This window comes from Mycolicibacterium parafortuitum, from assembly GCF_010725485.1.
Taxonomy (GTDB): domain Bacteria; phylum Actinomycetota; class Actinomycetes; order Mycobacteriales; family Mycobacteriaceae; genus Mycobacterium.
Window position 1 is genome coordinate 3,484,921 of record NZ_AP022598.1, and the last position, 115,343, is coordinate 3,600,263.

Sequence of the window (115,343 nt, forward strand, 5' to 3'; positions counted from 1 at the left end):
GATCCCGAGCGCGTGGTATTCCGCGATGCGGTCGGCCACCTCGGTGTGGCTGCCCACCAGAGCGGTACCCGCCCCGCCACGCACCAGACCGTATCCGGCCCACAGGTTGGGCGAGATCTCCAGATCGGAGGTGCGGCCGTCGTGCAGCGCGGTCATCCGGCGCTGGCCGACTGACTCCGACCGCGCGAACACCTCCTGCGCCGCGCGGATCCGGTCGTCGGAGATTCTCGACAGCAACCGTTCGGCGTGCGCCCATGCCTCGGCGGAGGTGTCACGGCTGATCACGTGCAGCCGGATCCCGAACTGCAGCGTGCGGCCGTGCGCAGCAGCCCGGGCCCGTAACCGGTCCAACCGTTCCGCGATCTGCGCCGGTGTCTCACCCCACGCGAGGTAGGTGTCGACGTGCTCGGCGGCCACCTCCTCGGCGGCTCCCGACGCACCCCCGAAGAAGATCTGGGGCGGATCCCAGTCGCCGAAATCGATGCGGGCGCCGTCGATCTGGTAGTGGTCGCCGGAGAAGTCGAAGGTCGTGCCGTGCGGCGCGGAGCTGACGCCACGCAGTACCGACAGGAATTCCCCTGTGCGGCGGTACCGTTCGTCGTGGTCGAGGTGGTCGCCGAAGCGCGCCTGCTCTACCGGGTCGCCGCCGGTGACGATGTTGAGCAGCAGCCGCCCGCCGGACACCCGCTGAAACGTGGCCGCCTGATGTGCGGCCAGGGTGGGTGAGATGAAACCGGGCCGGAACGCGACCAGGAACTTCAGCCGTGAGGTGACCTGGCTGAGCGCCGCGGTGGTGATCCACGCGTCCTCGCACCACGTCCCGGTCGGGGTCAGCACCGCTTCGAATCCGAGAAGCTCGGCGGTGCGCGCGATCTCGCCGAGGTAGGCGATCGTCGGCGGTCGGATCCCGCCCGCCGACGGCCCGAGGTGGGAATCGTCGCCGGAGCCGACGATCTCGCGGCTGTCCCCGTTTGTCGGCAGGTACCAGTGCAGGTGAATACTCATCGCCGGTGTCCTCAGAACGCCGGGTAGACGTCGCCGCCGGGCCAGCGCTGCTCGATGAACTCCTTGGTCTGCGGGCTGTGCAGCAGCTCGTCGAGCTTGACGATGCTCGGATCGTCCTTGTTGTCCTCGCGGCTGGCCAGGAAGTTGGCGTACGGATTGTTGTCCGTGGACTCGACGATCAGTGCGTCCTTGAGCGTGTACCCGGCCTCGAGGAAGTAATTGCCGTTCAGGATCGCGAGGTCCACGTCGGGAACGGCCTTGGCCTGCAGATCCGGTGCCGCTTCGATGAACCGGAAGTTCTTCGGGTTGCCGACGGTCTTGACGTTGACCGGTCCCTCGGCAGGGAGCGTCACCAGACCCTTGGTCTGCAGCAGCGCCAGGGCCCTGGCCTGGTTGCTGCCGTCGTCGGTGATGCTGATGCGCGCTCCGTCGGGCAACTGCTCGACGGAGGTGAACGTGTCCGAGAACGCTGCATACGGCTCGATGTGCACACCCGGGAACGCATGCAGCTGGTAGCCGAAATCGGCGACCTGCTCGTCGAAGTATGGCTTGTGCTGGAAGTAGTTGGCGTCGATGTCGTTCTCGGCCAGCCACCGGTTTCCGAGTGAGTAGTCGTCGAAGACGCGGATGTCGAAGTCGAGGCCGGCGTCCTTGGCGGGGCCGTTCTTGATGAACTCGAGGATCTCGGCGTGCGGCACCTGGGTGGCCGCGACGGTGATGTGGTCTTTCTTGCCTTCACCACCGAGCCACAGGAAGGCGGCGACCGCGACCACCACCACGACGACGGCGGCCAGCGCCAGATACAGCGGTGTCCGTCGCGTGGGTGGTCCGGCCGGGGGAGTCGTGGTCATCAGGGTGTGTCCTTTCCTGTCAGGTTGCGACAGTTGGTGTTTCGTCGGTGCGTGACCGATGGTCGGTGCGGCGGGCGAAGAAATCGCCGACCACTTGGAAGGTCTGGGCGAGAAGGATCAACAACAGCACGGTCGACCACAGCACCGGCCCGTCGTAGGACCGCGCACCGTAGCGAATCGCGAGGTCTCCGAGGCCGCCGCCGCCGATCACACCCGCCAGCGCCGAGAATCCCAGCAGCGCGATGATGGTGATGGTGAGTCCGGCGATGATGCCGCTGATCGACTCGGGCAGAAGTGTTTTCGTGATGATCTGCCACCGGGTGGCGCCGACGACGCGCGCCGCGTCGATCTTGCCCGCATCGACCTCGCGCAGGGACGCCTCGACCAGCCGCGCGAAGAACGGGATCGTGCCGATGGTCAGCGGCACCATCGCCGCGACGGTGCCGAGGCTGGATCCGACCAGCAGCCGGCCCAGCGGCCACAGCGCGATCACCAGTACCAGAAACGGCAGTGAACGCGTCACGTTGACGACGACGCCGAGGGTGCTGTTGAGCCAGCGCACCGGAGACAGCCCGCCCGGGGACGTGGCGTAGAGGAGCACGCCCAGCGGTATTCCGAACAGCACGACGAACACGAACGGGACGAACACGAGCTGCAGCGTTTCGTTCAGTGCGACGGGGACGGCGTCGGTCTTGAGCAGGATCGAGTCGTCGATCCATTCGGCGAAGGCACTCACGCGGGCACCTCGGCGACGGTGAAGCCGAGCCGGTGCCGTTCGAACCACCGCGCGTACTCGGTGACGCGCTCGGGGGCGGAGCGGTCTGTTGCGGACAGCACGAGCTGGAACTGCGACACCGTCTGCTGGCCGAGGCGAAGCACCTCGCCGTCGATGATCCGCACGTCTGTGTCGAGTTCGCGTGCCAGTGTGCTGATGAACGACGCCGACGCGTCGGCGCCGGCGACCACATTGACTATCAGTTCGCCGTCGGCGGGGTGCGGGGCAGCGCCCAGCGGCGGCAGCAGCCCGGACCCGGGATCGGCGGCCACGTCGGCGAGCGGACCCTGTACGACCACCCGGCCCTCGTCGAGAACCGCGACGCGGTCGGCGATCTGACGCACGATCGCCAGGTCGTGGGTGATGAGCAGGATGGTCACGTCGAGTTCGTCGCGCAGGTCGGTGAGCAGGGTCAGGATCTCTTGTGTGGTCGCCGGATCCAGCGCGCTGGTGGGTTCGTCGGCGAGGATCACGCTCGGTCGCGCTGCGAGCGCCCGCGCGATCCCGATCCGTTGCCGCTGACCACCGGACAGCTGGGCCGGATAGCTCTCGCCGCGGGTGCCCAGTCCGACCAGCTCCAGCAGTTCCTGGGCGCGGTGCCAGCGCGCCGTCCGGTCCCAACCCGCGATCTCCAGCGGGAACTCGATGTTCGCCCGGGCGGTGCGGTTGTCGAGCAGGTTCGCCGATTGGAAGACGTTGCCGAGGCGGCGGCGCGCGGTCCGCAGTTCCCGCTCCGGTAACGCCGTCAGGTCCTGTCCGTCGAGGACCACCCGGCCTCGCGTCGGCCGTTCCAGCAGAGCGATGTTACGGACCAGCGTGCTCTTGCCCGACCCGCTGCTGCCGACGACCCCGAGGATCGCGCCCTGTTCGACGGAGATGGATACGCCGTCGAGCGCGCGGGTGCTGCCGTAGACCTTCGTCAGGTCTTCGGTGTAGATGGACATATTTTCCTCGCTGTCGAGAGCCTGTGCCGCGACGGGCCTAGACATTCAGACCGAGAAACGCTGCGGTGCACAGAGTTCTGGTCAGCGAGGTTCAAAGTTGCCGTTCGTCAGCCTGCGCCGGCGAACGACTGCGCCCTGCTGCCCCTGATCAGCGCACCCCAGGCGTTGAACGCCTCCGCGTGATCGGCGGTCGCCGCGCCGCTGGCGACCGCGACCAGCCCGGACGCGATCGCGCCGAGACCGAGGCCGGTCTGGTGGACGACACGCACCAGCTCCTCGAACGCCTGGGTGCGCGAGCATCCCCGCAGTCCGATGAGGATGCCCACGGCGTTGTCGATGACTTGACGAGATGTCTCGTCTGCTCCGGTGAGACTCATCTCACCGATGCTGCGCCGCAGCGGCGGCCTCGGCGAGCATTCTGCGCGGGCAGACGCGAATCTCCCGCGCGGCCGTCACACCGGGGCGTTGGCGGGCTGGAACACCCCGGAGCTGTCGGCCTCCTCCTCGGCGCGGATCACGTGGACCACGGCGTTGATCAGCGCCAGATGGGTGAACGCCTGCGGGAAGTTGCCCAGGTGCCTGCCGGTGCGCGGCTCGATTTCCTCGGCGTAGAGGTGCAGCGGGCTCGCGAACGACAGCAGCCGTTCGCACAGATGCCGGGCCCGGTCGATCTCGCCGATCTCGACGAGCGCCGACACCAGCCAGAACGAGCAGATCGTGAAGGTGCCCTCCTCGCCGGACAGGCCGTCGTCGGTCTCCTCGGTCCGGTAGCGCAACACCAGACCCTCCTCGGTGAGCTCCTCGGCGATCGCGAGCACCGTGGCCCGGATCCTCGGATCGTCGGGCGGCAGGAACCGGGTCAGCACCGCCAGCAGCAGCGACGCATCCAGCGCCGGATCCCCGTAGCGCTGGGTCAGCACCCCGCGCTTGTCCACGCCGTGTTCGAGGATGTCGGCCTTGATCTCCTCGGCGATCTCGCGCCACTGCTGGGCGTAGGACTTCTCGCCCTCCAGGTCGGCGAGCTTGGCGCCACGGTCGAGGGCCACCCAGCACATGATCTTGCTGGACGTGAAGTGCTGGGGCTCGCCGCGGACCTCCCAGATCCCGCGGTCGGGTTCGCGCCAGTGTTTGATCGCTTCCTCGACCTGCTCGCGCAGGACCGGCCACAGCGTCTCGGGGATCTGCTCGCGGGATTTGGTGTGCAGATAGACCGAATCGAGCATGGTGCCCCAGATGTCGTGCTGCATCTGGTTGTAGGCGCCATTGCCGATGCGCACCGGCCGGGCGTTGTCGTAGCCCGACAGGTGGTTGAGTTCCTCCTCGACCAGGCTGCGCTCACCGCCGACGCCGTACATCACCTGCAGCGGGTGCCGCTCACCGTTGTTCGCGCCGGACACGTCGGCGATGAACGCGAAGAAGTCGTCGGCCTCGCGGTCCAGCCCGAGTGTGTAGAGCCCCCACAGCGCGAACGTCGAGTCCCGGACCCACGCGTACCGGTAGTCCCAGTTGCGTTCGCCCTGAGGTGTTTCCGGCAGCGACGTGGTCGGCGCGGCCAGCAGCGCGCCGGTCGGGGAATAGGTCAGCCCCTTCAATGTCAGCGCGCTGCGCTGCAGATACGCCCGCCACGGATGGTCGGGGAAGTCGCCGACGTTGATCCACTGCCGCCAGCATTCGCTGGTCTTCCACATCTTGTCGGCGGCCTCGTCGAAGTTCTGCGGCGCCGGATGCTTGGACCAGCTCAGCGCGACGAAGACGTTGTCGCCCTCTTTCAGGCGCGTCCGGGCCCTGGCCTCCCGGCCCTCCAGGCCGATGCGCAGGTTGGTGGTCAGCCGCAGCGTCGGGTGTGAGTCGGGGTTCTTGGTGGCCCGCGCGATCGCCTCGCCGTAGGCATGCGCCGAGTACTCCCAGTGCGCGCTGGTGCGGTGGTAGTCGAACGACGGCTCGCAGCTCATCACCAGCTCGACGGTGCCGCTGACGCACCGCACGGTGCGCAGCAGGATGTGCTCGGCGTCCCAGTCCATCGGGGTCCGGCGATGGGTGCGCGACCGGGTCTCCAGGTCGTGCCAGGGCCCCATCACCAGCGCGTCCCGCACGATGAGCCAGCCGGTGTGGGTCTGCCACGTCGTCTCGAGGATGAGGCTTCCGGGCAGGTAGCGCCGCGCGGCCGGAACGGACACGCCGTAGGGGCCGAGCCGGAAGTGGCCGGCGCCGCGGTCCAGGATCGCGCCGAACACGCTCGGGGAATCCGGCCGCGGCACGCACAGCCATTCCACTGATCCGGCCGACGAGATCAGGCATTGGGTCTCGCAGTCGGACAGGAACGCGTAGTCGGCGATCGGCGGGAAAGGATTGCGCAGCGGGCCGTGGCTGTAGTTCATCGTCGGCGACGGGAGTGTCAGGGCCGACGACTCACCGTTGGACGACAGGGCCTCGGACGCATCGGACTGCGGCAAAACCATTCGCACATCATCGACTGTCCGGCGCCCCGGCGTCTACCGGAACAAACCCGGTGTCTGGACCGCGGTGCGGGCGCATAGTCTGGCCGGGTGGACGGCTTCCTCAACTGGTGGGATGGAGTGGAGCTGTGGCTGTCCGGTCTGCCGTTCGTCGCGCAGACGGTGGTGGTGATGCCCGTGGTGCTGACCCTGGCCTACGTCACCGCAGTCGTTCTCGACGCGCTGCTGGGCACCGGGATCAAAGGGCTGCGGGTTGTGCGCCGGGCCCGGCGCACCCACGAGGGCATGGTGAGAGACGGCACCGTGAGAGATGGTGTGAGTGATACCGAAAGGGGCGATCGATGACGGGGATGCCGCGCTCGCGGGTGACGCTGGCGCTGGTCGCGTTGATCGTCCTGGTCATCGTGATGTGGCTGCTGACGAGATGACAGTTCACAGCTTCTGTTATTCTTCGCGCCATGCAACCGGCGTCCGGCAACAAGAGCGGTCACATCGTGGCCCTCATTGCCGTGGGTTTTGCTGCCGTTGCTGATGTCTGTTGTTGTCGCTGACACCCTGCCCGTTCGTGGCTCGGGGTCGGCGATGGCTGGGGCGTATCTGCCCTCGGTACTGAGCCTGCCTTTCCGCAAACGGGTCCCGCTTGAATCCCGATAACCCGGAAAGGTCACCCATGCGAAACCCGCTGAAATCCACGAGGCGCTGGCGCACAGCGGCCGCGCTCGCCACCACCGCGACCGTGCTGGCCGCCTGCGGCGGCGGCGCGAGCGACGTGGCAGGTGGTGAGGGCGGAAGCAGTAACGCCGAGACCACGCTGACGCTGGTCGCGTTCGCGGTGCCGGAGCCGGGCTGGTCGAAGGTCGCGCCGGCGTTCGCCGGGACCGAGGAGGGCAAGGGGATCGAGGTCACCGCGTCCTACGGCGCCTCCGGTGACCAGTCCCGCAGCGTCGAGTCCGGTAAGCCGGCCGACATCGTGAACTTCTCCGTCGAGCCCGACATCACCCGCTTGGTCAAGGCGGGCAAGGTCGACGAGAACTGGAACGCCGGCCCCAACAAGGGCATCGCGTTCGGCTCGGTCGTGAGCTTCGCGGTCCGCCCCGGCAACCCGAAGAACATCCGCACCTGGGACGACCTGCTGCAGCCCGGCATCGAGGTGATCACCCCGAGCCCGCTGAGCTCCGGCGCCGCCAAGTGGAACCTGCTGGCGCCCTACGCCTACGCGAGCAACGGCGGCCAGGACCCCGAGGCGGGCATCGAGTTCGTCAACAAGCTCGTCACCGAGCACGTGAAGCTGCGTCCCGGCTCGGGCCGGGAGGCCACCGACGTGTTTCGCCAGGGCAGCGGCGACGTGCTGCTGGCCTACGAGAACGAGGCGCTGAACTTCAACCTGGAGCATGTGAACCCGCCCCAGACATTCAAGATCGAGAACCCGACGGCGGTGGTCAACACCAGCGCGCACCGCGACAAGGCGCAGGCGTTCGTCGACTTCCAGTTCACCCCCGAGGGCCAGAAGCTGTGGGCCGAGGCCAACTTCCGCCCGGTCGACCCGGCCGTGCTGGCCGAATACGCCGACAAGTTCCCCGCCCCGGAGAAGCTGTGGACGATCGCTGACCTCGGCGGCTGGCAGAACGTCGACACCCAGCTGTTCGACAAGGACAACGGCACCATCACCAAGATCTACAAGCAGGCCACTGGATGACCTCTTCTGTCGTCGACCCGAATCCTGACGCGCGCCGCCCGGAGCCGACACCGGCTCCGGGCGGCGGCCCGGGATTCCGCCGGCCCGGCGGCGCCTCCCTGCAGGTGGGCGTCGCGGTGGTGTGGTTGTCCATCATCGTGCTGCTGCCACTGGCCGCGATCATGTGGATCGCCGCCAAGGGCGGGTGGGACTCCTTCGTCACGACGGTGACCTCACCGTCGGCGATCGCGTCCTTCAAGGTCACGCTGACCATCTCGATCGCCGTGACCCTGGTGAACGTGGTGTTCGGGCTGCTCATCGCGTGGGTGCTGGTGCGCGACGACTTCTGGGGAAAGCGGATCGTCGACGCGCTCATCGACCTTCCGTTCGCGCTGCCCACCATCGTGGCCAGCCTGGTGCTGCTCGCGCTGTACGGCCCGCGCAGCCCGGTCGGGATCCACATCCAGCACACCGCGTGGGGTGTCGGGCTGGCGCTGGCGTTCGTGACACTGCCGTTCGTGGTCCGCGCGGTGCAACCGGTGCTGCTGGAACTCGACCGAGAGGTCGAGGAGGCCGCCGCGTCACTGGGCGCCAACAACGCCACCATCTTCTTCTCGGTGATCCTGCCCGCGCTGGCCCCGGCGCTGCTGTCGGGTGCCGGTCTGGCGTTCTCCCGGGCGATCGGTGAGTTCGGGTCGATCGTGCTGATCGGCGGCGCGATCCCCGGCAAGACCGAGGTGTCGTCGCAGTGGATCCGCACGCTCATCGAGAACGACGACCCGGCCGGTGCCGCGGCGATCTCGATCGTGCTGCTGGCGATCTCGTTCGCGGTGCTGTTCGTGTTGCGCTACCTCGGCGCCAAGGCCGCCAAGCGGGACGAGGCGGCGCGATGACCCTGTCGCTGCCGACGAAGCTGATCCTGCGCGTCATCGCGCTGTGCTACGTCACCGCGCTGCTGATCGTGCCGCTCGGCGCGATCCTGTGGCAGACGTTCGCGCCCGGCTTGGGCGCGTTCTGGGCCTCCATCACCACACCGGCCGCGCAGTCCGCGCTGTCGTTGTCGCTGCTGGTGGTGGCCATCGTGGTGCCGCTCAACGTGGTGTTCGGCGTGTCGACGGCGCTGGTGCTGGCGCGCCGCAAGTTCCGCGGCAAGAACTTGCTGCAGGCCGCGATCGACCTGCCGTTCGCGGTGTCGCCCGTCGTGGTCGGCGTCGCACTGATCGCGTTGTGGGGCACCGCGGGGCTGTTCGGGTTCGTCCAGAACGACCTCGGCGTGAAGATCATCTTCGGCTTTCCCGGCATCGTGCTGGCGAGCATCTTCGTGACGCTGCCGTTCGTGATCCGCGAGGTCGAACCGGTGCTGCACGAACTCGGCACCGACCAGGAGGAGGCCTCGGCGACGCTCGGCGCCAACGCGTGGCAGACGTTCTGGCGCGTGACGTTGCCGTCCATCCGCTGGGGGCTGACCTACGGTGTGGTGCTGACCGTGGCCCGCACCCTCGGCGAGTTCGGCGCCGTGCTGGTGGTCTCGTCGAACCTGCCCGGCCAGTCGCAGACGCTGACCCTGCTGGTGCACGATCGCTACACCCGCGGCGACGACTACGGCGCCTACACCATCTCGACGGTGCTGATGGCGGTCGCGGTGACGGTGCTCATCGCGCAGATCGTGTTCGACGCCCAACGCAAACGCACCAAAGCCGAAGACTGAGCAGGGAGAGCCTCATGTCTGCCACCGACGCCATCGCGATCGAGGTCAAAGGCGCGAACAAGCGCTACGGCGAGTTCGCCGCACTCGACAACGTCGACTTCGTGGTCCCGAAGGGCTCACTGACCTCATTGCTCGGGCCGAGCGGCTCCGGTAAGTCGACGCTGCTGCGCGCGATAGCCGGCCTCGATCAGCCGGACTCCGGCACGATCGTGATCAACGGCCGCGACGTGACCCACGAGCCGCCGCAGCGGCGGGGGATCGGGTTCGTGTTCCAGCACTACGCGGCGTTCAAACACCTGACCGTGCGCGACAACGTCGCGTTCGGGCTCAAGATCCGCAAGAAGTCCAAGACCGAGATCAAGACCAAGGTCGACGACCTCCTCGAGATCGTCGGCCTCGGCGGGTTCCGGGACCGGTACCCGTCGCAGCTGTCAGGCGGTCAGCGCCAGCGCATGGCGCTGGCGCGGGCGCTGGCGATCGACCCCGAGGTGCTGCTGCTCGACGAGCCGTTCGGGGCGCTCGACGCCAAGGTGCGCGAGGACCTGCGGCTGTGGCTGCGGCGGCTGCACCACGAGGTGCACGTCACGACCGTGCTGGTGACCCATGACCAGGCCGAGGCGCTCGACGTGTCCGACCGGATCGCGGTGCTCAACAAGGGCCGCATCGAGCAGGTCGGATCCCCGACCCAGGTGTACGACCAGCCGGAGACCGAATTCGTGCTCGGCTTCCTCGGCGCGGTGTCCGCGCTCGACGGCGCGCTGGTGCGCCCGCACGACATCCGGGTCGGCCGCAGCCCCGAGATGACCCTGGCACCGGACGGGTCCGGGGTCGGCACCGCGGTGGTCGAGGCGACGATCGACCGGGTGGTGAAGCTGGGCTTCGAGGTGCGCGTCGAGCTGACCGACGCCGGTACCGGGGCGCCGTTCACCGCCCAGATCACCCGCGGTGACAGTGAGGCGCTCGGGCTCAAGGCGGGCGACACCGTGTACGTGCGGGCGACCCGGGTCCCACCGATCGCGCAGCGCGCCGGGGTCTCGGTCTGATCACCAACTACGCTGGTCGACCATCAGGACGAGGGGACAAGCACGCAATGACTGATGCGATCGTCGTGCGCGGCGCCAACAAGCGCTTCGGTGATTTCGCGGCGCTGGACGACGTCGACTTCACGGTGCCGAAAGGCTCCCTGACGTCGTTGCTCGGGCCCAGCGGTTCGGGTAAGTCGACGCTGCTGCGCGCGATCGCGGGCCTGGATAATCCGGATTCGGGCACCGTCGTGATCAACGGGCGCGATGTCACCGACATCCCGCCGCAGCGGCGGGGGATCGGCTTCGTGTTCCAGCACTACGCGGCGTTCAAGCACCTGACGGTGCGCGACAACGTCGCGTTCGGGCTCAAGATCCGTAAGAAGTCCAAGACCGAGATCAAGGACAAGGTCGACAATCTGCTGGAAGTCGTTGGGCTGTCCGGCTTTCAGAACCGCTACCCGAACCAACTCTCGGGCGGCCAGCGGCAGCGCATGGCGCTCGCGCGGGCACTGGCCGTCGACCCCGAGGTGCTGCTGCTCGACGAGCCGTTCGGTGCGCTCGACGCGAAAGTCCGCGAGGACCTGCGGGCCTGGCTGCGCCGCCTGCACGACGAGGTGCACGTCACCACGGTGCTGGTGACCCATGATCAGTCCGAGGCGCTCGACATCTCCGACCGGATCGCCGTGCTGAACAAGGGCCGTATCGAACAGGTCGGCTCGCCCAGCGAGGTGTACGACGCCCCGGCGAACGCGTTCGTGATGTCGTTTCTCGGCGCCGTGTCGTCGCTGAACGGAGTCCTGGTGCGTCCGCACGACATTCGCGTCGGCCGCAACCCCGACATGGCGATCGCGACCACCGACGACTCGATCCAGGCCACCGGTGTGACCCGCGCGGTGATCGAACGCGTCGTGATGCTCGGGTTCGAGGTGCGGATCGAACTGATCAACGCCGCGACACATACCCCGTTCACCGCGCAGATCACGCGCGGTGACGCCGAGGCGCTCGGTCTCAAGGAAGGTGACACCGTCTACGTGCGCGCGACCCGCGTGCCCGAGCTTCCGGTCGACGGGGCGGTCGTCGTCCCCTAGTCAGGCCGCGGTCGGCAACAGCCGGTGCAGCAGGTCGGTCAGCGTGAGCAGTCCGCGTCCGGATGGACCCTCGACGACCACCAGATGGTTGCGCGTCTCCCGCATCGTCCGCAGCGCCTCGTAGACGGGCAGGCTTTCCGGCATGGTCAGGACGGGGCGCATCAGTTCTCGCGCCGTTCCGACGCCGACGAGACTGTCCCGCACGTGAACCACGCCGACGATGGCGCCGCCGTCGTGCACGAGCAATCGCAGATGTCCGGTCTGGCAGGAAGTTTCGCGGATCTGGTCGGCGGTGGCGTCAGCGGGGACGTCGCTGTGCTCGGCGTCGCGCCGGACCACCTCGCCGACGGTCAGCGCTTCGAGTTTCAGCGCGCCGGCCAGGTTCGCGTGATACTGCGCATCCAGGGTGCCGGCCGCCGCCGAATGCTCGACCAGTTGCCGCAGCGCCTCGGGATCCTGACTGTCGGCGAGTTCGTCGACCGGTGTCACACCGACCCGGCGCAGACACCAGTTGGCCCCATGATTGAGCGCGCGCAACAGCGGACGGGTCACGAACATGAAGCCCCGCATCGGCAATGCCAGCAGGGTGGCCGACCGTTCCGGGTGGGCGATCGCCCACGACTTCGGCGCCATCTCGCCGATCACCAGGTGCAGGAACGTCACGATCAGCAGAGCGAGGACGAATCCGCCGGTGTCGGCCACCCAGGACGGTGCGCCGAGGTCGCCGATCAGGGGTGTGATGGCGTGGTGCACAGCCGGTTTGGTGATGGCGCCGAGCAGCAAGGTGCACACGGTGATACCGAGCTGGGCGCCCGCGAGCAGCAGTGACAGCTCGCCGGCACTGCGCAGTGCCGCGCGGGCGGCCGCGCTCGTCGCGGCCGCATCCTCGAGCCGGTTGCGCCGTGCGGCGATCAGCGCGAACTCCACCGCGACGAAGAACGCGCTCAACCCGATCAGCGCGGCGGTGATCGCGGCGATGACCCAAGGACTACTCATCGCCGGCCTCGCTGTCTGTGCGTGCGGAGACGTCTGTGCGTACGGTGACGAATACCGTTGCGGGGACCCGGCGCTCGATCGACCGAACCTCGACAGTCAGTCGTCTCGTCGGCGGCGTGCCGTCGTAGATCAGGTCGGCAGGGTCACCGGGCAGGTCCACGACGATCTCGTCGCCCACGGCGGGCAGCCCGACGGCGTGGGCGATCACCATGCCGGCGACGGTCTCGTAGTCACCGGGCGGCAGTGTCAGATCGAGGATGCGCTCCGCCTCGTCGAGGGGAAGGTCGCCGGCGAGTAACCAGCCGTCGCCATCGGCGACGGCGTCGGCTTCGGTGTCGGCGTCATGTTCGTCGTCGATCTCGCCGACGAGTTCTTCGGCGAGATCCTCGAGAGTCACGATGCCCGCGAAGCCGCCGTATTCGTCGATCACGATCGCCATCTCATCGTCGCCGCGTTCCAGTTCCCGAACCACGTTCGGCAGCGGCAACGTCTCGGGCACGACCACCGCGGGCCGGCAGCGGTCACCGGCGCGGTCGGTGGGCCGCACCTCGCCGAGCAGGTCGTGCAAATGGATGATGCCGACCACGTCGTCCGGATTCGATCCCGTCACCGGGTAGCGGGTGTGGCCGGTCGCCATCCGAGCCAGGACGGCGTCCACCGACTCGTCGGCCGGGATCGCGTCGACCCGGGAGCGCGGGATCATCGCGTGTTCGGCGGTGCTGGTGGGGAAGTCGAGGATCCTGTCGAGCAGCGCGGACAATTCGCGCGGAATCTCGCCTGTGGCCCGGGACGCCGCGACGATGTGCTCGAGGTCGCGTGGGGTGGCCGAGTGTTCGACGTCGTGCACCGGCTCGATGCGTAGCGCGCGCAGCAGCAGATTCGACGACTGATCGAACAACCAGATGAGCCAGCCGAACAGCTTGAGGTACAGGGTGGTGGACATCGCGAGCCGGCGCGCCAACGGTTCGGGACGCGCGATGGCGAGGTTCTTCGGAAACAGCTCGCCGAACAGCATCTGCACCACGGTCGACACCCCGATGGCGACGAGGCCGCCGATGCCCACGGCGACGGCGGTCGGAATGCCCGTCCCGCCGAGCACGGTTTCGAAACCGCGACCGATCAGCGGTTCGGCGACGTATCCGACCAAAAGTCCGGTGACGGTGATGCCGAGCTGAGCGCCCGAGAGCATGAAGGAGGTTCGCCGGGTGACGGTCAGGGCGCGTCCGGCCGCCGCGTCACCGCTTTCGGCGCGTGCCTTCAGACGGGACCGGTCCACGGCCATGTAGGCGAATTCCTGCGCGACGAAATAGCCGGTCAGGGCGGTGATGAGCAGTACGACGAAAAACCCGACGAGGATCCCGAGAACGGCGGTCAGCATGCGACCGCCCTGGGTCTATGAGGTTGCATCAAGTCCTTGCTCGAAGAGGGATAGCGTCCCCCAATATACCGATTCCGTGGCGGTGCCGGCCGCGGCGGATCAGGCCGCGGCGCGCAGCGCCAGCGCTGCGTCGTAACGGTCGAGCACCGTCTCGGCCACCTGGCGGTGCGCGCCGAGCGGCGAGGACATCGGAATGCCTTGTGTAACGGCGAATTCCGCGACACGGTCGGTGATCCTGCCGTGTGCGAGGAACCACGGCGCGATGACCAGGCGGGTGGCCCCGCGAGCCCGCAGTTCGGCGGCAGCGTCGGCCAGCGAGGGCTGCGGACCGGTCGCGAACGCGGTCGTCGCCGCCCACCGGGTGGTCAGGGTGAGTTCGCGCGCGACGGTCGCGGTGCGGGCGTTCGCCTGTGGCCGCGACGATCCGACCGCTGTCACCAGCACCCCGACCCGGGGATCGAGCCGGGACACCCCGGCATGCTCCAGCCGCTGCCGTAAGACGTGGATCAGCCGCTCGTCTTCGCCGAGCACAGCCGCGGTGCGGACATCGGCGCCGGACTCGGCGATCATCGCCGGGATGTCGACCCGCGCGTGGTAGGCGTCGGCCAGCAGCAGCGGCACCACCACGCCACGTTCGTGCCCGAGCGTGGCCAGCACATCTCGCAGATTCGGAGAGTTCTGCTCGCAGAACGCGATCCGCGCATCAAGGCCGGGCCGCAGCCGGCGGATGCACTCGACGATCGAGCGTGCGGTCGCGGCCGACCGCGGGTCGGCGCTGCCGTGCGCGGTCAGGACAAGTGTCACGAGGCGTGCAGCCCGCATTCCGTCTTGGACTGGCCCGCCCAGCGGCCGCTGCGCGGATCGGCGCCCTCGACCGGCTTGTTGGTGCACGGCGCGCATCCGATCGACGGATAACCCTCGTCCACAAGGGGATTGACGAGGATGCCGTTGGCATCGATGTAGTTCTGCATGTCCTCGTCGGTCCACGCCGCCAGCGGGTTGATCTTCACCAGCCCGAAAGCCTTGTCCCAGCTGATCAGCGGCGCATTGGCGCGCGTCGGCGCCTCGACCCGGCGGATGCCCGTCACCCAGGCGGAATAGCCGCTGAGCGCCTTCGTGAGCGGCTCCACCTTGCGCAGCCGGCAGCACTCGTTGGCGTTGCGTTCGAACAGGTTCTTGCCCAGCAGCGCGTCCTGCTCGGCGACGGTCCGCTCGGGGCGCACGTTGACGACGTTGACGTCGTAGACCGCCTCGACCGCGTCGCGGGTACCGATCGTCTCGACGAAGTGGTAGCCGGTGTCGAGGAACAGCACGTCCACACCGGGGCGCACCTTCGCGGCCAGATCCACCAGCACGGCGTCCTGCATGTTCGACGCGACGATGTACGTGTTGCCGAAGTTCTCGTCGGTCCAGCGCAGCAGTTCCTGCGCCGTCGCGTTCGGCCCGAGTTCGGCCGCACCGCGCTCGGCCAGCGCCTGCAGATCGGTCTCGTTCATCGTGTCGGTCATGTGCTTACCTACCTCAAGTCCGCTTCGTCGGCTCGAAGAGCCCACGTAGCGAAACGCTCGCCCTGCTCTCGTTGTTTCACGAAGTTGCGGACAACCCGCTCGATGTAGTCACCGAGCTCGGTGGCGACCACCTTGTGCTGACGCAACTTGCGGCCGAAACCGCTGTCCAGGCCCAGGCTGCCGCCCAGGTGTACCTGGAAGCCCTCTTCGGGACCGTTACCGTCGTCGACCATCTGGCCCTTGAAGCCGATGTCGGCGACCTGGATGCGGGCGCACGAGTTCGGGCAGCCGTTGATGTTGATCGTGATCGGCACGTCGAGCTGGGCGTTGATGTCCTCCAGCCGGCGCTCGAGCTCGGGCACCAGCACCTGGGAGCGGCTGCGGGTCTCGGCGAAGCTGAGCTTGCAGAACTCGATGCCGGTGCACGCCATCAGGTTGCGCCGCCAGTGCGACGGGCTCGACGGAAGTCCCAGCGCATCCAGGCCGGCGCGAAGCTCGTCCAGCTTCTCGTCGGGGACGTCGAGGATGATCAGTTTCTGGTACGGGGTGAACCGGATCCGGTCGCTGCCCGCGGCCTCGGCCAGGTCGGCGACCTTGGTCAGGATCGTGCCCGACACGCGGCCGGCGATCGGGGAGACACCGACGGCGTTGAGACCGTTCTTGAGCTTCTGCACGCCGACGTGGTCGATCGGGCGGGTCACCGGATCCGGCGCCGGACCGTCGATCAACGGGCGCTTCAGGTACTCGGTCTCCAGAACCTCGCGGAACTTCTGGACGCCCCAATCCTTGATCAGGAACTTCAGCCGGGCCTTGGACCGCAGCCGGCGGTAGCCGTAGTCGCGGAAGACGCTGACCACGCCCTCCCACACGTCGGGGACCTCGTCGAGCGGCACCCAGGCACCGACCCGCTGGCCCAGCATCGGGTTGGTCGACAGGCCGCCGCCGACCCACAGGTCGAAGCCGGGACCGTGCTCAGGATGGTTCACCCCGATGAACGCGACGTCATTGACCTCGTGCACGACGTCCTGCAGGCCCGAGATCGCGGTCTTGAACTTGCGCGGCAGGTTGGAGTACTCCTTCTTGCCGATGTAGCGCTTGACGATCTCGTTGACCGCGGGCGTGCCGTCGATCACCTCGTCGAGCGATTCACCGGCCAGCGGAGAGCCGAGCACCACGCGGGGGCAGTCGCCGCACGCTTCGGTGGTCTGCAGGCCGACCTCGTCGAGGCGGCGCCAGATCTCGGGCATGTCCTTGACGTCGATCCAGTGGTACTGGACGTTCTGCCGGTCGGAGATGTCGGCGGTGTCGCGGGCGAACTCGGTCGAGATCTGGCCCAACGTGCGCAGCGCGGCGGCGGTCAGCGCACCGCCGTCGCTGCGGACCCGCAGCATGAAGTACTCGTCTTCGAGCATGTCGGTGTTGTCGTCACCGGTCCAGGTGCCGTCATATCCCGGCTTGCGCTGCGTGTAGAGGCCCCACCAGCGGAACCGACCGCGCAGATCGCCCTTGTCGATGCTGTCGAAGCCGTTCTTGGCGTAGATGTTCTCGATGCGCTCCCGCACATTGAGCGGGTTGTCGTCCTTCTTGGACTGCTCGTTCGGGTTGAGGGGTTCGCGGTAGCCGAGCGCCCACTGGCCTTCGCCGCGGGGACGCTTGGCGGGCTTGTTCTGTGCTGTGGTCATGAGGCGGGCTCCTAATCGGAACCGGCGTTCAGATCGCGCTTCGTACCGGAGGGCTGTCCGGCGGCGCAGATCCGGCGGCCAGCAGGGTTTATCGGGGCTGGGTCAGGTCTGGCGTCAGCGAAGACAGCAACAGGTGCAAACGCGCTTGAAGTCGACATGAAGACGCGCCACCAGCGAGACCCGGCGAGGGAAGCTGTGGGCTGCAATCACGCGGCCATTGTGCCACGGGAACCTGCGTGCACCCTAACCGGCCGTTATTTGCGCGCACCGTGAGCAAAACCGCGCTCTGGGACACTGGGCATGTGTCACCGCAACCGGATGTCGCGCAGCGACCTCAGCTGCCCCCGATGACGGCCCGGCCGGGCCGTGCGTTCGGCATCTACATCCACGTGCCGTTCTGCGCGGTGCGCTGCGGATACTGCGACTTCAACACCTACACCCCGGCCGAACTCGGCGGAGCCAACCCCGATGGCTGGCTCGCGGCGGTGCGCACCGAGCTGCGGCTGGCCGCTGCCCACCTCGGCGCCGCCCCGCCGGTGCAGACCGTGTTCGTCGGCGGCGGCACGCCGTCGCTGCTGGGTGCCGACCGCCTCGCCGAGGTGCTCACCGCGATCCGCGACAACTTCACCCTGGCGCCCGGTGCGGAGATCACCACCGAATCGAACCCGGAGTCCACCTCGGCACCCTTCTTCGCGGCGCTGCGCAGCGCCGGCTACACCCGTATCTCGCTGGGCATGCAGTCGACCGCGCCGCACGTGCTTGCCGCACTCGACCGGGTGCATTCCCCGGGGCGGGCGCTGCAGGCCGCCCGGGAGGCCCGCGCGGAAGGCTTCGAACACGTCAACCTGGATCTGATCTACGGCACGCCGGGGGAGTCCGACGACGACCTGCTGCGCTCGGCCGACGCCGCGATCGACGCCGATGTCGACCACATCTCCGGCTACGCGTTGATCGTCGAGGACGGCACGGCACTGGCCCGGCGCGTGCGGCGCGGCGACATTCCCGCGCCCGACGACGACGTGCACGCGCGCCGCTACGAACTGCTCGACCGGCGCCTGGCCGCCGCCGGGTTCGACTGGTACGAGGTGTCGAACTGGAGCCGGCCCGGCGGGGAGTGCCTGCACAACATCGGCTACTGGAACGGTGGTCAGTGGTGGGGGGCGGGGCCGGGTGCGCACGGCTTCGCGGGCTCCACCCGATGGTGGAATGTCAAGCACCCCAACGCTTATGCCGCGGCGCTGGAATCCGGTGCGCTCCCGGTCGCCGACTTCGAGGAGATCGACACCGACACCGCCCACGTCGAGGACGTGATGCTCGCGGTGCGGTTGCGCACCGGGCTGGCCGCCTCGGCGCTGACCGAACAGGAGCATCAGCGCGCGCGGGCCGCGGTCGCCGACGGCCTGCTGCACGACGCGGCGGGCCGGTTCGTGCTCACCGACCGTGGCCGGCTGCTCGCCGACGCGGTGGTGCGGGATCTGCTGAGCTGATCGGAGCAGCGCTTCTCAGAGCAGCGCTGAAGCCAGCCGGCGCCACTGCTCGCGCGGGAACTCGCGCGGATCGGCGGTCAGCACCTGCACGCAGACATGGCTGGCGCCGGCGTCGAGATGCTCCTGCACCCGGCTCTTGACGGCGTCCTCGTCGCCCCACGCGATCAGCGCGTCGAACACGCGGTCGCTGACCGAGGACAGGTCCTCCTCGGTGAACCCGAGCCGCAGCAGGTTGTTCGCGTAGTTCGGCAGCGCGAGATAGGAGCGCAGCCAATCCGTTCCGATCTCACGGGCCTTGTCGCGGTCGTCGGTGAGCAGCACCGTCTGCTCGGGCAGCAGCAGCGGTCCGTCGCCGAGCACCTCGCGGGCCTGGGCGGTGTGGGTCGGCGTGGTCAGGTACGGGTGCGCCCCGCCGGCCTTGGTCGCCGACAGGCGCAGCATCTTCGGGCCGAGCGCGGCGAGCACCCGATTGCCCACGGGTACCGGCTGAGCGGACGCGTCGATGTCGTCGAGGAACTTCTCGGTGGCCGCCAGCGGCTTGCGGTAGCGGCCGGGCTCCGTGGAGTCGATCAGCGGCGCGTGACTGCAGCCGATGCCGAGCAGGAACCGCTCACCGTGCTTGTGGGTCAGCGTCGCGTAGCGCGACGCGACCTCGGCGGGGTCGTTCATCCACAGGTTCAGGATGCCGGTGGCGATGACGGTCTTCTCGGTGGCGCCCAGCAGGTTCTCCACCGCGTCGAGCACCGGCCCGCCGACATCGGGGATCCACAGCGCGGTGAAACCGAGCCCGTCGAGTTCGGCGGCGGCTTCGGCTGCCTCCTCCGGATTTCCGTATCGCAGTTGCGAACTCCACAGACCGACACCCGACAGATTCATACGTCCAGTCATACCGTGCCGCTGTGCCGGGGCGCTACGGTCGTGCCCATGACCTTCGATCCCGGCGCCGTCGCCCTGGCGTTCTCCGAGCATCGCTTCGAGGATGCGCTTGGCCATCTCGCCGGGGATGTGACGTGGACGATCGTCGGCGGCATGGTGCTCGAGGGAGCGCAGGCCGTGCGCGACACCTGCCGGGACACCCTGCAAAGCCTCGAAGGCACCGACGTCCGGTTCGACCGGCGCGTGGTGGCCGCGGGTGCCGACGTGGTCGCGGTCGACACGGTGGTGCGCTACCTGCGCCCGGACGGCGTGACGGCGGTCGCCAGTTGCGCGATCTACGAATTCGACGGCGAGCAGATCAAGGCCATCACCTCGTATGCGGTCGAGGTCGATCCGGCCGACACCGGAGCGCAACCGCCCAGGTGAAACCCGGGTAGTGCACCGCGAGCAAAGTCGCTGTGCCAGGATGTTCGCCATGGCGAAGCTAGGGTTAGGGAAGGCTATCCACATATCGTCGCCGGCAGCGTCGACGTGGCGCTGACCGTCACCCCGGCGGCGGAGCCGATCGCTGTCGTCGGCATCGGCTGCCGGCTCGCGGGCGACATCAGCACCCCCGACGAGTTCTTCTCGTTCCTGGTCGCGGGCGGTAGCGCGGTTTCCGAGGTCCCGGCCGACCGGTGGGAGCCCTACCTGCGGCGCGACCCCCGCAATGCCGCGGTGCTGAGCGAGACGACCCGGTGGGGCACCTTCCTCGACGATCTGGCGGGCTTCGACGCCGAGTTCTTCGGGGTGTCCCCGCGTGAAGCCGAACTGATGGATCCCCAGCAACGGCTCGCGCTGGAGGTGTCGTGGGAGGCGCTGGAGCACGCCGGCATCGCACCGCGTTCGCTGGCGGGCAGCGACACCGCGGTGCTGATGGGCGTCAACTCCGACGACTACGGCAAATTGATCATGGAAGACCTGCCCGGTATCGAAGCCTGGACCGGTATCGGCACGTCGCTGTGCGGTGTCGCCAACCGGGTGTCGCACCTGCTGGATCTGCGCGGCCCGAGCGTCGCGCTCGACGCGGCATGCGCCGCCTCGCTGGTTGCCGTGCACCAGGCGTGCCAGCTGCTGCGGGCCGGTGAGACGTCGCTGGCGCTGGCGGGTGGGGTCAGCGCGCTGATCGGCCCGGGCCTGACTCGGGTGCTCGACGTCGCCGGCGCGACCGCGCCCGACGGGCGGTGCAAGACCTTCGACGACGCCGCCGACGGTTATGGCCGCGGTGAGGGCGCGGGCGTCGTGGTGCTCAAGCGGCTCACCGACGCGGTCCGCGACGGTGACCGGGTGCTCGCGCTGATCCGCGGCGGCGCCGTCGCCCAGGACGGCAGGACCGTCGGCATCATGTCGCCCAACGGCGACGCTCAGGCCGACCTGTTCCGGCTGGCCTGCCGCGCCGCGGGCGTCACCCCGGACAGCGTCGACTACCTCGAAGCGCACGGAACCGGCACTCCGACAGGCGATCCCGTCGAGCTCGGTGCGCTGTCGGCGGTGTACGGCCGCAGTGGTGATCCGTGCGCGGTGGGCTCGGTCAAGCCGAACGTCGGTCATCTGGAGGGTGGTGCCGGGGTCGTCGGGCTGATCAAGACGGTGCTCGCGCTGCATCGCGAGATGCTGCCTCCGACAGCTGGGGTACGCACGCTGACCACCGCCGTGGACTGGGCGGCCTGCGGGCTGCGGGTTCCGACCGAACCGGAACCGTGGCCGCGCGGCTCCACGCCTCGGCGGGCGGCGGTGTGCAGTTACGGTTACGGCGGCACCATCGCCCACGTGCTGGTCGAAGAGGCGCCGGTGCCGGCTGTTCCCGAGAACGCTACGGCAGCAACGTCGTTCATTCCGGTATCGGCACGCTCCGAGGCCCGGCTCGCCGCGCACGCCCAGGCACTCGCCGATCACCTGCGCGCAGACCCCGTCGCCGTCGAGGATGTCGCCGCGACGATGTGGATGCGACGGGGCCACGAGCAGATGCGGGGTGCGGTGGTCACCGACGGGCTGGCCGGTGTGCGGGCCCGCGACGCCGCGGTGGATGCGCTCACCGCGCTGGCCGAACGTCGCCGTGATCCACGCGTCGTCACCGGCACGGTGCTTCCCGCCGCCGAACACGGTGCGGTGTGGGTGTTCTCGGGTCACGGCTCGCACTGGGCCGGGATGGGCCGGGAGCTGTTGATGACCGAACCGGCGTTCGCGGCGACCATCGACGAGGTCGACGTCGTGTTCGCCCGCGAGCTCGGTTTCTCCGCGCGGCAGGCCCTGACGTCCGAACAACTCGGCGGCACCGATCAGGTGCAGGCGCTGACGTTCGCGATGCAGGTCGGTCTGGCCGCGGTGCTGACGGAGCGCGGGGTGACACCCGCCGCGGTGATCGGGCATTCGGTCGGCGAGGTCGCCGCGTGCGTCGTCGCCGGGGTTCTCGACCTCGCGCACGGCGCATCGGTCGCGTGTTACCGCGCCCGCGGATTCCGGTCGGTGATGGGCCACGGCGCGATGGCGTTGGTGCGGTTGCCGTTCGACGAGGCGCGCCGCCGTCTCGCCGGGCGCGACGACGTCGTCGCGGCGATCAGTGCGTCGACGGAGTCGACGGTGGTGTCGGGCACGGTCGCCGCGGTCGACGAGATCGTCGCCGCATGGACCGCGGACGGGATGACCGTGCGACGGGTCAACACCGACGTCGCGTTCCACAGCCCGGCGATGGACGGACTGACCGCAGACCTGGCCAGGCTGGTCGCTCAACTGCCGGCGCCGGGTGCGGCACGGGTACCGCTGTACACCACGGCGTTGGAGGATCCGCGGTCGACGGCGCCGCGGGGCCCCGACTACTGGGTGGCGAATCTGCGCGACCGCGTGCGCTTCGCCGAGGCGGTGCGGGCCGCCGCCGACGACGGGCACCGGCTGTTCCTGGAGGTCTCCGCGCATCCGGTGGTGGCGCACTCGATCGTCGAGACGCTGCTCGGAGTGGGCATCACCGAGCACGCGGTGGTGCCGGTGCTGCGGCGGGATCAGCCGGAGCGCCGCTCGGTCGGTGCCGCGGTGGCCGCGCTGTACTGCCACGGTGCGCCTGTCGCACATGGGTTTTCGCCGACCGCACGCTGGGCGACCGAGTTGCCTGGGACGCAGTGGCAGCACCGCCGGTTCTGGCGTACGCCGACACCGCCGCCGGGTACGCGCGCGCTGCACGACCCCGCGGCGAACACGCTGCTCGGCGGCGCCGTCGACGTCACCGGTGAGGTGCCCGCGCGGGTCTGGCAGACCCGGCTGGACATGGACAACCGCCCGTATCCGGGCGACCATCCGGTCCAGGGGACCGAGATCGTCCCCGCCGCAGTGCTTCTCAACACGTTCCTGACTGCCGCCGGCGCAGCTCTGGCGGATGTGCGGTTGCGTACGCCGGTGCCGCCGGGCCGAGCCCGCGATATCCAGGTCGTGCGGCAGGAGCGCTCGCTGCGGATCTCGTCGCAGCTGGCCGACACCGACTCCGCCGAGAACGGCTGGCTCACCCACAGCAGTGCCGTCATCGCCGCGGACGAGGACTTCGCCGGCGAACTGGACGCGCAGGTTTTCCCCCGTTGTCCCGAACAACTGCCCGCCGATCATGTCGTCGACACGCTGGCAGGGGTCGGGGTCGCCGCGATGGGTTTCGGGTGGCGGGTGCTGGACATCCGGCGCGGCAGCGGCGAACTGCTGCTGAGGGTTTCGGCAGAGGCGGACGGCTCGGTGCCGCAGACGTGGGCGGGTCTGCTCGATGCGGCGACCTCGGCGGCGTCGACGATCTTCGACGGTGCGCCGCGGCTGAGGATGCCCGCACGGATCGATCGTGTGCACGTCTGGGGTGATCCGCCGGCGCTGGCCCTGCTGCATGTGCGGCACCGCGGTGGGACGTCGACCGATGTGTCGATCGCCGACGAGTCCGGCGTGGTGCGGGCGGCGATCACGGGGATGGCCTTCGAGGAGTTGGAGAACCCCGAAGGCGCCGACCTCGCGCGGATGCTGCACCAGGTGTCCTGGCGGACAACCGCGTTCGCTGCGGACGCCCGCCCGGCCGAGGTTGCCGTCGTCGGTGATGCGGTGCCGGTGCTCGGTGATCTCGCGGCGGCTGGAGTACCGAGTTCGGTGTACTCGGGGGTGGACGAGATTCCGGATTCGCTGGGCTCCGACGCCGTCGTGCTGCTGGTGCCGCCCTCGGACGTCGAGCCGCAGGCATGCGCCGAGCTGGTGTTGCAGGCCGTGAAGACGTTGCACGGCAACAGATCCGAGGCGCGGTTGTGGGTGTTGACCCGGGGCGTCCACGAGGGTGCGGGCCTGGCACACGCACCGCTGTGGGGAATGGCGCGCGTCGCGGCATCTGAGCATCCACAACTGTGGGGCGGCGTGCTCGATCTCGACGACGGTCCGCTGCCCGTCGGGGTGCTGGCGTCGCTGCACGGGCACGGTGTGGTTGTGGTGCGCGGCGGGGAGGCCATGACGGCGCGCCTCGCACCGGCGCAGGCTGCGTCGGGCGCGGCGGTGTCGTGCACGCCCGGCGGTACGTATGTGGTCACCGGCGGTACCGGGGCGCTCGGGCTGCGGATCGCGCAGCGGTTGGCCGATCTGGGTGCCCGCCGGCTGGTCCTGTTGTCGCGCACGGGGATACCGCACCGCCAGGCTTGGTCCGACGCGGTCGACCACGAGGCCGTCGCCGTGGTGTCGGCGTTGGAGGACCGGGGCGTGACCGTCTCGGTCCCGGCGATCGACATCGGCGCCCCCGACGCCGGCGAGCGTCTCAGGGCCGTGCTGGCGGACATGCCCGCGGTGCGCGGGGTGGTCCACGCCGCGGGTGTGGAAGCCGGGGCGCTGCTGCTCGGTACGTCACCTGAGGACCTGCGTGCGGCGATGCGGCCGAAGGTCACGGGCACCATGACGCTGCACGAACTGTTCCCGCCGGGACAACTGGACTGGATGGTGTTGTTCTCCTCGTGCGGATATCTGGCCGGCTTCCCGGGGCAGGGTGCGTATGCCTGCGCGAACGCGTTTCTCGATGCGGCCGCCCGGCACCGACGCAGCCTGGGGGATCGGACGGTCAGCATCGCGTGGACGGCGTGGCGCGGGCTGGGGATGGGGTCGACGTCCGGTTTCGTGGCCGCCCAGCTCGAAGCTCTCGGTATGGGGACGGTCGGCGCGGACGATGCGATGCGGGCATTGGACGTCGCGTTGCGTGGTGACGAGGCCAATGTCATTGTGTTGCCGGTGCTTCCGGAGGCTGCGGCGGTGCCGATGCTGTCCGAGGTGGCGCCGACCGCCGAACCGGAGGCCCCAGGCGGCGGACCGGTGGTTCCTGGTGACGGAGACCTCGACGAGTGGGTGTCCGCGCAGGTGATCGAAGCCGTCGCCGCTGAACTGGGCCTGGCCACATCGGATGTCGACCCGCGGATGCCGCTGGTCGAAACCGGGGTCGACTCGATCATGACGGTCGCGCTGCGGCGCACCCTGGAGAAGCGGACCGGGCTGACGTTGCCGCCGACCTTGTTGTGGGAGCACCCTACTGCCGCCGCGGTGTCGGAGCGCATCATCGAGTTGCTCGTGCCGCGGAGTGCGGATACGAGCGAGACCGCGGAGGTCTGACGCGCGCGGCCGTCAGGCCGCGTGGTCTTCGGGTGGTGCGGGTCCGCCGGGTTCGCCGGGGTTGTCGGGTTCAGCCGCGGGACTGTCGTTTTCGGGTTCCTCGGGTGGGCGCAGGAGTCGTTCGGGGCGGTGGTAGGTGTTGACCCGGGCCTGTCCGGTGTCGAGGTGTTCGGGTGGGAGCCATTCGACCTCGCCGCGGGTGTTGATGCGGGTGGTCCAGGCGGTGGGGTCGTCGGGGTGGACGCTGCGGTTATCGGGCCCGCAGGCCAGGCCGAGTTCGTTGATGTTGGTGTTTCCGCCGCGCGCCCAGTCGGTGACGACGTGGTGGACTTGGCTGCCGTAGGCGCCGACGGTGCAGCACGGTTTGGTGCAGCCGCCGTCGCGGGCGATCAACATGATCCGCTGCTCAGGGGTGGCGATGCGTTTGGTGCGGAACAAATCCAACGCTGCCCCGGTGGCGTTGTCGAACACGGCGAGGTAGTGGTTGGCATGCCCGGCCATCCGGATGACGTCTTTGATGGGCATCCTGGTGCCGCCACCGGTGACCCCGATCCCGGCGCGGGATTCGAGGTCTTGCAGCGTGGTGCGGATGATGATCGACACCGGTAGCCCGTTGAGTGTGCCCAACTCACCACTCATCAGGGCGATGCGTCCGACCGCGATCAGCGCATCATGCTGGCGCTGAGCCAGGCTGCGATCGTCAGAGTCGATCTGGGTTTGTGACGGGGTGCCCGAGGTGCAGGGTTCCGGATCAGCGGGGTTGCACATGCCGGGGGCGGCGTATTTGGCGAAGATCACCTCCAGCACCGCCCAGGCTTCCGGCGTCAACGTCGCGGTCACGTCGACCATCCCATCGGCACGCTGCTTGTGCTTGGTGACCCCGCGCTGGCGGGCGCGTTCGGTGTCATCGGGTTCGGGGCCGTCCTGATCCAACAGAAACAGGATCAGCTCGGCGGCGTCCTTCAGCTCTTTCGGTCCGACCCCGACCGCGGTGCGCACCAGGTCGACCTCGAACTGCTCGCGCGTGGCCGTATCCACCCAGGACGGGAGTTTGGCCACCGATTTGCGGATGACGTCGACGTGTTCGGGGTTGATCAGCCCGCCTTCTTGGGCGATCGCCGTCGCCGGCAGCAGCGGCGGCAGCGCCGGCCCGGTCACCGACGGGCGCGGCGCCAACAGGCAAGCCTCGGTCAGGCGCCGATTCGCTTCGGTGACCGAGATGCGCCACCGGATCCGCAGCACGTCTTTCCAGGATTTGGCGCGCCCATCTCCCGGGCGGTGGTCTCGGTCTGCAACCGCGCCAACAGCCGATGCCCCAGCCCGGGCAGCCGGCAACCCAGACTCTCCAACTCGTCCATCGTCTCGAGGAGTTCGTCGCGGGTCAGCAGCTCCAGATCGCAGGCCGCCACGGTGTCGAACGCGGCCCGCAGCGCGGCGACCGCGTCCTGCAACTCCGTCCTCGACATGACTCGAACATACATTCGACCCCCGACAAATCCGGGCCCTGCCGCCGAGTCTGAAGAAGATGCCGAGATCCGGCCCGAAACTCGCGAACAAGTTCAGACTCGGCGGCTATTGGGCAGAGCTCAGCCGCGCGACCAACGCCTTCTTGTCGACCTTGCCCACCGCGGTCGTCGGCAGCGACGGAAGCGGCGCAAGCACGTCGGGCCGCGCATGCGTGGACGCGCCACGTTCATCCAGAAACGCGTTCAGCTCGGCCAGCGAGATCGGCTTACCCCGGAAAACCACTGCGGCACAGATCTTCTCACCCAGGTACTCATCCGGTAGCGCGACCGCGGCGGCCGCATAGATCGCCGGGTGGGTGTGCAGGTGATCTTCGAGGTCGGTCGCCGACACCGTCTCGCCGCCGCGGTGGATCACGTCCTTGATCCGGCCGACCACCTCCACGTATCCCGCGCGCGGACCGTCGGCGAAGATCCGCACCCGGTCCCCGCTGCGGTAGAAGCCATCGGGGGAGAACGACCGCGCGTTCGCCTCGTCGTCGCGGTAATAGCCGTTGAGCGTGTACGGGCCCCGCACCAACAGCTCACCCTCGTCGCCCAACAGCACCTCGTCACCGTTCTCGTCCACGACGCGCATCTCGTCGTGCGGCGACATCGGCCGGCCCTGGGTATGCACCACCACGTCCTCGGGGTCGCCGGGCCGGGTGAAGTTCAGCATGCCCTCGGCCATCCCGAAGATCTGCGACATCCCCGGCGTCAACCGTTCCAGGATGAACCGTGCGTCCTCGGGACTCATCCGCGATCCGCCGACCTGGACGAACCGCAACGACGTGGGCAACACCGGCTCCCATTCGCACGCCTGCGCCCACAGCTTCGCCAGCGCGTTGACCAGGCCGGTCACGGTGATCTGATGCTTGTCGATCAGCGCGAACGCGTTCTCCGGGCTCGGGTCGGCAGTGAACACGGTGGTCGCGCCGACGGTCATCGAGCCGAGCATGCCGGGGCAGCCGAGTGGGAAGTTGTGCCCGGCGGGTAGCGCGACGAGGTACGCGTCGCGGTCGGTCATCTCGCAGGCCTGCGCACACGCCACCGCGGTGTAGACGTAGTCGTCGTGGGTGCGGGCGATCAGCTTCGGAAGACCGGTGGTGCCGCCGGACACCAGTAGCAATGCGGGCAGTGACGTCTCCACCGGCTCCGGCTCGGCCAGGGTGCCGGAGAACCCGACCAGCGAGGACCAGGGGACATACGGGCCCGCCTCCCCGTCGACGATCACATGGCGCAGCGCCGGATGCCCGGCGACCAGCTGCGCGGCCATCTCCCGATAGTCGAACCCCGCCGCCTTGTCCGGCACGATCAGCGCGACGGCGTCGCTGATCTGGGCGAAGTGCCCCAGCTCGGCGGTGCGATGCCCGGGTAGGCACATCACCGGCACGGCGCCGGCGCGTAGCAGGCCGAAGAACGCGATCGCGAACTGGCACGAATTCGGCAGCTGCAACAGCACCCGGTCTCCCGCCGCAATGCCGAGGTCGGCAAATCCGGCGGCAACCCGGTCGGCGAGCGTGTCGAGCTCGGCGAATGTGTATGAGCTCTGCGCGTCGACGATCGCCGGCTTGTCGGGCCTCGCCGCGGCGGCCTCGGACAAGATCGAGTCCAGCCGCCGCCCGGTCCAGTAGCCCGCGCGGCGGTACTCCTCGGCGCGGTCCGCCGGAAACGGAACGAAACCGACCGCCAGGTCACGGACCAAGTCCTTGTCGCGGTCAGGCAGGAATGCCGTGCTCATCAGTCAAATCGCCGATCTGGGTAGGAGTTCTCGGTGAATCGAATATAGGGTAGCCTGCACGAAGTTAGGGCAGCCTGACTTAAATTTCGTGGTGGTCGAGGAGGTTGGTGGTTTGACGTCGACGACTACGCAGTCCGTTCGCGACGAAGTCGCCGAGCTGCTCGGCGTGGACCCCAGCGAGCTCGACCCGCAGGCGGATCTGATCGCCTCCGGGCTCGACTCCATCCGCATGATGTCGCTGTCCGGACGCTGGCGCAGGCAGGGTATCGACGTCGGGTTCGCCGCGCTGGCCGCAAACCCGACCGTGGCCGCGTGGGCCGACCTGGTCGCCGAACGCACCGCCCCGCCCGCCGAGCATCCGGCGCCGGCCGACGCCGCCGCCGACGGCAGCACCGTCCCGGACACCTTCCCGCTCGCGCCGATCCAGCACGCGATGTGGATCGGGCGCAACGACGACCAGCAGCTCGGCGGCGTCGCCGGGCACCTCTACATCGAGCTCGACGGCACAGGCGTGGACCCCGAACGCCTGCAGGACGCCGCGACCAAACTCGCCGCCCGCCACCCGATGCTCCGCGTCGAGATCCTGCCGGACGGAACCCAGCGCATCACCGACCGCGGACTGCCGGTCACCGTGTACGACCTGCGCGACCACGACGAGGCCGCCGCCCGCGATCGGCTCGACGAGATCCGCCAGGCCAAATCGCATCAGATGCTGCACGGCGAGGTCCTGGAGATCTCGCTGTCGCTGCTCGCCGGTGGCCGGACCCGACTGCACGTCGACATGGACATGCAGGCCTCCGACGCGGTCAGCTACCGCAACTTCATGTCCGACCTCGCCGAGTTCTACGGCGGCGCAACCCTTCCCGAGCTCGGATACACCTACCGCGAGTACCGTGCCGCTCTGGAGCGGACGGTGCCGGAGTCCGGGACCGATGACGACCGGCAGTGGTGGGCCGAACGGATCCCCGAATTGCCCGAAGGTCCGGCGCTGCCGCTGGTGCCCCGTTCGGAGCAGGCCGACCCGCGCCGCGGCACCCGGCGGGTGCACATCTTCGACGTCGCGACCCGCGACGCGCTCTTCGAAGCGGCCCACCGGCGGGGCGTCACCCCGGCGATGGCGGTCGGCGCCTCCTACGCCGGCACCCTCGCGCGGTGGTCGACGAGTCGCCGATTCCTGTTGAACCTGCCCATGTTCGGGCGCGAACAGTTCCACCCCGACGTCGACAAACTGGTCGGCGACTTCACCTCGTCGCTGATGCTCGACGTCGACCTGACCGCGGCCGACACCCCGATCGCGCGCGCCCGGGTGCTGCAGGAGACGTTGCACACCACCGCGAACCATTCGAGCTACTCGGGCCTGTCCGTGCTGCGCGACCTGACGCGCCACCACGGCACGCCGGTGTTGGCGCCGATCGTCTACACCAGCGCGCTCGGACTCGGAGATCTGTTCGCCGGCAGGGTGACCGAGTTCTTCGGCAAGCCGGTGTGGACGATCTCCCAGGGGCCCCAGGTGCTGCTCGACGCCCAGGCCACCCCGATCGCCGACGGGCTGATGATCAACTGGGACACCCGCGAGGATGCGTTCCGTCCCGGCGTCGCAGACGCGATGTTCGCTCACCACATCGCCGAGCTGCAACGGCTCGCCACCGACGACTCCGCCTGGGATGCGCTCGATCTGCCCGCCGTGACAACGGAGCAGCAGGCCGCCCGAGATGCCGTCAACAGCGTGGTGGGCGCGGCGAGCGGCGACGCGCTGCACGACGGATTCTTCCGGCGCGCCGCAGAGCAGCCCGACGCACCCGCGGTGTTCAGTAGCGCGGGCACCCTGACCTATGCCGAACTGCGGGAGCAGGTGCTGGCCGTCGCCGCGGCGCTCGACGTCGCCGGCGTCCGGCGCTCCGACACCGTTGCGGTACTAGGGCCCAAGAACTTCGAGCAGGTCATCGCACTGCTCGCGATCTCGGCGATCGGCGCGGTCTATGTCCCGGTCGGGGTGGACCATCCCGCCGAGCGCGCCTCGCGGATGCTGGCCAACGCCGGGGCGAAGATGGCGCTGGTGTGCGGGGATGAGCCGCCGACGACGATGGCCGCGCTGACCGTTGCGGAGGCGATCCGCGTCGGCCGCCGCGCCCGAGATTTCGAACCCCCGAAGGTCGACTCGTCCGAGCTTGCCTACATCCTGTTCACGTCCGGTTCCACCGGCGAGCCCAAGGGTGTCGAGATCACCCACGACGCCGCGATGAACACCGTCGAATTCATCAACGGACACTTCGGGATCGGGCCTGCGGATCGCTGTCTGGCGCTGTCGACGCTGGAATGCGATCTGTCGGTGCTCGACGTCTTCGGCATGCTGCGCGCCGGCGCCTCGATCGTCGTCGTCGACGAGGCGCACCGCCGCGATCCGGACACCTGGGTGCGGCTGATCGCGGAGCACGCCGTCACCGTCCTGCATTTCATGCCGGGCTGGCTGGAGATGCTCTCGGCCGTCGACGGCGACCTGTCCTCGGTGCGCGTGGTGCCGACCGGAGGGGACTGGGTGCGGCCCGCGATGGTGCGTGCGCTGCGTGACCGCGCACCGCAGATGCGGTTCGCCGGACTCGGCGGTGCGACCGAGACGGCCACCCACAACACGATCTGTGAGGTCGTCGGCGACATCCCCGACGACTGGACCTCGATACCGCTGGGCGTGCCGCTGCCGAACAACATGTGCCGGGTGGTCGGCCCCGACGGACGGGACTGCCCCGACTGGGTCCCCGGTGAACTGTGGGTCGGGGGACGCGGTGTGGCGCGCGGATATTGCGCGCGCCCGGATCTGACCGCCGAACGGTTCGTCGAGTACGACGGCATCAGGTGGTACCGGACCGGCGATCTGGTGCGGTACCGGCCCGGCGCGGTCATCGAGTTCGTCGGCCGTGCCGACCACCGTATCAAGATCAGTGGATACCGGGTCGAACTCGGTGAGGTCGAGGCCGCCCTGCGTGGCCTGCCCGGGGTGGATTCCGCTGTCGCCGCGGTGGTCGCGGCCGACGGCGGCCGAGACGTGCTGGCGGCGTTGGTCACCGCGGAGACCGCCGATCTGGACCCCCGCACACTTGCCGAAGGTCTCGCAAAAGTCGTTCCGCCGCACATGGTTCCGCAGACCATCGTGGTGGCCGACCAGGTGCCCTACACCGTCGGCGGCAAGATCGACCGGACCGCGGTCGCCGCTGCGCTCAAAGACGCGGGCGCGACGACCCCGGTGGCGTACCGCGCCCCGGCGACGGCGCTGGAGACCGCGCTGTGCTCGATCGTCGGTTCGGTGCTGGACAGCGAGCGGATCGGCGTCGACGACGACTTCTTCGCCAGCGGCGGCGATTCCGTGCTGGCGACCCAGGTCGTCGCCAGGATCCGCACCTGGCTGGACGCACCGTTCGTCGCTGTCGCCGACATCTTCGCGGCGCGCACCGTTTCCGCGTTGGCGGCCAGGTTGGCCGACCGGGACAGCCGCCTCGAAGAGGTCGCCGAGGTGTACCTCGACGTTGCGCAGATGGACGCCACCGAGGTGGCGGCCGCGCGGATGGAAGCCGCGGCATCGTGAGCGCTCCACTGACCGCGAAGCCGTGGATCAAACGGTTTCCCGCCGTCGGGCAGGCGAGTTCGGGTCCCATCCTGGTCTTCCCGCACGCCGGCGGTGCCGCCGCCACCTACCGCGGCCTGGCCACGGCGTTGTCCGCCCGTGGTCTCGACGCGTACGTGATGCAGTACCCGCAGCGCGCCGAACGTCTCACCCACCCGGCGTCGGCCACGGTCGAGGAACTGGCGCAGGACCTGTTCGACGCCGCGGACTGGTCGGCGCTCGGCGAGCTGCAACTGTTCGGCCACTGCCTGGGCGCGGTGGTGGCGTTCGAGTTCGCCAGGATCGCCGAAGCCCGCGGCGTCGAGGTGCGTCGGCTGTGGGTGTCGGCCAGTGAGGCGCCGTCCGCGGTGGCCGCGTCGCCCCGGCTGCCGACCGAGGACCGCGAAATCCTCGCGCACATGCTCGATCTCGGCGGCACCGATGCCCGGCTGCTGGCCGACGAGGATTTCGTCGAGCTGCTGTTGCTGGCCGTGCGCGCCGACTACGAGGCCTTCAACCGCTACTCGGCCGCCCCGGACGTGAAGATCCGCGCCGACATCCACACCCTCGGCGCCCACAGCGATCACCGCATCGCGCCGGACATGCTGAACCGGTGGCAAGCGCATACCGGCGGCGCGTTCGCGCGGGACCTGTTCGACGGCGGCCACTTCTATATCACCGAACTCGCCGGGCCCGTGGCAGAGCTGATTCATGGCCGTTAGCGCTGACGACCCGGTCGTCATCGTGGGCATGGCCCTGGAGGCGCCCGGGGGAATCGACACCGCAGACGACTACTGGGCGATGCTCGCCGAGGAACGCGAGGTGCTCGGCCCGTTCCCGACCGACCGGGGCTGGCGGGTGCGGGAGTTGCTCGACGGCTCACGCCGCGAAGGCTTCAAACGCATCCACGACCTGGGTGGATTTCTCACCGGCGCAGCCGCATTCGACCCCGAGTTCTTCGGGATCTCACCGCGGGAAGCCGTCGCGATCGACCCGCAGCAGCGGGTCGCGCTGCGGGTGGGCTGGCGGGCACTGGAGAACGCGGGCATCAACCCCGACACCTTGGCCGGAGAAGACGTCGGATGCTACGTCGGGGCCTCGTACCTCGGGTACGGCGGTGATCTCGCCGAATACTCGGCCTACAGCGGGCATCTGCTCACCGGCACCACGCTCGGCGCGATCTCCGGACGCATCGCCTACGTGCTGGGGCTCGGCGGACCCGCGCTGACGATCGACGCGTCCTGCACCGGTGGGCTGGCCGCGCTGCACGTCGCGGTCACCGCGGTGCGCAGCGGCGACTGCGACATCGCGCTGACCGGCGGGGTCTGCGTGCTCGGCTCGCCCGGCTACTTCGTCGAATTCTCCAAGCAGCACGCACTGTCCGACGACGGACACTGCCGCCCGTACAGCGCGCAGGCCAGCGGCACGGTGTGGGCCGAGGGGGCGGCGATGTTCGTGCTGGCCCGCCGCTCGGTGGCCGACCGCAACGGATACCCGGTACTGGCCGAGGTGCTGGCCAGCGGCGTGAACTCCGACGGCCGCACCAAGGGCATGACCGCGCCGAGCGGCGACGCCCAGGCCCGGTTGTTCCGGCGCGTGCTTGACGCATCCGGCGCGCAACCCGAAGAGATCGGCATGATCGAGGGCCACGGCACCGGCACCCGGCTCGGCGATCGCACCGAACTGCATTCGCTGGCAGCGACCTACGGCGCGACCCGGCCCGGACACGGCGGTGTGCTCGGCTCCGTCAAATCGAACATCGGACACGCGCAGTCCGCCGCCGGGCCGCTCGGGCTGGCCAAGATCCTGGTCGCCGCCGAACACCGCGCGATCCCGAAAAGCCTGCATACCGACGAACCGAGCCGCGAGATCGACTGGGACGCCCAAGGACTGCGGCTGGCCACCAAGCTGACCGATTGGCCCGAGATCGAGGGACGGCGGCTGGCCGCGGTGTCGGCCTTCGGGATGAGCGGCGCCAATGCGCACGCGATCGTCGCCATCCCAGCCGGAGGGGCGTCGTGATGCTGCCCGATGCCCGGATCCCGGTGCTGCTCAACGCTCATGCCGACGCCCTGATCGCCGAGGACGCGCGCCGAATCCTCGGCTACCTCGACCGGAAGCCGACGCTGGAGGCCGTCGCGGCCACCCTGCTGCGGCTGCGCAGGCGCCAGCGCCACCGCGCGGTCGTGCGCGCGGCCGATCTGCGCGAACTCGGTGAGGGACTGGCCGCACTTGCCCGCGGCGCCGATCATCCATTGATCACACACGCCACGCTCGCCGAGAAGGGCCGCCGCGCATTCGTGTTCCCGGGCCAGGGCAATCAATGGCCGTCGATGGGCGCCGAGGCCTACCGCACGCTGAATGCGTACCGGACCGCGGCCGACGAGTGCGCCGCGGTCTTCGAAGCCGCGGGGCAGCGGTCCCCGCTGGACTACCTGACCGCCGCACCGGGAGCCGAGGGCTGGTCGCAGATCGACGCCCAGGCAGCGCAGTTCACCCACGCCGTTGCGCTGTCGGCGGTCTGGCGGTCCTGCGGGATCGAACCGGATCTGACCGTCGGGCACAGCCTCGGCGAAGTCGCCGCCGCCTGTGTGGCGGGGATGCTCACGTTGGCCGATGCCGCGGCGGTGGTGATCGCGCGCGCCGCCGTGCTGGAGAACCTGTCTCAGGGTTACGGCATGGTCGTCCTCGGCGTCGCGCCCGCCGACGCGCAACTGTTGATCGACGAAACCGGTGGCTGGTTGGAACTCTCGGTGGTCAACGCCGCATCCTCGGTGGCGGTGTCGGGGGAGAGCGCGGCGGTCGAGAAGCTGAAGGACACCGCCACCGAGCGCGGCATCTTCGCCCGCACGGTCACCATGGCCTTCCCCGCGCACACCAGCCTGCTCGACGGGCTGCGCACCGATCTGCTCGGCCGACTGCCGAACGCGTCCTTCCGCGACGGCGGCATCCCGTTCATCGGTTCGGCGACCGGAACCGCGGTACCGCCCGACTCCGACTTCGCCGACTACTGGTTCGCCAACCTGCGCAACACCGTTCGCTTCGACCACGCGGCGGCAGCGGCCGTCGGCGCGGGTGCCGACATCTTCATCGAGATGTCGGCGCATCCGGCGCTACTGTTCGCACTCGGGCAGAGCGCAGGTGACGCGGTCACCGTCGGGTCCGGCCGCCGCGATGCGCCGATCGCCGACGCGCTGGCGGCCGGCATCGCGACCGTCGCGGCCGCCGACCCGGCCTTTGCCTGGGATGACACCGTCGACACGAGCACCCCGCCGCTGCGCGGGTTCCCGCACACGCCGATGCGCGCCACCCACCTTTGGGCGCTGCCCCAGCCGCTTCCGCCGGCCCCGGCGCTGACCCTGGCCACCGAGGCGTGGGAGCCGCGCGACACCGCGCCGGCCACCCTGGCGCTGCGCCGCACCGCCGTGCTCGAACTGCCCGGGCCCCGCAGCGGTCTGGGAGATCTTCTGCGCGACGCCGTCGACCGGCATCTCGGCGTTCAGGCAGCCCCCGTCGAAGAAGCCGACCTCGTCCTCGCCGTCGCCCCGGCCCTGCACGACCCCGACGCCACCCGGTCCGCCCATGCCCTTGCGGACCTGATCGGTGCCGGACTGCTCGGCTACGGCGACACCGTCGGATCCGACTGCCGCGACCTCTGGCTGGTCACCGTCGCCGGTGAACAGGTCCACCACGACGAGACACCGCTGCCCGGGCAGGCCGCACTGGCCGCCGTGCACCGCAGCCTCGGGTTCGAACACCCCGACGTGAACTTCCGGCATCTGGACCTCCCGTCGTCGACCCCGGACGCCGCGACCGTGCTGGATGCGGTGTGCACCGACGGAGACGAGCTCGCGGTGCGTGAAACCGACGACGGCCCAACCGTGTTCGCACGGGGCGAGCGCGAACCCGTGACGGTCCCGGAGCTGTGGCTCACCGACCCCGGGGTGCTCGACGACGTCGTCATCACCGGCGGCAACGGCACAGTCGGGCGGCACTACGCGAAGGTTCTGGCCCGCCACGGCGCCCGCCGGATCACGGTGCTGAGCCGCAGCCAGGGCTGCGACATCACCGATCCAGGGCAGGTGGCCGCCGCCGCGGCCGAACTCGGCGGCGAGGGAGCCACACTGGTGATCCACGCCGCGGCGACCGCGCGGTTCGCCGACCGCAATGAGCTCACCGCACAGGACTTCACCGACGCCTGCGCTGCCAAGATCTCCGGGATCACCCACATCGTCGAACACTGGCCGCTGCGCCCCGGCGCCCGGATCGTGTTGTGCAGCTCGGTGTCCGGGTTGTGGGGCGGACGCGGCCACGCCGCCTACGCGGCGGCCAACCGGATGCTCGACGCGCTGGCCGCGCAACTGCGTGCCGACGGATTCCTCTGCAGTGCAGCACGGTTCGGGCTATTCGGCACCGGGATCGTCGACGAGGCGGCGGTGGACCGCATCGGCCGGGCCGGTCTCGTGCCGATGGACGCCGACGACGCGATCGAGGCCAGCCTGCGCGAGTACGGCGGCGACGCGGTGATCTACAGCGCCGACCGGGCACGGCTTCAGGTGTTCCGCGATGTGCCCGCCGCCGAGTCGGCGGGCGGCGCTGCCGGTGCCGAAGACCGCACCGCGCTGGTGGTTTCCGAACTCGCCTCGGTACTCGGTGTGCAACCCGACACCATCGACCTGACAGCGGCACTGCTCGACATGGGTGTCGACTCTCTGCTGGCCCTGGACCTGCGCAAGAGACTGCGCCGAGGTACCGGAAGATCGGTACCCCTGGCCGCCATGCTCGGCGGTATCACCGGCACCGAACTGGTCGCCGCCCTCGATGAACACCCACGGAAGAATGAGATTCCCGCGTGACTGACACTGACCTGGATGCCCGGCGGCTCGAGCTGCTTCGCCAGCGACTGGCCGGCCGTGGACTGCGCGCCCACGAAGCCGCGGACACCGAGCGCCGGGACGGTGCGCTGACTGACGGCCAGCAGCGCATGTGGTTCGTCCAGTCCGTCGACCCCAGCGGCGCGCTGCTCAACATCAGCCTGTCCTACCGGATCACCGGCGAGCTGGACCTGTCCCGGCTGCACGACGCCGTCGCGGCCGTATCCCGCCGGCATCCGGTGCTGCGCAGCACCTTCCACGCCGACGAGAACGGCGAACCGCACCTGACCGTGCACGACGACCTGCAGCCGGGCTGGGCCGTGCACGACATCTCCGAGTTGTCCGACCACGCACGACGGCTGCGCCTTGAGGTGCTCGCCCAACGCGAGTTCAGCACCCCGATCGATCTCGAGACCTGCTCGCCGCTGCGGATCACCGTCGCGCGCACCGCTCCCGCCGAGTACGTGATGCTGCTGGTGGTGCACCACATCGCGTGGGACGACGGCTGCTGGCGGGTGTTCTTCGCCGACCTGACCCGCGCCTACACCGGCGCCGAACTCGCGCCCACGCCCGCGCCGCCCCCGGAGCCGGTGACCTCGGAGGAGGATCTCGAGTACTGGCGCGCGGCGATGGCCGATCTGCCCGAGCCGCTCGAACTCCCCGGGCCGAACGGCTCGGCGGTGCCGTCGAGTTGGCGGTCACAGCGCACCACCGTCGCACTGACGGCCGACACGGTCGAACGGGTCCGCGCGGCCGCGCGTGCCGCCGGAGCCACGCCGTACACCGTGCTGCTGGCCGCGTTCGGTGCGCTGCTGCACCGCTACACCCACGCCGACGACATCCTGGTCGCCAGTCCGGTGCTGCTCCGCGGCCCGGACAGCGAGGAGGTCATCGGGTACCACGGCAACACCGCGGTGATGCGCCTGAAGCCACGCGGTATGCAGAGCTTCACCGAATTCCTCTCCGAGACCAAGGACTTCGTCCTCGGTGCGATCGCCCACCAGCAGGTCAACGTGGACCGCGTGGTGCGCGAGCTCAACCCGGACCGCAGGCACGGCGCCGAGCGGATGACCCGCGTCAGCTTCGGGTTCCGCGAACCCGACGGCGGCGGGTTCTGCCCGCCCGGGATCACCTGCACGCGCGCCGAACTGCGCGGGCAGCTGACCCAGCTGCCGTTGGGTCTGATGGTCGAACTGGACGACACCGGCGCCGTGGTCGAAGCCGAGTACCTGGTCGAGATCCTCGACGATGTGCTGGCTCGCCAACTGCTGGAGCACTACGTGGTGCTGCTCGACGCCGCGCTGGCCGATCCGGACACCCCGCTGGCGAAGCTGGACCTGATGGGCGCCGGCGACGCCGAATGGCTGCGCGAGGTCTCCCACGGGGAGACCTTCGAGATGCCCGCGGCCACCATCGCCGAACGCATCGAGGACCGGGTCACCAAGATCCCCGACACCGTCGCGGTGGTCTACGAAGGCCGCCAGTACACCTACCGGGAGATCAACGAGTCCGCGAATCAGGTGGCGCACTGGCTGATCGAGCAGGGCATCGGCACCGAGGACCGGGTCGCGATACTGCTGGACCGGTCCCCGGAGCTGCTGATCACGGCCCTCGGGATCATCAAGGCCGGCGCGGTGTACCTGCCGGTCGACCCGACCTATCCCGAGGACCGGCTGTCGTTCATCCTCGGCGACTCCGACCCGAAGATGGTGATCCGCGAGCCGGTCACCGGACTGGACGACCATCGCACCGACAACCCCACCGACGAGGTCCGGGTGCGTCCGCTGCGTCCGGAGAACGCCGCGTACCTGATCTACACGTCGGGGTCGACCGGCCTGCCCAAAGGTGTGCCGGTGCCACACCGGCCGGTCTCGGAGTACTTCACCTGGTTCGAGGGCGAGTACGACATCCGCGACACCGACCGGCTGCTGCAGGTCGCGTCACCGAGTTTCGACGTGTCGATCGGCGAGATCTTCGGAACACTGGCCTGCGGCGGGCGGCTGGTCATCCCGCGTCCCGACGGGCTCACCGACATCGGCTACCTGGCGGATCTGCTGCAGCGCGAAGGCATCACCGCGATGCACTTCGTGCCGTCGCTGCTCGGCCTGTTCCTGTCGCTGCCCGGAGTGAACCACTGGCGCACCCTGGAACGGGTGCCGATCGGGGGAGAGGCGCTGCCCGGAGAGCTCGCCGACAAGTTCCACGCCACCTTCGACGCGCTGCTGCACAACTTCTACGGCCCCACCGAGACGATCATCAACACCACCCGGTACAAGGTCGAGGGCACGCAGGGCGCGCGGATCGTGCCGATCGGCAAGCCCAAGATCAACACCACCGTCCATCTGCTCGACGACGCGCTGCAGCCGGTTCCGCCGGGGGTGATCGGCGAGATCTACATCGGCGGAACCCATGTCGCGCGCGGCTACCACCGCAGGCCCGGACTGACCGCCGAGCGTTTCGTCGCCGATCCGTTCACGCCGGGCGGGCGGCTGTACCGCTCGGGGGATCTGGCCCGTCGCAACGCCGACGGCGATCTCGAGTTCGTCGGGCGCGCCGACGAACAGGTCAAGATCCGGGGCTTCCGCATCGAACTCGGCGAGGTCGCCGCCGCGATCACCGTCGACCCGTCCGTCGGGCAGGCCGTCGTTCTCGGCCAGGACCTGCCCGGGCTCGGCAAGAGCCTGGTCGGTTATCTCACCCCGGCCGCGCCGGGCGAACAGGTCGACGTGGCCCGCATCCGCGCCAGGGTCGCCGCCGCGCTACCCGACTACATGACCCCCGCCGCGTACGTCGTGCTCGACGAGATCCCGATCACCGCGCACGGCAAGATTGACCGGGCCGCGCTGCCGCTGCCCGAGATCAGCACCGGAGCCGACTACCGCGAACCGGCCACCGACACCGAACGCGCACTCGCGCAACTGTTCTCCGAGCTTCTGGGTGCGTCCCGCGTCGGCGCCGACGACTCGTTCTTCGAACTGGGCGGGCATTCACTGCTGGCCACCAAACTCGTCGCGGCGATCCGGTCGCGCTGCGGCGTCGAGATCGAGATCCGCGAGATCTTCGAACTCGGCACGCTGGCCGGCCTCGCCGAACGTGTCGACCAGCTCGCCGCGGGCGATGCGCCGTTGCCGCGGCCCCGGCTGATGCCCGTGCCGCACGACGGACCCGCGCCGATGTCCGCCTCGCAGCTGCGGCAGTGGTTCCAGTACCGCGTCGACGGCCCCGGCCCGGTGAACAACGTGCCGTTCGCGGCCCGGTTCACCGGACCGTGCGATGTCGCCGCGCTCGTCGCCGCGGTGCGCGATGTGGTGGCCCGGCACGAGAGCCTGCGCACCACGTTCTGCGAAATCGACGGCGTGCCCTATCAGCTCGTCAACGCACCGGACCCGCAGTTCCCGGTGCGCCTGGACGCCGGCGCCGACGAGGACTGGCTGGGCGCCGAACTCGACGCCGAACGGCTGGGAGTGTTCGACCTCGAGCAGCAGTGGCCGGTGCGCGCCGCGGTGCTGTCGATCCCCGGCCAGCACGTGCTGTCGCTGGTGATCCACCACATCGCCGCCGACCACTGGTCCGCGGCGGTGCTGTTCACCGAACTGCTCACCGCGTACCGGGCGCGCTGCGCCGGGGATGCCCCGACCTGGGCGCCGCTGCCGGTGCAGTACGCCGACTACGCCGCCTGGCAGGCCGCGCTACTTGCCGAGGACACCGGAATCATCGCCGCGCAACGCGATTACTGGAAGGCGCAACTCGACGGGCTCTCCGGTGAGACCGGGCTGGCGCCCGACTTCGCGCGCCCGCCGGTTCCCGGCGGTGCGGCCGATGCGGTCGAGTTCACCCTCGACGCGGGCGTGCGCGACAACATCGTCGCCCTGACCCGCGAGCTCGGGGTCACCGAGTTCATGCTGCTGCAGGCCGCGGTCGCCGCGACGCTGTACAAGGCGGGGGAGGGCGCCGACATCCCGCTGGGCACACCGGTGGCGGGCCGCACCGAACCCGAACTCGACCAGCTGATCGGGTTCTTCATCAACATCCTGGTGCTGCGCAACGACTTGAGCGCCAACCCGACGCTGCGTGAGGTCGGCCTTCGGGCCCGCGAGATGGCGTTGCAGGCCTACGCCCACCAGGACCTGCCGTTCGACCAGGTCGTCGACGCGGTCAGCCCGGTGCGCTCGCTGTCGCGCAACCCGCTGTTCGGCGTCGTCGTCCATGTGCGCGAACAACTCTCCGAAGCCCGGCCGATCAGCACGGGTCCCGACGGCGACACGTTGTTCACCGCACTGGAGCCGACGTTCGACATGGCGCACGCGGATCTGTCGATCAACTTCTTCGCCGGCGACAGCGGCTATCGCGGGCACGTGATCTACCGGACCGATCTGTACACCCGTGCCACCGCGGAGCGCTTCGCCGGGTGGCTCGGCCGTGTCATCACCGCCTTCGCCCAGAACCCGGACCAGTCCCTGGATGAGCTCGCGATCGGCGACCCCGTGCTGCCGCCGCCGGATGCCGACGCGATCCTGCTCGACGCCGCGGGCAACCCGGTGCCCGTCGGTGTCGTCGCCGACGTGCACTACACCGGCGACGCGGCCGGGCGCCGCGGGGACCGCGCGCGCTGGACCGAGGACGGCCTGCTGGACTACGTCGAGCGGGTGGACCACGAGCTCGAAGCGGCGCTGGCAGGGATCCCCGGTGTCGCGCAAGCCGCGGTCCGCACCTGGGACAACGGCTATCGCAGCACCGTCGCCGCGTACGTGGTGCCGGACCAACCGGTCGACGATCCGGCGGCGTTCGCCGAGACGGTCCGTGCCGCACTGCCCGAGGGCACCGCACCGCCGAAGATCGTCGTGCTCGACGCGTTGCCGGCCAGTCGCCGCGACCTGCCGCCGCCCCGCGCGGCGGGCCCGAGTGAACCGCCGCGCACCGACACGGAGAAGGCGCTCGCGGAGATGCTCGCCGACGTGCTGGTCGAGGTGCTCGGCTGCGCCGAGATCGGCCGGTACGACGACTACTTCGAGCTCGGCGGCGACAGCATCCTGGCCGTCCAGCTGGCCGGGCGGGCGAAGAAGGCCGGTCTGCGCCTGACCGCGCGGATGGTTTTCGAACACCCGGTGCTGCACGATCTGGCCGCCGCCGTCGATTCGGCGGGCGCGGACACCGAATCCCGCGACGTCCACCACGCGCCGATGAGCACCTCCGGTCTGTCGGACGAGGAGTTGGCGATGGTCGCGGCGTCGTGGGCCGACCGGGACGAGACTTCGTGACGGCAGCCGAAACCCCGCCCGCCATCGCCGATGTGATGGCGCTGAGCCCGCTGCAGCAGGGCCTGTTCTCGCTGACCGCGATGACAGACGGCGACGACCCGTACGTGATCGGGATGAGCGCCGACATCACCGGGGCGCTGGACGTGGCGCTGCTGCGCGAGTGTGCCGCGGCGATGCTGGTGCGGCATCCGAATCTGCGGGCCGCCTTCTTCCAGGGCAACCTGAGCCGTCCGGTGCAGGTGATCCCGCAGAAGGCCGAGTTGCAGTGGCAGCAGGTGATGGCGGAACCGGGCGAGGTCGACGCCGTCGAGCGCGCCGAGCGGGCCCGCCGATTCAACCTGGAACGCGGCCCCGCGATCCGCTTCCTGCTGATCGAATCGGGCGCTGCGCGTTGGCGATTCGTGGTGACCGCCCATCACATCGTGATCGACGGATGGTCGCTGTCTCTGCTGGTCTCGGAACTGCTCGCGCTCTACCGCGCCGGCGGGGACACCGCGGCGCTGCCCCCGCCGCCGCGCCCGTACCGGGACTACATCGGCTGGCTGGCCGCCCGCGACGAGGGCGCCGCCCACGCCGCGTGGTCGCAACACCTGGCCGGACTGGACGGCCCGACCCTGCTGGCCCCCGCCCTCGGTGCCACGTCGCTGCCGGACGGGTTGCCGGTGATCACCGAGGTGAGGGCCGACACGCAGACCACCACGGCGCTGGTCGAGGCGGCCCGCTCGCGCGGGGTCACCGTCAGCACCCTGGTACAGATGGCCTGGGCCGTCATCCTGTCGTCGTTCACCGACCGGGCTGACGTCGTCTTCGGTGTCACGGTGTCCGGCAGGCCGGACGAGCTGGCCGGTGTCGAGTCGATGATCGGATTGTTCGTCAACACGGTGCCGCTGCGGGTGCGGCTGGATCCCCACGCCCCGGCCGGGGCGCAATGTGTAGCGCTGCAACGGGTGTTCGCCGCGCTGCGCGACCACAGCCATCTCGGCCACTCCGAGCTGAGAACCCTCGGCGGAGTCGGCGAACTGTTCGACACGCTGCTGGTCTACGAGAACTTCCCGATCGGCGCAGTCGCCGGCGCGCCGTCGCTGGAGGCCCGAGACGCCACCTTCACCCCGGTCGCGCTGCAGAGCCTCGCACACTTTCCGGTCACCCTCGCCGCACACCTGACCGACGGCCGTCTCACGGTGCTCGTCGAGGCCAAGGAGGGTGCACTGGGCGCCGTCGCGCCGCGCGCGGTCGGGGAGCGGCTGCTCGCGACCGTGCAACACCTCGTCGACGGCTGGGACCGGCCGCTGCGCGCGGTCAGCATGCTCCCCGCCGACACACCGCCCGCTGCGGCACCCGCCGCGGCCGCCACCGCCGACTCGGTGCACGGCGCGCTCGCCGAGATCGCCGCAGCCCGAATGGGTTCGGTCGCACTGAGCTGGGATGACGGTGTGCTCACCTTCCGTCAGCTCGAAGAGGCCGCCGACCGGGTGGCCGCGGCGCTGCTGTTGCAGGGCGCCGGTCCGGAGACCCCGGTGGCGATCCGGTTGCGGCGCGGACCCGAGTACGTCATCGCGATGTTCGGGGTGCTCAAAGCGGGCGCCATGATCGTGCCGCTGGACCCGTCGATGCCCGCCGAGCGCATCGACGCGATCCTGCGCCAGTGCACGGCCGCCCACGTGATCGACGAGACCTGGATGGCGGGCGCCACCGCCGACCCGCCGCCCGGGTACCGGCCGAGCCGCACCCGCCCCGGCCAGGGCGCCTACGTGGTGTTCACCTCGGGCACCACCGGAGAACCCAAGGGCGTCATCGGAACTCACGAGGCGCTGCTGGCCTACGCCCGGGACCACATCGATGCGGTGCTGCGCCCCGCGGCCGCCCGTATCGGGCGACCCCTGCGCATCGCGCACGCGTGGTCGTTCACGTTCGACGCCGCCTGGCAGCCGCTGGCCGCGCTGCTCGACGGGCACAGCGTGCACATCATCGACGACGCGACCCAGCGCGACGCGGAAGCGCTCGTCGAGGCGATAGCCCGCTTCGGTATCGACATGATCGACACCACCCCGTCGATGTTCGGGCAGCTTCGCGAAGTCGGGCTGCTGTCCACCGTCCCGCTGGCGGTGCTGGCGCTCGGCGGCGAGGCCATCGATCCCGGTGTGTGGCAGCAGATCCGCGACGAGTGCGACCGCACCGGGATGACCGCGCACAACTGCTACGGACCCACCGAGACGACGGTCGAGGCGGTGGTCGCCGCCATCGCCGAGCACGATCGCCCGACGATCGGCGCGCCCACCGCGTCGACGCGCGCCTACGTGCTCGACTCCTGGCTGCGCCCGGTGCCCAGCGGCGCGGTCGGGGAGCTGTACCTGGCGGGCGGGCAGCTGACCCGCGGATACCTCGGCAGAGCCGCCGAGACCGCGGTGAGGTTCGTGCCCGACCCGTTCGTCGCGGGCACCAGGATGTACCGCACCGGCGACGTCGTGCGCCGGTGCGATGACGGCACGCTGTCGTTTCTCGGCCGCTCCGACACCCAGGTCAAGATTCGCGGGTTCCGCGTCGAGCCCGGCGAGGTCGCCGTGGCGCTCATCGCCCACCCGTCGGTGATGCAGGCGTACGTGATGGTCCGTCCCCACGTCAGCGGCTCCCGGCTGGTCGCGTACGTGACCGGCAACCCACCCGTGGCCGAACTGCGCGCGTTGCTGGCCGAGCGGTTGCCCCGGTACCTGATCCCGAACCGGATCGTGCCGGTGGATCGGCTGCCGCTGACCTCCCACGGCAAGATCGACGAGCGCGCGCTGGCCGCGCTGGAACCCTCCGCCGACAGCGGATCCGTGGCACCACAGACGCCGACGGAGACGGAGCTGGCCGGGCTGCTGGCTGAAGTACTCGGCGTCGACGAGGTCGACGTCACCGCCGACTTCCTGGAGCTGGGGCTGGACAGCATCGTCGCACTGTCGGTGGTGCAGGCCGCCCGGCGGCGCGGCGTCGCGATGCGCGCCCGGCTGATGTTGGAATGCGCCACGATCCGCGAGCTTGCCGCCGCGATCGACGACGATCTCGTCGGCCCGCGGCCCGAACACCACGACGGCGACGGGCCGATCCCGCTGCTGCCGAACGCACATTGGCTCTACGAATACGGCGACCCGCGCCGGCTGGCCTCCACGGAGGCGCTGCGCCTGCCCGACGGGATCACCCGGGATCACCTCGAGCAGCTGCTGCGCGGCGTCGTGGAGGCGCACCCCGTGCTGCGCACCCGGCTGGACCGCGCCGCGATGACCCTGGTCGAGCATCCCCTGCCGGACCTGCTGACCGAGGTCCGTGTCGACGGTGAGCTGTCCACAGCGGTCGGGGAGTACGCCCGCAAAGCGGTGGAAAGCCTTGACCCGCAACGTGGTCCGTTGTTCGACGCCGGCTGGTTACGGACCGGGGACGCCAGTGTGCTGGTGCTGACCGCGCACGTGCTCGCGATGGATCCGGTGTCGTGGCAGATCGTGGTCGGCGAACTCGACGCCGGCTGGCACGCGCTGCGCTCCGGGCGTGCCCCGACCGCGACCGTGGAGCACACCAGCTTCCGGCGGTGGTCACACGCGTTGCGGCAGAGGGCGGAAACGCTCGGCGATGTCGACTTCTGGGCATCGCAGCTCGACGGCGACGACCCCGCCCTCGGTACGCGGCGCGTGCAGCCGCAGACCGACAGCGCCGGAGCCCTCGCGGTCACCGTCGCGGTCAGCGACGCGCAGCTCACCGCCCGTCTGCTCGCCGCGGATCGGCCGGTGGCCGATCAGCTCGTCGCCGCGGCGGCCCGGACTGTCACCCGCTGGCGGCGACGCCGTGACCAGCCGACTCCGCCGCCCCTGCTGGCGCTGGAAACCCACGGGCGCATCGACATCGACATCGACATCGACGGCACCGGCACGGACACCTCCGAGACCGTCGGGCTGCTGTCGGCGATCTACCCGCTGCGCATCGACGACGACGACCCGAAGGCGGTGTCGGCGAAGCTCGCACAGGTGCCGTCGGGCGGCATCGACTACGGGCTGCTGCGCTACCTGCGTCCCGACGCCGCCGCGCGGTTGACGCGCCACCCCGAGCCCCAGCTGCTGCTGAACTACCTCGGCCGCACCGATCTGCGGCCTGCCGGCGGCGCGGTGCAGGCCGACAAGCTGCTGCTGGCGGGGCTGTCCACCGTGCCCGAACCGCACCTGGCGGTGCGCCACGAGCTGACGATCGTCGCGGCCGTCGTCGCCCACGGCGATGCGCCGGTGCTGGTCACCCAGTGGCGCGCGCTACCCGACATTCTGACCGGACCCGATATCGAGGAGCTGCAATCGATATGGCAGGAAGCTCTGAGCGAGGTGACACGGTGAGCCCGAGGCTTGCGGTCATCGGGGCGGGTGCCAAAGGCGTGGCCGTGGCGGCCAAGGCCGCGGTGCTGCGCGACATGGGTGTCGACGCCCCCGAGGTGGTCGTGGTGGAACGCGCCGAGGTGGCGGCCAACTGGGCCGCGGTCGGCGGCTGGACCGACGGACAGCAACGGCTGGGCACCAGTCCCGAGAAGGACATCGGTTTCCCGTACCGGTCCTCACTGGTGCGTCGCCGCAACGCCGAACTCGACGAGCGGATGACCCGGCTGAGCTGGCAGTCGTACCTGATCTCGACCGGCCAGTTCGCCGACTGGGTGGACCGTGGCCGGCCCGCGCCGACCCATCTGCGCTGGAGTCAGTACCTGCGCTGGGTCGCCGACTCCGTCGGCATATCCGTGGTGACCGGTGAGGTGCAACGGATTTCGGTCGACGGTGACCGCTGGGCGGTGCATACCGACGAGACCGTGCTGACCGCCGACGGGGTGATGGTCACCGGGCCGGGCCAGGCCGAACGCTCGATCCTGCCCGGCCATCCCCGGGTGCTGTCCATCGCCCAGTTCTGGCACCGGGCCGCCGAGCACGAACGCATCTCCGCCGAGCGGGTCGCGGTGATCGGCGGCGGCGAGACCGCCGCATCGATGCTCAACGAGCTGTTCCGGCACCGGGTTTCGACGATCACGGTGATCTCGCCGTCGGTGACCCTGTTCACCCGCGGCGAGAGCTTCTTCGAGAACACGTTGTTCTCCGATCCGACCGGATGGACCGGGCTGACCCTGGAGGAACGGCGGGATGCGATGGCCCGCACCGATCGCGGGGTGTTCTCGGCGCGGGTACAAGACGCGCTGCTCGCCGACGACCGGATCCGGCACCTGCGTGGCAGGGTCGCGCACGCGGTGCCCCGCGACGGTCGCATCCGGCTGACGCTGAACACCGATCGCGGCGGCGAGCGGCTGGAGACCGTGCACGGCTTCGACCTGGTGATCGACGGTTCCGGCGCCGATGCGTTGTGGTTCCTGCCGCTGCTGGGTCAGGACGCGCTCGACCTGATCGAACTCGGCCTGGGCGGCCCGCTGACCGGAGAGGCACTTGAGGAGTCGATCGGCCATGACCTCGCCGTCACCGGGGTCGCCCCGAAGCTGTTCCTTCCCGGCCTCTCCGGGCTCAACCAGGGTCCGGGGTTCCCGAACCTGTCCTGTCTCGGCCTGTTGTCCGACCGCGTGCTGGGTGCCGACTTCGGCGCAGGTCATCCCGCAGTCGACCACCCCAAAGCGATGAGGAGAAACGTTGAGCGCCAACCCCTTCGATGACGACGCCGGCCGGTTCTACGTGCTGGCCAACGACGAAGACCAGCACAGCCTGTGGCCGGTCTTCGCCGATGTGCCCGCCGGCTGGCGGGTGGTGTTCGGGGAGGCCTCCCGCGAGGACTGCCTGAGCTACGTCGAACAGAACTGGATCGATCTGCGCCCACGCAGCCTGCGGGAGGCCATGCTCGCCGACTGACGAGCAGCCCCGTTACTCGTCGCCGGCGCTGGGCTTGCTGCTGGTCCGGCTGGTCGACTCACCGGCGTCGGAATCGGAGTCGTCGCCGCCGGCGCTGTCGTCGGTGGAGTCGTCGTCGGAGGACTCGTCAGACTCCTCCGCGGCGTCGGACTCCTCGACCTCGTCGCTTATCTCGACTTCGTCGACTTCGTCGCTTACCTCGACTTCGTCGACCTCCTCGACTTCGTCGACATCGGCGGGCTCCTCGGCCGGCAGTTCGTCGATCTCGTCGACGACCGCTGGGGCGCCGCCGTCGCCCTCGGGGGCCGTACCGGTTTCGCTCGACACCAGATCGAGAGTGACTGTGTCGGAACCCTCGCCCACCGACGCATCGGAGACCCCGGCGAATGCCGCGGTGGCCGCCGGTGCCGGCTTCTCCATGTTCAGGGCCCGCACGATCTGCTGCGGGATCTGGACGAAGAAGAAGTCGAACGTCCCGGTCGGGGACAGCAGGCCGGGGAAGCTCTGCCCGGGTCCGGGCGGGTACGGGCTGTCGGGGTCGGTCACGAAATCGGGCACATAGCCGTTCAGGAACGCGTTGACGATCTTGGCCGGGGCGTTGATGACCTCGCTGGCCAGCGTCACCAGATCACCCGAGAAGAGGGCCGCGCGGGCCTTGTCGAGGATCTCGACGGTCTGGAAGATCGCGGTGACCGCCGGCGCGAGCAGCGCCCGGCCGAAGTTGCCGATCATCCCGCGTGACAGCAGGCCGGGCCCGTAGCCGGGTCCGTTGGTGCCCTCGTCCATCCAGGAGGTGCCGAGGATGCGGGCCAGCGGATCGAGCCCGATCGACTCCAGGAAGTCGCCCGGGATGCGCAGCGCGTCGAGCAGTGCGCCGCGGCCGTCGCTCAGTCCGTCGGTGAGGAACCAGTAGTTCAGTTCGCCGAACGCCAACAGGAACTCGCCGCGCAGCAGGTGGCCGAGCGAGGTCTGCAGCACCGCGGGCAGCTTCGACAGCGCATCGCCCGATGCTCCACTCGAGGCGGCGAGCGCCGCCTTGATGCGGTCGCCGTAGGTGGAGGGGAACGCCAGCGCCTCGCGCAGGATGGCAACGGGGTTGCCGATGGTCCCGACCAGGGACTGCAGGAATTCCGCGCGGATCGCCGGGTCGCCCAGGGTGTCGCCCAGCGCGGTGTGCTGCGCGATGATGTTGGTTCCCAGGCCACCGGTGGTGGTCAGCGTGTTCGAGATCGTCGTCGCCCACAGCGTCAACGGGTTCTGGAACGCCGAGAGCTCCGTCGAGGCCGAGAACTCGGGCAGCGCAGGGACGGTCGGTGTCACGGTCACCGGGGCGACGGCCATCGCGCTCGCGGTGACCACCGCGGCGCCGGCGAGCGCGAACCTGTTGACGCCACCCGCACGAAAATCGGCTTTCACAGGGACTCCTATTCGTTAGCTGTGTCTTTCCTGTGAATGCAGACCTTAGCTGAGGGTTACCTAAAACGCAGCAGGTTTGGCTTACCTAAATATTTATGACCTGCAACAGCCCGGCGGGCCGGCGTGGCGCCGAGGCATCCCGAAGGGTTTTGAGGAGTAGCCGAAACGGCAAGCGGTGGCGTCGGCTCAGCTGGGCTGCGGTAGCGGGGCGTCCATGTCGAACACCCGCGCGTGCAGCACCGTGCGGTTGCGCAGTGCGGCCCGAACGGCGCGGTGCAACCCGTCTTCGAGGTAGACGTTCCCGCGCCACTTGACCGCGTGCGGGAACAGGTCGCCGTAGAAGGTCGAATCTTCGGACAGCAACCGGTCCAGCGCGAGAACCGTTGTCGTCATGACCAATTCGTCGAGCCGGATCTGGCGGGGCGGGATCTGGGCCCATTGCCGGTGGGACAATCCGTGGTCCGGATAGGGCCTGCCGTCGCGCACCCCTTTGAAGATCATCGAACGCGCCTTCGCTGTCCTCGGTCCCCGCACTGACTCTGACTTTTGCTCGCCAGGGTATCCCGCCCGCGCCGACAGCGCCCCGCGTCCGCGCGTGCCCGTAAAATGGGAGCGCCAGGTCCGCTTGACGTCAGGGTGAGGTGAGCAATGGGCAGTGCCGACGACCGTCGCTTCGAAGTGCTGCGCGCGATCGTCGCCGATTTCGTCGAGACCAAAGAACCGATCGGATCCAAGACCCTGGTGGATCGCCACAATCTCGGCGTCTCCAGTGCGACGGTGCGCAACGACATGGCGGTGCTGGAGGCGGAGGGCTACATCACCCAGCCGCACACCAGCTCAGGCCGCGTACCGACCGAGAAGGGCTATCGCGAGTTCGTCGACCGGCTCGACGTCGTCAAGCCGATGTCCAGTGCCGAGCGGCGGGCCATCCTGAGCTTTCTGGAATCCGGTGTCGACCTTGACGACGTACTGCGCAGGGCGGTGCGGCTGCTGGCCCAACTGACCCGCCAGGTCGCGATCGTCCAGTACCCGATGCTGTCGTCGTCGACGGTGCGTCGCCTCGAAGTCGTCGGGCTGACACCGGCGCGGCTGCTCCTGGTGGTGATCACCGACTCCGGTCGCGTGGATCAGCGCATCGTCGAACTCGGCGACGCGATCACCGAGGATGAGCTGAGTCAGCTGCGCGATCTGCTGGGTCAGGCGCTGGAGGGCAAGCCGTTGGCCACCGCGTCGGTGGCGGTGTCCGAGCTGGCCACCCATCTCAACGGCCAGGGCACGCTGGCCGACGCCGTGGGCCGATCGGCCACGGTGTTGGTCGAGACGCTGGTCGAGCACCGCGAGGAGCGGCTGCTGCTGGGCGGGACCGCGAACCTGACGCGTAACACCGCCGATTTCGGCGGTTCTCTGCGGTCGGTGCTCGAGGCACTCGAGGAACAGGTCGTGGTCCTGCGGCTGCTCGCCCAGCAACAGGAGGCAGGCAAGGTGACGGTGCGCATCGGTCACGAAACCGAGGCCGAGGAGATGGCGAACACCTCGGTGGTCAGCACGGCGTACGGCAGTTCCGGCAAGGTGTTCGGCGGCATGGGTGTGTTGGGTCCCACACGGATGGACTATCCGGGAACCATCAGCAACGTCGCCGCGGTTGCTCTCTATATTGGCGAAGTCTTAGGTAACCGCTGACCTGCGGACCCTCGTCGGGGGTCTGTCGGGTCGGTCGGGTGGGAAAGGTTGAGCGTGGCACGCGACTATTACGGGCTGCTCGGAGTGAGCAAGAACGCGAGTGATTCGGAGATCAAGCGCGCCTACCGAAGGCTCGCGCGCGAGCTGCACCCCGATGTGAATCCCGACGAGGGCGCGCAGGCGCGCTTCCAGGAGATCAGCGTCGCGTACGAGGTGCTCAGCGATCCGGAGAAGCGCCGCATCGTCGACCTCGGCGGCGACCCGCTGGAGTCCGCGGCGGCCGGCGCCGGGGGCTTCTCCGGGTTCGGTGGTCTCGGGGACGTCTTCGAGGCGTTCTTCGGCGGCGGCACCGCATCGCGTGGACCGGTCGGCCGCGTCCGGCCCGGTTCGGATTCGCTGCTGCGGATGCGCCTCGATCTCGAGGAGTGTGCCACCGGCGTGACCAAGCAGGTCACCGTCGACACCGCGGTGCTGTGCGACCTGTGCCAGGGCAAGGGCACACACGGGGATTCGCAGCCGGTTTCGTGCGACACGTGTGGCGGCCGCGGCGAGATCCAGACGGTGCAGCGATCGCTGCTCGGCCAGGTGATGACGTCGCGCCCGTGCCCGGTGTGCGGCGGCGTCGGCGAGGTCATCCCTAACCCGTGTAACCGTTGCGCCGGTGACGGCCGGGTCCGCGCGCGCCGCGAGATCAGCGTGAAGATCCCCGCGGGCGTCGGGGACGGTATGCGGGTGCGGCTGGCCGCTCAGGGCGAGGTCGGCCCCGGTGGCGGACCCGCGGGCGACCTCTACGTCGAGGTGCACGAGAAGCAGCATCCCGTCTTCGTCCGGGAGGGCGACGATCTGCACTGCACGGTGTCGGTGCCGATGGTCGACGCCGCACTCGGCACGACCGTCACGGTCGACGCGATCCTCGACGGGCCCACCGAGATCACGATCCCGGCCGGCACGCAGCCAGGTTCGGTGACCACCCTGCGCGGTCGCGGTATGCCGCACCTGCGCTCGGGGGTGCGCGGCGACCTGCACGCACACATCGACGTCGTGGTGCCGACCCGGCTCGACCACGAGGACGCCGAACTGCTGCGCACCTTCAAGGAACGCAGCCGCGCCGAGGCCGAGGTGAGGTCCACGCAAGGCGGAGCATCCGGTTCGCACGGCGGCGGGCTGTTCTCCCGGCTGCGCGAGACCTTCACCGGCCGCTAGCTTTCCGCGTGCGCAGCCTGTTCTACGTCGACGACGGGATCCCCGACGTCGGTGCGCTTGCCGTCGTCGACGGCGACGAGGGTCACCATGCGGCGACGGTGTGCCGGACCAGGGTGGGGGAGCACCTCGACCTGTCCGACGGTGCCGGAGTGGTCGCGCACTGCATCGTCGAGGACGTCGCGAAGGGACGCCTGACCGCGCGCGTCCAGGACCGCCGCGTCCTGGAACCACCGGTGCCGACGGTGACCGTCGTGCAGGCGCTGCCGAAATCCGAGCGTTCCGAGTTGGCGATCGAACTCGCCACCGAGGCCGGCGCCGATGCGTTCGTCGCGTGGCAGTCCGCGCGGTGCGTCGCGCGCTGGGATGGCGCCGCCAAGACGGAGAAAGGGTTGCGCCGGTGGTCGGCCGTCGCGCGGTCTGCGGCCCGGCAGTCCCGGCGCCCGTACATCCCGGCCGTCGACGGCGTGGCGGTGCTGCGCGACGTGGTCTCCGCGACCCGCACGGCGCCGCCGGGATCCGTGCTGGTGTTGCATGAATCGGCGACCGACCCGCTGGCCGGGGCGGTGCCGGCCGGCGCGGAAGCGCTGACCCTGGTCGTCGGGCCCGAGGGCGGTATCACCGAGGACGAGCTGGCCGCGCTGGCCGACGCCGGCGCCCGGACCGTGCGGCTGGGGCCGTCGGTGCTGCGCACCTCCACCGCGGCGGCCGTGGCGCTGGGAGCCCTGGGGGTGCTGACGCGGCGCTGGTCCTGATACACCCCCCGGGGGTAGTACCACGGCCGACGGTTAGATAGGTTAGCCTTCCCTCTAGCCCTCACCGCCCCGCGGTTCGGACCGAGCCAGAAGGACTTCCGATTCTCACCCGTGTGACCCGAGCGTGGATACCGCTCGTTTTGGTGATCGTGCTGGTCGTCGCCGGTTTCGCGGTGTGGCGGCTGCGGAACATGTTCGCCTCGCATCCGTTGCCCACCTACGCCGGAAGCGTGACCGAGGATTCGAACAAGTCCGACCCGAAGATTCTGCGCTACGAAATCTGGGGTGAGCCCGGCGCTGTCGCCGACATCAACTACACCGACGCCGAGGGCGACGCGACCCAGCTCGTGAACGTCCCGTTGCCGTGGTCTGTCGACGTCGAGACCCACGCCGTGGCGTTGACGGGCAACATCGTGGCCCAAGGCGACGGCAGCTTCATCGGGTGCCGCATCACCGGCGACGGCCGGGTCAAGGACGAACGCACGATCTCCAACGTCAGCGCCTACATCTACTGCATCGCCAAGGCCTCCTGATGCGCCACAGCCACACCGATCTGCGGGACCGAAGGAACCTGCGGGACCCGCGCCCCATCCCGCAGTGGATCCGCCGTCTCGCCGTTCCGATAATCCTGGGCTGGCTCCTGCTCGCGGTGGCGCTCAATGCGCTGGTGCCCCAACTTGAGGTCGTCGCCGCGCAGAACGCCGTGTCGATGAGCCCGAGCAACGCGCCCTCGATGCAGGCCATGGCCGACATGGGCCGGCTGTTCGAGGAGTCGGACTCCGACTCGATCGCACTGATCGTGTTGGAGAGCGAGAACGAGCAGCCCCTCGGCGAGGACGCCCACGACTACTACGACCGGCTGATCGCCGACCTGACCGCGGCCACCGACCATGTCCGCAACATCCAGGACATGTGGGGTGACCCGCTGACCGAGGCGGCTGCCCAGAGCAGCGACGGCCGCGCGGCCTACGCAACCCTCAATCTCGCAGGCAATATGGGCGAGACGGAGTCGAACGAAGCCGTCCAGGCCGTCCGCGACATCGTCGCGAACTCACCGCCGCCGGATGGGGTGCGGGTGCACGTCACCGGCCCCGCGCCGTTGATCGCCGACGTGAACATCGCCGGCGAGAGCAGCATGGCGATCGTCCTGCTGGTCACCTTCGTGGTGATCATCGTGCTGCTGCTGTTCTTCTACCGCTCCATCACCACCGTCGCGCTGATGCTCGCCGTCGTCGGTATCCAGCTGGTGGTGGCCCGCGGCGTCGTCGCGGCGCTGGCGCATTACGAGATCATCGGGCTGTCGACGTACGCGACGAACCTGCTGATCTCACTGGCCGTCGCGGCCGGCACCGACTACGTGATCTTCCTGGTCGGTCGCTATCAGGAGGCGCGGACCTCCGGCGCCACCCACGAAGAGGCCTACTACGAGATGTACCGCGGCACCGCGCATGTCGTGCTGGGGTCCGGTCTGACCATCGCCGGCGCGATGCTCTGCCTGTCGTTCACCCGGATGCCGTACTTCCAGAGCATGGGCCTGCCGTGTGCGGTCGGCATCGCCGCCGGGGTCGCCGTCGCCCTGACCCTGGGGCCGGCGGTCGTGGCCGTCGGCAGCCGATTCAATCTGCTGGAACCCAAGCGCGCGATGCGGATCCGCGCGTGGCGCCGGGTCGGCACCACCGTGGTGCGCTGGCCCGGGCCGATCCTGGTCGGCTCGCTGGCGCTGTCGTTCGTCGGGCTTGCGGCGCTGCCCGGCTACCAGACCAGCTACGACGACACCCGCTACGTCCCGAAGTCGATCCCGGCCAACGCCGGCCTGCAGGCCGCCACCGAGCACTTCTCACTGTCACGGATGAGCCCCGAGATCCTCCTCGTCGAGTCCGACCGCGACCTGCGCAACCCGGCCGACTTCCTGGTCCTCGACCGCCTCGCCAAGCGGGTGTTCGCCGTCGAAGGAGTGGCCCGCGTCCAGGCCCCGAGCCGGCCCGACGGCGCCCCGATCGAGAACACCTCGATCCCGTTCCTGATCAGCATGCAGGGCGTCAGCCAGGTGCAGAACATGAAGCTGATGAAGGACCGCATGAAGGACATGCAGACGCAGGCGCAGGACCTGGGTCGCACGATCGAAACCATGCGCACGATGTACGGCCTGATGACGCAACTGTCGACCGTCACCACGGTGATGATCGACGACTTCACCGAGATGCAGCAGACCGTGCATCAGATCCGCGACATGATCGCCAACTTCGACGACCAGTTCCGTCCGGTCCGCAACTACTTCTACTGGGAACCGCACTGCTACAACATCCCGCTGTGCTGGTCGTTCCGGTCGCTGTTCGACTCGATGGACGGCATCTCCACCATGACCGAGTCCTTCGACAAGGCGCTGGTGAACATGGAGACGATGAGAGCGCTGCTGCCGCAGATGCTCGCGACGTTCCCGCCGATGATCGAGACCATGGAGAGCATGCGTCACATGATGTTGACGACGTTCGCCACCATGGGCGGCTTCTACGACCAGATGGACGAGCTGAGCGCGAACTCCACCGAGATGGGGAAGGCGTTCGACCGTGCCATGAACGACGACTCGTTCTATCTGCCCCCCGAGGTGTTCGAGAACGAGGACTTCAAGCGGGCGATGGAGAGTTTCTTCTCGCCCGACGGCAAGACCGTCCGGTTGCTGGTGGCCCACCGCGGCGACCCGACCTCGCCCGAGGCGCTCGCCCGCGTCGAGCCCATCAAGATCGCGGCGATCGAGGCGCTCAAGGGCACCCCGCTCGAGGACGCGACGATCCAGCTCGGTGGCACCGCGGCGACGTTCAAGGACATGTCCGACGGTTCCCGGTACGACATGATGATCGCGATCCTGTCGGCGCTGTGCCTGGTCCTGGCGATCATGCTGGTGCTGACGCGCAGCCTGATCGCGGCGATCGTCATCGTCGGCACCGTGGCGCTGTCACTCGGTGCGTCCTTCGGGGTCTCGGTGCTGATCTGGCAGCACATCATCGGTATCGAACTGCACTGGATGGTGCTGGTCATGGCGGTCATCGCGCTGATCGCCGTCGGGTCGGACTACAACCTGCTGCTGGTGTCGCGGTTCAAGGAGGAGCTCCACGCCGGGATCAAGACCGGCATCATCCGCTCGATCGGCGGCACCGGAAGCGTGGTGACGGTCGCGGGTGTGGTGTTCGCGCTGACCATGGCATCGATGGTGGTCAGCGACCTGCGGGTGATCGCACAGGTGGGTACGACCATCGGGCTCGGTCTGCTGTTCGACACGTTCGTGGTGCGCGCGTTCATGATGCCGTCGATCGCGACGTTGCTGGGCCGCTGGTTCTGGTGGCCGCAGGTGGTGCGGTCGCGGCCACCGCGCGCCGCCGGTAACCAGTTGGGTACGCCGCACCTACCGGGCTAAACTGGGTTTTCACCAGCATCGGACGAAACCCAGAAAGCAGGCAGAAAACCACACGTGGTGTCCCGCGAGAGCGCCGGCTCGGACGCATCCTCATCTCCTGGAGCGCAGGTCCGCAGCAGCATTACGGTTCCGCCCGAGTACGTCATGGGCCTGTTGGGCTCGGCCGATGAGAACCTGCGCGCACTGGAACGCCTGCTGCCCGCCGACATCCACGCGCGCGGGAATTCGATCTCCATCGCCGGTGAACCCGCCGACGTCGCGCTGGCCGAACGGGCCATCTCCGAACTCATCGAGGTCGTGGCCAGCGGTCAGCCGTTGACCGCCGATGCGGTGCGCCACAGCGTGGCGATGCTCAGCGGGGAGGCCGAGGAGTCGCCGGCCGAGGTGCTGACCCTGGACATCCTGTCGCGGCGCGGCAAGACGATCCGGCCCAAGACGCTGAACCAGAAGCGCTACGTCGACGCGATCGACGCGCACACCATCGTGTTCGGAATCGGCCCGGCCGGCACCGGCAAGACCTACCTCGCGATGGCCAAGGCCGTCAGCGCGCTGCAGTCCAAGCAGGTCAGCCGGATCATCCTGACCCGGCCCGCCGTGGAAGCCGGTGAGCGCCTTGGCTTCCTGCCCGGCACGCTGAGCGAGAAGATCGATCCGTATCTGCGGCCGCTCTACGACGCGCTGCACGACATGATGGATCCGGAGCTGATCCCGAAACTGATGAGTGCCGGCGTCATCGAGGTCGCGCCGCTGGCCTACATGCGCGGCCGCTCGCTCAACGACGCGTTCATCATCCTCGACGAGGCGCAGAACACCACCGGCGAGCAGATGAAGATGTTCCTGACCCGGCTCGGGTTCGGCTCGAAAATGGTTGTCACCGGCGACGTCACGCAGGTCGACCTGCCCGGCGGTGCGCCGTCCGGACTGAACACCGCGATGCGCGTGCTCGGCGACGTCGACGACATCCACTTCGCCGAACTCACCAGCGCCGACGTGGTGCGGCACCGGCTGGTGTCCGAGATCGTGGACGCCTATGAGCGGGCAGCGGCCAAACACGACGAACCCACGTTGATGAACAGGGCTCAGCGGCGCGCGTCCAGCTCGGGACGCCCACGGCGGTAACAGGACTGAGAAACAGGGACGTGGAAAAGCGATGAGCATTGAGGTGTCCAACGAATCGGGCATCGACGTTTCCGAAGAGGAACTCGTCAGCGTCGCTCGCTTCGTGATCAGCAAGATGGACGTCAACCCCGGCGCCGAACTGTCGATGGTGCTCGTCGACACCGCGGCGATGGCCGATCTGCACATGCGGTGGATGGATCTGCCCGGGCCGACCGACGTGATGAGCTTTCCGATGGACGAGCTCGAGCCCGGTGGGCGCCCCGACGCCCCCGAGCCCGGTCCGTCGATGCTCGGCGATATCGTGCTGTGCCCCGAGTTCGCCGCCAAGCAGGCCGCCGACGCCGGGCACACGCTCGGCCAGGAGTTGGCGCTGCTGACGGTGCACGGGGTGCTGCATCTGCTGGGCTACGACCACGCCGAACCCGACGAGGAGAAGGAGATGTTCGCGCTGCAGCGCGAGCTCCTCGAGGAGTGGGTGGCCGAGCAGGTCGCGGCCTACCACCAGGACCGGCAGACCGAGAAGGACCGCAGCTTGCTGGACAAGTCCCGATACTTCGACATGCCGTGACCCCGGGCGACGCTTCGTGACGAACCTCGGACAACTGATCGGCGCGATCGTGCTGGTGGGCTTCGGCGGCCTGTTCGCCGCCATCGATGCGGCGCTGAGCACCGTCTCGATCGCGCGCGTCGAGGAGCTGGTGCGCGAGGAACGACCCGGTGCGGTGCGGCTGCTGCAACTGATGGTCGACCGGCCGCGCTACATCAACCTGATCGTGCTGTTGCGCATGACATGCGAGGTCAGCGCGACGGTGTTGATGGCCGCCTATCTGGACGACTACTTCGGGGTCAGCCGCGGGCTGATGGCCGCCGCGGCGATCATGACGGTGGTCAGCTTCGTGGTGGTGGGCGTCGGGCCGAGGACGGTGGGCAGGCAGAACGCCTACACCATCGCGTTGGTGACCGCGCTTCCGCTGCAAGCGATCTCGGTGGTGCTGACCCCGATCAGCCGGCTGCTGGTGCTGGTCGGTAATGCGCTGACGCCGGGGCGCGGGTTCCGCAACGGCCCGTTCGCGTCCGAGATCGAGCTGCGCGAGGTGGTCGACCTCGCCCAGCAGCGCGGCGTCGTCGCCGACGACGAACGCCGGATGATCCAGTCGGTGTTCGAGCTGGGGGACACCCCCGCGCGTGAGGTGATGGTGCCCCGCACCGAGATGGTGTGGATCGAAAGCGACAAGACCGCCGGTCAAGCCACGTCGTTGGCCGTGCGCAGCGGGCATTCCCGCATCCCGGTGATCGGCGAGAACGTCGACGACATCGTCGGGGTGGTCTACCTCAAGGACCTCGTCCAGAAGACCTACTACTCCAACAACGCCGGCCGGGGCACCGCGGTGTCGGCGGTGATGCGCAAGCCGGTCTTCGTACCGGACTCCAAACCGCTGGACACCCTGCTCAGCGAGATGCAGCGCGACCGAGTGCACATGGTGCTGCTGGTCGACGAATACGGTGCGATCGCCGGGCTGGTCACGATCGAGGACGTGCTGGAGGAGATCGTCGGCGAGATCGCCGACGAATACGACACCGACGAGGTGGCCCCGGTCGAAGACCTGGGCGACGGCAGGTACCGGGTGTCTGCCCGGCTGCCGATCGAGGACCTCAGCGAGCTCTACGACATCCAATTCGACGAGACCCTCGACGTGGACACCGTCGGCGGCCTGGTGGCGCTGGAACTGGGCCGTGTGCCGCTGCCCGGCGCCGAGGTGGAATGGGACGGCCTGAGGCTGCGCGCCGAGGGCGGACCCGATCCGCGCGGCCGGGTCCGGGTCAGCACCGTGCTGGTCAGCCCTGTCGAACCGAAACCCGAAGACGGAGAAGAACGAGAATGACCCAGGCCCTCGACGACGAAGACACCAAGTTGGTGGTGCTGGCGCGCGGTGCGATGGGGCGCGCGGAGGCCACCAGTGGCGCCGCGGTCCGTGACCTCGACGGCAGGACCTACGCGGGTGCGCCGGTCACGCTCGACGCGCTGAAGCTCACGGCGCTGCAGGCCGCGGTCGCCGCCGCGGTGTCCAGCGGGGCGGCGGGTCTGGAGGCCGCCGTGCTCGTCGGCGGCTCGGCCGACGACGCCGGGGTCGCGGCCGTGCGGGAACTCTCCGCGGGCGCGACGATCATCGTCACCGACCGCGCGGGCACGCCGCTATGAGCGGGGACACCGAATTCCGTTCCGGCTTCGTGTGTTTCGTCGGCCGGCCGAACACCGGCAAGTCGACGCTGACCAACGCGCTGGTCGGGTCCAAGGTGGCGATCACGTCCAACCGCCCTCAGACCACCCGTCACACGATCCGCGGCATCGTGCACCGCGACGACTTCCAGATCGTGCTGGTCGACACCCCGGGACTGCACCGTCCCCGCACGCTGCTCGGCCAGCGGCTCAACGATCTGGTCAAGGACACCTACTCCGAGGTCGACGTCATCGGGATGTGCATCCCGGCCGACGAGAAGATCGGACCGGGAGACCGGTGGATCTACGAACAGATCCGCACCATCGCCCCGCGCACCAAGCTGATCGCGATCGTCACCAAGATCGACAAGGTGTCCAAAGACCGTGTCGGCGAACAACTGCTGGCGGTCAGCGAGCTGTTCGGCGCCGACGCCGAGATCGTGCCGGTGTCGGCGACCTCGGGCGAACAACTCGACGTGCTGATCGACGTCCTGGTCGCGCAATTGCCTCCCGGTCCCGCGTTCTACCCGGACGGCGAGTTGACCGATGAGCCCGAGGAAGTACTGATGGCCGAGCTGATCCGGGAAGCCGCGCTCGAAGGTGTGCGCGACGAACTGCCGCATTCACTGGCCGTGGTGATCGACGAGGTCGAGGAACGTCCCGGTCGTCCCGAGGACGATCCGTTGATCGACGTGCACGCCATCCTCTACGTCGAGCGGGATTCGCAGAAGGGCATCGTGATCGGCAAGGGCGGTGCCCGGCTGCGTGAGGTCGGCACCGCGGCGCGCACCCAGATCGAGAAGCTGCTCGGCACGAAGGTCTACCTCGACCTGCGGGTCAAGATCGCGAAGAACTGGCAACGCGACCCGAAACAGTTGGGCCGGCTTGGTTTTTAGGCCGCCTCGTAGCGCAACAGGACCGCCCCGCCGGGGTAGCTGCGGGTCTCCAGCAGCCGCAACGAGATCCACGACGGCAGGGTCGGAAAGAACGGGATGCCACCGCCGACCGCGGTCGGTGCGACCACCAGGCGGTACTCGTCGACCAGCCCGGCCCGCACGATCGGTGCGGCCAGCGTCGCGCCGGCGACCTCCAGTTGGCCGTCGGTCTCGGCCTTGAGTTTTCTGACCACCTCGACCGGGTCGCCGCGCTCGAGCCGGGAGTTCCAGTCGACGGACTCCAGCGTGTGGGAGAACACCACCTTGGGCATGTCCCGCCAGATCTGTGCGAAGTCGGCGATCAGCGGCGGCACATCCGGATCCTGGTCGGCGGTCGGCCAGTACGCGGTCATCAGCTCGTAGAGCCGCCGACCGTAGAATGCCAACGCGGTCTCACGCTCGAAGTCGTTCCAGTACTGATGCAGTTCCTCGCTCGGATCGGACCAGTCGATGTCGCCCCGCGCGTCGGCGATGTAGCCGTCGAGAGACACGTTCATGCCGTAGATGAGTCTGCCCACACTGAACAGACTGCACCGGCGGGCAGAACTCATCGCCACGCCACGCGGGATGATCCCGGTGCGTCAGCCCGTCCGGCGGGGGAGCAGCGCGGCGAGTTCCTCACGGGTGGAGGTGCCGGTCTTCGACATCGCCCGGTAGATGTGGCTCTCGACGGTCCGCACCGACAGGGTCAGCCGCTCGGCGACGGCGCGGTTCGACAGACCTTCGCCGATCAGCATCACGATCTCGTACTCGCGGTCGGTCAGCGGCAGGCGGCCGCTGGCCTGACGCAGCGCCGGCGTGCTGATGCCGAACTGCTCGGCCAACCCGGTCGCGTGCGCCGAACATCCCAGCGACGACCCCCGAAGCCCGCGGCGGCGGTACTCGATCGCGGCATGCGAGCTCGCATCGACGGCCGCGACGTGATCGCCGATCTGGGCGAACTGCTCGGCGACCGCGGCGAGTCCTGGGGCGTCGCCGTGCGCCAATGCCTCGGCGAACCGCGCCGCCAGCGCGGCCCGCGGCCCCTCGACCAGTTCGGCCAGCACCGACAGCCGTGCCCCGCAGCCGCGTTCACCGAACTGGGCCGCGGTCTGCAGGCAGATGACCTCGGCGGCGAATTGCCCTGCCGCTGCTGCCCGTTCGGCGGCGGGCAGCAGGATGTTGACCGCCTCACTGGCTGCGCCCTGACTCGCGGCCACCCAGGCCCTGGCCACACTGTGCTCGTGGTCGAGCTTGCGGAACGGGCGCGGCATCGACGTCAGCGCCTGCAAGGTCTGCGCCGCGGCGGCGGTGTCACCGCGCATCGCCAGCGCGGTGGCCCACGGGATCTGGTACCGGTAGCCCCAGCCGAGAGAATGGTTGGCGCACAGCCCGGTTGCCGCATGCTCGAGCAGCGCGCAGGCCCGGCGAAGGTCGCCGGCCCCGAGCGCGGCACGCCCCGCCACCGCCGTCCCGATCAGTTGTGTCGCCCCGGGAAGGTCGGCGGCCTGACTGTGCACCAGTGCGGCCACCTCACGGGCGTCGTCGATGCGTCCGGCCAGCAGCAATGCCCCCACGTGGGAGTCGGCGATGTTGAACCGCATCTGCGGGTTGTCGAAATCCCTTGTGGCAGCGATGTATCCGGACTCCGCGCGGGTGACCGCGGTGGTGGTTCGGCCGGCGTCGCCGTGGATGGTGGACAGCACCCAGGCGGTTTCTGCGCCGACCACCGGAGGCATGTCGTCGTGCGCCAGCTCCTCGGATGCGGCCAGTGCTGCCGCGGGCTCGTCCATCGCGAACCAGTACACCGCCAGGAACGCGTCGATGTAGCCGCGGTCCTTCGCCGGCGTGCTTCGGGACGCCTCGTCGATCAACGCCTTCGCCCCGTCCGGATCGCCGAGCGCCCACAGCAGGTTGCTGGCGCGCAGGAAGGCCAGCCGGGCCCGTTCGCGGTCGGTCAGGGTGGCCGGGTCGATCGCGGCCAGGACCTCGTCGGCCTCCCGTCCGCGGCCCAGCCACGACAGTGCGTGCGCGCGTACCAGACTCGGCTCCGCGCCGGCACCCGCCCGCACAGCCGCCAGCGCAAGTCGTTCGGCCAGAACGAGATCGGCGAGCCACACGGCGCCGTGCGCGGCCCGGGTCAGCAGGTCGGCGTCCGGGGCCAGATCCGAGTCCAGGCTCAACGCCGCGCGTCGCACCAGCACCGGGATCTCGTCGCGGTCGGCGGATGCCGCGAGTTCGGTCGCGACCAGCCGCCGCAGCCGGCGAAGTTTGGTCGCGGGGGCGTGCTTTCGCCGGACCTCGCCGTAGATCGGATGCGACAGTCGGACGTGGTGGCCGGTCGCGGTGGGCGCCAGCAGAATCAGGCCCCGGGTCTCGGCTTCCTCGACCGCATCCGGCTCGACGATCGTGCGCAGCGCATCCAGTTCGACGGGCTCGCCGACGGCGAGCACGTCGATCACGTCGCCGACGGGTCCGGGCAGATCGCCGGTGCGGGATTCGATCAGCTCGACCAGGCCCGGCGGCAGCCGCGGATCCCCGACCCAGTGCCATGTCCCGTCCACCGACGTGATGCGACCGTCGGCGATCTCCTGCTCGACGATATGGGACAGGTACAGCGTGTTGCCCAGCGTCAGATTCCAAAGCCGCTGGGCCGCATCCGGTTCCACCGGTCCGCCGAGCGCCTGCGACAGCAGCCCGGCGGTCTCGGGCAGCGGCAGCGGCTGCATGTGCAGCCGTTCCAGCCGCCCGGCCCGCCAGACCTCCTGCATGGCGGGCGGGATCGGGTCGCCCTCCCGAACGGTGAGGATCAGTTTCGCCGCCTGCCGCGAGACGATCTGGTGCACGACGAACGTCGACAGGTCATCGAGCAGATGGACGTCGTCGATCCCGATGACCACCGGCTCACCGGCGGGCGCCGCGGTCAGCGCGTCGATCACACCACGCAGCAGCTGCACAGGTTCGGCCACACCCGGCGGCGCCCATGTGGTGAACGCGCCCAGCGGAATCGACCGCGCGGATGAGGTGCCGACCGCCCACCGGGTGATCCAGCCGTGCCCGGCCGCGGTGGCCAGCGCCTCCCGCGCGACCCTGCTCTTACCGACCCCGGCGGCGCCGTAGATGACGACCCCGGACATCTCCGCCGACGCGAGCGCAGCCTCGACCGTCCGAAGCTCTCCGGAGCGGCCGACCAACGGCCACGACACTCGCACTCTGAAAAGAGTAGGAGCGCAGACCGGATTTGGATGCAGAACCTGAAAGAGGTCAGCCGGGCTGACCGTAGACCGCGACGACGACCGAGCGGTCGAGGCTGTTCTCCGACCACACGCCGATCTGGGTGTTGGCGCAGTTCGACATGATCGCCATGTAATCGGGACGGTAGTACCACTGGTTGAGGATCTCGATCCCGCTGATCGCCAGGGCGGGGTTGATCGCGACGGTCTCGGCGACCGTGCCGACGAAACCGGCGTTGTCGGCGCGCACCTGCGGGGTGGACCCGTCGGAGCCGATGTCGCCGTCCAGTGCCCGGTTACGCAGTACGTCGTTGGCGTGCCACTGCGCCGCGAGCTGCAACTGCGGGTTGATCTGGATCTCGGTGTCGCATCCGGCATGGTGCTGGATGGTGTAGACGTTGACGGCCACACTCTCGTTGAGCCGTCGGTTGTCGGCGTGCGCCGCGGGTGTGCCGACGACCGCCGCGCCGGCCAGCGCCCCGGCCACCGCGACGGCGGGCAGCGCGCGCACCACGTTGCTGACGGTCACAGCGGGAGACTACGCGACCCGGCCGGTCACCGAGTCCGGAGCCGTCAGATCCGGCTCCGTCGGCGGCTGCGGAGCCCACCAGTTCTCGGGCTGGTATCTGGCCCAGCCGTTGAGCGCCTCCAGCGCCGCCGCCAGCGAGATCAGCAGCGGTTCGCTGTCGGCGGGGCCCATCAGCTGCACACCGATCGGCAACCCGTCGGAGGTGAACCCGGCCGGGACGTTGATCGACGGCCAGCCGAGCAGATTCCACGGCCACGTCACCGGGCAGGCCCGGATCATCATGCGGTCGGTGGCCGTCCCGCCGAGCGCGTCGAACGCATGCACCTTCGGTGGCGGCAGGGCCGTGGTCGGGGCGAGCACGACGTCGGCGAGGTTGAAGATCCAGCCGATCCGCTGCTGCGCGTCGGCTTCGGCGGCGCGCGCCTTGCGCAGGGTGTTCTGTGACAGCAGCCAGCCCATCCGGGCGTTGGCGCGGGTGCGCCGGTCCCACGCGACGCCGCCGGGCGCGTTGCGGCTCAGCCGGTCCATCCACTCGGGGATACCGGAGGTCGAGCGCGCCAAGAAGTTCCACGACATCCGCACTGTGTAGTCGGGGTCGGCGGCGACGACGGTGTGTCCGAGCTCGGCCAGCTGCTCGGCGACGCCTGACAGCGCCGAGCGGATCTCCGGATGCAGGGTGGCCCGGAACCCGGTGAACGGGAACTTCGTCGACACCGCGATGCGCAGCGGTCCCGGCGCGCGGGACACATGGTCCGACACCGACACCGGCGGCGGCGTGTGCAGGTCCTGCGGCGCGTTGCCCGACGCCGCGTCGAGCACCAGCGCCGCGTCGGACACCGTGCGGGCCAGCACGCCGTTGACGGTGATGCCGTTGAAGGCCTCCGGCAGCGGCGAGGTCGAGATGCGGCCGCGCTGGGGTTTGATGCCGACCAGATGTGTCCATGCGGCCGGGATGCGGACGCTGCCCGCGCCGTCGGAGCCGATCGCGGCCGCGACCAGGCCCGCGGCCACCGCGGCGGCACTGCCGCCCGACGATCCGCCCGGGGTGTGCTCCCGCGACCACGGATTGCGGGTGTGTCCGAACGCCGGTCCACTGGTGAACGGCCACTGGCCGAGCTCGCAGGTGTTGGTCTTGCCGACGATCACCGCGCCGGCGGCGCGCAGCCGGCGCACCACCTCGGCGTCGGCGTCGGCGGGCCTGATCTCGCCGCAGGCGCCGAAGCGGGTGGGCACCCCGGCGACGTCGACGTCGTCCTTGACCGCGATCGGGATACCCAGCAGGGGCCGGCGGGCCGGGTCGTGTCCCTCGGCGCGCACCCGGTCGGCCTCGGCCGCCTCGGCGAGGGCCTGCTCGGTCAGCACCACCCGGAACGCGTTGAGCGTCGGTTGGCTGGCCTCGATCGCGGCCAGCGAGTGACGCACCAGGTCGAGCGACGTCGCGGTGCCGCTGGCGAGCTGAAACAGCTGGTTGCCCACCGTCGGAAACCGGGTCGGGACACGGGCGGGGATGCGGGGGCGGGAGGTGGGACGGGAAGACGAATCGGCCATCACTTCAGAGAGTATCGGCGCTGCGGACCGAAATTCGTCCCCCGGCAGTGGGAGACTGGGCGGATGCGTCTGTACCGGGACCGAGCGGTCGTGCTGCGCCAGCACAAGCTCGGCGAAGCCGACCGGATCGTGAGCCTTCTCACGCGCGATCACGGCCTGGTGCGCGCCGTCGCCAAGGGGGTGCGGCGTACCCGCAGCAAGTTCGGTGCGCGGCTGGAACCGTTCGCGCACATCGACGTTCAGCTGCACCCGGGCCGCAACCTCGACATCGTCACCCAGGTGCAGGCCATCGACGCATTCGCCTCCGACATCGTCAGCGACTACGGCCGCTACACCAGTGCCTGCGCGATGCTGGAGACCGCGGAGCGGATCGCGGGAGAGGAACGTGCCCCCGTCCCCGCACTGCACCGGCTCACCGTCGCCGCGCTGCGCGCCGTCGCCGACGGCACCCGGCCCCGTGAGCTGGTCCTCGACGCGTACCTGCTGCGCGCGATGGGGGTGGCCGGCTGGGCGCCGGCGCTGGTCGAATGCGCGCGGTGCGCGGCCCCGGGGCCGCATCGCGCCTTCAACGTCGCCGCGGGCGGCAGCGTATGCGTGCACTGCAGGCCGTCGGGGTCGGTGACCCCGCCGCAGGCGGTGCTCGACCTGATGGCCGCGCTCTACGAGGGTGACTGGGAGCATGCGGTGACCTCCACCCCGGCGCACCGCAGTCATGCCAGCGGGCTGGTCGCCGCGCATCTGCAATGGCACCTGGAACGCCAGCTGCGGACGCTGCCACTGGTCGAGCGGCCGGGTCGGGCCGAGGCGGCCAGGGGCATCAGGCAGGATGTTGCGCATGGCAACGGAACGGAATCGGCGACGGAAGGGCAGCTACCCACAGCTGCCTCCGGCGCCTGACGACTATCCGACGTTCCCGGACAAGTCGACCTGGCCGGTGGTCTTCCCCGAGATCCCGGCGGGCACCAACGGTCGGTTCGCCCGCCCGCCGCAGCACACCTCGAAGGAAGCGGCTCCCCAGATTCCGGCCGACCAGGTGCCCCAGCACGTCGCGGTGGTGATGGACGGCAACGGCCGGTGGGCCACCCAGCGCGGGCTCGGCCGCACCGAGGGCCACAAGATGGGCGAGGCGGTGCTCATCGACATCACCTGCGGCGCGATCGAGATCGGCATCAAACACCTGACCGTGTACGCGTTCTCGACGGAGAACTGGAAGCGCAGCACCGAGGAGGTGCGCTTCCTGATGGGGTTCAACCGGGAGGTGGTGCGCCGCCGCCGCGAGAACCTCAACGACATGGGCGTGCGGATGCGCTGGGTGGGCTCGCGTCCGCGCATGTGGAGCAGCGTCATCAAGGAATTCGACATCGCCGAGCAGATGACGGTCGACAACGACGTCATCACCATCAACTACTGCGTGAACTACGGCGGCCGTACCGAGATCGTGGAGGCGGCGCGCGAACTCGCGCAGGAGGCCGTCGACGGCAAGATCAAACCCAACCGCATCAGCGAGGCGCAGTTCGCCAAGCATCTGCACCGGTCCGACATCCCCGATGTCGACCTGTTCATCCGGACCTCGGGGGAGCAGCGGGCGAGCAACTTCCTGTTGTGGCAGGCGGCCTACGCCGAATACGTCTTCCAGGACAAGCTCTGGCCCGACTACGACCGGCGCGACCTGTGGGCCGCGTGCGAGGAGTACGTCCAACGCAACCGCCGCTTCGGCCGCGCCTAGGAGTCAGATGGACCTGTCGGAACGTCTCGCGACCGTGCTGGAGGAGATCCTGCCGGTGACCCGGGAGGCCGACGGCGCGCTGACCGTGCAGCACGAGGCGACGTTCGCGTCACTGCGGGTGGTGACCATCGCCGAGGATCTGGAGCTGGTCTCGCTGACGCAGGTCCTCGCCTGGGATCTGCCGCTGGACAGCAAGATTCGGGCCAAGGTCGCCAAACACGCCCACGACACGCTGCTCGGCACGGTATCGCTGGTGGAGAAGATCGGTGCAGGCAAGGGCACGACGAAGAAGACGGGTGATGTCTTGTTGCGCTACAACTTCCCGGCAGCCGGGCTGACCGACGACGCGTTACGCACGCTGCTGTTGATGGTGCTGGCCACCGGCACCGACGTCCGCCACGCGATGGTCGGGTGACGGCATGCGGATCGCACTGATCGTCGTCGGCGTGATCGTCGCGCTGTTCGGCACGTTGTTCGCGTTCCAGGGATTCGGCGCCGTGCAGGGCAGCCCGATGAGCGACACCACCACCTGGGCGGTGCTCGGGCCGCTGATCGCGATCGCCGGGGTGATCGTCGCCGTGGTGGGCTGGCGCAGGCGCTAGTTCCCGGCGGTCAGTTCCCGGACCCGCACCGACCGCAGATCCCGAAGATCTCGATGACGTGGCTGACGTCGGTGAAGCCGTGCTGGTGGGCGACATCGGCGGCCCACGACTCGACCTGACCGCCCTGGATCTCCACCGTCGAGCCGCAGGCGCGGCAGACCAGATGATGGTGATGGTGCTCCGAACAGCGCCGGTACACCGATTCGCCGGTGTCGGTGCGCAGCGTGTCGACCAGACCCGTGGCGGCCATCTGCTGCAGCGTCCGGTACACCGTCGTCAGGCCGATTCCCTCACCGCGGCGCCGTAACTCGTCGTGGATCTCCTGCGCGGAGCGGAAGTCGTCGAGGTTCTCCAGCAGCGCCGAGATCGCGGCGCGCTGGCGCGTCGCGCGGACCGCGCCCGTCATCGCGGTTCTCCCGCCGATCCTTCGGCGGCGTGTGTCACGGCCGCGATGACGATGTCGGTCAGGTGGTGATCCACCAGGCGGTAGAGCACTTCTCGGCCTGACCGGGAGCCCTCGACCACGCCGGCCGATTTCAGGATGCGCAGATGCTGGCTCACCAGCGGCTGCGGGACGTCGAGCGCGTCGACGAGTTCGTGCACGCACCGTGCGTCCTCACGCAGCTGCAGCACGATCGCGATCCGTACCGGTGCGGCGAGTGCGCGCAGCAGGTCGCCCGCGGTGTCGAGCACCGCCCGGGAGGGGAGCTCGGCCGCCGGGGTGTCACCGTGGGCGTGGACGTCCTGCGGCGCAGCCGTACTGGAAACGGTTTTCATTAGAGACCAAGATACATGCACGCCCATGCATGTCAATCGGGGACATCGCGCGGGGCCCGGCGGGCGCCTCGCTACGCTGTGAACCCGTGGCACCCTCGATCATCGACACCGTTGCGAACCTCGCCAAGCGTCGCGGGCTGGTTTTCCAGTCCGGCGAGATCTACGGCGGCACCAAATCCGCCTGGGATTACGGCCCGTTGGGCGTCGAGCTCAAGGAAAACATCAAGAAGCAGTGGTGGCGATCTGTCGTCACCAGCCGCGACGACGTCGTCGGCCTGGACAGCGCGATCATCCTGCCGCGCCAGGTGTGGGTCGCCTCCGGTCACGTCGAGGTGTTCAACGACCCGCTGGTGGAATGCCTGAACTGTCACAAGCGGCACCGGCAGGACCACATGCAGGAGGCGTACGCGGAGAAAAAGGGTCTGGAGGACCCGGACTCGGTTCCGATGAGCGACATCGTCTGCCCGGACTGCGGCACCAAGGGGCAGTGGACCGAGCCGCGCGACTTCAACATGATGCTCAAGACCTACCTCGGCCCGATCGAGTCCGAGGAAGGTCTGCACTACCTGCGGCCCGAGACCGCGCAGGGCATCTTCGTCAACTTCGCCAACGTTGTCACCACCGCGCGCAAGAAGCCGCCGTTCGGTATCGGCCAGATCGGCAAGAGCTTCCGCAACGAGATCACCCCCGGCAACTTCATCTTCCGCACCCGCGAGTTCGAGCAGATGGAGATGGAGTTCTTCGTCGAGCCGTCCACCGCGGCCGAATGGCACAAGTACTGGATCGAGACCCGGCTGCAGTGGTACGTCGACCTCGGCATCGAGCGGGACAACCTGCGGCTGTACGAACATCCCAAGGAGAAGCTGTCGCACTACTCCGACGGCACCACAGACATCGAGTACAAGTTCGGCTTCGCCGGCAACCCGTGGGGTGAGCTGGAAGGTATCGCGAACCGGACCAACTTCGATTTGTCCACGCACTCAAAGCATTCCGGTGTCGACCTGTCGTTCTACGACCAGGCCAACGACACCCGCTACGTGCCGTACGTGATCGAGCCGGCAGCCGGGCTGACCCGGTCGCTGATGGCGTTCCTGGTCGACGCGTACACCGAGGACGAGGCGCCCAACGCCAAGGGCGGGGTGGACAAGCGCACCGTGCTGCGGCTGGATCCGCGGCTGGCGCCGGTCAAGGCCGCGGTGCTGCCGTTGTCGCGCCACGCCGACCTGTCGCCGAAGGCCCGCGACCTGTCCGCCGAGCTGCGCCGCAACTGGAACGTCGAGTTCGACGACGCCGGTGCGATCGGTCGCCGCTACCGCCGTCAGGACGAGATCGGCACGCCGTACTGCATCACCGTGGACTTCGACTCGCTGGAGGACCACGCGGTCACCATCCGGGAGCGGGACTCGATGAGCCAGGAGCGCGTCGCGATCTCCGAGGTGTCGGACTACCTGGCCGTCCGCCTCAAAGGCTGCTAAGTCGCGAGCGTGCGTGTCAGAGCCCGACACGCCGCGTGATGTGCAGACTTCACGCATGTTCACGCGACCCGGATACGTCGCGCCATCTCGTGCTCTATGCGACGGACCATGTCCTGGGGGTGCGTGCGCACATCGTCGGCGACGATCGAGATCATCGTCCAATCGAGCTCGGCCAGCGCCGCACGCTTCTGCCGATCTCTGGTGAATTGCTCGCGGTCGCTGTGCCAGTCGAAGCCGTCGTACTCCACGGCCACCCCGTACTGCGGCCAGGCGAAGTCGAGTCGCCAGGTCCGGCGGCTCCGATCGACGATCACGTACTGCAACACCGGCGTCGGCAGCCCGCCGTCGAGCATCGCCAGTCTCGCCTCGCTTTCCATCGGTGACTCCGCCAGGCCGTCGGCCAACGGGATGAGGTCCCGGACCGCGACGATGCCGCGGCGTCCGGCCTGTCGGGTCGCCGCCTCCGTCAGTCCGCGCCGGTCGCAGGCGCGGCTGCGCAGCGCGGCATCCAGTGTCGCCAGCGCGCGGGGCCGGCGCAGCGACCGTGCTACCTCGACCGCGGTCCAGGCGGCGGTGGTCGCGGGCCTGCCCTCCACCACGCTCAGGGGTGCTCCGTCGCGGCGATGCACGATGAGCCCGTCGGAGTTGCGCAGTTGGTGTCCCTGCGGATTGAGAGCGTGGATGTCTCTGGTGTCCTCGGTGTCGAAACCGTAAGCGGCTGCGGCGGTTCCCAGGCAGACGGCGACCGGTTCGCCCGCCCGTAGATCGAGGCCGCGAAGTCGCACGGGAACGTCGGGCTGGTCATGGCTGTACACGCCCGGCCACACCTTGATCAGACCACCCTCGCGGATCTCGATGTCCAGACGGCTGCGGGTGAGGAACGCCAGCAGTTGGCCGGTCGTGGGGATGGCCTCTGCGCGACGAGCGTGCGTGAAGTTCGCGAAATACGCGGCGTGTCCGCCGCAGACACGCACGCTCGCGAGGAAGGGGGGTTAGAAGCGGCCGCCGCCGCCGCTGAAGCCGCCGCCTCCTCCGCCGCCTCCGAAGCCGCCGCCTCCGAAGCCGCCGCCGAAGCCTCCTCCGCCGAGGCCGCCGCGTAGCACGCCGGAGAGCACGTTGCCGATCAGGATGCCGCCGATCACGGCGCCCATCTGACCGCCGCCCCCGCCGCCACCGTAGGGGCCCCGGAAGTGCTGCTGGGCGGCGGTGACGTCCGCGTTGGCCAGCGACTGCGCCTGCGCCGCCAGCATCGCCGCGCCGTTGGCGTGCGCGATCGCCTCGGTCAGGTTGACATCCTGCTTGTCGCGCGCGGCCTGAAGTTGGCGCACCGCCTCCGCGAGCCGGGTCCTGGCCTCGGGCCCGATCGCGCCGCGGCGGGTGTCGATGTAGTCCGATACCGCGCGCACCCGCGATTGCGCGTTGAACAGCGCCTGGTCGAAGGTGCGGCTGAGCCGCTCGGCCGTCTCCCGCTCCTGCGCGACCTCGGCCAGCAGCCGGTCCAGTTCGGCGTCGGCCTGGGTGAGTCGGGTGAACGCGCCGAGCGGGTCGCTGTCGCCGGTGCTCTGGGCGTGCGACACCGCTTGCACCGCAGCGTCTCTGGCCTCGCTGAGCTCGGTGGCCACCGCGACAGAGCCGTGCGCGAGGCCCTGCCCGAGCTGGGCGCCGGCCTGGTTGATGCCGTTCTGGATGTCGGCGATCACCGCGGGCAGCCCCGCGACGGCGCGGTTGATGTCGGTCGACGCGCTGTCGACGGCATCGAGCAGCGTGCGCGCCTGACCGAGCGCGGCCTCGGCGGCGTGGATCGCGTCCACCAGGCCGCCCTGCTTGTCGGCCGGGCGTGACACCAGGGTGCGTGCGGTGCTGATGCTCTGATCGGCGAACTCCAGCCGCTGTCGCGCCTCGTCGATGTTGTCCGACACCGAAACCAGTGCGGTCTCGGCGAATTGGGACTTCAGCTGCGCCAGGGTCTGCTCGGCCGGGGCGAGCCGCGCGGTCAGATCCACCATCTGCTGGGTCAGCGTGTCGAGCCGGCTCGGGGCGTTGATCACCAGATCCCGCAACGCGGCGAACGCCTCGCGCTGCGCTTCGAGTTCGTCGTCGGCCTTGGCCGCCGACACGATCACCCGGGTGAGCAGTTCCCGCCGCTGCGCCGGGGTCTCGGGCACCGCGTCGTCGAGGATGTGCCGCACGTTGAGCGCCTCGGCCAGCGTCGCTTTGGCGTTGGCCACCGCGCGGGTGAACGGTGCGGTGTCCTGCGGGCCGAACTCCTCGACCGCCAGCGTCAGTTCGCTCTCACTGGTACGCACCTCGTTGTCGACGTCGACGACGATCTTGCGGGACAGGTCGTCGAGGGCGTCGAGCGGAACCGCGGCCAGCGCGTGGGGGTCCGACGGATCAACCCGCTGCGCGGCCGCGAAATCGGCCTCCCGGCGCTTGCGCCGGCGCCGCCGCTGCCACAGCACCAGGATCGCCAGGGCCAGCGCGATCAGCGCCAGCACGATCAGCACCGCGAACCAGCTGACCGAACTGCCGGACCCGGCCAGACCCTCGGCGGCGGCCACCGCGGCGCCGGCCCAGTCCCCGTTGCGCAGCCGCGGTTCCACCTGGTCGCGCCGGATCTCGTCGACGTCGGCGCGTACCGCGCCGCCCTTCGGCGTGAGCAGCGCGTACGCGCGGTCGACCGTCGCCACCGCGAGGATCACGTCCTGGCTGCCCAGATCGCTGCGCTGGAAGGTGGTCTGTGCCCACGACTGCGCGCTCTGCCCGGAGAAGGTCTCGACGTACACCACCCACAGCCGGATGCGGTTGTCGTCGTAGAGCCGGTTGATCGCGGTCTGCACCTCGTCGGTGCCCGCGGCGTCGAGCGCACCGGCGTTGTCGGTCAGATAGCTGGGCAGCCGCATCGGCGGATCGGCCACCGCGGCGGGCGAACACAGAAGTCCGGCGGTCAGGACGGCGAGCAGCAGGGGCAGCAGGCGGGCGACACGCATGTCCGCCAATCTAGTGCGGCGCACCCGCACACCTGCGCTTCGCGGGCCATCGGCCCTGGCAGACTGTGCTTCGGTGTCCACAGAATTCACGCAACCCGACCCCTACGGGGAGTTCGACCGCCAACGTTGGGTGGCCGAACAGCCCAAGGCTGCCGCGTTGCCGGGCACCGCCGCCGAACACCGCACCGACTTCGCCCGGGACCGGGCCCGGGTGCTGCACTCGGCGGCGCTGCGGAGGCTGGCCGACAAGACCCAGGTCGTCGGGCCCCGGCAGAGCGAGACGCCGCGGACCCGGCTGACGCATTCGCTGGAGGTCGCCCAGATCGGGCGCGGTATGGCCGTCGGGCTGGGCGCCGACGCCGACCTGGTGGATTTGGCCGGCTTGGCGCACGACATCGGGCACCCGCCGTACGGCCACAACGGCGAACGCGCGCTCAACGAACTCGCCGCGGCCTGCGGCGGATTCGAGGGCAACGCCCAGAACTTCCGCATCCTGACCCGGTTGGAGCCGAAAGTCCTTGACGGTCAACAGCGCAGCGCGGGGCTGAACCTGACCCGCGCCGCGCTCGACGCGGTCACCAAATATCCGTGGTTCCGCCCGCCCGAGGGCGGCAAGTTCGGGTTCTACGACGACGACGCCGAGATGGCGGCCTGGGTGCGCGGGGACGCCCCCGAGCGCCGGCAGTGCCTGGAGGCACAGATCATGGACTGGGCCGACGACGTCGCGTACTCGGTGCACGACGTCGAGGACGGCGTGATCTCGGGCCGCATCGACCTGCGGGTGCTCGCCGACGACGACGCCGTCAACGCGCTGGGCCGGCTCGGGCAGTCGCACGGGATGGGCGGCGGACTGGCCGCGGCGGATCTCGTCGAGGCCGCCGAGCGGCTGTCGGTGCTGCCGGCGGTCGCGGCGGTCGGCAAGTACGACGGCACGCTGGCCGCGTCGGTGGCACTCAAGACCATGACCAGCGAGCTGGTCGGGCGGTTCGTGTCATCGGCGATCGCGGCGACCCGCAACATCACCGGACCGGGCCGGCTGGTGCGCTACCGGACCAACCTCGAGGTACCGACGGTGGTGCGGGCCGAGGTGGCGGTGCTGAAGATCCTCGCGCTGCAGTTCATCATGTCGGATCCGCCACATCTGGATCTGCAGGCCCAGCAGCGCGAACGCGTCGAGGCGGTGGTCGAGTTCGTCTCCGCCAACGCTCCTGCGTCGCTGGATCCGCTGTTCGTCCCGGAGTTCAACGCCGCCCCCGACGACGCCGCCCGGCTGCGGGTCGTGATCGACCAGGTGGCGTCGTACACCGAGGGCCGGCTGGAGCGACTCGAACCCGCATAGCGGCGCGGCGGCCGGGTTCTAGACTGACCGGGTGGCGGCCGAAGCGACTCGAGGTAGGGGCAGGATCCCCGATCGCGACATCGCCGCCATCCGCGAACGCGTCAACATCGAGGACCTCGTCGGCGACTACGTCCAGTTGCGCCGCGCGGGCGCGGACTCGCTCAAGGGGTTGTGCCCGTTCCACGACGAGAAATCCCCGTCGTTCCATGTGCGCCCGAACCACGGCCACTTCCACTGTTTCGGTTGCGGCGAGGGCGGCGACGTCTATGCGTTCCTGCAGAAGATCGAGCACGTCAGCTTCGTCGAGGCCGTCGAACTGCTCGCCGACCGGGTGGGTTACACCGTCACCTACACCGGTTCGTCCACCACCAACGTCCAGCGCGACCGGGGTAGCCGCAGCAGGCTGCTGGCCGCCAACGCCGCCGCGCAGGAGTTCTACGCCGAGCAGCTGACCAGCGAGGAGGCCGCGCCGGCCCGCCAGTACCTGCTCGAGCGCAACTTCGATGCTGCCGCCGCGGCCAGGTTCGGCTGCGGATTCGCCCCGTCCGGGTGGGACACCCTGACGAAACATCTGCTGCGCAAGGGGTTCGAGTTCAAGGAGCTGGAGGCCGCGGGTCTGTCGCGCGAAGGCAGGCGCGGCCCGATGGACCGGTTCCACCGGCGGCTGCTGTGGCCGATCCGCGCCGGCGGCGGTGAAGTCATCGGGTTCGGCGCCCGGCGGATCTTCGACGACGACCCGATGGAAGCGAAGTACGTCAACACCCCCGAGACCGTGCTGTACAAGAAGTCGTCGGTGCTGTTCGGGCTGGACCTGGCCAAGCGGGACATCGCCAAGGCGCATCGCGCGGTCGTGGTCGAGGGCTACACCGACGTGATGGCGATGCACCTGGCGGGGGAGACCACCGCGGTCGCGTCGTGCGGCACCGCGTTCGGCGAGTCGCACCTGGCGTTGCTGCGCCGGCTGATGATGGACGACAACTGGTACCGCGGTGAGCTGATCTTCGTGTTCGACGGCGACGCGGCAGGTCAGGCCGCCGCGCTGAAGGCGTTCGACGGCGACCAGCAGGTCGCGGGCAAGTCGTTCGTCGCGATCGCCGCGGACGGGATGGATCCGTGTGACCTGCGGCTGAAGTCCGGCGACGGTGCGCTGCGCGACCTGGTGGCCCGCCGGATCCCGATGTTCGAGTTCGCGGTGCGCAGCCTGATCCCGCCCGGTGACGTGCTCGACAACGATCCGCAGGCGCAGGTCGACGCGCTGCGCCAGTGCGTTCCGCTGGTGGCCAGGATCCGCGACTACGCGCTGCGCGACGAGTACGCGCGCCGGCTGGCCGGCTGGACGGGCTGGCGCGACGAGGGGCAGGTGCTGACCCGGGTCCGCGAGGTGGCCGGCCAGCGCGGGATGCCGGACCGGTCGCGGCGGCGCGGCGCGGCCCAGCCCGCCCAGACGCCCCGCGCGCAGTCCGGTTCGATGACCGAGAACATGCGCCCCGACCCGGCCGATCCGACGCTGTGGCCGCAGCGGGAAGCACTCAAGTCGGCGCTGCAGTTCCCGGCGCTGGCCGGTCCGGTGTTCGACTCGCTGACCGCCGACAGCTTCACCCATCCCGGCTACGCCGCGGTGCGCGCGGCGATCGAGGCCTGCGGCGGGACCGCGGCCGGGCTCAGCGGCGCGCAGTGGATCGAGGCGGTGCGCGAGCAGGCGGCCTCTCCGCAGACGGCCACCCTGGTCAACGAGTTGAGCGTCGAGGCGATCAACGCCGACGACGAGAAGCTGCCCCGTTACATCGGCGGCGTGCTCGCACGCCTGCAGGAGGTGTGGATCGGCCGGCAGATCGCCGAGGTCAAGTCCAAGCTGCAGCGCATGTCGCCGGTCGAACAGGGCGACGAGTATCACGCCCTGTTCGGGGACCTGGTGGCGATGGAGTCCTACCGCCGCAGCCTGCTGGAACAGGCCAGCGGTAACGACATGACTGCGTGATGGCGATAGGCGGGTTAAGGTGATGGCAGCTGTAATCCGTCGGGGAGAAGGTGAGCGTCTCGTGCTCGTAGGCAAGATCCAGACGAACAAGTCTCGTGTGATCGCCGGGGCCATCGCGGCCGCGGCCGTCGCGCTGCCGCTCTATGCGTCCCTGACCACCGCCGACGGTGCGGTCGAGACCACCGCGGCCCCGCGCTGCCTGGCGTGGTTCGGCAACCAGGCCGACGGCCACTGCCTGTCCTACTCCAACGGCCAGGGCGTCGCGATCGGTTCGCCGAACGTCGGCATCGGCTACGGCGGCTCCTACGGCGTCTGGGGCGTCCAGACCGGCCCGCTGCTGCCGGGCACCACGATCAGCCAGCCCATCGGCTGACGGCTCTTCGTCACTGATTTTTCTTCACGATCGGCTCCGGCTCGAGGACCTCGGTGCCGGAGTCGATTCGTGTCAGCTTCACCATCGCCGGGTCGGGGGACACCCGCTCGGCGATTTTGCGTCGCCCGGCCTCGATGACGGCCTTGGCCGCCGGGCTGCTCGTGACGGCGCGGTAGGTCCCTGAGATCTGCTCGAAACGGCGCCGTCCGGCCTTCGTTCCCATCACGTAGCCGACAGCAGCTGCGGCGACATACCCGATCACAGGTGCCCTCCAGAGTCTCGATGGGTCAGCGTGGTTGGTCTGTGGTGTCGGTGTCCATCCTGCCTCACATGCCCGGCGGTCGGCTCACCGCAGGACGCATTGGCACCGGCGTACCGACGTAGGCTAGAGTGCTCTCTGGCTCGCGGCGCAGGCCGTCGCGGGAGGGTAATCCCCTGTAGCTCAATTGGCAGAGCATTCGGCTGTTAACCGAAGGGTTCCTGGTTCGAGTCCAGGCGGGGGAGCCACGAAACCGTCCGTGCCGGAGGGTATTTGCGCCCGTATCCTGAGCCCATGCGAGTCACGCGCGCTCGGGTAGGGCATCTGACCTCGGCGATGCTGTCGGCGGTCGCGATCACCGCGGCCGGCTGCGGCGGGAGCCCACCGTCACCGGAGCCGACGAACACCGCCGACTGCGGGCCGGGACCGGCCGCCCAGGACGTGGAAGCGGAGTACGCGCTGTTGCCACCGGGGCCGTGGCGCGAGGCAAGCCGGGGCAGCGCGGCCGACTGCGGTCTGCAGTGGGTCGTGGTCACCTCGGGCGATCAGCCCGACAGCCCGCAGCAGGTGCTGTTCTTCGACGAGGGCGCCCCGGTGGGATCCCCGACCATGGAACCCCGGCCGTACATCACCGTGACGCCACAGGGCGAGCACGACGCCGTCGTGCAGTACCAGTGGCGTCAGGGGCAGGACGAGCCGTGCTGCCCGAGCGGGAGCGGCAGCGTGCGGGTCACGATCGAGGACGGCAGGCTCACCGTCCTCGATCCGATCCCGAACGAATGATCAGATGACGCCGGCGCTGGTCGCATCCTTGCGGGTGTGCTCGTCGGCGTCCGGGATCTTCTCGGGGTGCAGCATCTCGGCGTAGCGCAACGACTCGGGGATACCGAACCCGTCGACGAGCAGCTGGGCGTGCGGCCGCAGCCGGCGGCAGCGGTCGTTGATGCCGCGGGTGACCGCCTTGGCGCGTTCGGTGGACAGGAAGCGGTGTTCGACGAACCACGCCTTGTCCTCTTCGATCACCGACAGCGCGTACAGGTCGCACACCAGCCCGAGGACCTCGCGCGCCTGGCGGTCCTCGCACGCGTCGATCCCGGCGACGAAGGCCTCCAGCACGATGCGGTCGATGTGCGCCTGGGCCACATGCAGCACGTGGTCCTGCACGGAGTTGAACGCGTCGAACGCGCTCATCTCCTTGGATTTGGCCTGCAGCCGGCGCGCCACCGACGCCACCATGTATTCCTCGCGGTCCTCGAACATCTGGACCTGGGTGCCGCGGTTGAACAGGCTGCCCTCTTCCTCGTTGTCCTCGCGGGAGTCCAGGATGGTCTGCATGATGGTCTGCGCCGCAGTGCGTTTGAGCACCCGCTCGCCGGCGAAGTTCGCCGCGAACCGCACCCATTCGACCGGGCTCATACCCTTGATGTCGTCGGCGTAGGCAGTCAGCAGCTCCTTGGCCACCAGCTGGAACAGCACGTGGTTGTCGCCCTCGAACGTGGTGAACACGTCGGTGTCGGCCTTCAGCGCGATCAGCCTGTTCTCGGCGAGATAGCCTGCGCCACCGCACGCTTCCCGGGCCTCCTGGATGGCGCGGGTGGCGTGCCAGGTGTTGGCGGCTTTCAGGCCCGCCGCCCGCGATTCCAGCTCGCGCTGCTCCTCGGGGTCGGGATCCTCGGCCGTCTGCAGCTCATGGCATTTGGCGACGAGCTCGTTCTGGGCGAACTGCAACGCATACGACCGGGCGATCAGCGGAAACAGCCGGCGCTGGTGGACCAGGTAATCCATCAGCAGCACCTCACCGCCGTCGGGATCTTCGAACTGCCTGCGTTGCAGTGCATATCGGGTCGCGATGTCCAGCGCGACGCGCGCTGCGGCGCCGGCGCTGCCGCCGACGGTGACCCGGCCGCGGATCAGGGTGCCCAGCATCGTGAAGAAGCGGCGGTTCGGGTTCTCGATGGGGGAGGAGTAGGTGCCGTCCTCGGCGACGTCGGCGTACTTGTTGAGCAGGTTCTCGCGCGGGATCCGGACCTGGTCGAACTGGATCCGGCCGTTGTCCACGCCGGGCAGCCCACCCTTGTAGTGGCAGTCCGACGTCGTGACGCCGGGGAGGTCCTCACCGTTGTCGTCGCGGATCGGCACGACGAAGCAGTGCACGCCGTGCTTCTCACCGTCGGGGGTGATCAGCTGGGCGAAAACCGCTGCCACCCGGGCTGTCTCGGCCGCACCACCGATGTAGTCCTTGCGGGAGGTCGGGGTCGGGGAGTCGATCACGAACTCCTGGGTGGCCGGGTCGTAGGTGGCGGTGGTCTCCAGGGACTGCACATCGCTGCCGTGGCCGGTCTCGGTCATCGCGAAGCAGCCCAGCAACTCCAGGTTGATGAGCTTCTTGACGTAGGCCTCGTGGTGGCGTTCGGTGCCGAGGTTTTCGATGGCGCCACCGAAGAGCCCCCACTGCACCCCGGCCTTGACCATCAGGGACAGATCGCTCATCGCGAGCATCTCGATCTGGGTGACGGCGGCGCCGACGTCGCCGTTGCCGCCGTGTTCCTTCTTGAAGCCGTCCTCGGCCGCGCCGCGGGCGGCCATGATCTTCATCTGCTCAGCCACTTTGGTGCGAGCGATGACGGTGTTCGGGGTGTAGTGCGGGCGGAAGACGTCGTTACTGAGTTCCTGGCGCACGCGGTTCTTGACGTCCCGGAAACGGCCGTCCAGAGAGTTGCGCAGATGCTCCGCAGTCGTGGTCATGCTTCACGGTAGCCCCATTACCTGCTCCGCAAACTGTGATGTGGCAAACCCAGGTGAACCTCGCTTTTGAGGCGGTTCGCCCAGGGTGTTCAATCAGTTCATGACGCCCTCTGCCGACGGTCCGCTCTCGCCGACCGGCAAGCCGCACGTCGCCGACCACACCCACGCCGATGTGTCCGGGGGATGGCTGCGCGCCGCGACGTTCGGCGCGATGGACGGTCTGGTCAGCAACACCGCACTGATCGCCGGGGTGGGTGCGGCCGCCGATGCGCACACCGTGGTGATCACCGGTGTCGCCGGATTGCTGGCCGGGGCGTTCTCGATGGCGTTGGGGGAGTACACGTCGGTCACCACGGCCAACGAGCAGATCGAATCCGAGGTCAGGGTGGAGCGCAGGTCTTTTCGCGCCGATCCGCAGGCCGAACGCGCCGAGTTGGTCGCGATGCTCACCGACATGGGGATGACACCGGAGACCGCTGCGAAGGCCACCGAGGAGATCCACCGGGACGAGACGAAGGCGATGAACTTCCACCTCGTGCAGGAACTCGGCGTCGACCCGCGGGAGAAGCCGTCGCCGTGGGTGGCCGGCGGCGCGTCGTTCCTGATGTTCGCGATCGGCGCGGTGATCCCGCTGATCCCGTATCTGCTTGGCTACGAGTCACTTTGGGCCGGTCTCGGGTGCGGTGGCATCGGCCTGATGGTCGCGGGCGCGCTGGCCTCGCGGTTCACCCGTCAGCCGCTCGTGTGGGCGTCGTTGCGGCAGTTCGTGCTCGGTTTCATCGCGGTGGCGGCCACCTACGCCGTCGGCTATCTGATCGGTGTGAGCGTCACCTGAGCCGGGAGTTCGGCGCCGGTGGACTCCTCGTCGTCGATGTGACGCAGGTGCGCCCGGCTGGCCGCGAGGGCGACCGCGGCCATCAGCACGGCGCCGGCGCCGACCCAGAACGGCAGGTGCACGCTGACCTTCTCGCCGAGCACGCCGGCCAGCCACGGTGCGACGGCGGCGCCGCCGAAGCGCATGAAGCTGTAGGCCGCCGAGGCGACGCCGCGCTCGACCGGCGCGGCCTTCATCACCGTCTCGGTGATCAGGGTGTTGTTGATGCCGATCCACAGTCCGGCGATGACGACGCACGCGGCCAGCACGGCCTTGTCGTCGGTGCCCACCGCCATCACCACCAGTGTCGCCGCCATCATGACGAGGTTCACCAGCAACGTCGGCACGGTGCGGAACCGGCGTTGCAGCCGGGGCGCGACGACCACCGAGGTGAAGGCCAGGGCGACACCCCATCCGAAGAAGATCAGACCGATCTCGTGGGCGCCCATGTCGAGCGGGAACGGCGTGAACGCCAGCAGGGTGAAGAACCCGAAGTTGTACAGCAGCGCGGTCACGCCGACGCCGAGCAGCCCGCGGTGCCGTAGGGCGCGGAACGGATCGGCCAGCGTGGTGGCCCGTGCGGCCGGCGGGGTCGCGGGCAGCAGGAACGCGGTCACCACGAGTGCGACCGCCATCAGCACCGAGACCCCGAAGAACGGGCCGCGCCAGGAGATGGAGCCGAGCACCCCGCCGACCAGCGGGCCGACGGCGATGCCGAGGCCGAGTGCGGCCTCGTAGAGGATGATCGCCTGCGCCACCGAACCGCGCGCGGAGCTGACGATCGTGGCCAGGGCCGTCGCGATGAACAGCGCGTTGCCCAGCCCCCAGAGTGCGCGCCAGCCGACGATGCCCATGACGGTGTCGCTCAGGCCTGCCAGTGTGGCGCCGGCGATGATGATCACCAGCCCGATCAACAGCGTCCGCTTCGGGCCGATGCGGCTGGAAACGACCCCCGTGACCAGCATCACGAGCCCCATCACCGCCATGTAGCTGGTGAACAGCAACGACACCTGCGACGGCGACGCGTCCAGATTGTCGGCGATGGGTTTGAGGATCGGATCGACGAGGCCGATGCCCATGAACGCGACGACGGAGGCGAACGCGACCGCCCAGACGGCCTTCGGTTGAGAGCGAAGCATAGGAGAACTATATAGAAATACTATGAATTACCCCAAACTGGCGCGGTGCGCGGGGAGGGGAGATTCAGCGGGCCGCGACGCTCGGATTGGTCGCGTCCTCGATCAGGCGCCGCATGATGCGAACGGACTGTTCGAGGATTTCGCGGTCGGATTCGCTCAGTCGCTCCAGGTAGGGGTCGACGGCCGCGCCACGGTCGGCGCGTGCCTGACGTAGTGCGGCGACACCCTCGGGGGTGATCCGGATCAGCACCGCGCGCGCATCGTTCGGGTCGGCGGCACGGGTGACCATGCCGGCGTCCTCCAGGCGTCGCACCTGGGTCGTCATCGTCGGCTGCGAGCAGTGGTCCAGCGCGGCGAGGTCGGAGATTCGGGCTTCACCTCTATCCTCGATGGTGGACAGCAGGCGGGCCTGGGCGAACGGGACGGGCATCCGCACCCGCTGGTTCGCCAGGCGATTGATCCTGGCGACCACCGAGAGCAGGTCCGATCCGAGCGTCGACGACATCGCCACAGATTACATAGCTTTACTATGTGTGCCAACTGTGACACGCCGCGTGCGCGTCGTCACACACCGGGCCGCCGGTGCATTCCCAGCCGACTGGCAGAATCAGGAGATGACCTCGGGCAGCCCGGAGAGCCCCGCTCGACGGACTGGTCCACTCCAACCGGTCGAGCTCGCGCAGGCCGCAGTGATGGCCGCCCTGTGCGCGGCCATCGCGATCATCGCCGTCGTGGTCCCGTTCGCCGCGGGACTATCGCTGCTCGGCACCGTGCCGATGGGGTTGCTCGCCTACCGTCACCGACTCCGGGTGCTGCTGGCCGCGACCATCGCGGGCGGCCTGGTCGCCTTCCTGATCGCCGGGATGGGCGGGCTGATGACGGTGGTCAACTGCGCCTACATCGGTGGCCTGACCGGCATCGTCAAACGCCGCGGACGCGGAACCCCCACGGTGTTCCTGTGTTCCCTGGTCGCCGGTGCGCTGTTCGGCATAGTGATCGTCGGCGCCCTGGGGGTGCTGAGCCGGCTGCGCAATCTCATCTTCGATTCGATGACGGCGAACATCACCGGCGCCGCCGCAGTCCTGGAGCGAGTGCCCGGGTTCGCGCCCGCCGCCGAGCGGCTCACCCGGGATTTCGCCACCGCGCTGCACTACTGGCCGGTCCTGTTCTTCGGCATGGGCGTGCTGAGCATCACGTTCGTCAGCCTGGTCGGCTGGTGGGCGCTGTCGCGCGTGATGACGCGCCTGGTCGACGTTCCCGACGTGCACAAGCTGGAGGTCACCCCGGACACCGCGCCGGTCGCCCCGATCCCGTTGCGTCTCACCGACGTCTGCTTCCGCTATCCCGGTAGCGACCACGACGCGCTCGGGCCGGTGTCGCTGGAGGTGCAACCGGGTGAGCACCTCGCCGTGACCGGCGCCAACGGCTCCGGCAAGACGACGCTGATGCTGGTGCTGTCGGGGCGGGAAGCCACCTCGGGCACCGTCGAGCGGCCCGGCGCGGTCGGACTGGGCAAGCTCGGCGGCACCGCGGTCGTGATGCAACACCCCGAAAGCCAGGTGCTGGGCTCCCGGGTGGCCGACGACGTCGTGTGGGGGCTGCCGCCGGGCACCGACACCGACGTCGAGAAGCTGCTCGGCGAGGTGGGCCTGGACGGGCTCGCCGAACGGGACACCGGCGGTCTGTCCGGTGGTGAGCTGCAACGTCTCGCCGTCGCCGCCGCGCTGGCGCGGGAACCGTCCCTGCTGATCGCCGACGAGGTCACCAGCATGGTCGACCAGGACGGGCGGGAAGACCTGATGGGGGTGCTGTCCGGGTTGACCCGCCGGCACCGGACCGCGCTCGTGCACATTACGCACTACAACGACGAGGCGGACGCCGCCGACCGCACCGTGGCGCTGGTCGGCAACGGCGCGACCTCCGACAACACCGAGATGGTGCAGACCGCCGATGCGCCGCCGGCGCGCGGTGTCGTCGAAACCCCGCGCGGGAAACCGGTTCTGGAGCTCGTCGGCGTCGGCCACGAGTACGGCAGCGGCACCCCGTGGGCCAAGTCCGCGCTCAGTGGCATCGACCTCACCGTGTACGAAGGCGACGGCCTTCTGATCCACGGTCTGAACGGCTCCGGCAAGTCCACGCTGGCCTGGATCATGGCCGGGCTGGCGCTGCCGACCGCGGGCTCGTGCCTGCTCGACGGCAAGCCGGTGTCCGATCAGGTCGGAGCGGTCGCGATCTCCTTCCAGGCGGCGCGGTTGCAGCTGATGCGCAGCCACGTCGGGCACGAGATCGCCTCGGCGGCCGGGTTCTCGAAGCGGGACCGCAACCGGATCACCGCCGCGCTCGCGACCGTCGGGCTGGATCCGGGGCTGGCCGACCGTCGCATCGATCAGCTCAGCGGCGGACAGATGAGGCGGGTGGTGCTGGCCGGGCTGCTGGCCCGCTCGCCGCGCGCGTTGATCCTCGACGAGCCGCTGGCCGGCTTGGACGCGGCGTCGCAGCGCGGTCTGCTGCAGCTGCTGGTGGATCTGCGCAGGCGTGAGCGGCTGACCGTGGTCGTCATCTCCCACGACTTCGCCGGGCTGGAGGAGTTGTGCCCGCGCACACTGCATCTGCGCGACGGGGTCCTCGCGGCCGCGCCGACGACCGCCGGAGGGATGTCGTGACCGCCGCCGCGCCCCGGCGCAAGCCGCGTCGCCAGGTCGTGCTGCTGCGGCCGGTGCCCGGCCATACCGTGATGCACGATCTGTGGGCGGGATCCAAACTGCTCATCGTCGCCGCGATCGGGGTGCTGCTGACCTTCTATCCCGGGTGGGTGCCGATCGCCGCCGTCGGGCTGCTCGTCGTCGTCTCGGCACGGATCGCGCGGATCCCGCGCGGTGTGCTGCCGTCGATCCCGGGATGGCTGTGGTTCCTGCTGCTGCTCGGCGCGGTCACCGCGACGTTCGCCGGCGGCACCCCCGAGTTCACCGTCGGCTCGGTCACCGTCGGGCTCGGCGGCCTGCTGAACTTCCTGCGCATCACCGCGCTGTCGATCGTGCTGCTCGGCCTCGGCGCCATGGTCTCGTGGACCACCAACGTCGCCGAGGTGGCGCCCGCGGTCGCCAAGTTGGGCCGCCCGCTGCGGGCGGTGCGGATCCCGGTCGACGAGTGGGCGGTCACGCTGGCATTGGCGCTGCGGGCTTTTCCGATGCTGATCGACGAATTCAGCGTGCTCTACGCCGCGCGCCGGTTGCGCCCGCGCGACGTCGACGCGCGCCGGCGGGCCCGGGTGAGGCAGTGGGCGTCGGAGCTGATCGACCTGCTGGCCGCGGCGATCACGGTCGCGTTGCGCCGCGCCGACGAGATGGGCGATGCGATCACCGCCCGCGGCGGCGCAGGCCAGATCTCGGCCCTTCCGTCGGGTCCCAAACGGCGGGACTGGATCGCGTTCGCGATCGTGCTCGTCGTCTGCGGCACCGCGCTGGCGCTGGAGCTGACCATCCTGGGCACGAGCGGGCCGCGTCGCTGAATTACGGTGTGAAACCGTGACGACCCGAACCGTGGACGCGGACTTCCTCGCTCTGCCGCGTCATGCCCTGGCCGACGCGGCGTTGACCGCGGCGGCCCAGGCCGGCGCCAGCTACGCCGATCTGCGCATCCATGCCATCACCACCGAAAGCGTCCAGATGCGTGACGGCGCGCTGGAAGCGGCCGTCACCGACTACGAGATCGGGCTGGCGGTGCGGGTGATCGTCGACGGCACATGGGGGTTCGCATCGCACGCGCAACTCGACGCCGCCGCGGCCGCCGACACCGCGCGCCGGGCGGTGCGGGTCGCCACGACGCTGGCCCCGCTGAACGCCGAGCGGATCGAGCTCGCGCCCGAACCGGTGTACCGCGACGTGACCTGGGTGTCGTCCTACCGCGTCGACCCGTTCGCGGTCCCCACGCAGGACAAGATCGAGATGCTGGCCGACTACTCCGTCCGGCTGCTGCTGTCCGACGGCGTCGATCATGTGTCGGCATGGCTGAACATGGCCAAGGAGCAGACGTTCTACGCGGATACGTTCGGTTCCACGATCACCCAGCAGCGGGTCCGGGTGCTCCCGCGCCTGGACGCGGTCGCGGTCGATCCGTCGGCCGGATCGTTCGAGACGATGAGCACGCTGGCGCCGCCGATGGGCCGCGGGTGGGAGGCCGTCGCCGGGGACGACGTGTGGAACTGGTCCGGTGAACTCGCGGCGCTGCCCTCTCTGCTGGCCGAGAAGGCCAAGGCGCCCAGCGTCGTCGCGGGCCCGACCGACCTGGTGATCGATCCGACCAACCTGTGGCTGACCATCCACGAGTCCATCGGACACGCCACCGAGTACGACCGCGCCATCGGCTACGAGGCCGCCTACGCCGGAACGTCGTTCGCCACCCCGGACAAGCTGGGGCGGATGCGGTACGGCTCGCCGGTGATGAACGTGACCGCCGACCGCACCGTCGAACACGGCCTCGCCACTGTCGGTTTCGACGACGAAGGGGTGCGCGCGCAGAGCTGGGACCTGGTGCGCGACGGGGTGTTCGTCGGCTATCAGCTCGATCGGGTCTTCGCGCCTCGGCTCGGCGCGGGCCGGTCCAACGGCTGCTCGTATGCCGACTCCGCCCACCACGTGCCGATCCAGCGGATGGCGAACGTGTCGCTGCAGCCGGGACCCGAGGACCTCAGCACCGCCGACCTGATCAGCCGGGTGGACGACGGGTTGTACGTCGTCGGGGACAAGAGCTGGTCGATCGACATGCAGCGCTACAACTTCCAGTTCACCGGCCAGCGCTTCTACCGGATCAGGAACGGCCGCCTCGACGGGCAGGTCAAAGACGTGGCCTACCAGGCCACCACCACCGATTTCTGGGGTGCGATGGAAGCCGTTGGCGGGCAGTCGACATGGCGGCTGGGCGGAGCGTTCAACTGCGGGAAGGCGCAGCCCGGCCAGGTCGCGGCGGTCAGCCACGGCTGCCCGTCGGCGCTGTTCCGCGGGATCAACGTGCTCAACACTCGCGAAGAGGGCGGGCGATAGACATGATCGGTGCACAGCAGGTGATCGACGTCGCGCTGGCCGAGGCGCGCAGGCGGGGCCGCGCCGACGAGACGATCGTGGTGGTCACCGACCGGGTCGACGCGTCACTACGGTGGGCGAACAACACGATGACCACCAACGGCGAGTCGACCGGCCGCACCACGACCGTCATCTCGGTGGTGCGCGACGCCGATGAGGCCAAGGTCGGATCGGTGAGTTCCAGCGCGGTGGACCCCGCCGGGATCGGCGATCTGGTCGCGGCGTCCCAGAAGGCCGCCGCAACAGCACCTCCGGCGCGCGACAACGCCCCGGCACTGCCGGGCGGGGATGCGCCCGCGGACTGGCATGATCCGATCCCACGCACCGGCGCGGAGATCTTCGGCGGTGTCGCGGCGTCGCTGGTGCGCGGATTCCACGGCCCCGACACCCTGTTCGGGTTCGCCCGGCACGTGCTGGAGACGACGTTCGTCGCGACGTCCTCGGGGCTGCGGCGCCGGTTCACCCAGCCGACGGGCTCGGTCGAGATCAACGCCAAACGCGACGGCGCCAGCGCCTGGAGCGGGGTCAGCACAGCGGATTTCGCCGATGTGCCGACCGACGCGATGCTCGAGGATCTCGGTACCCGGCTGTCGTGGGCGCAGCGCAGGGTCGACCTGCCCGCCGGGCGGTACGAGACGATCATGCCGCCGTCGACGGTGGCGGACATGATGATCTACCTGTCCTGGACGATGGGCGGGCGCAGCGCGCAGGAGGGCCGCAGCGCGCTGTCGGCACCCGGCGGCGGTACCCGGGTGGGGGAGAAGCTGACGTCGCTGCCGTTGACGATGTACTCCGATCCGGCGGCACCCGGACTGGAGTGTTCGCCGTTCGTCGCGGCGACCCGGTCGTCGGAGCGGGCGTCGGTGTTCGACAACGGGATGGCGATCGAGCGGGTGGACTGGATCCGCGACGGGGTGATCAACGCGCTGGCCTACCCGCGGGCTGCGGCGGCGGAGTTCGGCGCACCGGTGGCCGTCGGCGCGGACAACCTGCTGATGACCGGCGGCACCGCGAGCCTGCAGGACATGATCGCCGGCACCGAGCGCGGGCTGCTGCTGTCGACGCTGTGGTACATCCGCGAGGTGGACCCGTCGGTGCTGCTGCTGACGGGGCTGACCCGCGACGGGGTGTACCTGATCGAGGACGGTCGGGTCAGCGCCGCGGTGAACAACTTCCGGTTCAATGAGAGCCCGCTGGACCTGTTGCGCAGGGCGACCGAGGCCGGGGTCAGCGAGGTCACGCTGCCACGCGAGTGGGGCGACTGGGCCACCCGCGCGAAGATGCCGTCGCTGCGGATTCCCGACTTCGCGATGTCCTCGGTCAGCCAGGCGCAATAATCGCGGCATGAGCGATGCATCGGCAGACCGGATCGCCCGGCTGGTCACGCTGTCGTCGGGCGACGATCGCGCCGACACCCTGATCCGGCTGACCTGCGGGCGGGCCCTGTCGCTGCCACCGCTGCCGTCGCCGACAGACCCGCCCGACGGGCACACCGACGCCGAACAGATCCTGATGGCGTTCGCCGAGCAGTTCAGCGTCGACGTGACCGGCATCAGCGACAACCAACGCAACCGCTTCATAGGGGCCTACGGCGACAACGCGTTTCGGGTCGTGGTCGCGATCTTCGTCGCCGATTTCCTGCCGAGGGTGTGGGCCGGGTGTGCGGCGCTGGGGCTCGGGAAGCCGGGCTGGACGGCCGAGGCGGTGATCGACCGTGACGCGGATCCGGTGGCGGTGGTGCTGGGCGGTTTCGTGCCCGCGGTCGCGCGGATGCGCGAAGTGGACGCGGTGACCACCGAGGTGGTGCGGCTGCGCGGGGCCGACGCGCACAACTGCCGGCTGTGCAAGTCGCTGCGGGAGGGGCATGCGCTGGATGCGGGCGGCTCGGAGGATCTGTACAGCCAGATCGCCGACTTCGAGCACGCCGACGGACTGACCGATGCGCACAAGGCCGCGCTGCGGTACGTCGACACGCTGGTCTGGTCGCCGTCGCGGATCGAGCCTGAGGTGGTCGACGGGATGCGAAAGCACTTCTCCGGCAAGCAGATGCTGGAGATCACGCTCGACGTGATGCGCAATGCCGCGAACAAGATCGCGGTGTCGATGGGTGCGGACGCCCCGCGGGTCGCCGAGGGCACGGAACGCTACGAGGTCGACGAGCAGGGGCAGACCATCTTCGCCTGACCGCGGGTGTGCGAACATGATGGCCGCGCAGTGCGCGCCGGGGGCGGTAGCTCAGTCGGTTAGAGCCGTGGACTCATAATCCATTGGTCGCGGGTTCGAGCCCCGCCCGCCCCACGTCAGAGTTGTATTGCGTCGGGTGATGCCTGACATTTCTGTTTCGGGTGATGCCTGACAGTGTTTCGGCTGATGCTTGACAGTTGCTTCGGCTGATCCTTGACACTCCCAGAATGAGGGAGTTGAGCGTGGCTGAGCAGCGGTATCAGGCTGTGTTGGCGGTGATCAGCGATGGGTTGTCGATCTCGCAGGTCGCCTCGAAGGTGGGTGAACAGGTCACAACAGCCCCACGTCAGAGTCAGTTGCGAACTGCTACGTGCACGGGCAGCGAGTCGATCCCGATGCCGACGTTGTGCACGGGGCCGGCGCCGGTCCACGCGGCGGGTCCGGTGAGCTTAATGTCGTAGCCCGCCGCGATGGACTCGATGACCACCCGGATCTCTTTGTGGGCGAGATTGGCGCCGAGGCAGTAGTGCACGCCGCCGCCGCCGAAGGCGATGTGCGGGTTGGGGGAGCGGTGGATGTCGAACCGGAACGGATTCTCGAAGACCGATTCGTCGCGGTTGCCGGACGGGTGCCAGAACACCACGCGGTCACCGGCTTTGATGTCCTGTCCTCCGAGGGTGACGTCGCAGGTCGCCGTCCGCCCGAAGATCAGCACCGGGCTCGACCACCGCAGGATCTCGTCGGCCGCAGTCGCGGACAGCGACGGGTCGGCGCGGAGCTCGGCAAGTTGATCCGGATGATCGAGCAGCGCGATCAGGCCCATTGTCAGGGCGTTTCGGGTGGTTTCGCTGCCGGCGATCGACAGGATGAGGAAGAACATCTCCAGCTCGAACCCGTCGAGTCGACTCGCCAGCTTGGTCCACACGTCATCGGCCGGGTTCGCCCGCTTGTCGGCGGTGATGCGTTGCGCGTACTCGAAAACCTCGGCCTGCAGCGCGAGTCGCTCGTCTTCGGAGAATTCGCCGTAGGGGTTACCGGCCCTGAGAAGGTGATCGGTGCGTTCGAAGATCCACCCTCGGTCCTCCTCGGGAATGCCGATGATGTCGGCGATCACGTGCATCGGCACCTGGTAGGCGATATCGCGGACGAAATCGCACGGACCTCGGTCAGCCGCCGCTTCCAGGATGCGGGCAGTGCGATCGGCGAGGAGTTGCTCGAGCCTGCCGACCATACGGGGAGTGAATTCCGAGGAGATGATCCGGCGCATTTCGGAATGATCGGGGGGATCCAGCGTCAACAGTGAGCGCACGGAAGTCATCAGCGGATCCGGCGCCACCATCGGGCCGTCGGAGGCGGCGAAGGTCTTCCAATCGCGGTTGGCCTGTTGAATTTCGCCATGCGCCACGAGCGACCAGAACGGTATCGGCGAAATACCCAGACGGCCCTCGACGGGGGGATGCAGATGCACCGGCCCCCGTGCGCGCAGTTCGGTGAAGACGTCGTGGGGGAAGCCTTCCGTATAGAGCCCGGGGTCGGTCAGGTCGACAGTCAGGGTTCGGGTCATGAATCCTCCTCGGTTGCTTCGTGTGTCGAGCAGCTCTGCACGGCTTGGCGAACCAACACACGCACGGCCGCCGCATTCGTCGTTTCGCCGAGCAGCAGCCGGCGGTAGACCAGCGCCCCGGCCAGCATGTCCACCAGTGCCTCGGCGTCTGTCGACTGCACGATGTCGCCGCGTCGGCGCGCGCGTTCGACCGCTTCGATGGCCTGTTGCCGTGATTGGACAGCAAAGGTGCGCAGCGTCTGTCGAATCGATGCGTCGTTGGCGGCCTCGGCGAGTAGGGAGGGCAGCAACGCGGCGAGCTCGGGTCGGGTCAACATGTCGGCGATCGGCAGGACCGCCGCGAAGAGATCCTCGACGAAGGAGCCGGTGTCCGGGGCCTCGACAGTGTGCGTGACAGCGGCCGCGGCGTACTGAAACAACTCCGTCTTGCTCGGCCACCGACGGTAGATCGTGCCGCGTCCGACGCCGGCGCGGGCGGCGATCCCCTCGATGGTGGCGCCGCCCCATCCCTTGGCGCCGACCTCGGCGATCGTCGCATCCACGATGGTGGCGTCCAGTCGGTCGTCCCGGGGCCGGCCGCGCCGCTGCGTCGTCCGGGTGGCGGCGACGGGCGCCTTGGTCACGCTGGAGGCCACCGCCTAATACTGGACGGCATAGTTCCGGAAATCAAGCGTTCCGTATCAGGTGCGCGGCTGGGGAGCAGGTGCCCGCAGCGGCGGACGGTGGTTGTCTACTTTGCGATGCGCCGCGAGGCCGGCGATGCGCTATTCGTCGCCGGCGGTCGTGCCGGTCCCGGAATCCCCGTCGGCGTCCGCGCCGGCAGTGTCACTGGCGGCGGTGTCGTCCTCGTCGGCCGCGTCATCCTGACTCTCGTCGGCGGCTTCGTCGGCCTGCTCGACCTCGTCGACGACGTCTTCCTCGGCAACGTCTTCTTCGGCGGCGTCTTCCTCGGCAACGTCGTCGGCAACGTCTTCTTCGGCGGTGCCCTCAGACACCTCTCCGGAAACCTCGTCCTCAACCTCTGTAGCAACGTCCTCGCGCACGACGGTCGGCTTCTGGGACACCGGTTCTGCGGCATCCACGTCGGCAGGTGCCGCAGCATCACCAGCGTCCTCGGCGCCGGTGTCTTCGACAGCGGCGTCCCCGCCGTCGAGTGTCGCGAGCTGCACACCGGCATCCGCCGACACCGTGGCGAGCGAGCCACCCGGAATCGGGAACGGTGGCAGCGGCGGCAACGGGAACGGCAACCAGCCGAGAGTGACGATGTACCGGATCTCCTCGGTGATTCCGTCCCGGACGCCGGTGACGGCGGTATTGATCATGTCGCCGATGCCTTGCGCCCAGACCGCGAGGTTCAGCGGGTCGTTGACCACCGGAACCAGGAAGTCGTACACGAAGCTGTCGACCACGGGCAGGACGAAGCGCGGATACCAGATCTGGATTTGATTGGAGATCAGGTAGCCGAACGGGATCCAGTTGATCAGCCACGGGCCGAGATCCAGCGAGACGTAATTGGCCCAGTACCTCGTGAACCTGTACACCGACTCGATGACGTCCGACGCCGCGTTCTGGACGGCCACCTCGTCCTCGGCGCCATCCGGAGCGGGCTCGTCGGCCAGGGCCAGATTCGGCACGAGCGCCGGGAGGAACGGGCTGGAAGCACCCTCGCCCGTCAGCAACGTCGGGTTGATGAGCGCCGCAAGCACCTCACGATCGGCGATCGGCAGGATTCGCGTGCTGCCGGCGGTATAGGTAATCGGGGCGACGACCGCCGACACCCGTTCCGAAAGCGAGTGAATCGGCGGTGAGAACGCCACCGCGCCACCCGTGACGGCGACTACTCCGGCGGCAAGTACCGCGCGTACTGAGGCGTTCATTCCGATCCCCGTCCAGCCAACGATCAGCCCCCCGGCCTGGCACACAATTTACGGGACTGTCACCCTCGGCGATGGCAATTCGGCAGTTATCGACTGGCGGCAAGGTCGTCCGCGTGAGCCGTTCGCATCGATTGCTGGGCCGTGATCGTTACACCGATCAACGGATTGCCAGCAAACTCACACCAGCGGTGAATCGACGACGTCGTTGGTGATCAGCGCAAACGAATTCTTCTGCCGGATATGGGTTTAGGCCCCAAGATCGATGGCCATAGTTCTTGCGGGACGGGGGTCCGGCCGTCGCCGGCGCATGACGCGGCAACGGCTTGAGTGCACAGAGCACGTACGAGAGCTGCATTGCCCCAACGGGCGCAGCCTCGATCTGAACACAGGAGGTCGTTATGGAAATGAAGAGGATCGCAGCTGGTGTTGTCACAGTAAGCGCGCTGGGCCTGGGTGGGCTCGGCCTCGGAGCGGGCATGGCACTGGCCGACCCGCCGGCGCCGAACCCGAATCCCGGCCCCGGCGTCAACATCGGTGGCCCGGGCAATCCGGCGCCTCCGGGGCTGGGCCACCTGCCGCCTCCCGGCCACGGTGGCCCGATGCCGCAGAACCGGATCCTGCTCCCCGCGGTCCCGGCGTGGGTCGTGACGCCGGTGGTGCCGCCGCTGGACGCACCGCCGCGGCCCGACGTGCCTGACTGGGCTGACGGACTGAGCATCGTCTGGAACCCCGACCTCAGCGCGTGGGGAGTCTGGAACGGAGATCAGGGCGTGTTCATCCGCCTTTGATGAGTGATGACGCGTGATCAGAAGGCCGCCCCGCCGTTCTGGCGGGGCGGTTCTTCGTTCTCCTCGGACCTCTGCTGCCCGGTGGGCATCAATCACTCACGCGACGAACGTCATTCGCATCCGATCCCGTTGCCGTCGTTGTCCAGCCTGTAGATGTCGGACCCGACGACGCGCACCGGACCCGCGACGTACGCCGGGCCGTTCCCGCTGCCGCCTGCGCAGTCGACGTCGCCGGCGATCGGGACGCAGGCTCCCCTGTAGTTCGGATCGCAGTCGTCGGCATGCGCAGGCGCGCACCCCAGGTACAGGCCGGCCGCCACTGCAAACCCGACCAGCGCAAACGTTAATTTATCCCCCATGGGGCGAATAATAGCTCGTGGACCGCCAAACTGCTTCTGTTGAGCCGTAATACGAAGGCAGTGGCTTTGCGTGTTTCGCTTTTGGGGCTTCGTGGCGAACCCGCGGTCCCGCGTGGGCAAAGGCTATGCGGTGACGCCCCGGCCGGCGCCGTCGTCCGGCGCACTCATATCCCCGGTCGCCGGGACGCCGTCGGCGAGTCCGTACCGCAGGTACACGGTGCCCTTCGGGCTCACCGCGGGAGGATCGAGCAGCGTCAGGTTCGTCGGGACCGCACCGCCGTCGAAGACCCTCTTCCCGACACCCAGCACGATCGGGTGCACCCACAGGTCGATCACGTCGAACAGCTTCTCCCGCAACAACGTTTGCACCATGTTCAGGCTCCCGACGACCTTGATCCGCTCGTGGCGCTCCCGGATCTCGCGCACCTCGGCGGCCAGGTCGGGACCGAGTTTCGTCGAGCCCGCCCAGGACAGGTCAGGCCTGCCGACGGAGGCGACATACTTCGGGACGCTGTTGAACAGCGTCGCGATGTCGTCGTCCGGGCCGCCCTGCTGATGTGGCCAGTACGCGGCGAAGATGTCATAGGTTCGGCGGCCGAGCAGCAGCGCATCGGTGCCCTCGTAGGCGGCGGCGATCTGTTCTCCGCAGACCTCGTCGACCAGCGGGGCCTGCCACCCGCCGAACGGGAAGCCCAGCGGATCCTCGCCGGGCCCGCCGGGTGCCTGCCCGACGAGGTCGAGGGTGGCGAACAGTTCGATGTCGATGCGGCCCATCGCGGAAACTCCTGATCGTGGTGGCTTTGGCATGCTGACCACGCGCCGGTGTGGAACTCATCGCAATCACCGAATATGGATCCACCCACCGGCGATTCCGTGTACCTGTACTTCATGCTGAAATCCGTTGTCGCGGCGGTCCTGGCCGCGTCGCTCTTGCTGGCCGGCGTGCAGAAGGCCGGGGAGGCGCAGGCCGCGCCCGGGTATCCGACCGGGCCGGTCACGATGACCGCGGGCGCCAACCCGGGCAGCGGATTCGACATCACCATCCGCGCGGTGGTCGAAGCGCTGGAGAAGGAGAACCTGGTCGATGTGCCGCTGCCGGTGGAGAACAGGCCGGGCAACATCGGCGCGGACTTCCTGGCCACCATGGTCGAGCAGTACCGCGGCCGCGACGACCAGGTGTCGGTCACCTCGCTGTCGATGATGATGAACCAGCTGCGCGGGTTGTCGCCGTACGGATTCCGCGATGTCACGATGATCGCCCGGCTGATCAGCGAGTACTACATCGTCGTGACCGATGCGCAGTCGCCGTACCGCACGCTGGCCGACGTGCTGGCCGCCGTCAGAGCCGATCCCACGAAGGTCCGGGTCGCCGCCGCGACCGACGACCAGGCGCCGTTCGACCTGCTGGTGGCCGCCTCCGGTGGCGACCCGGCCACCGTCGCCTACGTTCCGTTCGAGGGCGGCGGGGACCAGACGAACGCACTGCTCGACGGGCAGATCGGCGTCGCGATCGGCGGCGTCAGCGAGTTCGTCGACCTGGTACGTGCCGGCGAGTTGCGGGCCCTGGGGGTGTTGTCCGAGGAACGGCTGCCCGGCCTGGACGTCCCGACCGCCCGGGAGCAGAACCTCGACGTGACCCTGTCCAACTGGCGCGGCCTCTACGGTCCGCCCGGAATGCCGGAGTACGCGCTCGCATACTGGCGCGACGTGCTGGCGCGGATGGTGCAGACCCCGGCATGGCAGCAGATCGCCGCACAGCATCAGTTCACGACGACCTTCATGGTCGGGGCTGATCTGCAGACATTCCTGGCCGACACCGAAGCCGACCTGCACACGGCGCTCGCAGTCGCCGGCACCTGAGACCCGCGGGACTGGACCGGCAAAATAACGTTCTCGACATACTTCGCTCACGGCGTTGCTGGCGTGGGCGGCGCCTGAAAAAATTCCGGCCAAACCGCTCCTGTGGTAGAGCGGTCGGAGCAAGGGCTTGATGCCATTTCCACCAGCGGCAGACACGTCGACACCGACGAACAGACGCGGCTTCGCGCGCTTCAGCGGTACCGCGTCGTCGACGCCGCACCGGGCTCGGTGCTCGGCCGGATCGCCGGACTCGCAGCCCGGGCGACGGGCGCACCGATGGCCGTGGTGTCCATCGTCGACGACGACCACGTGCGCCTGATCTCGACGCACGGTATGCAGGTCACGAGCGACCGGTCGGCGCGCGCCGACCCGGTGCTCGGCGATGTCGCGACGGCCGACCACGTCGAGGTCCTCGACGCTGATCCCCGGCTGAGCCAGGGAGGTTTCCTCACCGACCACCGGGTCCGGTTCTACGCCGCGGCGCCGATCGTGACGTTCGACGGGCACCGGCTCGGCGCCGTCGCGGTCATGGACACCGAATCGCGCGGGCTCTCGGCTGAGCACGCGGCCGTGCTGACCGACCTCGCCGCGGTCGTGATGGATCAACTTGAGCTGCGCCAGACTTCGCTCGACGCCCTCGACCTCGAGCGCAGGCTGCGCGACACCGCGGACGAGGCGCGACGTGAACGCGATCAGGCGCAGGCCGATCGCGGCATCGCCGAACGCGACCGCGACGCGATCGAGGAGTTCGCGACCGCACTGCAGCGCACGCTGCTGCCGCCGTCGCTGCCGCGTATCGGCGGCCTGGCCTCCGCGTCCTATTTCCGGCCGATCTCGGCCCGCCAGATCGGCGGCGACTTCTACGACCTGTTCAGCCTCGGCGGTGACCGGTGGGCGTTCTTCATCGGCGACGTTCTCGGGCACGGGGTGGACGCCGCGGTGGTGACGTCGCTGATCCGCTACACGTTGCGCGCCGCGGCGTTGCACTACGCCGACCCGATCGACGTTCTGACGGAACTGAATTCGGTGCTACTGCGCGAGGTCGCGCCGCGGCGCTTCTGCACCGTGGTGTTCGGGACTCTCGAACCCGCGGCCGACGGCGCGGGGTTCTCGGCGGCGCTCGCCACCGGTGGGCATCCGCCCGCCCTTCTCGTGTCACCCGACGGCGGCGCACCCGAGGCCGTCCGGCCCCAGGAGGGGATGCTCGTCGGCGCGCTGACCGACGCGGTCTTCGGCGTGTTGTCGCTGACGCTGCGGCCCGGTCAGATCCTGATGTTCTACACCGATGGGCTGATCGAGGCCCGGATGGACGAGATGCGCTTCGACGAAGAGGCGCTGGCGGCGTTCGTCGGGCAGCGAGCCGGCCGCGGCTTGACCGCCCTGATGGACGACATCTCCACGCTGGCAACGAAACTCGACCAGCGCGACGACATCGCGGTGCTGGCGCTGGAAGTCGCCGATCCCGCCCGCTAGTCGAAAAGCCCGTCGAGCGCGCGGTGCTCGAGTTCCACCCAGCGACCCACCCGGCGCCGAACCTCGTCCACCTCATCGGGTTCGAGGTGTGTCGCGCCGTCGGGGGTGATGCGGCAGATGTCCATCGGCCCTCCGACGCTCGGCGAGGAGGCGTCCAACGCGTCGAGCACGCGCAGGGCGGCCACCACCCCGTAGTCCACGTCGCGCTTCGACATCCCGAAATGGGCCAGCAGCGCGTGTGCCTGCTGCGCCATCGCCGCACCACTGCCGATCGCCTGGAAGCCGGTCTCCACGTGATGCCCGATCAGGCCGTTGGGGTCGACGTCGACGATGAACGGCTCGTCACCGACATAGCCCGCGGCGAGCACATACGTCGCCGGGGTGCCGCCGGTCTCCTGTCCCGGCACCTCGGCGATGAAATTCTCGTAGTGGTGCTTCAAGATCGGCACCACCCGGGCCTGCAGCGCGTGCCCGATGTTCTCGGACTGCAGGATCGCCTCGGGTTCGGCGCTGAACACCTGTTCCACATCGTGCAACACCGACCGGGAGCCGCTGCCGCCCCACGCCCCGTGGGTGCCGAGCGGATGCAGCTTCTGTGCCGGATAGGTCAGCCCCCGGCCGGGGTCGGTGATCTGTGAATCAGACGCCAGCACAACCCCGTTTGCGCACCGTAGCGCCAGGACAACAGTCACGGCGCCATCCTCCCACCCGGTCGAGTACTGCTGAAACCGTATGGTGGGAACACATGGATGTCTCCTTGTTGGCTTTCGAATGGACAGACACCAGCCGCCACTGGCTCATCGAGGTCCCGATCCGGATCGCCGTCTACGTCGCGGTAGCCCTGGTCGTCCGCTACGTCGTGCACCGCATGATCGACCGCGCCACCACCACCCGGGAACGCCGGACTCCGCCGCTGGTGCGCAGGCTGCGCGACCGGGTGCCGTCGTCGGCGACCAGCGATCAGGTGATCGCCCGCAGGCAGCAGCGCGCCCAGACGATCGGCTCGGTGCTGAAGTCGACGGTGTCGATCGTGCTGCTGGTATGGGTGGTGCTCGCCGTGCTCAACGTGGTGGGGGTCAACATCGCCCCGTTCATCGCGTCGGCAGGCGTGGTCGGCCTCGCCATCGGCTTCGGTGCGCAGAACCTGGTACGCGATTTCGTCACCGGGGTGTTCATGCTGCTGGAGGACCAGTACGGGGTCGGTGACACCGTCGACCTCGGCGAGGCGGTGGGGGAGGTCGAGAGCGTCGGCCTGCGGATCACCACCGTCCGCGACATCGACGGCACTCTCTGGTACGTCCGCAACGGCGAGATCGCGCGCGTCGGCAACATGAGCCAGGAATACGCGGTCGCGCGCATCGAGGTGCCGGTCGCGCTGACCGCCGACGTCGACCGTGCCGAACAGGTCGCGGTGCAGGCCGCCGAAGAGGCCGTCGCGGACCCCGCCCTGGCGGCCAAGGTGCTCGGCGAACCGCAGATGCTGGGCGTGCAGGAATTCTCTCCGGACCTGATCAAGCTGCGCATGACGGTGAAGGTCCGCCCCAATGCCCAGTGGGCGGTGCAGCGCAAGCTGCGTCGCGCCATCCTGCGGGCCTACGACACCCACGGCATCGACCTGCCCTACCCGGGCGGGCGGATCCAGGCGGTCGGGGAGTAGCCCCGGCGGGGAACCTTGGGACTCGCTGAGAGGGCGGTCGGAGGGGCAGGGTGACCCCATGGCCATATCTGAGCGGGACACCACCCGGACGCTGTTCGGTCACCCGATCGGGCTGACGAACCTGTTCGGAGTCGAGCTGTGGGAGCGGTTCTCCTTCTACGGGATGCTCACCATCCTCGGCTACTACCTCTACTACTCGGTGACCGACGGGGGCCTGGCGCTGCCGCAGAGCACCGCGACGGGCATCGTCGGCGCCTACGGCGGCCTGGTGTACCTGTCGACGGTCCTGGGCGGGTGGATCGCCGACCGTGTCCTCGGTATGGAACGCACCGTGTTCTACGGCGGGGCGATCGTGATGCTCGGTCACATCGCGCTGGCCGTACTGCCCGGCCTGGCCGGCGTCGGGATCGGTCTGGTTTTCGTCGCGCTGGGTTCGGGCGCGCTGAAGGCCAACGCGTCCTCGCTGCTGGGCACGTTGTACGCGAAGGGTGACCCGCGCTGCGACGGCGGCTTCACGCTGTTCTACCTCGGCATCAACCTCGGGGCGTTCATCGGGCCGTTGATCACCGGGGTGCTTCAGACCCGGATCGGGTTCCACGTCGGCTTCGGTGCCGCCGCGATCGGTATGGCGCTCGGCCTGATCCAGTACGTGGCGTTCCGGCGCAACCTGGGGGAGCACGGCCGCGACGTGCCGAATCCGTTGCCGCGCAGCGCTGTCGGCAAGACAGTCGGCGTGCTGGTGCTCGTTGCCGTGGTGATCGGGGCGGCCGTCGCGGTGAAGGCGGTGACGCTGGCGAACCTGTCGCAGGTCACCACGGGGGTGATCGTCGTCGCGTCGGTCGCGTACTTCGCGGTGATGCTGCGTAGCCCGAAGGTCACCGGCGCCGAGCGGGTCCGGTTGCGCGCGTTCGTCCCGCTGTTCGTGGCCAACGCGGTGTTCTGGTCGTTGTTCCAGCAGATCTTCACCGTGCTCGCGGTGTACTCCGACGAGCGGATGAACTGGTCGATCTTCGGCTGGACGGCGCCGTCGAACTGGATCGGCTCGATCGAGCCGATCTGGATCATCGCGCTCTCACCGGTTTTCGCCCTGGTGTGGACCCGGCTGGGAAACCGCGCTCCCACCACACCCCGCAAGTTCGCCTACGGCGTGATCGGCATGGGCCTGGCGTTCCTGTGTTTCGTCCCGCTCGCCGGGGTCGACGCGGTGCCGGCGCTGGCGGTGCTGGTGATCCTCGGGGTGTTCGCGGTCTCCGAACTACTGCTGTCCCCGATCGGGTTGTCGGTCACCACGAAGCTGGCCCCCGACGCGTTCCGCGCGCAGATGATGGCGCTGTACTTCTTCTCCGTCGGCCTGGGCACGTCGATGTCCGGTGTGCTCGCCGGCTACTACGACACCGACAGTGAGGCACTGTATTTCGGTGTCCTCGGCGGTGTCGCGGTGGCCGCGGGTGTCGTGGTGTTCGCGATCGCGCCGTGGATCAGCAGGCAGATGGAGGGCGTGCACTAATCGGTCAGCGACACCGTGGAGACCGGATGCAGGGTGCCGTCGTCTGCGGGCTGTTCGAAGGCGACCTCCGCGATCCGGTTGTGGGCGTTGAAGCTGGCGATGGTGTTACCGAACACCGGACCGCTGAGGTTGCGCCACGACATCGGCAGCGCCGGGGAACCGCAGCGGCGCGCCCAGCGGCGCGTGATACGGCCCAGCCGGGGTGACCAGACGAGCTTGAACACCGGCTTCAGCGGTGCCGGGACGTAGTTGTGCACCGGGGAGCACACCAACTGGTGCACCCGGGTGGACGGGCTGGTGGCGAAGTCGGCGCGGGCCGCGTAGCTGTGGTGGACGTCGCCGGAGAGCACCGACACGGTGGCCGGGCCGTCCGAGGAGCGGTTGGCCGCCGACTCGATCAGTTCCGACAGCCGCAGGAACGATTTCAGGAACGCCGGCCAGTGCTCCAGATCGGCGGTCTGGCGCACCTTCTCGGCCACCGCGCCGCGCAGCCCGGGGTGGTCGGCGCCGAACTCGTTGATGGTCTGCAGGTCGCCGAGGGCCGGGGGCAGCAGCCACGGCAGCGAGGAGCCGATCAGCAGGTGGTCGACCGTGTCGAGGCTGTCGTCGACCTGTTCCTCCAGCCAGCGGAACTCTCTGTCGCCCAGCATCTTCCGGTCGCCGTTGTCGAGGATGCGGGCGTTGCGGGAGTCCACCATGATCAGTCGGCTGCAGCCGAGGTCCCAGCGGAAGCTGAACCGCAGGCCCTTGTCGCCGTCGACCTCGTAGTCGGCGCGGTCGGCCAGCTCGACCAGGTGGGGCCAGCAGTCCCCGTCGGTGGCGAGCACCCGCTGGTAGTCCTCGTCGGCGGCGAGCTGTTGCGGGCTCAGGTTCCCGATGTGCTGATAGACCCAGTAGGAGCCGAGGCCGGCGTGGATCCGGTCCCGCCACCACGACTTCTTGTTCACCTCGGCCCGCCACGCGGCGGAGGTGTTCCAGTCGTCGCGGATGTCGTGGTCGTCGAAGATCATCGCGGTGGGCAGTGTCGAGAGGATCCAGCGGATCTCGGGATCGCCCCAGGTGTGCCGGTACAGGGACTCGTATTCGCCGAACGAGACGACCTCGTCGGGTGGGCGGCGCTTGGTCGCGCGGCGCCCGGCCAGGTTGCGGCGCGCTTCGGGAGTCAGTTCGTCGGCGTACACCTGGTCACCGAGCAGCAGCAGCGCATCCGGCCACTCCTCGACCGGCAGTTTCGTCAAGCGGGCCGCGTAACAGTCCAGGGCGTCCAGGCCGAGCTTCTTGTCGAGCTTCGGGACGTCGGTTCTCGGGTAGCGGCAGGAGCCGAACACCACCTTGAGCCGGTCGGCCGTCCTGGGTCCACGGGTGCGGATCACACTCGGCGGGAATTCCGAGTCGGGTTCCGGCCATACCTTCGCGCCGTCGATGTGCACCTGATACTCGACGATCGAGTCCGGCGTCAGGCCTTCGACATGGACCAGCGCGTAGTGGCATCCCTGCACCTCGAACGTGCGCGCCGAACTGCCCAGGACTTCGACGAGTACCGGCGCGTCCGTCTGTACCCACACGTTGGCTGTCGTCTCGCCGACGTGGCGCAGAACAGGGCCGAGAACAAGAGTCACCGACCCAGCCTAGAGTCTGCGGAGCCGACGGTTTTCGCGGTTCTCCGGCACCGCCTGCCACATATTTGCTGAAACTGCTCTCTAAAACTGACGCGTTCGTAATACTGCGCAAATGTCACAGCTTGCAACGGGTCCGGTCAAGCGCGGCGCCGGCAAGATCGTCGTTTTCGTGCTCGTGGTCGTGCTCCTCTACGCGGGAGCCGTTTTCGCCTACTGGTCGCTGTCGGGTTCCGCGCGTGAGCTGGACAGTCCGGACTTCGGCGACGGTTCCGAAACGGTCGTGCTGGTCACGATCACCGGGATCAAGACGCTGGACAACAAGGTCGACGCGAAGGTCCTCGTCATCCCCGAGGACGGGCTGACCGACCAACGCCTCGACGTCCTCAACACCGACCTGTCGGTGCGGCTCTACCCGTGGAACACCCTGGGAGACTTGAAGTTTCCCGCCGGAGCATCGCCGGCGGAGGTGTCGACGACCATCGACGTCGGCGGAGATCCGACCACCTGGCCGCTGGACTCCTACACCACCGATCCGATCAGCGCCGACGTGCTGGTGGGAGAGGGGGACGAGCGGGAGTTCGAGCCGGCGCGCGTCGAGATCGAGGCGGCGATCCAAGGTTGGGACATCTCCAGCCAGAGCGTCCCGCCGTCACCGCAGTCCTATTCGCACGAAGGGGACGAAGCCGTCCAGCTCACGTTCCGGCGAGCCCTGGGGCCACTCGCATTCGACATCGGCATCTGCCTGGTGCTCATCCTGCTGCCGACGCTGGCGCTGTACACGTCGCTGAAGGTGTACCGCGGTAAGAAGGAGTTCCAGATGCCGTTCCTGACCTGGTACGCGGCGATGCTCTTCGCGATCGTCCCGTTGCGCAACATCCTGCCCGGGGCCCCGCCACCGGGTGCCTGGATCGACATCCTGCTGGTCATGTGGGTCATCCTCGGCCTCGTGGCGGCGATGGTGGTGTACGTCGGCGTCTGGAACAAGCGGATCGACTAGCGCCCGTTTTCCGGTGTCGGCGAATCGGCAGAAAGTTTGCTGAGAGGTGGTAGGTTCTCCCCAGTATCCGACGTTGGGGGTCATTGTGAGCTCGTGTTCCGATTCGCGCACACCGGACGGTCCGCGGCTCGGCCTGTACTCCGGCCTGGTACTGGCCGGGATCGGCATGGGCATGGTGGTCGGCCAGGGCGTCGCCGTCGCGAGCCCGAACGACAGCACCAGCGCCAGCACCAGTGCAAACGCCGATTCGTCGGCATCGGCGGACACCTCTGACACCGCATCGTCGACGACGGAGCGGTCGTCGGCCAAACCGGCCGACAAAGACGACGCCGAAGACGACGACCAGGACGCCGTCGACGAGGCGGTTGAGGCAGACGCGGTTGAGACAGATGAGGCAACCGAGGTTGCCGAGGCCGAATTGGCCGAGGTCGAGTCGGACGGCGACGAGGCGCGGCAGTCCAGGAAGCCGCGGTCGAAGGCGGACGACGACGAGGCGACGGCACGTACCGACAGCGCCGATACCGGCGCCGACACGAGTTCGCCGGCCGTCGATGTCGACACCGAGAAGGTGTCCTTCGCCGCGGCGGTGTCAGCCCCGGCGACGTCAACTCCAGCTGCGGCGACGCCCGATCCGCAGCCCACGGTGCGCGACCTGGTCAGCGCCCGTCCGGTGACCGCCGAGGCGATCGTCACCGACATCCTGACCTGGGCCGGTGTGCGTCCCCTCAGCGGAGATGCGCCGACACCCGCGACGCCGGTCTCCACCCTGCTCCAGGGTCTCTGGCTCGCCGTGCGCCAGCACCAGTACACCTGGAACAACCAGAGGCCGGTCGCCAGCGTCGAGATCGCCGGGGCCGATCCGAACGGTGTGATCACCGGCAACCTCAACGCGGTGGATTACGACGACACCACACTGACCTACGTCGTCAGCAGCGCACCGGCGTACGGCCGGGTGCGCGTCGATGCCGAAGGCCGGTTCACCTACACCCCGGGCGCGGCGGCGGCCGGTCGCGCCGACACGTTCACGATCCGCATCGACGACACCGTCGGCAACCCGTTCCACGTCCACGGCCTGGCCGGCCTGCTCGGCATCACCGGCCCCACCGAGGTGACCATCACCATCCCGGCGGCATCCGACGGCGCGCACGCCGCCCCGACCGTGGTGGTCAGCACAGGTAGCGGCAGCAGCGGCGGCAAGGTCATCGACGGCCACATCACCGACGAGATCGTCGTCAACGCCGAAGACGCCGCCGCGGTGCTCAACGCGCTGGCATCGGCGCTCGGGGCCTCGGAGGGTTTCGCCGACCGCGCGGTCGTCACCACGACCACCGCGGGCTCCGGCGCCACCGCCGAGCACTTCTACCGGTTCTCCGAAACCGTCGGCGGCATACCGGTTCTCGGCAGCGAAGTGATCCTGGTGACCAACGCCGACGGCGAGGTGACCAGCGTGTTCAACTACCACCGCGGCCTCGGCCAGGATTTCGACATCACCCCCGACGCGTCGATCGACGAGGACACCGAGATCCGTCTGGTGGCCGGCCAGGCCTATCTCGGTTCGGCCGACCAGCAGGCCATCGAAAACTTCATCGCCGCAAGCACATTCACCAATTCCCTGGTGATCTACACCGTCGCCGAGGACGACGCGCCCGCGCTCGCGTGGCGGGTGGTGGTCCATGTTCCCGACACCGGCGAACTGGCACCGTCGGGCAAGACGTTCCTGATCTACGCCGACGGCGAGCGGGCCGGCGAGGTCATCATCGCGGTGTCGAACGCGCAGGCCGCCGCCGTGACCGCCACCGCCCGGGACTGGCTGGGTAACAACCGGAGCATCACCGTCGAGACGCGGCGCGTCTGGTTCTTCACCACCACCGAGATGGCCGACTCCAACCGCATGATCGCCACGTACAAGACGAAGTACGGCTTCTTCGGGATCGGCGCGCCCACGCTGCCCGGCACCATCGTCAAGCGGAGCCTCTTCGGCTGGGACAAAGCCGCGGTGTCCGCGCACGCCAACACCGCGCTGGCCTACGACTACTTCCTCAACGTGCTCGGCAGGCAGTCCTACGACAACGCGGGTGCGCCGATCATCATCAGCATCAAGTACCGGCCGGACACCTCACCGCTGGGCTACGCCAACGCGTTCTGGGATCCGACCATCAACCAGATGGCGTTCGGCGACAAGGGTTATTTCCAGGCGGCACTCGACATCGTCGCTCACGAATACGCGCATGCGGTGATCAACTACATCGTCGGCAAGGGCGAGGTCGCGCTCGACTCCGGCGAACCGGGCGCGCTCAACGAGGCCTACGCCGACATCTTCGGACTGCTCATCGAGAACAAGACCGGACATGAGCGGTGGCTGATCGCCGAAGACTCCGACAACGGGGTCATCCGCGACCTGTCGAACCCGAAATCGATCATGACGCCCTACGGTCCGCACCGGGACCGGTACTCGGAGCGGTACATGGGCCAGGCTGACGACGGCGGCGAACACGTCAACAGCACCATCTTCGGCCATGCGGCGTATCTGATGATGACCGATCCGGCCACGGCGGACGTCTCCGACGACACCTGGGCCAGGGTGTTCTACCACTCGCTGGAGCGGCTGACGTCCACCTCGATGTTCGTCGACGGGCGGGCCGCCGTGCTCGACGCGGCGCTGGCCCAGGGACTCACCTTCGCCCAGCGGCAGGCGATCGCGAACGCGTTCGACACGGTCGAGATCAAAGGCACCGCACCGTCACAGGTCATCGCCGTCTGAGCGGTCCACCAGCACGGCACCGTCGGGCCGGTTGCCGAGGGTCTGCAGCGCCAGCTCGCCACCGGCCACGGTTCGCCGGATGATCTCGGCGATCTCACCCGGGGTGTCGCACTGCACGTAGTGATCGGCCCCGGGCACCACCCAGTACCGGTTGCGGCCGGGTTTGGGTTTGACGTAGGTCTGCCACACATGGTTGGCGACCCGTAGCGGCGCGACACCGTCGTGCAGCCCCCAGATCATCGTGGTGTCCACCGCGATCGTGGAAAGCCGCTGCAGCCAACCGGTTTCGTCGGCAGCACGTTCATGCAGGTACTTCACCGTGTCGGGTAGCACCTGAATGCCGTCGGCGTGCGCGAAACACTGTGCGAGCGCAGCGATCTCGGGATCCTGCGGCGTCCGGCGGGGCATGAACGTCGTCGCGCCGAGTCCCGCGGCCAGCATCTGCGGAGTGGTGGCCGCCGCGGTGGCGCGTCCGGTGTTCTCGTCGAGCAGCGCGACCTGGAACGCTGTCAGATTGGCCAGCGGCAGAAAGATGTTCGCGTTGGTGAGGAACACATCCAGCGGCGTCACGCCGATGTCATCGAGCAGGCCGAGCGCGATCATGCCGACGCTGCTGCCGCGGTCGTGGGTGATCATCCGGAAGTCGCGCAGCTGCCAGACTTCGGTGATCGCATGGACGAGCAGCCGGGCGTCGTCGTAGAGCGAGTAGACGTACGGGTGCGGTGGTTTGCCCGACAGCCCGTATCCGGGGAAGTCCAGCACGTAGATGTCGAACTCGGAGCCCAGCTCACGCGCCAGGCCGTGGTAGTCGACGCTTGACGTCGGGAAACCGTGCACGCAGACCAGCGGTGGGGCGCCCGGGGTGCCGGTGCGGCGGGTGAACACCTCCACCTCGGCTCCGGCGTTGGCCGGTGTGGTGGAGGCCCATCGCAGGATGGTGCTGTCACGGTGCCAGTCGGTGAAGATGTCCACCCGTGGAAAGCTAGCGGCCGGAGCGGCGGACAGGAGGTATTTCGATGCGCCAGGTGTTCGCGCTGTCGGCGCCGATCGGGCTGGCGTTCATCCCGCTCGGGATGGCGCTGGGCTTCCTGGTCGTGCACGCGGGACTGGCGTGGTGGTGGGCGCCGGTGTTCGCCGCGGTCATCTACGCGGGCTCGCTGGAGTTCCTGATGGTGCACCTGGCGGCGACCGCCGCGCCGATCGCGACGGTCGCGCTGACGTCGTTCGTGGTGAACTCGCGCCATGTGTTCTACGCGCTGTCGTTCCCGCTGCACCGGGTCCGCGGTCTGCTCGGGAAGGCCTACAGCACCTACACGCTGTCGGACGAGGCGTACGCCGTCGGGGTGAGCCCCGAGGCGCAGACGTGGACCACGCGTCCGATCCTGTTGATGCAGTTGCTGTTTCATCTGCTCTGGGTCACGGGTGCGGCGTTGGGCGGCCTGGTCGGTGAGGCGTTGCCGATCGAGCGGCTGGTCGGGCTCGACTTCGCGCTGACCGCGCTGTTCGTGGTGCTGGGCATCGACGCGTTCCGGCAGCGGCCGGACTGGGTGACAGCGGGCAGCGCGATCGCGTGCGCGGTCCTCGCATGGCTGGTGGCTCCAGGCCAGATGCTGGTCTGCGCGTTCGCGGCGTTCACCGCGGTGCTGATGGTGCGGATGCTGTTGCAGCGCAGGATCGATCGTGCCTGACAACGGATACATCGCGGTCCTGGTGTTGGTCAGCGCCGCGGTGACGTGGGCGCTGCGGGCGCTGCCGTTCGCCGTGCTGGCGCCGCTGCGGCACAGCCGGGTCGTCCGGTATCTGAGTGTGCACATGCCCGTCGGTGTGATGGCGATGCTGGCGGTCTACACCGTGCGGACCGTGGCCGGGGACACCGCGACGCAGCTGCTGTGGCTGGTGCTCGCCCTCGCGGTGACGGCGGGTCTGCATCTGTGGCGCGGCAGCGCGCTGCTGAGCATCCTGGCCGGCACCACCTGTTACGTGACGCTGATGTCGGTGTGGGGTTAGGTCTGCAGATACGCGACGAGGGCGTTGGTCAGCCCGCGGCGGGCGACGTCGAGGTCGGCGAAGGAGCCGAGTTGGCGTTCCGAGACCAGCCCGCGCATCGCGCCCGGGATCAATGTCGCGACCTCGCGCACCCGCTCGGGGTCGACGCCGAGATCGGCGAAGGCGTTGTGGCAGATCTGCAACCACGACTGGCCCCACGAGTACAACTCGGCCGCGGCCTGCGGGTAGAGCCGCTCCAGTTCGGCGGGGTCGCGGGGCAGTGCGGCCCGCAGGTTCTCGATGGCGCGCGAATCAGGGGCCGCCAGGCCTTCGTACAGCGTGTCGATGATGGCGGCGACACGGTCGCGCAGCGGTGCGTCGCGGTCGACCGAGGCGAATACGTCGGCCCGGCGTTCGGCGGTGCGGTGCAGCACCGCGGCCCAGAAGCCGTCCGCGTCGCCGAACTGGTACTGGACCGCGCCCCATGTCGCGCCGATGTCCTTGGCGATGCGATTGGCCGACACCGACCCGGGTTCACCGGAGGCCAGCGATCTCAGCGCCGCCTCCAGCATGTTCTCGCGCGTGGCCTGCCCGCGCCGGTTGGTGCGTCGCGCGGCGGTTTCGGCCATGACGACGACGATACCGAAATTTTCGTAGAACCCACTATGTTTCTTTGGGCAGCTGTTCTATTGTTCGGGGCATGGCCAAACCGCCCCTGTCGATGAAACCGACTGGCTGGTTCCAGGTCGCCTGGTCCGACGAGATCGGCGTCGGTGCCGTGCACACGATGAAGTACTTCGATCAGGAGATGATCGCCTGGCGCGCCGAATCCGGTCAGCTGACGGTGATGAACGCGTACTGCGAGCACCTCGGCGCTCATCTGGGGTTCGGCGGCACCGTGCACGGCGAGGTGCTGCAGTGTCCGTTCCACGGCTGGCAGTGGAATCAGCAGGGCCGCAACGTGTGTATCCCGTACGAGGACCGGCCCAACCGGGGCCGGCGGATCAAGACCTATCCGGTGGTCGAGCGCAACGAGTGCGTCTACATCTGGCACGACATCGAGAACCGTGAGCCGTTCTTCGACGCGCCGGACGTCTTCGCGAGCTTCGGCGCCGACGCCACCGTCGACGACTACTACCCGCAACAGCGGCTGTTCGAGCAGGGCCTGGAGATGCACCCGCAGTACGTCCTCGAAAACGGGGTGGACTTCGCGCATTTCAAGTTCGTGCACCAAACGCCGATCGTGCCGGTGTTCACCCGCCACGACTTCGACGATCCGATCTCCTACGTGGACTTCACGATCACGTTCGAAGGTGACGACGGACAGAAGATCGAGGATGTGCGCAGCGGGGTCGAGGCGATCAACGGCGGGCTCGGGATCGCGGTGACCAAGAGTTGGGGGATGATCGACAACCGGACCATCTCGGCGATCACCCCGGTCGACGATTCCACCTCGGATGTGCGCTTCATGGTCTACATCGGAAAACCCAAGGGTGAGGTGCGAAATCCGGACCGGGCGCGCGTCAAGGCCGAGGAGTTCGGCCTCGAGGTGATCCGGCAGTTCCGTCAGGACATCGACATCTGGGCGCATCAGCGCTACTCCGACCCGCCGGCGCTGGCGAGCTCGGAACTCAAGGGGTTCACCGCGATTCGCGAGTGGGCCAAGAGGTTCTACCCCGATGGCTTGGGCGGTAGCGCCGCCGAGCTGGCCGCCCGATCCGCCCAGTAGAGAGGCTCTCGCATGACGATCAAGGTTTTCCAGGTCGCGACCGGCAACGTCGGTAGCGAGATGATCAAGAGGATCGCCGACCAGCCGGACCTCGAGCTCATCGGCGTGCACTGCTATTCGCCGGACAAGGTCGGGCGCGATGCCGGCGAACTGGCGGGCCTGGCGCCCAACGGGGTGATCGCGACCGGCACGGTCGAGGAGATCATCGCCGCCAAACCCGACGTGGTGACCTTCCACGGGGTGTTCCCGGACGAGGATCTCTACGTCCAGGTGCTGGAGGCCGGCATCAATATCGTCACCACCGCCGACTGGATCACCGGGTGGCACCGCGACCACAACCATCCCCACCCTTCCGGTAAGCCGGTCACCCAGCTACTCCAAGAGGCCTGCGAGAAGGGCGGATCCACGTTCTACGGCACCGGGATGAACCCGGGGCTGAACCAGATCCTCGGGGTGGTGTGCTCGGCGGACGTCGCCGAGATCGAGAACATCACGACGATCGAGTCGGTCGACGTGTCGTGCCACCATTCCAAGGACACGTGGATCGAGGTCGGATACGGCCAGCCGGTCGACGATCCGTCGATCCCGGGCAAGCTGGAGAAGTACACCAGGGTGTTCGCCGACAGCGTCTACATGATGGCCGACTGTTTCGACCTGACGCTCGACGAGGTGAAGTTCAGCTATGAGCTCGGCGCGTGCACCAAGGACGTCGACCTGGGCTGGTACCAGCTGCCGAAGGGCTCGCTGGGTGGCAATTACATCAAGTACCAGGGCATCGTCGACGGGGTCCCGCGGGTGGAGACGCACCTGGAGTGGCAGATGACACCGCACACCGATCCGAGCTGGGATATCAAGGGCTGCTACATCACCCAGATCAAGGGTGACCCGAACATCTACAACAAGCACATGATCTTCCCGAAGCCCGGAGTCGACCTGTCCGATCCGGCCAGCTTCGCCTCGATCGGAATGACCGTCACCGGGATGCCCGCGCTGGCGTCGATCAAGTCGGTGGTCGCCGCGCGCCCGGGCATCATCACCTCCGCCGATCTACCACTGCGGGGTTTCGCCGGGCGGTTCAAGTTGTAGGTCCGCCAGGTTCTCGGCGTTCCTGCGGCGTTCTTCGTCGATACGCTGACGGCGTGCCTGCGCGCGGGTGGTCGTGCGCTTCGGCATGGTCAGACCCTCGGTGTGCTTAGGTGGGGGCCGGCTGGCGATGAATTCCGCTGTGGGCAAGCACAGTTCGGGGAAGAGCAGCATGCTTGCCGGGTAGGTGGTCGTGGTGATGCCTTCCGGGTCGGTCCACACGATCCTGCCGTCCGGAAACTGCCGGCTGGACCAGCCGGGCCAGAATGTCTTGAGCAGGTGATGTTCTCGGCACAGGCAGGCCAGGTTCGACGCACACGTGGGTCCGTACGGGTACGGGATCGTGTGGTCGATGTCGGCGGTCGTCGACGATCTCGTGCAGCCCGGGAACCGGCACGTCTGGTCACGGCACCGCACGAAGTCGGCGAGCGTCCGTGAGGGTCGGTATCGCGGTTCCGGCGGCGCCTGGCCGGGGTGGATGAGCTCCCTGACGGTGGCGTACATCGCGGCCTGGGCTGCGACCGGTGCCGGGAGGACCGCACCGCCGAGGATCGTCGCGGGGCCGGCGGTGCAGAACTCACCCCGGCCGTCGGCGAGGGCGCCGATCAGTCCTGTCAGCGTGTAGCTGTACCACGGGCGGGGGAGCAGTGGCGGATTCTTGCCTGCCAGCGCGCGGCGCTGCGCGGTGAGGTCGCGTGCGGGTTCGCGCTCAGTCTCGGGCTCGGAGTCGGGTGTCGGCTCCGTATCGCGCGGGGCTTCCGAATCAGAGGGCCCGCCAACACTATTCGTGTCCAAGACCTCTCGACGGGCAACGACGTGGATGACGATGCCGCCCGCGGCCGGCTTGGTCGCGGCGTCGCAGTCCTCGTTCTCGCACAGGCAGGGGAGACGGTCCCAACCGAATCCGACCGCGCCGATGGCCGCGGCGCGGCGCTGGTCCAGATCGCGGGGGTCGCGGGAGCACACGGTGCGGGCCAGTGCATCGAGGCGCCGGTCGAAGGCTTCGCCGTCGGTGCCGGATACGGTGGCCGTGACGTGTGAGGTGCCGGTGGCCGGCTCCGCAGACACGTCGACGTGGTGGCCGCGACTGGAGGATTCGCTGCGCCGCACCGCAAGCGGATCATGGAGCAACACCAGGGCGTCGACGTCGTGTTCGGATTGATCGAACGATTTCGCACCCCAGGTGCGCAGGGCTTCCGCAAGCTCGGAATCCAATGCGCGCAACGCGTCTGCGTCCTTCATCAGCATGGTGCGCGTGCAGATCATGTGGACCAGGCGGTACGCGATGAGGCCTCCGGCGAAGACCGCCGCGACCTTGGGTAGCCGTTCACGCAGCGTGACCGCGTCCATCAGCAGACCGCTGACCACTCCGCTGGTGACGGAGTGCGCGGCGCCGATCTGAGCGCACACCGCGCTCCAGTTGTCGCAACGCCACTGCTCACGGTCGGCCGAGCCGGATGCCGCGTAGGCGGCGGCGAGCATGTCGGCCATGAATCCCAACCGCGCCGCGCATGCGGCGTTCTCCAGTCGCGCGCACTCTCGAACCCCGGCACCAGGGCCTCGGATGTCCGCGACGGCGGCCAGGATCTTCTCGAACACACTTTCGATAGTAGTTGCGGGGAGGGCGCGCTGCACCGTCCATATCGCCGCCTGTGGATGAATCCGGCGTTGGGGATAACAGATAGCAGTGCGGCGCCGAAAACCAGGGAAAGTCGAGGTTTTCACATCTATGTGCGCGCGCGATCGCCGGTCTCTACCGTCGGGACGCATGACCGAGACGACGATTCCCCGGCTGATGGCGCGCTCGATCGAGCCGATCGCCGAGTTCTACGCCGCGCTGGGGTTCGAGATCACGTTCGAACAGACGGCGCCCTACCAGTTTCTGAGCGTCCGGCGCGGAGGTATCGAACTCGACTTCTACGGGGACAGAGAACACGATCCGCTGTCCTGCACGCATGCCTGCCTGGTCAGGACGGATGACGTGGACCTGCTCTACGGACGATTCACCGCGGGTCTGCGGGACGTTCTCGGATCAGTTCCGGTGCAGGGGATTCCGCGGATCGGCGCGTTGGCGGACATGAGCTACGGGGTGCGGCAGTTCCTCGTCACCGATCCCGGCGGGAACACGATCCAGGTGGCCCAGCCGATCAGCGACAATCAGCACCATCGTCCGCTGCCGCGCGGAACGTTCGACCGTGCGATCCACATGGGCTCGCTGTACGCGAACGCCAAGCAGGACCTGGCCTTGGCGGTGACGGTCCTCGACCGGGCGCTGCACCGGGCCGATGAGGAGCCGACCGTGATCCAGCTGGTGAAGCTCCTGGTGCTCCGCGCGGACGTGGCCGTCCGCCAAGGCCAGCCCGCCGTGGCGCGGGACCTGCTGACCCGTGCCAGGGCAACCGGGGCCGACGGACCAGAGCTTGCCGACGATCTCCGGCGGGCAGCAGAACTCGAAACCGCTCTCGGGTGGGACGAACCCCGCTAGCCCGCGCCCTTGCCGTTGTCCACCCGGTACACCGCGCCGTGCACCGCGGCCGCGTCGTCGCTGGCCAGGAACGCGATGGTCTTGGCGACGTCCTCGGTTTCCATGAACCCCCGCGGCGACGCGATCCGCATGATCAGATCCCAGTCCGCGTTCTCCGGTGCCTCGAACTCGGTGGTCTGCGCGGTCGGCATGCCGCCCGGGCAGATCGCGTTGACCCGCAACCGCTCCTTGGTGAACTCGACCGCCAGCGCGCGCGTCAGCCCGACCAGGCCGTGCTTGGCCGCGCAGTAGCCGGCCGAGTACACCTCGCCCTCCACCCCGGCGATCGACGCGACGTTGACGATGTTGCCCGCCGACTCCAGCAGATGCGGCAACGCGGCGCGGCACAGATAGAACGGACCGTTGAGGTTCACCGACAGATCCGTGGCCCAGTCGTCGTCGGTCATCGAAATCGTATGGCGCATCTTGTGGAACCCGGCGATGTTGGCCAGCACATCGAGGCGGCCGAACTGGGCCACGCATTCGGCGACGGCCTGCGCGCAGGCCTGAGGCGAGGTGACATCGACCGAGCTGTAGCGGCCATCGGGGATGTCGGCGAACACCTCGGCCAGCCGCGCGGTGTCCCGCGCGATGCCGAACACGGTCGCGCCCCGTTCGGCGAACAGCTTCGCCGTCGCCGCTCCCAATCCTGCCGATGCGCCCGTGACCAGGGCGACCTTGCCGCTGAGTTGTCCCATGCCCATGACCTTCTCATGGGCCCGTCGAGACTCACACGGCGGCGCGCGGTCTCACCGGTGGAACGGCGGCCAGCAGTTCGCGCGTGTACTCCTGCTCGGGTGAGGCGAACAGCTCGTCGGCCGGCCGATTCTCGACGACCCCGCCGTGCCGCATCACCAGCACCTCGTGGCTGAGCTGACGGATCACCGCGAGATCGTGCCCGATCAACAGGTAGGTCAGAGACAGCTCCGACTGCAGCCGCGACAGCAGGTCCAGCACGCGGGCCTGCACCGAGACGTCCAGCGATGCGGTCGCCTCGTCGAGGATCAGCAGTTCCGGTTCGGCGGCCAGCGCCCGCGCGATGCTGACCCGCTGGCGCTGCCCGCCGGACAGTTCGTGCGGATAGCGCTGGGCGAATTCGGCAGGCAGCCCGACCAGGTCAAGCAGCTCCCCGACGCGGCGGCGACGGGCATCCTTGCCGTCGACGAGCTTGTGCACCAGCAGCGGTTCGGCGATCGACGTGTCCACCCGGATACGGGGATTCAGCGATGAGAACGGATCCTGGAACACCATCCCGATCCGCCGCCGAATCTCCTTGGCGCCCTTGCCCTTCACGTGTAGCACGTCATCACCGGACAGCGTCGCGGTCCCGGCGTCCGGGGCCACCAGTCCGGTCAGCGCCGCCGCGACCGTGGACTTGCCCGAACCGGATTCACCGACCAACCCCAGGGTGGTGCCGCGCCGGATCCGGAACGACACGTCCTTGACCGCGTGCACCGTCGACCGGCCGACCGGCGACGACGTCGTGAACCTGACGTCCAGACCCGCGACATCCAGCAGCGTGTCGTCGGCGTCCACCGGCGGGGGACCGGACCGCTCCAGCACCGGGCGCGCCGCCAGCAGATCGCGGGTGTAGTCGTCGCGCGGGTGGTCGAAGACCTCCATGATCGGTGCCTGCTCGACGGCCACCCCGTCGCGCATCACCGTGACCTCGTCGGCGACCTGACCGATCACCCCGAGGTCGTGGCTGATCCACACCACCGCGGTGCCGAAATCCCGTTGCAGCGCCCGGACCAGCTCGATGATCTGCGCCTGCGTCGTGACGTCGAGGGCGGTGGTGGGTTCGTCGGCGATCAGCAGCTCCGGGTCACACGCCAGCGCGATCGCGATCATCACCCGCTGGCGCTGCCCGCCGGAGAGCTGGTGCGGATAGGCGTGCAGCCGGGTCTGCGGATCCGGCAGGCCCACCGCGTCGAGGAGTTCGACGGCCCGTCCGGTCGCCGCACGCCGCGTCATATTGCGGTGGGTCTGCAGGGATTCGGTGATCTGCCGTTCCAGGGTCAGCAGCGGGTTCAGTGAGGTGCCCGGATCCTGGAAGACGAACCCGACACGGGCGCCGTGCACGCTGCGC

Annotated in this window: 94 protein-coding genes, 2 tRNA genes and 1 pseudogene (2 of these 97 only partly in view); 57 read left to right on the plus strand and 40 right to left on the minus strand. The window is 69.0% G+C overall.

Annotation, left to right across the window (positions count from 1 at the left end; all coding sequences use genetic code 11):
* The 6 genes from NTM_RS16785 to NTM_RS16810 form a co-directional block, all read right to left on the minus strand.
* Nucleotides 1-1,005, minus strand: partial view of an LLM class flavin-dependent oxidoreductase gene (locus NTM_RS16785; protein ID WP_163766911.1) — the 5' portion only. Its footprint begins 96 nt before the window's first position; 1,005 of the gene's 1,101 nt are visible here — the first part of the coding sequence; its start codon is at nucleotides 1,003-1,005; its stop codon lies beyond the left edge, outside the window.
* Nucleotides 1,006-1,016: 11 nt separating this feature from the next.
* Nucleotides 1,017-1,856 carry a MetQ/NlpA family ABC transporter substrate-binding protein gene (locus NTM_RS16790; RefSeq protein WP_163766912.1) on the minus strand — a complete coding sequence of 280 codons (840 nt, stop codon included), beginning with the start codon at nucleotides 1,854-1,856 and terminating at the stop codon, nucleotides 1,017-1,019.
* A gap of 19 nt (nucleotides 1,857-1,875) precedes the next feature.
* On the minus strand, nucleotides 1,876-2,592 hold the full coding sequence (locus NTM_RS16795) for a methionine ABC transporter permease (RefSeq protein ID WP_163766913.1): 717 nt from the start codon (nucleotides 2,590-2,592) through the stop codon (nucleotides 1,876-1,878).
* Entirely contained in the window at nucleotides 2,589-3,575 is a 987-nt protein-coding gene (locus tag NTM_RS16800) for a methionine ABC transporter ATP-binding protein (protein ID WP_163766914.1), read from the minus strand. Before NTM_RS16800 ends, NTM_RS16795 begins: the two co-directional genes overlap by 4 nt.
* A 107-nt stretch (nucleotides 3,576-3,682) precedes the next feature.
* A complete protein-coding gene (locus NTM_RS16805) occupies nucleotides 3,683-3,952 on the minus strand; it encodes an ANTAR domain-containing protein (protein WP_104863343.1) in 270 nt (89 codons plus the stop codon).
* Nucleotides 3,953-4,027: 75 nt separating this feature from the next.
* Entirely contained in the window at nucleotides 4,028-6,034 is a 2,007-nt protein-coding gene (locus tag NTM_RS16810) for a glycoside hydrolase family 15 protein (RefSeq protein ID WP_163766915.1), read from the minus strand.
* An 87-nt stretch (nucleotides 6,035-6,121) separates the two neighbouring features.
* Between NTM_RS16810 and NTM_RS16815 the strand changes: the two genes are divergently transcribed.
* The 7 genes from NTM_RS16815 (at nucleotide 6,122) to NTM_RS16840 (ending at nucleotide 11,527) form a co-directional block, all read left to right on the plus strand.
* A complete protein-coding gene (locus NTM_RS16815) occupies nucleotides 6,122-6,376 on the plus strand; it encodes a hypothetical protein (protein ID WP_163766916.1) in 255 nt (84 codons plus the stop codon).
* Nucleotides 6,377-6,489: 113 nt separating this feature from the next.
* Entirely contained in the window at nucleotides 6,490-6,582 is a 93-nt protein-coding gene (locus NTM_RS29085; protein WP_353961633.1) for an Ms4533A family Cys-rich leader peptide, read from the plus strand.
* A gap of 119 nt (nucleotides 6,583-6,701) precedes the next feature.
* The gene (locus NTM_RS16820; RefSeq protein WP_163766917.1) at nucleotides 6,702-7,727 is read left to right on the plus strand and encodes a sulfate ABC transporter substrate-binding protein; all 1,026 of its coding nucleotides are present in this window, start codon (nucleotides 6,702-6,704) and stop codon (nucleotides 7,725-7,727) included.
* The gene (gene cysT / locus NTM_RS16825) at nucleotides 7,724-8,599 is read left to right on the plus strand and encodes a sulfate ABC transporter permease subunit CysT (protein WP_163766918.1); all 876 of its coding nucleotides are present in this window, start codon (nucleotides 7,724-7,726) and stop codon (nucleotides 8,597-8,599) included. Before NTM_RS16820 ends, cysT begins: the two co-directional genes overlap by 4 nt.
* Entirely contained in the window at nucleotides 8,596-9,414 is an 819-nt protein-coding gene (gene cysW / locus NTM_RS16830) for a sulfate ABC transporter permease subunit CysW (RefSeq protein WP_104863339.1), read from the plus strand. The genes cysT and cysW overlap by 4 nt, the downstream gene beginning before the upstream one ends.
* 14 nt (nucleotides 9,415-9,428) lie before the next feature.
* Nucleotides 9,429-10,457 (plus strand): sulfate/molybdate ABC transporter ATP-binding protein, encoded by a 1,029-nt coding sequence (locus tag NTM_RS16835; protein WP_104863338.1) that lies wholly within the window; start codon nucleotides 9,429-9,431, stop codon nucleotides 10,455-10,457.
* Nucleotides 10,458-10,504: 47 nt separating this feature from the next.
* A complete protein-coding gene (locus NTM_RS16840; protein ID WP_163766919.1) occupies nucleotides 10,505-11,527 on the plus strand; it encodes a sulfate/molybdate ABC transporter ATP-binding protein in 1,023 nt (340 codons plus the stop codon).
* On the opposite strand, the gene NTM_RS16845 is transcribed toward NTM_RS16840, so the two are convergent.
* The 5 genes from NTM_RS16845 to NTM_RS16865 form a co-directional block, all read right to left on the minus strand.
* Complete coding sequence (locus tag NTM_RS16845) at nucleotides 11,528-12,523, minus strand: hemolysin family protein (RefSeq protein WP_163766920.1); 996 nt, start codon at nucleotides 12,521-12,523, stop codon at nucleotides 11,528-11,530.
* A complete protein-coding gene (locus NTM_RS16850; RefSeq protein ID WP_104863335.1) occupies nucleotides 12,516-13,901 on the minus strand; it encodes a hemolysin family protein in 1,386 nt (461 codons plus the stop codon). The genes NTM_RS16845 and NTM_RS16850 overlap by 8 nt, the downstream gene beginning before the upstream one ends.
* Nucleotides 13,902-14,000: 99 nt before the next feature.
* Nucleotides 14,001-14,705 (minus strand): sirohydrochlorin chelatase, encoded by a 705-nt coding sequence (locus NTM_RS16855; protein ID WP_104863571.1) that lies wholly within the window; start codon nucleotides 14,703-14,705, stop codon nucleotides 14,001-14,003.
* Nucleotides 14,702-15,409 (minus strand): phosphoadenylyl-sulfate reductase, encoded by a 708-nt coding sequence (locus NTM_RS16860; RefSeq protein WP_163766921.1) that lies wholly within the window; start codon nucleotides 15,407-15,409, stop codon nucleotides 14,702-14,704. Before NTM_RS16860 ends, NTM_RS16855 begins: the two co-directional genes overlap by 4 nt.
* Nucleotides 15,410-15,417: 8 nt before the next feature.
* Entirely contained in the window at nucleotides 15,418-17,091 is a 1,674-nt protein-coding gene (locus NTM_RS16865; RefSeq protein WP_163766922.1) for a nitrite/sulfite reductase, read from the minus strand.
* A gap of 347 nt (nucleotides 17,092-17,438) precedes the next feature.
* On the opposite strand from NTM_RS16865, the gene hemW reads away from it, so the two are divergent.
* Nucleotides 17,439-18,578 carry a radical SAM family heme chaperone HemW gene (hemW, locus tag NTM_RS16870; RefSeq protein WP_163769519.1) on the plus strand — a complete coding sequence of 380 codons (1,140 nt, stop codon included), beginning with the start codon at nucleotides 17,439-17,441 and terminating at the stop codon, nucleotides 18,576-18,578.
* A gap of 15 nt (nucleotides 18,579-18,593) precedes the next feature.
* Here hemW and NTM_RS16875 read toward each other — a convergent pair whose 3' ends face one another.
* On the minus strand, nucleotides 18,594-19,454 hold the full coding sequence (locus tag NTM_RS16875; RefSeq protein ID WP_163769520.1) for an LLM class F420-dependent oxidoreductase: 861 nt from the start codon (nucleotides 19,452-19,454) through the stop codon (nucleotides 18,594-18,596).
* A gap of 48 nt (nucleotides 19,455-19,502) precedes the next feature.
* Between NTM_RS16875 and NTM_RS16880 the strand changes: the two genes are divergently transcribed.
* Nucleotides 19,503-19,880 carry a nuclear transport factor 2 family protein gene (locus NTM_RS16880; RefSeq protein WP_163766923.1) on the plus strand — a complete coding sequence of 126 codons (378 nt, stop codon included), beginning with the start codon at nucleotides 19,503-19,505 and terminating at the stop codon, nucleotides 19,878-19,880.
* A 105-nt stretch (nucleotides 19,881-19,985) separates the two neighbouring features.
* The gene (locus tag NTM_RS16885) at nucleotides 19,986-25,088 is read left to right on the plus strand and encodes a type I polyketide synthase (RefSeq protein ID WP_232079736.1); all 5,103 of its coding nucleotides are present in this window, start codon (nucleotides 19,986-19,988) and stop codon (nucleotides 25,086-25,088) included.
* 12 nt (nucleotides 25,089-25,100) lie between these two features.
* On the opposite strand, the pseudogene NTM_RS16890 reads toward NTM_RS16885, so the two are convergent.
* Together NTM_RS16890 and NTM_RS16895 are read right to left on the minus strand one after the other, a co-directional pair.
* Nucleotides 25,101-26,569: pseudogene (locus NTM_RS16890) on the minus strand (HNH endonuclease signature motif containing protein).
* A gap of 91 nt (nucleotides 26,570-26,660) precedes the next feature.
* Nucleotides 26,661-28,331: a (2,3-dihydroxybenzoyl)adenylate synthase gene (locus NTM_RS16895; RefSeq protein ID WP_163766924.1), complete on the minus strand. Its 1,671-nt coding sequence runs from the start codon at nucleotides 28,329-28,331 to the stop codon at nucleotides 26,661-26,663.
* Between the two features lie 112 nt (nucleotides 28,332-28,443).
* On the opposite strand from NTM_RS16895, the gene NTM_RS16900 reads away from it, so the two are divergent.
* Genes NTM_RS16900 through NTM_RS16935 form a run of 8 tightly spaced genes read left to right on the plus strand, consistent with a single transcriptional unit; the run spans nucleotide 28,444 to nucleotide 47,907 of the window.
* Nucleotides 28,444-31,908, plus strand: a complete 3,465-nt coding sequence (locus tag NTM_RS16900; protein WP_163766925.1) for a non-ribosomal peptide synthetase — start codon at nucleotides 28,444-28,446, stop codon at nucleotides 31,906-31,908.
* The gene (locus NTM_RS16905) at nucleotides 31,902-32,648 is read left to right on the plus strand and encodes a thioesterase II family protein (RefSeq protein ID WP_435405128.1); all 747 of its coding nucleotides are present in this window, start codon (nucleotides 31,902-31,904) and stop codon (nucleotides 32,646-32,648) included. The genes NTM_RS16900 and NTM_RS16905 overlap by 7 nt, the downstream gene beginning before the upstream one ends.
* Entirely contained in the window at nucleotides 32,638-33,948 is a 1,311-nt protein-coding gene (locus tag NTM_RS16910; RefSeq protein ID WP_163766926.1) for a beta-ketoacyl [acyl carrier protein] synthase domain-containing protein, read from the plus strand. Before NTM_RS16905 ends, NTM_RS16910 begins: the two co-directional genes overlap by 11 nt.
* Nucleotides 33,948-36,782 (plus strand): mycobactin polyketide synthase MbtD, encoded by a 2,835-nt coding sequence (gene mbtD / locus NTM_RS16915; protein WP_163769522.1) that lies wholly within the window; start codon nucleotides 33,948-33,950, stop codon nucleotides 36,780-36,782. Before NTM_RS16910 ends, mbtD begins: the two co-directional genes overlap by 1 nt.
* The gene (locus NTM_RS16920; protein WP_163766927.1) at nucleotides 36,779-42,058 is read left to right on the plus strand and encodes a non-ribosomal peptide synthetase; all 5,280 of its coding nucleotides are present in this window, start codon (nucleotides 36,779-36,781) and stop codon (nucleotides 42,056-42,058) included. The genes mbtD and NTM_RS16920 overlap by 4 nt, the downstream gene beginning before the upstream one ends.
* On the plus strand, nucleotides 42,055-46,410 hold the full coding sequence (locus NTM_RS16925; protein WP_163766928.1) for a non-ribosomal peptide synthetase: 4,356 nt from the start codon (nucleotides 42,055-42,057) through the stop codon (nucleotides 46,408-46,410). Before NTM_RS16920 ends, NTM_RS16925 begins: the two co-directional genes overlap by 4 nt.
* Nucleotides 46,407-47,714 (plus strand): NADPH-dependent L-lysine N(6)-monooxygenase MbtG, encoded by a 1,308-nt coding sequence (gene mbtG, locus NTM_RS16930; RefSeq protein ID WP_163766929.1) that lies wholly within the window; start codon nucleotides 46,407-46,409, stop codon nucleotides 47,712-47,714. Before NTM_RS16925 ends, mbtG begins: the two co-directional genes overlap by 4 nt.
* On the plus strand, nucleotides 47,692-47,907 hold the full coding sequence (locus NTM_RS16935; RefSeq protein ID WP_104863323.1) for an MbtH family protein: 216 nt from the start codon (nucleotides 47,692-47,694) through the stop codon (nucleotides 47,905-47,907). Before mbtG ends, NTM_RS16935 begins: the two co-directional genes overlap by 23 nt.
* Nucleotides 47,908-47,919: 12 nt before the next feature.
* Here NTM_RS16935 and NTM_RS16940 read toward each other — a convergent pair whose 3' ends face one another.
* Both NTM_RS16940 and NTM_RS16945 read right to left on the minus strand, forming a co-directional pair.
* Nucleotides 47,920-49,323 carry a hypothetical protein gene (locus NTM_RS16940; protein ID WP_163766930.1) on the minus strand — a complete coding sequence of 468 codons (1,404 nt, stop codon included), beginning with the start codon at nucleotides 49,321-49,323 and terminating at the stop codon, nucleotides 47,920-47,922.
* Nucleotides 49,324-49,509: 186 nt separating this feature from the next.
* Nucleotides 49,510-49,824 carry a type II toxin-antitoxin system VapB family antitoxin gene (locus NTM_RS16945; protein WP_083145216.1) on the minus strand — a complete coding sequence of 105 codons (315 nt, stop codon included), beginning with the start codon at nucleotides 49,822-49,824 and terminating at the stop codon, nucleotides 49,510-49,512.
* A gap of 147 nt (nucleotides 49,825-49,971) precedes the next feature.
* Here NTM_RS16945 and hrcA point away from each other — a divergent pair, with 147 nt between their 5' ends.
* The 10 genes from hrcA to era all read left to right on the plus strand — a co-directional run bounded on the left by hrcA (nucleotide 49,972) and on the right by era (nucleotide 60,603).
* Entirely contained in the window at nucleotides 49,972-51,003 is a 1,032-nt protein-coding gene (hrcA, locus tag NTM_RS16950; protein ID WP_104863321.1) for a heat-inducible transcriptional repressor HrcA, read from the plus strand.
* A gap of 54 nt (nucleotides 51,004-51,057) precedes the next feature.
* A complete protein-coding gene (gene dnaJ, locus NTM_RS16955) occupies nucleotides 51,058-52,206 on the plus strand; it encodes a molecular chaperone DnaJ (RefSeq protein ID WP_104863320.1) in 1,149 nt (382 codons plus the stop codon).
* 8 nt (nucleotides 52,207-52,214) lie between these two features.
* Nucleotides 52,215-52,958 (plus strand): 16S rRNA (uracil(1498)-N(3))-methyltransferase, encoded by a 744-nt coding sequence (locus NTM_RS16960; protein WP_104863319.1) that lies wholly within the window; start codon nucleotides 52,215-52,217, stop codon nucleotides 52,956-52,958.
* Nucleotides 52,959-53,071: 113 nt separating this feature from the next.
* Nucleotides 53,072-53,491: an MmpS family transport accessory protein gene (locus NTM_RS16965; protein ID WP_163766931.1), complete on the plus strand. Its 420-nt coding sequence runs from the start codon at nucleotides 53,072-53,074 to the stop codon at nucleotides 53,489-53,491.
* Nucleotides 53,491-56,370, plus strand: coding sequence for an MMPL/RND family transporter (locus NTM_RS16970; protein ID WP_163766932.1), 2,880 nt, complete (start codon nucleotides 53,491-53,493; stop codon nucleotides 56,368-56,370). The genes NTM_RS16965 and NTM_RS16970 overlap by 1 nt, the downstream gene beginning before the upstream one ends.
* 54 nt (nucleotides 56,371-56,424) lie before the next feature.
* Nucleotides 56,425-57,489 (plus strand): PhoH family protein, encoded by a 1,065-nt coding sequence (locus NTM_RS16975; RefSeq protein ID WP_163766933.1) that lies wholly within the window; start codon nucleotides 56,425-56,427, stop codon nucleotides 57,487-57,489.
* Between the two features lie 31 nt (nucleotides 57,490-57,520).
* Nucleotides 57,521-58,057 carry an rRNA maturation RNase YbeY gene (gene ybeY, locus NTM_RS16980; RefSeq protein WP_104863315.1) on the plus strand — a complete coding sequence of 179 codons (537 nt, stop codon included), beginning with the start codon at nucleotides 57,521-57,523 and terminating at the stop codon, nucleotides 58,055-58,057.
* Between the two features lie 16 nt (nucleotides 58,058-58,073).
* Nucleotides 58,074-59,372, plus strand: a complete 1,299-nt coding sequence (locus NTM_RS16985; RefSeq protein ID WP_163766934.1) for a hemolysin family protein — start codon at nucleotides 58,074-58,076, stop codon at nucleotides 59,370-59,372.
* The gene (locus tag NTM_RS16990) at nucleotides 59,369-59,689 is read left to right on the plus strand and encodes a cytidine deaminase-like protein (RefSeq protein WP_104863313.1); all 321 of its coding nucleotides are present in this window, start codon (nucleotides 59,369-59,371) and stop codon (nucleotides 59,687-59,689) included. The genes NTM_RS16985 and NTM_RS16990 overlap by 4 nt, the downstream gene beginning before the upstream one ends.
* Nucleotides 59,686-60,603: a GTPase Era gene (era, locus tag NTM_RS16995; protein WP_163766935.1), complete on the plus strand. Its 918-nt coding sequence runs from the start codon at nucleotides 59,686-59,688 to the stop codon at nucleotides 60,601-60,603. The genes NTM_RS16990 and era overlap by 4 nt, the downstream gene beginning before the upstream one ends.
* On the opposite strand, the gene NTM_RS17000 is transcribed toward era, so the two are convergent.
* The 4 genes from NTM_RS17000 to NTM_RS17015 all read right to left on the minus strand — a co-directional run bounded on the left by NTM_RS17000 (nucleotide 60,600) and on the right by NTM_RS17015 (nucleotide 65,931).
* Complete coding sequence (locus NTM_RS17000; protein WP_104863311.1) at nucleotides 60,600-61,160, minus strand: dihydrofolate reductase family protein; 561 nt, start codon at nucleotides 61,158-61,160, stop codon at nucleotides 60,600-60,602. The two genes, era and NTM_RS17000, sit on opposite strands and share 4 nt — an antisense overlap.
* Before the next feature lie 63 nt (nucleotides 61,161-61,223).
* Complete coding sequence (locus NTM_RS17005; protein ID WP_163766936.1) at nucleotides 61,224-63,833, minus strand: LuxR C-terminal-related transcriptional regulator; 2,610 nt, start codon at nucleotides 63,831-63,833, stop codon at nucleotides 61,224-61,226.
* A 52-nt stretch (nucleotides 63,834-63,885) separates the two neighbouring features.
* Nucleotides 63,886-64,383: a CAP domain-containing protein gene (locus tag NTM_RS17010; RefSeq protein ID WP_163766937.1), complete on the minus strand. Its 498-nt coding sequence runs from the start codon at nucleotides 64,381-64,383 to the stop codon at nucleotides 63,886-63,888.
* A 9-nt stretch (nucleotides 64,384-64,392) separates the two neighbouring features.
* Complete coding sequence (locus NTM_RS17015; protein WP_104863308.1) at nucleotides 64,393-65,931, minus strand: amidase; 1,539 nt, start codon at nucleotides 65,929-65,931, stop codon at nucleotides 64,393-64,395.
* A gap of 63 nt (nucleotides 65,932-65,994) precedes the next feature.
* Here NTM_RS17015 and recO point away from each other — a divergent pair, with 63 nt between their 5' ends.
* From recO to NTM_RS17035, 4 genes are read left to right on the plus strand one after another with little or no spacing between them, the layout of a single operon-like run.
* Complete coding sequence (gene recO / locus NTM_RS17020; protein ID WP_104863307.1) at nucleotides 65,995-66,828, plus strand: DNA repair protein RecO; 834 nt, start codon at nucleotides 65,995-65,997, stop codon at nucleotides 66,826-66,828.
* On the plus strand, nucleotides 66,767-67,657 hold the full coding sequence (locus NTM_RS17025; RefSeq protein WP_104863306.1) for a decaprenyl diphosphate synthase: 891 nt from the start codon (nucleotides 66,767-66,769) through the stop codon (nucleotides 67,655-67,657). The genes recO and NTM_RS17025 overlap by 62 nt, the downstream gene beginning before the upstream one ends.
* Before the next feature lie 7 nt (nucleotides 67,658-67,664).
* Entirely contained in the window at nucleotides 67,665-68,072 is a 408-nt protein-coding gene (locus NTM_RS17030) for a hypothetical protein (protein ID WP_104863305.1), read from the plus strand.
* Between the two features lie 4 nt (nucleotides 68,073-68,076).
* Nucleotides 68,077-68,259 carry a hypothetical protein gene (locus NTM_RS17035; RefSeq protein WP_104863304.1) on the plus strand — a complete coding sequence of 61 codons (183 nt, stop codon included), beginning with the start codon at nucleotides 68,077-68,079 and terminating at the stop codon, nucleotides 68,257-68,259.
* Between the two features lie 10 nt (nucleotides 68,260-68,269).
* Here the strand turns inward: NTM_RS17035 and NTM_RS17040 are convergent, their stop codons facing one another.
* Together NTM_RS17040 and NTM_RS17045 are read right to left on the minus strand one after the other, a co-directional pair.
* Nucleotides 68,270-68,665, minus strand: coding sequence for a Fur family transcriptional regulator (locus NTM_RS17040; RefSeq protein WP_104863303.1), 396 nt, complete (start codon nucleotides 68,663-68,665; stop codon nucleotides 68,270-68,272).
* The gene (locus NTM_RS17045) at nucleotides 68,662-69,036 is read right to left on the minus strand and encodes an ArsR/SmtB family transcription factor (RefSeq protein ID WP_104863302.1); all 375 of its coding nucleotides are present in this window, start codon (nucleotides 69,034-69,036) and stop codon (nucleotides 68,662-68,664) included. The genes NTM_RS17040 and NTM_RS17045 overlap by 4 nt, the downstream gene beginning before the upstream one ends.
* An 86-nt stretch (nucleotides 69,037-69,122) precedes the next feature.
* Between NTM_RS17045 and NTM_RS17050 the strand changes: the two genes are divergently transcribed.
* The gene (locus tag NTM_RS17050; RefSeq protein ID WP_104863301.1) at nucleotides 69,123-70,511 is read left to right on the plus strand and encodes a glycine--tRNA ligase; all 1,389 of its coding nucleotides are present in this window, start codon (nucleotides 69,123-69,125) and stop codon (nucleotides 70,509-70,511) included.
* A 59-nt stretch (nucleotides 70,512-70,570) separates the two neighbouring features.
* Here the strand turns inward: NTM_RS17050 and NTM_RS17055 are convergent, their stop codons facing one another.
* On the minus strand, nucleotides 70,571-71,419 hold the full coding sequence (locus tag NTM_RS17055; RefSeq protein WP_163769524.1) for a type IV toxin-antitoxin system AbiEi family antitoxin: 849 nt from the start codon (nucleotides 71,417-71,419) through the stop codon (nucleotides 70,571-70,573).
* Nucleotides 71,420-71,503: 84 nt separating this feature from the next.
* Complete coding sequence (locus NTM_RS17060; protein ID WP_163766938.1) at nucleotides 71,504-73,501, minus strand: TPM domain-containing protein; 1,998 nt, start codon at nucleotides 73,499-73,501, stop codon at nucleotides 71,504-71,506.
* Between the two features lie 73 nt (nucleotides 73,502-73,574).
* Here NTM_RS17060 and NTM_RS17065 point away from each other — a divergent pair, with 73 nt between their 5' ends.
* The 3 genes from NTM_RS17065 to NTM_RS17075 all read left to right on the plus strand — a co-directional run bounded on the left by NTM_RS17065 (nucleotide 73,575) and on the right by NTM_RS17075 (nucleotide 77,191).
* A complete protein-coding gene (locus NTM_RS17065) occupies nucleotides 73,575-74,840 on the plus strand; it encodes a deoxyguanosinetriphosphate triphosphohydrolase (protein ID WP_232079738.1) in 1,266 nt (421 codons plus the stop codon).
* 31 nt (nucleotides 74,841-74,871) lie between these two features.
* Nucleotides 74,872-76,818, plus strand: coding sequence for a DNA primase (gene dnaG, locus NTM_RS17070; RefSeq protein WP_163766939.1), 1,947 nt, complete (start codon nucleotides 74,872-74,874; stop codon nucleotides 76,816-76,818).
* Nucleotides 76,819-76,879: 61 nt separating this feature from the next.
* The gene (locus NTM_RS17075; RefSeq protein ID WP_435405099.1) at nucleotides 76,880-77,191 is read left to right on the plus strand and encodes a DUF7155 family protein; all 312 of its coding nucleotides are present in this window, start codon (nucleotides 76,880-76,882) and stop codon (nucleotides 77,189-77,191) included.
* 10 nt (nucleotides 77,192-77,201) lie between these two features.
* Here the strand turns inward: NTM_RS17075 and NTM_RS17080 are convergent, their stop codons facing one another.
* Nucleotides 77,202-77,453 carry a hypothetical protein gene (locus NTM_RS17080; RefSeq protein ID WP_104863296.1) on the minus strand — a complete coding sequence of 84 codons (252 nt, stop codon included), beginning with the start codon at nucleotides 77,451-77,453 and terminating at the stop codon, nucleotides 77,202-77,204.
* Between the two features lie 169 nt (nucleotides 77,454-77,622).
* Here NTM_RS17080 and NTM_RS17085 point away from each other — a divergent pair.
* A tRNA-Asn gene (locus NTM_RS17085) sits at nucleotides 77,623-77,698 on the plus strand.
* Between the two features lie 46 nt (nucleotides 77,699-77,744).
* The gene (locus tag NTM_RS17090) at nucleotides 77,745-78,233 is read left to right on the plus strand and encodes an LppP/LprE family lipoprotein (protein ID WP_104863295.1); all 489 of its coding nucleotides are present in this window, start codon (nucleotides 77,745-77,747) and stop codon (nucleotides 78,231-78,233) included.
* On the opposite strand, the gene NTM_RS17095 is transcribed toward NTM_RS17090, so the two are convergent.
* Complete coding sequence (locus tag NTM_RS17095) at nucleotides 78,234-80,195, minus strand: acyl-CoA dehydrogenase family protein (protein ID WP_104863294.1); 1,962 nt, start codon at nucleotides 80,193-80,195, stop codon at nucleotides 78,234-78,236. It abuts the gene before it with no gap.
* Between the two features lie 100 nt (nucleotides 80,196-80,295).
* Here NTM_RS17095 and NTM_RS17100 point away from each other — a divergent pair, with 100 nt between their 5' ends.
* On the plus strand, nucleotides 80,296-81,030 hold the full coding sequence (locus tag NTM_RS17100; RefSeq protein ID WP_163766940.1) for a VIT1/CCC1 transporter family protein: 735 nt from the start codon (nucleotides 80,296-80,298) through the stop codon (nucleotides 81,028-81,030).
* Here the strand turns inward: NTM_RS17100 and NTM_RS17105 are convergent.
* Both NTM_RS17105 and NTM_RS17110 read right to left on the minus strand, forming a co-directional pair.
* Complete coding sequence (locus tag NTM_RS17105) at nucleotides 81,003-82,208, minus strand: MFS transporter (protein ID WP_163766941.1); 1,206 nt, start codon at nucleotides 82,206-82,208, stop codon at nucleotides 81,003-81,005. The two genes, NTM_RS17100 and NTM_RS17105, sit on opposite strands and share 28 nt — an antisense overlap.
* A 64-nt stretch (nucleotides 82,209-82,272) precedes the next feature.
* On the minus strand, nucleotides 82,273-82,713 hold the full coding sequence (locus NTM_RS17110; protein WP_104863292.1) for a MarR family winged helix-turn-helix transcriptional regulator: 441 nt from the start codon (nucleotides 82,711-82,713) through the stop codon (nucleotides 82,273-82,275).
* Between the two features lie 109 nt (nucleotides 82,714-82,822).
* Here NTM_RS17110 and NTM_RS17115 point away from each other — a divergent pair, with 109 nt between their 5' ends.
* From NTM_RS17115 to NTM_RS17140, 6 genes are all read left to right on the plus strand, one after another.
* A complete protein-coding gene (locus NTM_RS17115; protein ID WP_163766942.1) occupies nucleotides 82,823-84,871 on the plus strand; it encodes an ATP-binding cassette domain-containing protein in 2,049 nt (682 codons plus the stop codon).
* Complete coding sequence (locus tag NTM_RS17120; RefSeq protein WP_163766943.1) at nucleotides 84,868-85,716, plus strand: CbiQ family ECF transporter T component; 849 nt, start codon at nucleotides 84,868-84,870, stop codon at nucleotides 85,714-85,716. The genes NTM_RS17115 and NTM_RS17120 overlap by 4 nt, the downstream gene beginning before the upstream one ends.
* Before the next feature lie 16 nt (nucleotides 85,717-85,732).
* Complete coding sequence (locus tag NTM_RS17125; protein ID WP_163766944.1) at nucleotides 85,733-87,247, plus strand: TldD/PmbA family protein; 1,515 nt, start codon at nucleotides 85,733-85,735, stop codon at nucleotides 87,245-87,247.
* 2 nt (nucleotides 87,248-87,249) lie between these two features.
* Nucleotides 87,250-88,623 (plus strand): metallopeptidase TldD-related protein, encoded by a 1,374-nt coding sequence (locus tag NTM_RS17130; protein WP_104863289.1) that lies wholly within the window; start codon nucleotides 87,250-87,252, stop codon nucleotides 88,621-88,623.
* Nucleotides 88,624-88,630: 7 nt separating this feature from the next.
* Nucleotides 88,631-89,470 (plus strand): carboxymuconolactone decarboxylase family protein, encoded by an 840-nt coding sequence (locus tag NTM_RS17135; protein ID WP_163766945.1) that lies wholly within the window; start codon nucleotides 88,631-88,633, stop codon nucleotides 89,468-89,470.
* 40 nt (nucleotides 89,471-89,510) lie between these two features.
* Nucleotides 89,511-89,584: transfer RNA gene (locus NTM_RS17140), tRNA-Ile, on the plus strand.
* A 238-nt stretch (nucleotides 89,585-89,822) separates the two neighbouring features.
* Here NTM_RS17140 and NTM_RS17145 read toward each other — a convergent pair.
* From NTM_RS17145 to NTM_RS17155, 3 genes are all read right to left on the minus strand, one after another.
* Nucleotides 89,823-91,034, minus strand: a complete 1,212-nt coding sequence (locus tag NTM_RS17145) for a cytochrome P450 (RefSeq protein ID WP_163766946.1) — start codon at nucleotides 91,032-91,034, stop codon at nucleotides 89,823-89,825.
* The gene (locus NTM_RS17150) at nucleotides 91,031-91,669 is read right to left on the minus strand and encodes a TetR/AcrR family transcriptional regulator (RefSeq protein WP_163766947.1); all 639 of its coding nucleotides are present in this window, start codon (nucleotides 91,667-91,669) and stop codon (nucleotides 91,031-91,033) included. Before NTM_RS17150 ends, NTM_RS17145 begins: the two co-directional genes overlap by 4 nt.
* 129 nt (nucleotides 91,670-91,798) lie before the next feature.
* On the minus strand, nucleotides 91,799-92,911 hold the full coding sequence (locus NTM_RS17155) for a hypothetical protein (RefSeq protein ID WP_163766948.1): 1,113 nt from the start codon (nucleotides 92,909-92,911) through the stop codon (nucleotides 91,799-91,801).
* A 476-nt stretch (nucleotides 92,912-93,387) separates the two neighbouring features.
* Between NTM_RS17155 and NTM_RS17160 the strand changes: the two genes are divergently transcribed.
* On the plus strand, nucleotides 93,388-93,699 hold the full coding sequence (locus NTM_RS17160; protein WP_337781392.1) for a hypothetical protein: 312 nt from the start codon (nucleotides 93,388-93,390) through the stop codon (nucleotides 93,697-93,699).
* Between the two features lie 110 nt (nucleotides 93,700-93,809).
* Here the strand turns inward: NTM_RS17160 and NTM_RS17165 are convergent, their stop codons facing one another.
* A complete protein-coding gene (locus tag NTM_RS17165) occupies nucleotides 93,810-94,058 on the minus strand; it encodes a hypothetical protein (protein ID WP_197746361.1) in 249 nt (82 codons plus the stop codon).
* Nucleotides 94,059-94,181: 123 nt separating this feature from the next.
* On the minus strand, nucleotides 94,182-94,832 hold the full coding sequence (locus tag NTM_RS17170; RefSeq protein WP_163766949.1) for a dihydrofolate reductase family protein: 651 nt from the start codon (nucleotides 94,830-94,832) through the stop codon (nucleotides 94,182-94,184).
* 75 nt (nucleotides 94,833-94,907) lie between these two features.
* On the opposite strand from NTM_RS17170, the gene NTM_RS17175 reads away from it, so the two are divergent.
* Nucleotides 94,908-95,918, plus strand: coding sequence for a tripartite tricarboxylate transporter substrate binding protein (locus NTM_RS17175; RefSeq protein ID WP_232079739.1), 1,011 nt, complete (start codon nucleotides 94,908-94,910; stop codon nucleotides 95,916-95,918).
* A 102-nt stretch (nucleotides 95,919-96,020) separates the two neighbouring features.
* Nucleotides 96,021-97,391, plus strand: a complete 1,371-nt coding sequence (locus NTM_RS17180) for a PP2C family protein-serine/threonine phosphatase (RefSeq protein WP_232079740.1) — start codon at nucleotides 96,021-96,023, stop codon at nucleotides 97,389-97,391.
* Here the strand turns inward: NTM_RS17180 and NTM_RS17185 are convergent.
* The gene (locus NTM_RS17185) at nucleotides 97,388-98,083 is read right to left on the minus strand and encodes an Ntn hydrolase family protein (protein ID WP_163766950.1); all 696 of its coding nucleotides are present in this window, start codon (nucleotides 98,081-98,083) and stop codon (nucleotides 97,388-97,390) included. The genes NTM_RS17180 and NTM_RS17185 overlap by 4 nt on opposite strands.
* 53 nt (nucleotides 98,084-98,136) lie before the next feature.
* Here NTM_RS17185 and NTM_RS17190 point away from each other — a divergent pair, with 53 nt between their 5' ends.
* Together NTM_RS17190 and NTM_RS17195 are read left to right on the plus strand one after the other, a co-directional pair.
* Complete coding sequence (locus NTM_RS17190; protein WP_104863279.1) at nucleotides 98,137-99,048, plus strand: mechanosensitive ion channel family protein; 912 nt, start codon at nucleotides 98,137-98,139, stop codon at nucleotides 99,046-99,048.
* A gap of 58 nt (nucleotides 99,049-99,106) precedes the next feature.
* Nucleotides 99,107-100,555 (plus strand): peptide MFS transporter, encoded by a 1,449-nt coding sequence (locus tag NTM_RS17195; protein WP_104863278.1) that lies wholly within the window; start codon nucleotides 99,107-99,109, stop codon nucleotides 100,553-100,555.
* On the opposite strand, the gene NTM_RS17200 is transcribed toward NTM_RS17195, so the two are convergent.
* Entirely contained in the window at nucleotides 100,552-102,174 is a 1,623-nt protein-coding gene (locus NTM_RS17200) for an alkaline phosphatase D family protein (RefSeq protein ID WP_163766951.1), read from the minus strand. The genes NTM_RS17195 and NTM_RS17200 overlap by 4 nt on opposite strands.
* 112 nt (nucleotides 102,175-102,286) lie before the next feature.
* Between NTM_RS17200 and NTM_RS17205 the strand changes: the two genes are divergently transcribed.
* A complete protein-coding gene (locus NTM_RS17205) occupies nucleotides 102,287-103,171 on the plus strand; it encodes a DUF4436 domain-containing protein (RefSeq protein WP_163766952.1) in 885 nt (294 codons plus the stop codon).
* A gap of 85 nt (nucleotides 103,172-103,256) precedes the next feature.
* Complete coding sequence (locus NTM_RS17210) at nucleotides 103,257-105,932, plus strand: M4 family metallopeptidase (RefSeq protein WP_232079741.1); 2,676 nt, start codon at nucleotides 103,257-103,259, stop codon at nucleotides 105,930-105,932.
* Here the strand turns inward: NTM_RS17210 and NTM_RS17215 are convergent.
* Complete coding sequence (locus tag NTM_RS17215) at nucleotides 105,912-106,904, minus strand: alpha/beta fold hydrolase (RefSeq protein ID WP_163766953.1); 993 nt, start codon at nucleotides 106,902-106,904, stop codon at nucleotides 105,912-105,914. The genes NTM_RS17210 and NTM_RS17215 overlap by 21 nt on opposite strands.
* 44 nt (nucleotides 106,905-106,948) lie before the next feature.
* Here NTM_RS17215 and NTM_RS17220 point away from each other — a divergent pair, with 44 nt between their 5' ends.
* Together NTM_RS17220 and NTM_RS17225 are read left to right on the plus strand one after the other, a co-directional pair.
* Nucleotides 106,949-107,620 (plus strand): AzlC family ABC transporter permease, encoded by a 672-nt coding sequence (locus tag NTM_RS17220; RefSeq protein ID WP_163766954.1) that lies wholly within the window; start codon nucleotides 106,949-106,951, stop codon nucleotides 107,618-107,620.
* On the plus strand, nucleotides 107,613-107,939 hold the full coding sequence (locus tag NTM_RS17225; RefSeq protein WP_104863273.1) for a branched-chain amino acid transport AzlD family protein: 327 nt from the start codon (nucleotides 107,613-107,615) through the stop codon (nucleotides 107,937-107,939). The genes NTM_RS17220 and NTM_RS17225 overlap by 8 nt, the downstream gene beginning before the upstream one ends.
* Here NTM_RS17225 and NTM_RS17230 read toward each other — a convergent pair.
* The gene (locus NTM_RS17230) at nucleotides 107,936-108,547 is read right to left on the minus strand and encodes a TetR/AcrR family transcriptional regulator (RefSeq protein WP_163766955.1); all 612 of its coding nucleotides are present in this window, start codon (nucleotides 108,545-108,547) and stop codon (nucleotides 107,936-107,938) included. The two genes, NTM_RS17225 and NTM_RS17230, sit on opposite strands and share 4 nt — an antisense overlap.
* A gap of 71 nt (nucleotides 108,548-108,618) precedes the next feature.
* Here NTM_RS17230 and NTM_RS17235 point away from each other — a divergent pair, with 71 nt between their 5' ends.
* Together NTM_RS17235 and NTM_RS17240 are read left to right on the plus strand one after the other, a co-directional pair.
* Nucleotides 108,619-109,647, plus strand: coding sequence for a Rieske 2Fe-2S domain-containing protein (locus NTM_RS17235; protein WP_163766956.1), 1,029 nt, complete (start codon nucleotides 108,619-108,621; stop codon nucleotides 109,645-109,647).
* 12 nt (nucleotides 109,648-109,659) lie between these two features.
* On the plus strand, nucleotides 109,660-110,733 hold the full coding sequence (locus NTM_RS17240) for an NAD(P)H-dependent amine dehydrogenase family protein (RefSeq protein ID WP_163766957.1): 1,074 nt from the start codon (nucleotides 109,660-109,662) through the stop codon (nucleotides 110,731-110,733).
* Here the strand turns inward: NTM_RS17240 and NTM_RS17245 are convergent.
* Complete coding sequence (locus tag NTM_RS17245) at nucleotides 110,695-112,329, minus strand: HNH endonuclease signature motif containing protein (RefSeq protein ID WP_163766958.1); 1,635 nt, start codon at nucleotides 112,327-112,329, stop codon at nucleotides 110,695-110,697. The two genes, NTM_RS17240 and NTM_RS17245, sit on opposite strands and share 39 nt — an antisense overlap.
* Before the next feature lie 169 nt (nucleotides 112,330-112,498).
* On the opposite strand from NTM_RS17245, the gene NTM_RS17250 reads away from it, so the two are divergent.
* Nucleotides 112,499-113,215, plus strand: coding sequence for a bleomycin resistance protein (locus NTM_RS17250; protein WP_232079742.1), 717 nt, complete (start codon nucleotides 112,499-112,501; stop codon nucleotides 113,213-113,215).
* On the opposite strand, the gene NTM_RS17255 is transcribed toward NTM_RS17250, so the two are convergent.
* Entirely contained in the window at nucleotides 113,212-113,952 is a 741-nt protein-coding gene (locus NTM_RS17255) for an SDR family NAD(P)-dependent oxidoreductase (protein WP_163766959.1), read from the minus strand. The two genes, NTM_RS17250 and NTM_RS17255, sit on opposite strands and share 4 nt — an antisense overlap.
* Nucleotides 113,953-113,983: 31 nt before the next feature.
* A protein-coding gene (locus NTM_RS17260) for a dipeptide ABC transporter ATP-binding protein (protein WP_163766960.1) crosses the window boundary here: on the minus strand, nucleotides 113,984-115,343 show its 3' portion. It continues 239 nt past the right edge of the window; the window shows 1,360 of its 1,599 coding nt (coding positions 240-1,599); the start codon falls outside the window, past its right edge — the gene reads right to left on this strand; its stop codon occupies nucleotides 113,984-113,986.

Excerpts from the sequence above, each read along its gene's own strand:
- NTM_RS16790 (WP_163766912.1), bottom strand. The coding sequence starts at position 1,856 with ATGACCACGACTCCCCCGGCCGGACCACCCACGCGACGGACACCGCTG.
- NTM_RS16800 (WP_163766914.1), bottom strand. The coding sequence starts at position 3,575 with ATGTCCATCTACACCGAAGACCTGACGAAGGTCTACGGCAGCACCCGC.
- NTM_RS16805 (WP_104863343.1), bottom strand. The coding sequence starts at position 3,952 with ATGAGTCTCACCGGAGCAGACGAGACATCTCGTCAAGTCATCGACAAC.
- NTM_RS16810 (WP_163766915.1), bottom strand. The coding sequence starts at position 6,034 with ATGGTTTTGCCGCAGTCCGATGCGTCCGAGGCCCTGTCGTCCAACGGT.
- NTM_RS29085 (WP_353961633.1), top strand. The coding sequence starts at position 6,490 with ATGCAACCGGCGTCCGGCAACAAGAGCGGTCACATCGTGGCCCTCATT.
- NTM_RS16820 (WP_163766917.1), top strand. The coding sequence starts at position 6,702 with ATGCGAAACCCGCTGAAATCCACGAGGCGCTGGCGCACAGCGGCCGCG.
- cysT (WP_163766918.1), top strand. The coding sequence starts at position 7,724 with ATGACCTCTTCTGTCGTCGACCCGAATCCTGACGCGCGCCGCCCGGAG.
- cysW (WP_104863339.1), top strand. The coding sequence starts at position 8,596 with ATGACCCTGTCGCTGCCGACGAAGCTGATCCTGCGCGTCATCGCGCTG.
- NTM_RS16835 (WP_104863338.1), top strand. The coding sequence starts at position 9,429 with ATGTCTGCCACCGACGCCATCGCGATCGAGGTCAAAGGCGCGAACAAG.
- NTM_RS16840 (WP_163766919.1), top strand. The coding sequence starts at position 10,505 with ATGACTGATGCGATCGTCGTGCGCGGCGCCAACAAGCGCTTCGGTGAT.
- NTM_RS16845 (WP_163766920.1), bottom strand. The coding sequence starts at position 12,523 with ATGAGTAGTCCTTGGGTCATCGCCGCGATCACCGCCGCGCTGATCGGG.
- NTM_RS16850 (WP_104863335.1), bottom strand. The coding sequence starts at position 13,901 with ATGCTGACCGCCGTTCTCGGGATCCTCGTCGGGTTTTTCGTCGTACTG.
- NTM_RS16860 (WP_163766921.1), bottom strand. The coding sequence starts at position 15,409 with ATGACCGACACGATGAACGAGACCGATCTGCAGGCGCTGGCCGAGCGC.
- NTM_RS16865 (WP_163766922.1), bottom strand. The coding sequence starts at position 17,091 with ATGACCACAGCACAGAACAAGCCCGCCAAGCGTCCCCGCGGCGAAGGC.
- hemW (WP_163769519.1), top strand. The coding sequence starts at position 17,439 with ATGACGGCCCGGCCGGGCCGTGCGTTCGGCATCTACATCCACGTGCCG.
- NTM_RS16875 (WP_163769520.1), bottom strand. The coding sequence starts at position 19,454 with ATGAATCTGTCGGGTGTCGGTCTGTGGAGTTCGCAACTGCGATACGGA.
- NTM_RS16880 (WP_163766923.1), top strand. The coding sequence starts at position 19,503 with ATGACCTTCGATCCCGGCGCCGTCGCCCTGGCGTTCTCCGAGCATCGC.
- NTM_RS16895 (WP_163766924.1), bottom strand. The coding sequence starts at position 28,331 with ATGAGCACGGCATTCCTGCCTGACCGCGACAAGGACTTGGTCCGTGAC.
- NTM_RS16910 (WP_163766926.1), top strand. The coding sequence starts at position 32,638 with ATGGCCGTTAGCGCTGACGACCCGGTCGTCATCGTGGGCATGGCCCTG.
- mbtD (WP_163769522.1), top strand. The coding sequence starts at position 33,948 with ATGCTGCCCGATGCCCGGATCCCGGTGCTGCTCAACGCTCATGCCGAC.
- NTM_RS16945 (WP_083145216.1), bottom strand. The coding sequence starts at position 49,824 with ATGATCTTCAAAGGGGTGCGCGACGGCAGGCCCTATCCGGACCACGGA.
- hrcA (WP_104863321.1), top strand. The coding sequence starts at position 49,972 with ATGGGCAGTGCCGACGACCGTCGCTTCGAAGTGCTGCGCGCGATCGTC.
- NTM_RS16970 (WP_163766932.1), top strand. The coding sequence starts at position 53,491 with ATGCGCCACAGCCACACCGATCTGCGGGACCGAAGGAACCTGCGGGAC.
- ybeY (WP_104863315.1), top strand. The coding sequence starts at position 57,521 with ATGAGCATTGAGGTGTCCAACGAATCGGGCATCGACGTTTCCGAAGAG.
- NTM_RS16990 (WP_104863313.1), top strand. The coding sequence starts at position 59,369 with ATGACCCAGGCCCTCGACGACGAAGACACCAAGTTGGTGGTGCTGGCG.
- era (WP_163766935.1), top strand. The coding sequence starts at position 59,686 with ATGAGCGGGGACACCGAATTCCGTTCCGGCTTCGTGTGTTTCGTCGGC.
- NTM_RS17015 (WP_104863308.1), bottom strand. The coding sequence starts at position 65,931 with ATGGCCGATTCGTCTTCCCGTCCCACCTCCCGCCCCCGCATCCCCGCC.
- recO (WP_104863307.1), top strand. The coding sequence starts at position 65,995 with ATGCGTCTGTACCGGGACCGAGCGGTCGTGCTGCGCCAGCACAAGCTC.
- NTM_RS17025 (WP_104863306.1), top strand. The coding sequence starts at position 66,767 with ATGGCAACGGAACGGAATCGGCGACGGAAGGGCAGCTACCCACAGCTG.
- NTM_RS17030 (WP_104863305.1), top strand. The coding sequence starts at position 67,665 with ATGGACCTGTCGGAACGTCTCGCGACCGTGCTGGAGGAGATCCTGCCG.
- NTM_RS17035 (WP_104863304.1), top strand. The coding sequence starts at position 68,077 with ATGCGGATCGCACTGATCGTCGTCGGCGTGATCGTCGCGCTGTTCGGC.
- NTM_RS17040 (WP_104863303.1), bottom strand. The coding sequence starts at position 68,665 with ATGACGGGCGCGGTCCGCGCGACGCGCCAGCGCGCCGCGATCTCGGCG.
- NTM_RS17045 (WP_104863302.1), bottom strand. The coding sequence starts at position 69,036 with ATGAAAACCGTTTCCAGTACGGCTGCGCCGCAGGACGTCCACGCCCAC.
- NTM_RS17060 (WP_163766938.1), bottom strand. The coding sequence starts at position 73,501 with ATGCGTGTCGCCCGCCTGCTGCCCCTGCTGCTCGCCGTCCTGACCGCC.
- NTM_RS17090 (WP_104863295.1), top strand. The coding sequence starts at position 77,745 with ATGCGAGTCACGCGCGCTCGGGTAGGGCATCTGACCTCGGCGATGCTG.
- NTM_RS17095 (WP_104863294.1), bottom strand. The coding sequence starts at position 80,195 with ATGACCACGACTGCGGAGCATCTGCGCAACTCTCTGGACGGCCGTTTC.
- NTM_RS17100 (WP_163766940.1), top strand. The coding sequence starts at position 80,296 with ATGACGCCCTCTGCCGACGGTCCGCTCTCGCCGACCGGCAAGCCGCAC.
- NTM_RS17105 (WP_163766941.1), bottom strand. The coding sequence starts at position 82,208 with ATGCTTCGCTCTCAACCGAAGGCCGTCTGGGCGGTCGCGTTCGCCTCC.
- NTM_RS17110 (WP_104863292.1), bottom strand. The coding sequence starts at position 82,713 with ATGTCGTCGACGCTCGGATCGGACCTGCTCTCGGTGGTCGCCAGGATC.
- NTM_RS17115 (WP_163766942.1), top strand. The coding sequence starts at position 82,823 with ATGACCTCGGGCAGCCCGGAGAGCCCCGCTCGACGGACTGGTCCACTC.
- NTM_RS17130 (WP_104863289.1), top strand. The coding sequence starts at position 87,250 with ATGATCGGTGCACAGCAGGTGATCGACGTCGCGCTGGCCGAGGCGCGC.
- NTM_RS17135 (WP_163766945.1), top strand. The coding sequence starts at position 88,631 with ATGAGCGATGCATCGGCAGACCGGATCGCCCGGCTGGTCACGCTGTCG.
- NTM_RS17145 (WP_163766946.1), bottom strand. The coding sequence starts at position 91,034 with ATGACCCGAACCCTGACTGTCGACCTGACCGACCCCGGGCTCTATACG.
- NTM_RS17155 (WP_163766948.1), bottom strand. The coding sequence starts at position 92,911 with ATGAACGCCTCAGTACGCGCGGTACTTGCCGCCGGAGTAGTCGCCGTC.
- NTM_RS17160 (WP_337781392.1), top strand. The coding sequence starts at position 93,388 with ATGGCACTGGCCGACCCGCCGGCGCCGAACCCGAATCCCGGCCCCGGC.
- NTM_RS17165 (WP_197746361.1), bottom strand. The coding sequence starts at position 94,058 with ATGGGGGATAAATTAACGTTTGCGCTGGTCGGGTTTGCAGTGGCGGCC.
- NTM_RS17170 (WP_163766949.1), bottom strand. The coding sequence starts at position 94,832 with ATGGGCCGCATCGACATCGAACTGTTCGCCACCCTCGACCTCGTCGGG.
- NTM_RS17175 (WP_232079739.1), top strand. The coding sequence starts at position 94,908 with ATGGATCCACCCACCGGCGATTCCGTGTACCTGTACTTCATGCTGAAA.
- NTM_RS17190 (WP_104863279.1), top strand. The coding sequence starts at position 98,137 with ATGGATGTCTCCTTGTTGGCTTTCGAATGGACAGACACCAGCCGCCAC.
- NTM_RS17195 (WP_104863278.1), top strand. The coding sequence starts at position 99,107 with ATGGCCATATCTGAGCGGGACACCACCCGGACGCTGTTCGGTCACCCG.
- NTM_RS17205 (WP_163766952.1), top strand. The coding sequence starts at position 102,287 with ATGTCACAGCTTGCAACGGGTCCGGTCAAGCGCGGCGCCGGCAAGATC.
- NTM_RS17220 (WP_163766954.1), top strand. The coding sequence starts at position 106,949 with ATGCGCCAGGTGTTCGCGCTGTCGGCGCCGATCGGGCTGGCGTTCATC.
- NTM_RS17230 (WP_163766955.1), bottom strand. The coding sequence starts at position 108,547 with ATGGCCGAAACCGCCGCGCGACGCACCAACCGGCGCGGGCAGGCCACG.
- NTM_RS17235 (WP_163766956.1), top strand. The coding sequence starts at position 108,619 with ATGGCCAAACCGCCCCTGTCGATGAAACCGACTGGCTGGTTCCAGGTC.
- NTM_RS17240 (WP_163766957.1), top strand. The coding sequence starts at position 109,660 with ATGACGATCAAGGTTTTCCAGGTCGCGACCGGCAACGTCGGTAGCGAG.
- NTM_RS17250 (WP_232079742.1), top strand. The coding sequence starts at position 112,499 with ATGACCGAGACGACGATTCCCCGGCTGATGGCGCGCTCGATCGAGCCG.
- NTM_RS17255 (WP_163766959.1), bottom strand. The coding sequence starts at position 113,952 with ATGGGACAACTCAGCGGCAAGGTCGCCCTGGTCACGGGCGCATCGGCA.